The sequence below is a fragment of the Amycolatopsis sp. FU40 genome (assembly GCF_021903635.1).
GTDB lineage: Bacteria > Actinomycetota > Actinomycetes > Mycobacteriales > Pseudonocardiaceae > Amycolatopsis > Amycolatopsis dendrobii.
On sequence record NZ_CP091381.1, the window covers coordinates 2,501,946 to 2,614,743 of the forward strand.

General features: G+C 70.0%; 106 protein-coding genes (2 of these 106 only partly in view). 50 read left to right on the forward strand and 56 right to left on the reverse strand.

The features are described 5' to 3' along the window. The 8 genes from mmsB to L3Q65_RS12470 form a co-directional block, all read right to left on the reverse strand. On the reverse strand, positions 1 to 715 hold the 5' portion of the coding sequence (mmsB, locus tag L3Q65_RS12435) for a multiple monosaccharide ABC transporter permease (RefSeq protein WP_237599702.1). The gene continues 521 nt to the left of window position 1, outside the view; 715 of the gene's 1,236 nt are visible here — the first part of the coding sequence; it begins with the start codon at positions 713 to 715; its stop codon lies off the left edge, out of view. Then, complete coding sequence (mmsA, locus tag L3Q65_RS12440) at positions 712 to 2,232, reverse strand: multiple monosaccharide ABC transporter ATP-binding protein (protein ID WP_182889439.1); 1,521 nt, start codon at positions 2,230 to 2,232, stop codon at positions 712 to 714. The genes mmsB and mmsA overlap by 4 nt, the downstream gene beginning before the upstream one ends. Next, a complete protein-coding gene (gene chvE, locus L3Q65_RS12445; protein ID WP_237599703.1) occupies positions 2,229 to 3,335 on the reverse strand; it encodes a multiple monosaccharide ABC transporter substrate-binding protein in 1,107 nt (368 codons plus the stop codon). Before chvE ends, mmsA begins: the two co-directional genes overlap by 4 nt. 17 nt (positions 3,336 to 3,352) lie before the next feature. Next, the gene (gene araA, locus L3Q65_RS12450; RefSeq protein WP_237599704.1) at positions 3,353 to 4,858 is read right to left on the reverse strand and encodes an L-arabinose isomerase; all 1,506 of its coding nucleotides are present in this window, start codon (positions 4,856 to 4,858) and stop codon (positions 3,353 to 3,355) included. A gap of 26 nt (positions 4,859 to 4,884) precedes the next feature. Further along, positions 4,885 to 5,562, reverse strand: coding sequence for an L-ribulose-5-phosphate 4-epimerase (locus L3Q65_RS12455; protein ID WP_237599705.1), 678 nt, complete (start codon positions 5,560 to 5,562; stop codon positions 4,885 to 4,887). Next, a complete protein-coding gene (araB, locus tag L3Q65_RS12460; protein ID WP_237599706.1) occupies positions 5,562 to 7,241 on the reverse strand; it encodes a ribulokinase in 1,680 nt (559 codons plus the stop codon). The genes L3Q65_RS12455 and araB overlap by 1 nt, the downstream gene beginning before the upstream one ends. Positions 7,242 to 7,342: 101 nt before the next feature. After that, positions 7,343 to 8,359, reverse strand: coding sequence for a LacI family DNA-binding transcriptional regulator (locus L3Q65_RS12465; protein WP_237599707.1), 1,017 nt, complete (start codon positions 8,357 to 8,359; stop codon positions 7,343 to 7,345). A gap of 154 nt (positions 8,360 to 8,513) precedes the next feature. Continuing rightward, positions 8,514 to 9,500, reverse strand: coding sequence for a LuxR C-terminal-related transcriptional regulator (locus L3Q65_RS12470; RefSeq protein WP_237599708.1), 987 nt, complete (start codon positions 9,498 to 9,500; stop codon positions 8,514 to 8,516). A gap of 182 nt (positions 9,501 to 9,682) precedes the next feature. On the opposite strand from L3Q65_RS12470, the gene L3Q65_RS12475 reads away from it, so the two are divergent. Continuing rightward, positions 9,683 to 10,849 (forward strand): glycosyltransferase, encoded by a 1,167-nt coding sequence (locus L3Q65_RS12475; protein WP_182889432.1) that lies wholly within the window; start codon positions 9,683 to 9,685, stop codon positions 10,847 to 10,849. A 6-nt stretch (positions 10,850 to 10,855) separates the two neighbouring features. Here L3Q65_RS12475 and L3Q65_RS12480 read toward each other — a convergent pair whose 3' ends face one another. After that, positions 10,856 to 11,650 carry an IclR family transcriptional regulator gene (locus tag L3Q65_RS12480; protein ID WP_237599709.1) on the reverse strand — a complete coding sequence of 265 codons (795 nt, stop codon included), beginning with the start codon at positions 11,648 to 11,650 and terminating at the stop codon, positions 10,856 to 10,858. A 104-nt stretch (positions 11,651 to 11,754) separates the two neighbouring features. Between L3Q65_RS12480 and L3Q65_RS12485 the strand changes: the two genes are divergently transcribed. The 6 genes from L3Q65_RS12485 to L3Q65_RS12510 all read left to right on the forward strand — a co-directional run bounded on the left by L3Q65_RS12485 (position 11,755) and on the right by L3Q65_RS12510 (position 18,159). Next, positions 11,755 to 12,705, forward strand: coding sequence for a DUF1177 domain-containing protein (locus tag L3Q65_RS12485; protein WP_182889430.1), 951 nt, complete (start codon positions 11,755 to 11,757; stop codon positions 12,703 to 12,705). After that, entirely contained in the window at positions 12,702 to 14,042 is a 1,341-nt protein-coding gene (locus tag L3Q65_RS12490) for a cytosine permease (protein ID WP_237599710.1), read from the forward strand. The genes L3Q65_RS12485 and L3Q65_RS12490 overlap by 4 nt, the downstream gene beginning before the upstream one ends. Beyond that, positions 14,039 to 15,328, forward strand: coding sequence for a M20/M25/M40 family metallo-hydrolase (locus L3Q65_RS12495; protein ID WP_237599711.1), 1,290 nt, complete (start codon positions 14,039 to 14,041; stop codon positions 15,326 to 15,328). Before L3Q65_RS12490 ends, L3Q65_RS12495 begins: the two co-directional genes overlap by 4 nt. A gap of 29 nt (positions 15,329 to 15,357) precedes the next feature. Continuing rightward, positions 15,358 to 16,092 (forward strand): dipeptidase PepE, encoded by a 735-nt coding sequence (pepE, locus tag L3Q65_RS12500; protein ID WP_182889427.1) that lies wholly within the window; start codon positions 15,358 to 15,360, stop codon positions 16,090 to 16,092. Between the two features lie 245 nt (positions 16,093 to 16,337). Continuing rightward, a complete protein-coding gene (locus L3Q65_RS12505; protein ID WP_237599712.1) occupies positions 16,338 to 17,618 on the forward strand; it encodes an MFS transporter in 1,281 nt (426 codons plus the stop codon). Between the two features lie 22 nt (positions 17,619 to 17,640). Further along, entirely contained in the window at positions 17,641 to 18,159 is a 519-nt protein-coding gene (locus L3Q65_RS12510; RefSeq protein ID WP_237599713.1) for a MarR family winged helix-turn-helix transcriptional regulator, read from the forward strand. Positions 18,160 to 18,263: 104 nt separating this feature from the next. Here the strand turns inward: L3Q65_RS12510 and tcuA are convergent, their stop codons facing one another. The 3 genes from tcuA to L3Q65_RS12525 form a co-directional block, all read right to left on the reverse strand. After that, the gene (tcuA, locus tag L3Q65_RS12515) at positions 18,264 to 19,757 is read right to left on the reverse strand and encodes an FAD-dependent tricarballylate dehydrogenase TcuA (protein ID WP_182889426.1); all 1,494 of its coding nucleotides are present in this window, start codon (positions 19,755 to 19,757) and stop codon (positions 18,264 to 18,266) included. Next, positions 19,754 to 21,157: an MFS transporter gene (locus L3Q65_RS12520; protein WP_237599714.1), complete on the reverse strand. Its 1,404-nt coding sequence runs from the start codon at positions 21,155 to 21,157 to the stop codon at positions 19,754 to 19,756. The genes tcuA and L3Q65_RS12520 overlap by 4 nt, the downstream gene beginning before the upstream one ends. Positions 21,158 to 21,228: 71 nt before the next feature. Next, the gene (locus L3Q65_RS12525; RefSeq protein WP_237599715.1) at positions 21,229 to 22,404 is read right to left on the reverse strand and encodes a PrpF domain-containing protein; all 1,176 of its coding nucleotides are present in this window, start codon (positions 22,402 to 22,404) and stop codon (positions 21,229 to 21,231) included. A gap of 108 nt (positions 22,405 to 22,512) precedes the next feature. Here L3Q65_RS12525 and L3Q65_RS12530 point away from each other — a divergent pair, with 108 nt between their 5' ends. After that, entirely contained in the window at positions 22,513 to 23,427 is a 915-nt protein-coding gene (locus L3Q65_RS12530) for a LysR family transcriptional regulator (protein WP_182889424.1), read from the forward strand. Positions 23,428 to 23,494: 67 nt separating this feature from the next. Here the strand turns inward: L3Q65_RS12530 and L3Q65_RS12535 are convergent, their stop codons facing one another. The 5 genes from L3Q65_RS12535 to L3Q65_RS12555 all read right to left on the reverse strand — a co-directional run bounded on the left by L3Q65_RS12535 (position 23,495) and on the right by L3Q65_RS12555 (position 28,988). Next, the gene (locus L3Q65_RS12535) at positions 23,495 to 24,700 is read right to left on the reverse strand and encodes a CdaR family transcriptional regulator (protein WP_182889423.1); all 1,206 of its coding nucleotides are present in this window, start codon (positions 24,698 to 24,700) and stop codon (positions 23,495 to 23,497) included. Between the two features lie 153 nt (positions 24,701 to 24,853). Continuing rightward, the gene (locus L3Q65_RS12540) at positions 24,854 to 25,219 is read right to left on the reverse strand and encodes a RidA family protein (RefSeq protein WP_237599716.1); all 366 of its coding nucleotides are present in this window, start codon (positions 25,217 to 25,219) and stop codon (positions 24,854 to 24,856) included. Between the two features lie 108 nt (positions 25,220 to 25,327). After that, entirely contained in the window at positions 25,328 to 26,551 is a 1,224-nt protein-coding gene (locus tag L3Q65_RS12545; protein WP_182889523.1) for an FAD-binding oxidoreductase, read from the reverse strand. Between the two features lie 5 nt (positions 26,552 to 26,556). Next, positions 26,557 to 27,543 (reverse strand): dipeptidase, encoded by a 987-nt coding sequence (locus tag L3Q65_RS12550; protein WP_182889421.1) that lies wholly within the window; start codon positions 27,541 to 27,543, stop codon positions 26,557 to 26,559. Next, positions 27,540 to 28,988, reverse strand: a complete 1,449-nt coding sequence (locus L3Q65_RS12555; protein ID WP_182889420.1) for an amidohydrolase family protein — start codon at positions 28,986 to 28,988, stop codon at positions 27,540 to 27,542. The genes L3Q65_RS12550 and L3Q65_RS12555 overlap by 4 nt, the downstream gene beginning before the upstream one ends. Positions 28,989 to 29,212: 224 nt before the next feature. Between L3Q65_RS12555 and L3Q65_RS12560 the strand changes: the two genes are divergently transcribed. Continuing rightward, positions 29,213 to 30,607 carry a serine hydrolase gene (locus L3Q65_RS12560; RefSeq protein WP_237599717.1) on the forward strand — a complete coding sequence of 465 codons (1,395 nt, stop codon included), beginning with the start codon at positions 29,213 to 29,215 and terminating at the stop codon, positions 30,605 to 30,607. 37 nt (positions 30,608 to 30,644) lie between these two features. Here the strand turns inward: L3Q65_RS12560 and L3Q65_RS12565 are convergent, their stop codons facing one another. Further along, complete coding sequence (locus tag L3Q65_RS12565; RefSeq protein ID WP_182889418.1) at positions 30,645 to 32,021, reverse strand: cell wall metabolism sensor histidine kinase WalK; 1,377 nt, start codon at positions 32,019 to 32,021, stop codon at positions 30,645 to 30,647. Further along, positions 32,018 to 32,698, reverse strand: a complete 681-nt coding sequence (locus L3Q65_RS12570) for a response regulator transcription factor (RefSeq protein ID WP_182889417.1) — start codon at positions 32,696 to 32,698, stop codon at positions 32,018 to 32,020. The genes L3Q65_RS12565 and L3Q65_RS12570 overlap by 4 nt, the downstream gene beginning before the upstream one ends. Positions 32,699 to 32,912: 214 nt before the next feature. Here L3Q65_RS12570 and L3Q65_RS12575 point away from each other — a divergent pair, with 214 nt between their 5' ends. Then, the gene (locus L3Q65_RS12575; protein ID WP_237599718.1) at positions 32,913 to 33,470 is read left to right on the forward strand and encodes a DUF4232 domain-containing protein; all 558 of its coding nucleotides are present in this window, start codon (positions 32,913 to 32,915) and stop codon (positions 33,468 to 33,470) included. Positions 33,471 to 33,510: 40 nt separating this feature from the next. Here L3Q65_RS12575 and L3Q65_RS12580 read toward each other — a convergent pair whose 3' ends face one another. The 6 genes from L3Q65_RS12580 to L3Q65_RS12605 are packed head-to-tail and all read right to left on the reverse strand — an operon-like array spanning position 33,511 to position 40,820. After that, complete coding sequence (locus L3Q65_RS12580; RefSeq protein WP_182889415.1) at positions 33,511 to 34,194, reverse strand: class II aldolase/adducin family protein; 684 nt, start codon at positions 34,192 to 34,194, stop codon at positions 33,511 to 33,513. Beyond that, positions 34,191 to 34,952, reverse strand: coding sequence for an SDR family NAD(P)-dependent oxidoreductase (locus tag L3Q65_RS12585; RefSeq protein ID WP_237599719.1), 762 nt, complete (start codon positions 34,950 to 34,952; stop codon positions 34,191 to 34,193). Before L3Q65_RS12585 ends, L3Q65_RS12580 begins: the two co-directional genes overlap by 4 nt. Continuing rightward, positions 34,949 to 35,233: an acetone carboxylase subunit gamma gene (locus tag L3Q65_RS12590; RefSeq protein ID WP_182889413.1), complete on the reverse strand. Its 285-nt coding sequence runs from the start codon at positions 35,231 to 35,233 to the stop codon at positions 34,949 to 34,951. The genes L3Q65_RS12585 and L3Q65_RS12590 overlap by 4 nt, the downstream gene beginning before the upstream one ends. Continuing rightward, positions 35,230 to 37,203, reverse strand: coding sequence for a hydantoinase B/oxoprolinase family protein (locus tag L3Q65_RS12595; protein ID WP_237599720.1), 1,974 nt, complete (start codon positions 37,201 to 37,203; stop codon positions 35,230 to 35,232). Before L3Q65_RS12595 ends, L3Q65_RS12590 begins: the two co-directional genes overlap by 4 nt. After that, positions 37,203 to 39,314: a hydantoinase/oxoprolinase family protein gene (locus tag L3Q65_RS12600; protein WP_237599721.1), complete on the reverse strand. Its 2,112-nt coding sequence runs from the start codon at positions 39,312 to 39,314 to the stop codon at positions 37,203 to 37,205. The genes L3Q65_RS12595 and L3Q65_RS12600 overlap by 1 nt, the downstream gene beginning before the upstream one ends. Before the next feature lie 24 nt (positions 39,315 to 39,338). Beyond that, positions 39,339 to 40,820 (reverse strand): aldehyde dehydrogenase family protein, encoded by a 1,482-nt coding sequence (locus tag L3Q65_RS12605; RefSeq protein ID WP_182889410.1) that lies wholly within the window; start codon positions 40,818 to 40,820, stop codon positions 39,339 to 39,341. A 183-nt stretch (positions 40,821 to 41,003) separates the two neighbouring features. On the opposite strand from L3Q65_RS12605, the gene L3Q65_RS12610 reads away from it, so the two are divergent. Further along, a complete protein-coding gene (locus L3Q65_RS12610; protein WP_182889409.1) occupies positions 41,004 to 41,795 on the forward strand; it encodes an IclR family transcriptional regulator in 792 nt (263 codons plus the stop codon). Between the two features lie 45 nt (positions 41,796 to 41,840). On the opposite strand, the gene L3Q65_RS12615 is transcribed toward L3Q65_RS12610, so the two are convergent. From L3Q65_RS12615 to L3Q65_RS12630, 4 genes are read right to left on the reverse strand one after another with little or no spacing between them, the layout of a single operon-like run. After that, positions 41,841 to 43,067: an FAD-dependent oxidoreductase gene (locus tag L3Q65_RS12615; RefSeq protein ID WP_237599722.1), complete on the reverse strand. Its 1,227-nt coding sequence runs from the start codon at positions 43,065 to 43,067 to the stop codon at positions 41,841 to 41,843. Between the two features lie 9 nt (positions 43,068 to 43,076). Beyond that, the gene (locus L3Q65_RS12620; RefSeq protein ID WP_182889407.1) at positions 43,077 to 43,679 is read right to left on the reverse strand and encodes a maleylpyruvate isomerase family mycothiol-dependent enzyme; all 603 of its coding nucleotides are present in this window, start codon (positions 43,677 to 43,679) and stop codon (positions 43,077 to 43,079) included. Further along, positions 43,679 to 44,509 (reverse strand): fumarylacetoacetate hydrolase family protein, encoded by an 831-nt coding sequence (locus tag L3Q65_RS12625; protein WP_237599723.1) that lies wholly within the window; start codon positions 44,507 to 44,509, stop codon positions 43,679 to 43,681. The genes L3Q65_RS12620 and L3Q65_RS12625 overlap by 1 nt, the downstream gene beginning before the upstream one ends. Further along, on the reverse strand, positions 44,506 to 45,648 hold the full coding sequence (locus L3Q65_RS12630) for a cupin domain-containing protein (protein WP_182889405.1): 1,143 nt from the start codon (positions 45,646 to 45,648) through the stop codon (positions 44,506 to 44,508). Before L3Q65_RS12630 ends, L3Q65_RS12625 begins: the two co-directional genes overlap by 4 nt. A 65-nt stretch (positions 45,649 to 45,713) precedes the next feature. Here L3Q65_RS12630 and L3Q65_RS12635 point away from each other — a divergent pair, with 65 nt between their 5' ends. After that, the gene (locus L3Q65_RS12635) at positions 45,714 to 46,472 is read left to right on the forward strand and encodes an IclR family transcriptional regulator (protein WP_237599724.1); all 759 of its coding nucleotides are present in this window, start codon (positions 45,714 to 45,716) and stop codon (positions 46,470 to 46,472) included. Here the strand turns inward: L3Q65_RS12635 and L3Q65_RS12640 are convergent. The 5 genes from L3Q65_RS12640 to L3Q65_RS12660 form a co-directional block, all read right to left on the reverse strand. Then, positions 46,469 to 46,726, reverse strand: a complete 258-nt coding sequence (locus tag L3Q65_RS12640) for a hypothetical protein (RefSeq protein ID WP_237599725.1) — start codon at positions 46,724 to 46,726, stop codon at positions 46,469 to 46,471. The genes L3Q65_RS12635 and L3Q65_RS12640 overlap by 4 nt on opposite strands. 106 nt (positions 46,727 to 46,832) lie before the next feature. Next, positions 46,833 to 48,050, reverse strand: coding sequence for an AI-2E family transporter (locus L3Q65_RS12645; protein ID WP_237599726.1), 1,218 nt, complete (start codon positions 48,048 to 48,050; stop codon positions 46,833 to 46,835). Further along, complete coding sequence (locus L3Q65_RS12650; RefSeq protein ID WP_237599727.1) at positions 48,047 to 49,477, reverse strand: MFS transporter; 1,431 nt, start codon at positions 49,475 to 49,477, stop codon at positions 48,047 to 48,049. The genes L3Q65_RS12645 and L3Q65_RS12650 overlap by 4 nt, the downstream gene beginning before the upstream one ends. Before the next feature lie 90 nt (positions 49,478 to 49,567). Further along, complete coding sequence (cpt, locus tag L3Q65_RS12655) at positions 49,568 to 50,098, reverse strand: chloramphenicol phosphotransferase CPT (protein WP_220506729.1); 531 nt, start codon at positions 50,096 to 50,098, stop codon at positions 49,568 to 49,570. Between the two features lie 91 nt (positions 50,099 to 50,189). Next, a complete protein-coding gene (locus L3Q65_RS12660; RefSeq protein WP_182889400.1) occupies positions 50,190 to 50,411 on the reverse strand; it encodes a DUF6480 family protein in 222 nt (73 codons plus the stop codon). Positions 50,412 to 50,529: 118 nt separating this feature from the next. Between L3Q65_RS12660 and L3Q65_RS12665 the strand changes: the two genes are divergently transcribed. Next, complete coding sequence (locus L3Q65_RS12665; RefSeq protein ID WP_043838616.1) at positions 50,530 to 50,721, forward strand: DUF2795 domain-containing protein; 192 nt, start codon at positions 50,530 to 50,532, stop codon at positions 50,719 to 50,721. A gap of 127 nt (positions 50,722 to 50,848) precedes the next feature. Here the strand turns inward: L3Q65_RS12665 and L3Q65_RS12670 are convergent, their stop codons facing one another. From L3Q65_RS12670 to L3Q65_RS12715, 10 genes are read right to left on the reverse strand one after another with little or no spacing between them, the layout of a single operon-like run. Then, positions 50,849 to 51,997, reverse strand: a complete 1,149-nt coding sequence (locus L3Q65_RS12670; RefSeq protein ID WP_237599728.1) for a CoA transferase — start codon at positions 51,995 to 51,997, stop codon at positions 50,849 to 50,851. Next, positions 51,994 to 52,806: an enoyl-CoA hydratase/isomerase family protein gene (locus L3Q65_RS12675; protein WP_237599729.1), complete on the reverse strand. Its 813-nt coding sequence runs from the start codon at positions 52,804 to 52,806 to the stop codon at positions 51,994 to 51,996. Before L3Q65_RS12675 ends, L3Q65_RS12670 begins: the two co-directional genes overlap by 4 nt. After that, a complete protein-coding gene (locus tag L3Q65_RS12680; RefSeq protein WP_237599730.1) occupies positions 52,803 to 54,491 on the reverse strand; it encodes a CoA-transferase in 1,689 nt (562 codons plus the stop codon). Before L3Q65_RS12680 ends, L3Q65_RS12675 begins: the two co-directional genes overlap by 4 nt. Then, positions 54,491 to 54,943 (reverse strand): MaoC family dehydratase, encoded by a 453-nt coding sequence (locus L3Q65_RS12685; protein WP_182889395.1) that lies wholly within the window; start codon positions 54,941 to 54,943, stop codon positions 54,491 to 54,493. The genes L3Q65_RS12680 and L3Q65_RS12685 overlap by 1 nt, the downstream gene beginning before the upstream one ends. Next, positions 54,940 to 56,154 carry an acetyl-CoA C-acetyltransferase gene (locus L3Q65_RS12690; RefSeq protein WP_237599731.1) on the reverse strand — a complete coding sequence of 405 codons (1,215 nt, stop codon included), beginning with the start codon at positions 56,152 to 56,154 and terminating at the stop codon, positions 54,940 to 54,942. The genes L3Q65_RS12685 and L3Q65_RS12690 overlap by 4 nt, the downstream gene beginning before the upstream one ends. Continuing rightward, positions 56,147 to 57,013, reverse strand: coding sequence for a MaoC family dehydratase N-terminal domain-containing protein (locus L3Q65_RS12695; protein WP_237599732.1), 867 nt, complete (start codon positions 57,011 to 57,013; stop codon positions 56,147 to 56,149). The genes L3Q65_RS12690 and L3Q65_RS12695 overlap by 8 nt, the downstream gene beginning before the upstream one ends. Further along, positions 57,010 to 57,744 carry a 3-oxoacyl-ACP reductase FabG gene (gene fabG, locus L3Q65_RS12700; RefSeq protein WP_182889392.1) on the reverse strand — a complete coding sequence of 245 codons (735 nt, stop codon included), beginning with the start codon at positions 57,742 to 57,744 and terminating at the stop codon, positions 57,010 to 57,012. The genes L3Q65_RS12695 and fabG overlap by 4 nt, the downstream gene beginning before the upstream one ends. Positions 57,745 to 57,753: 9 nt before the next feature. Further along, positions 57,754 to 58,902: an acyl-CoA dehydrogenase family protein gene (locus L3Q65_RS12705; RefSeq protein WP_237599733.1), complete on the reverse strand. Its 1,149-nt coding sequence runs from the start codon at positions 58,900 to 58,902 to the stop codon at positions 57,754 to 57,756. Then, positions 58,899 to 59,726, reverse strand: coding sequence for a CoA ester lyase (locus L3Q65_RS12710; RefSeq protein ID WP_237599734.1), 828 nt, complete (start codon positions 59,724 to 59,726; stop codon positions 58,899 to 58,901). Before L3Q65_RS12710 ends, L3Q65_RS12705 begins: the two co-directional genes overlap by 4 nt. Further along, positions 59,723 to 60,892, reverse strand: a complete 1,170-nt coding sequence (locus L3Q65_RS12715) for an acyl-CoA dehydrogenase family protein (protein WP_237599735.1) — start codon at positions 60,890 to 60,892, stop codon at positions 59,723 to 59,725. Before L3Q65_RS12715 ends, L3Q65_RS12710 begins: the two co-directional genes overlap by 4 nt. Positions 60,893 to 61,122: 230 nt before the next feature. Between L3Q65_RS12715 and L3Q65_RS12720 the strand changes: the two genes are divergently transcribed. Together L3Q65_RS12720 and L3Q65_RS12725 are read left to right on the forward strand one after the other, a co-directional pair. Continuing rightward, positions 61,123 to 61,800: a GntR family transcriptional regulator gene (locus tag L3Q65_RS12720; protein ID WP_237599736.1), complete on the forward strand. Its 678-nt coding sequence runs from the start codon at positions 61,123 to 61,125 to the stop codon at positions 61,798 to 61,800. Between the two features lie 112 nt (positions 61,801 to 61,912). Further along, positions 61,913 to 63,364 carry an amidase gene (locus tag L3Q65_RS12725; RefSeq protein ID WP_237599737.1) on the forward strand — a complete coding sequence of 484 codons (1,452 nt, stop codon included), beginning with the start codon at positions 61,913 to 61,915 and terminating at the stop codon, positions 63,362 to 63,364. 47 nt (positions 63,365 to 63,411) lie between these two features. Here L3Q65_RS12725 and L3Q65_RS12730 read toward each other — a convergent pair whose 3' ends face one another. Further along, a complete protein-coding gene (locus L3Q65_RS12730; protein WP_237599738.1) occupies positions 63,412 to 64,350 on the reverse strand; it encodes an Lrp/AsnC family transcriptional regulator in 939 nt (312 codons plus the stop codon). Positions 64,351 to 64,530: 180 nt separating this feature from the next. On the opposite strand from L3Q65_RS12730, the gene L3Q65_RS12735 reads away from it, so the two are divergent. The 5 genes from L3Q65_RS12735 to L3Q65_RS12755 all read left to right on the forward strand — a co-directional run bounded on the left by L3Q65_RS12735 (position 64,531) and on the right by L3Q65_RS12755 (position 70,486). Next, entirely contained in the window at positions 64,531 to 66,024 is a 1,494-nt protein-coding gene (locus tag L3Q65_RS12735) for a peptide MFS transporter (RefSeq protein ID WP_237599739.1), read from the forward strand. After that, the gene (locus L3Q65_RS12740) at positions 66,021 to 67,226 is read left to right on the forward strand and encodes an amidohydrolase family protein (RefSeq protein ID WP_182889384.1); all 1,206 of its coding nucleotides are present in this window, start codon (positions 66,021 to 66,023) and stop codon (positions 67,224 to 67,226) included. Before L3Q65_RS12735 ends, L3Q65_RS12740 begins: the two co-directional genes overlap by 4 nt. Positions 67,227 to 67,322: 96 nt before the next feature. Further along, positions 67,323 to 68,777, forward strand: a complete 1,455-nt coding sequence (locus L3Q65_RS12745) for an NAD(P)/FAD-dependent oxidoreductase (protein ID WP_237599740.1) — start codon at positions 67,323 to 67,325, stop codon at positions 68,775 to 68,777. Then, a complete protein-coding gene (locus L3Q65_RS12750) occupies positions 68,774 to 69,856 on the forward strand; it encodes a hypothetical protein (RefSeq protein ID WP_237599741.1) in 1,083 nt (360 codons plus the stop codon). Before L3Q65_RS12745 ends, L3Q65_RS12750 begins: the two co-directional genes overlap by 4 nt. Positions 69,857 to 69,886: 30 nt before the next feature. Beyond that, positions 69,887 to 70,486 (forward strand): TetR/AcrR family transcriptional regulator, encoded by a 600-nt coding sequence (locus L3Q65_RS12755; protein WP_237599742.1) that lies wholly within the window; start codon positions 69,887 to 69,889, stop codon positions 70,484 to 70,486. 64 nt (positions 70,487 to 70,550) lie between these two features. On the opposite strand, the gene L3Q65_RS12760 is transcribed toward L3Q65_RS12755, so the two are convergent. From L3Q65_RS12760 to L3Q65_RS12780, 5 genes are all read right to left on the reverse strand, one after another. Further along, entirely contained in the window at positions 70,551 to 71,765 is a 1,215-nt protein-coding gene (locus tag L3Q65_RS12760) for a cytochrome P450 (RefSeq protein ID WP_237599743.1), read from the reverse strand. 82 nt (positions 71,766 to 71,847) lie between these two features. Then, entirely contained in the window at positions 71,848 to 74,913 is a 3,066-nt protein-coding gene (locus L3Q65_RS12765; protein WP_237599744.1) for a BTAD domain-containing putative transcriptional regulator, read from the reverse strand. Positions 74,914 to 74,942: 29 nt separating this feature from the next. Next, the gene (locus L3Q65_RS12770; protein WP_182889378.1) at positions 74,943 to 75,767 is read right to left on the reverse strand and encodes a hypothetical protein; all 825 of its coding nucleotides are present in this window, start codon (positions 75,765 to 75,767) and stop codon (positions 74,943 to 74,945) included. A gap of 174 nt (positions 75,768 to 75,941) precedes the next feature. Then, complete coding sequence (locus L3Q65_RS12775; RefSeq protein WP_237599745.1) at positions 75,942 to 76,484, reverse strand: hypothetical protein; 543 nt, start codon at positions 76,482 to 76,484, stop codon at positions 75,942 to 75,944. Beyond that, the gene (locus tag L3Q65_RS12780) at positions 76,481 to 76,726 is read right to left on the reverse strand and encodes a zeta toxin family protein (protein ID WP_237599746.1); all 246 of its coding nucleotides are present in this window, start codon (positions 76,724 to 76,726) and stop codon (positions 76,481 to 76,483) included. Before L3Q65_RS12780 ends, L3Q65_RS12775 begins: the two co-directional genes overlap by 4 nt. 203 nt (positions 76,727 to 76,929) lie before the next feature. On the opposite strand from L3Q65_RS12780, the gene L3Q65_RS12785 reads away from it, so the two are divergent. Beyond that, complete coding sequence (locus L3Q65_RS12785; RefSeq protein ID WP_237599747.1) at positions 76,930 to 77,679, forward strand: M50 family metallopeptidase; 750 nt, start codon at positions 76,930 to 76,932, stop codon at positions 77,677 to 77,679. A gap of 151 nt (positions 77,680 to 77,830) precedes the next feature. Here the strand turns inward: L3Q65_RS12785 and uppS are convergent, their stop codons facing one another. Both uppS and L3Q65_RS12795 read right to left on the reverse strand, forming a co-directional pair. After that, a complete protein-coding gene (uppS, locus tag L3Q65_RS12790) occupies positions 77,831 to 78,625 on the reverse strand; it encodes a polyprenyl diphosphate synthase (RefSeq protein WP_237599748.1) in 795 nt (264 codons plus the stop codon). A gap of 239 nt (positions 78,626 to 78,864) precedes the next feature. Next, complete coding sequence (locus L3Q65_RS12795; RefSeq protein WP_182889376.1) at positions 78,865 to 79,161, reverse strand: DUF1905 domain-containing protein; 297 nt, start codon at positions 79,159 to 79,161, stop codon at positions 78,865 to 78,867. 318 nt (positions 79,162 to 79,479) lie between these two features. Between L3Q65_RS12795 and L3Q65_RS12800 the strand changes: the two genes are divergently transcribed. Then, positions 79,480 to 79,707, forward strand: coding sequence for a LuxR C-terminal-related transcriptional regulator (locus L3Q65_RS12800; protein ID WP_370648184.1), 228 nt, complete (start codon positions 79,480 to 79,482; stop codon positions 79,705 to 79,707). Between the two features lie 163 nt (positions 79,708 to 79,870). On the opposite strand, the gene L3Q65_RS12805 is transcribed toward L3Q65_RS12800, so the two are convergent. Continuing rightward, the gene (locus tag L3Q65_RS12805; RefSeq protein ID WP_237599749.1) at positions 79,871 to 81,004 is read right to left on the reverse strand and encodes a hypothetical protein; all 1,134 of its coding nucleotides are present in this window, start codon (positions 81,002 to 81,004) and stop codon (positions 79,871 to 79,873) included. Between the two features lie 211 nt (positions 81,005 to 81,215). Between L3Q65_RS12805 and L3Q65_RS12810 the strand changes: the two genes are divergently transcribed. The 3 genes from L3Q65_RS12810 to L3Q65_RS12820 are packed head-to-tail and all read left to right on the forward strand — an operon-like array spanning position 81,216 to position 82,720. Continuing rightward, on the forward strand, positions 81,216 to 81,476 hold the full coding sequence (locus tag L3Q65_RS12810) for a hypothetical protein (protein WP_182889374.1): 261 nt from the start codon (positions 81,216 to 81,218) through the stop codon (positions 81,474 to 81,476). Positions 81,477 to 81,506: 30 nt separating this feature from the next. Beyond that, positions 81,507 to 82,262, forward strand: coding sequence for a helix-turn-helix domain-containing protein (locus tag L3Q65_RS12815; RefSeq protein ID WP_237599750.1), 756 nt, complete (start codon positions 81,507 to 81,509; stop codon positions 82,260 to 82,262). A gap of 47 nt (positions 82,263 to 82,309) precedes the next feature. Next, positions 82,310 to 82,720, forward strand: coding sequence for a VOC family protein (locus tag L3Q65_RS12820; protein WP_220506724.1), 411 nt, complete (start codon positions 82,310 to 82,312; stop codon positions 82,718 to 82,720). A gap of 140 nt (positions 82,721 to 82,860) precedes the next feature. Here the strand turns inward: L3Q65_RS12820 and L3Q65_RS12825 are convergent, their stop codons facing one another. Next, positions 82,861 to 84,324 carry a PKD domain-containing protein gene (locus L3Q65_RS12825; protein WP_237599751.1) on the reverse strand — a complete coding sequence of 488 codons (1,464 nt, stop codon included), beginning with the start codon at positions 84,322 to 84,324 and terminating at the stop codon, positions 82,861 to 82,863. A gap of 105 nt (positions 84,325 to 84,429) precedes the next feature. Further along, a complete protein-coding gene (locus L3Q65_RS12830; RefSeq protein ID WP_237599752.1) occupies positions 84,430 to 85,776 on the reverse strand; it encodes an MFS transporter in 1,347 nt (448 codons plus the stop codon). Positions 85,777 to 85,953: 177 nt separating this feature from the next. Between L3Q65_RS12830 and L3Q65_RS12835 the strand changes: the two genes are divergently transcribed. From L3Q65_RS12835 to L3Q65_RS12900, 14 genes are all read left to right on the forward strand, one after another. Continuing rightward, a complete protein-coding gene (locus tag L3Q65_RS12835) occupies positions 85,954 to 87,159 on the forward strand; it encodes a CaiB/BaiF CoA-transferase family protein (RefSeq protein WP_182889370.1) in 1,206 nt (401 codons plus the stop codon). A 32-nt stretch (positions 87,160 to 87,191) separates the two neighbouring features. Then, entirely contained in the window at positions 87,192 to 88,343 is a 1,152-nt protein-coding gene (locus L3Q65_RS12840) for an acyl-CoA dehydrogenase family protein (protein ID WP_182889369.1), read from the forward strand. A 25-nt stretch (positions 88,344 to 88,368) separates the two neighbouring features. Beyond that, positions 88,369 to 88,875, forward strand: coding sequence for a MaoC/PaaZ C-terminal domain-containing protein (locus tag L3Q65_RS12845; protein ID WP_182889368.1), 507 nt, complete (start codon positions 88,369 to 88,371; stop codon positions 88,873 to 88,875). Beyond that, positions 88,872 to 90,098, forward strand: a complete 1,227-nt coding sequence (locus tag L3Q65_RS12850) for a thiolase family protein (RefSeq protein ID WP_220506604.1) — start codon at positions 88,872 to 88,874, stop codon at positions 90,096 to 90,098. The genes L3Q65_RS12845 and L3Q65_RS12850 overlap by 4 nt, the downstream gene beginning before the upstream one ends. Further along, positions 90,098 to 90,505, forward strand: coding sequence for a Zn-ribbon domain-containing OB-fold protein (locus tag L3Q65_RS12855; RefSeq protein WP_182889366.1), 408 nt, complete (start codon positions 90,098 to 90,100; stop codon positions 90,503 to 90,505). The genes L3Q65_RS12850 and L3Q65_RS12855 overlap by 1 nt, the downstream gene beginning before the upstream one ends. A 1-nt stretch (position 90,506) precedes the next feature. Then, positions 90,507 to 91,715, forward strand: coding sequence for a CaiB/BaiF CoA-transferase family protein (locus L3Q65_RS12860; RefSeq protein WP_237599753.1), 1,209 nt, complete (start codon positions 90,507 to 90,509; stop codon positions 91,713 to 91,715). Further along, positions 91,705 to 92,853: a CaiB/BaiF CoA-transferase family protein gene (locus tag L3Q65_RS12865; RefSeq protein ID WP_182889364.1), complete on the forward strand. Its 1,149-nt coding sequence runs from the start codon at positions 91,705 to 91,707 to the stop codon at positions 92,851 to 92,853. Before L3Q65_RS12860 ends, L3Q65_RS12865 begins: the two co-directional genes overlap by 11 nt. 30 nt (positions 92,854 to 92,883) lie before the next feature. Then, positions 92,884 to 94,236 carry a phenylacetate--CoA ligase family protein gene (locus L3Q65_RS12870; protein ID WP_182889363.1) on the forward strand — a complete coding sequence of 451 codons (1,353 nt, stop codon included), beginning with the start codon at positions 92,884 to 92,886 and terminating at the stop codon, positions 94,234 to 94,236. A gap of 12 nt (positions 94,237 to 94,248) precedes the next feature. Beyond that, a complete protein-coding gene (locus L3Q65_RS12875) occupies positions 94,249 to 95,181 on the forward strand; it encodes a LysR family transcriptional regulator (protein ID WP_182889362.1) in 933 nt (310 codons plus the stop codon). A gap of 240 nt (positions 95,182 to 95,421) precedes the next feature. After that, on the forward strand, positions 95,422 to 96,543 hold the full coding sequence (locus L3Q65_RS12880; protein ID WP_182889361.1) for an NDMA-dependent alcohol dehydrogenase: 1,122 nt from the start codon (positions 95,422 to 95,424) through the stop codon (positions 96,541 to 96,543). A gap of 17 nt (positions 96,544 to 96,560) precedes the next feature. Further along, positions 96,561 to 97,436 (forward strand): MBL fold metallo-hydrolase, encoded by an 876-nt coding sequence (locus L3Q65_RS12885; protein WP_237599754.1) that lies wholly within the window; start codon positions 96,561 to 96,563, stop codon positions 97,434 to 97,436. A gap of 2 nt (positions 97,437 to 97,438) precedes the next feature. Next, on the forward strand, positions 97,439 to 98,299 hold the full coding sequence (locus tag L3Q65_RS12890) for an alpha/beta hydrolase (protein ID WP_237600886.1): 861 nt from the start codon (positions 97,439 to 97,441) through the stop codon (positions 98,297 to 98,299). Beyond that, entirely contained in the window at positions 98,296 to 99,429 is a 1,134-nt protein-coding gene (locus tag L3Q65_RS12895; RefSeq protein ID WP_237599755.1) for an NDMA-dependent alcohol dehydrogenase, read from the forward strand. The genes L3Q65_RS12890 and L3Q65_RS12895 overlap by 4 nt, the downstream gene beginning before the upstream one ends. After that, positions 99,426 to 100,217, forward strand: a complete 792-nt coding sequence (locus L3Q65_RS12900; protein WP_237599756.1) for an SDR family NAD(P)-dependent oxidoreductase — start codon at positions 99,426 to 99,428, stop codon at positions 100,215 to 100,217. The genes L3Q65_RS12895 and L3Q65_RS12900 overlap by 4 nt, the downstream gene beginning before the upstream one ends. 177 nt (positions 100,218 to 100,394) lie before the next feature. On the opposite strand, the gene L3Q65_RS12905 is transcribed toward L3Q65_RS12900, so the two are convergent. Next, positions 100,395 to 101,267 (reverse strand): helix-turn-helix domain-containing protein, encoded by an 873-nt coding sequence (locus L3Q65_RS12905; protein WP_182889356.1) that lies wholly within the window; start codon positions 101,265 to 101,267, stop codon positions 100,395 to 100,397. 135 nt (positions 101,268 to 101,402) lie between these two features. Here L3Q65_RS12905 and L3Q65_RS12910 point away from each other — a divergent pair, with 135 nt between their 5' ends. The 11 genes from L3Q65_RS12910 to L3Q65_RS12960 form a co-directional block, all read left to right on the forward strand. Further along, entirely contained in the window at positions 101,403 to 102,326 is a 924-nt protein-coding gene (locus L3Q65_RS12910; protein ID WP_182889355.1) for an alpha/beta hydrolase, read from the forward strand. Positions 102,327 to 102,451: 125 nt separating this feature from the next. Then, the gene (locus tag L3Q65_RS12915) at positions 102,452 to 103,543 is read left to right on the forward strand and encodes a LuxR C-terminal-related transcriptional regulator (RefSeq protein WP_182889354.1); all 1,092 of its coding nucleotides are present in this window, start codon (positions 102,452 to 102,454) and stop codon (positions 103,541 to 103,543) included. 92 nt (positions 103,544 to 103,635) lie between these two features. Then, complete coding sequence (locus L3Q65_RS12920; RefSeq protein ID WP_182889353.1) at positions 103,636 to 105,702, forward strand: hydantoinase/oxoprolinase family protein; 2,067 nt, start codon at positions 103,636 to 103,638, stop codon at positions 105,700 to 105,702. Positions 105,703 to 105,713: 11 nt separating this feature from the next. Beyond that, positions 105,714 to 107,639 (forward strand): hydantoinase B/oxoprolinase family protein, encoded by a 1,926-nt coding sequence (locus L3Q65_RS12925; protein ID WP_237599757.1) that lies wholly within the window; start codon positions 105,714 to 105,716, stop codon positions 107,637 to 107,639. Between the two features lie 8 nt (positions 107,640 to 107,647). Next, positions 107,648 to 107,908, forward strand: a complete 261-nt coding sequence (locus L3Q65_RS12930) for a hypothetical protein (RefSeq protein WP_237599758.1) — start codon at positions 107,648 to 107,650, stop codon at positions 107,906 to 107,908. A gap of 5 nt (positions 107,909 to 107,913) precedes the next feature. Beyond that, complete coding sequence (locus L3Q65_RS12935; protein WP_237599759.1) at positions 107,914 to 109,476, forward strand: class I adenylate-forming enzyme family protein; 1,563 nt, start codon at positions 107,914 to 107,916, stop codon at positions 109,474 to 109,476. A gap of 28 nt (positions 109,477 to 109,504) precedes the next feature. Next, positions 109,505 to 110,224: a hypothetical protein gene (locus L3Q65_RS12940; protein WP_237599760.1), complete on the forward strand. Its 720-nt coding sequence runs from the start codon at positions 109,505 to 109,507 to the stop codon at positions 110,222 to 110,224. A 13-nt stretch (positions 110,225 to 110,237) separates the two neighbouring features. Next, on the forward strand, positions 110,238 to 111,041 hold the full coding sequence (locus L3Q65_RS12945; RefSeq protein ID WP_182889348.1) for an SDR family NAD(P)-dependent oxidoreductase: 804 nt from the start codon (positions 110,238 to 110,240) through the stop codon (positions 111,039 to 111,041). Between the two features lie 54 nt (positions 111,042 to 111,095). Continuing rightward, entirely contained in the window at positions 111,096 to 111,437 is a 342-nt protein-coding gene (locus L3Q65_RS12950; RefSeq protein WP_182889347.1) for a hypothetical protein, read from the forward strand. Between the two features lie 19 nt (positions 111,438 to 111,456). Then, entirely contained in the window at positions 111,457 to 111,957 is a 501-nt protein-coding gene (locus L3Q65_RS12955) for an SDR family NAD(P)-dependent oxidoreductase (RefSeq protein ID WP_237599761.1), read from the forward strand. Between the two features lie 52 nt (positions 111,958 to 112,009). Beyond that, positions 112,010 to 112,798, forward strand: partial view of a helix-turn-helix domain-containing protein gene (locus L3Q65_RS12960; protein ID WP_237599762.1) — the 5' portion only. Its footprint extends 666 nt past the window's final position; only the first 789 of its 1,455 coding nucleotides appear in the window; the start codon lies at positions 112,010 to 112,012; its stop codon lies off the right edge, out of view.

Sequence of the window (112,798 nt, forward strand, 5' to 3'; positions counted from 1 at the left end):
CGACGGCGATCTTCAGCACGAACAGCGGGAACGGATCGACTTCCTGGCCGTAGCCGAGCCGCGCGGCGCGTTTGCGCCATTGCGTCAGCACGATCCCGGCGACCACGACGACCCCGGCGAGCAGGCTGACGAGGTCGGCGCCGCCGAGCGGACCGAGTCCGATGTTGCCGAGGTAACCGCCGGTGAAGCCGTTGGACAGAGTGCGGATCGCGTCGGGGAAGGGACCGATGCCCTGGTTGCCGAGCACGGTGAGAGTGAGCGCGCGGAAGGCGAGCATCCCGGCCAGCGTCACGATGAACGCGGGGATGCCGAAGTACGCGACCCAGTATCCCTGCCAGGCCCCGATCACCGCGCCGACGACGAGGGTCAGCACGACCGCGAGCGGCCAGGGCAGCCCGAGATTGACCGTGAGGACCGCGGCGACCGCGCCGGTCATCGCCACGACCGAGCCCGCGGACAGGTCGATGTGCCCGGAGATGATCACCAGGATCATCCCGATGGCGAGGATCAGCACGTAGGAGTTCTGCACGATGATGTTCGAGATGTTCTGCGGTTCGAGCAGCGCGCCGCCGGTGATCACCTCGAACAGGACCACGATCAGCGCGAAGGCGACGTAGATGCCGCTCTGGCGGAGGTTGATCGAGATCCGCCGGGGGCTGCGCCCGGCGGGCGGGGCGGCCGGATCGGCCGGCCGCACGGGGTTGGCGGTGGTCATGGCCATTCCTTCGTCATGTGTCGCATGAGCAGTTCCTGGGTGGCGTCGGCGCGGGCGACCTCGCCGGTGATCCGGCCCGCGGAAAGCGTGTAGATGCGGTCGCAGAGGCCGAGCAGTTCGGGCAGTTCCGACGAGATGACGAGGACCGCTTTCCCTTGCGCGGCCATCTCGTTGACGATCGTGTAGATCTCGTATTTCGCGCCGACGTCGATGCCGCGGGTGGGCTCGTCGAGGATGAGCACGTCCGGGTCGGTGAAGATCCACTTGGCCAGCACGACCTTCTGCTGGTTGCCGCCGGACAGCTTGCCGGTGACGCTGCGCACCGACGGCGCCTTGATCCGGAGGTCGCGGTGGAACCGGGTCGCGACGTCGTGTTCGGTGTGCTCGTTCACCCAGCCGCGGCGCGAGAGCGCGGGCAGCCCGGCCGCGGAGGTGTTGCGCTGGATGTCGTCGATCAGGTTGAGCCCGTACAGCTTCCGGTCTTCGGTGGCGTAGGCGATGCCGTTGCGGATGGCGTCGCGGACGGACCGCAGCGTGACCTCCTTGCCGTCCTTGACCAGCCGGCCCGAGATGTTCGTGCCGTAGGACCGGCCGAAGACGCTCATCGCGAGTTCGGTGCGGCCCGCGCCCATCAGCCCGGCGAGCCCGACGATCTCGCCGCGGCGCAACGTCAGGTTCGCCCCGTCCACCACGATCCGGCCGGGCTGGCTCGGGCTGTGCACGGTCCAGTCCTCGATCCGGAGCACCTCGTCGCCGATGTCCGGTTCCCGCGGCGGGAACCGGTGTTCGAGGTCGCGCCCGACCATTCCGGTGATGATGCGTTCCTCGCTCAGCCCGGCCGCGTTGAGCGTTTCGATGGTCTTGCCGTCGCGCAGGATCGTGACGGTGTCGGCGATCGCGGTGACCTCGCCAAGTTTGTGCGAGATGATCACACAGGTGACGCCGTCGTCGCGCAATTCGCGCAGCAACCCGAGCAGATGCGCCGAATCGTCGTCGTTGAGCGCCGCGGTCGGCTCGTCGAGAATGAGCAGTTTGACGCGCTTGGACAGAGCTTTGGCGATCTCGACCAGTTGCTGTTTGCCCACGCCGAGTTCGCGCACCGGCGTGACGGCGTTCTCCCGCAGGCCGACCCGGCGCAGCAGGTCGGCGGCCTCGTGATTGGTCCGGTTCCAGTCGACCCAGCCGCGCTTGGCCCGCTCGTTGCCCAGGAAGATGTTCTCGGCGATCGAAAGCTGCGCGCACAGCGCGAGTTCCTGGTGGATGATCACGATCCCGCGGCGTTCGCTGTCGCGGATGGACCCGAACGCGCAGGCCTGACCGTCGAAGGTGATCTCGCCGTCGTAGCTGCCGTGCGGGTGGACGCCGGACAGGATCTTCATCAGAGTGGATTTCCCGGCGCCGTTCTCGCCGCAGACGGCGTGGATCTCCCCGCGCCGCACCGAGAGCGTGACGTCGGACAGCGCGGTGACGCCGGGGAAGGTCTTGGTGATCCCGCGCATGCCGAGCAGTTCGGTCATTTCAGCTGGCCCGCCGTGTAGTAGCCGGAGTCGAGCAGTTCCTTCCGATAGTTGGACTTGTCCACGACGACCGGCTGCAGCAGCTGGGCCGGGACGACCTTCTTGCCGTTGTCGTAGTCGGTGGTGTTGTTGACCGCGGGCTTCTGTCCTTTGAGGACGGAGTCGGCCATTTTCACCGTGACGTCGGCGAGTTTGCGGGTGTCCTTGAACACGGTGGAGTACTGCTCGCCCGCGATGATGGACTTGACCGACGCGACTTCGGCGTCCTGTCCGGTGACCACCGGGTAGGGCTGTCCGGCGGTGCCGTAGCCGTTGCTCTTGAGCGCGGACAGGATCCCGATCGACAGGCCGTCGTACGGGGAGAGCACGCCCTGGACCTTCGCGCCGCCGGTGTAGGTCTTGGTGAGCAGGTCTTCCATCCGGCGCTGCGCGGTCGCCGGGTCCCAGCGCAGGATCGCGGTCGGCGCGAAGTCGACCTGGCCGCTCTTCACAACCAGCTTCTTGCCGGCGATCAGCGGCTTGAGCACCGACATGGCGCCGTTGTAGAAGAAGGTCGCGTTGTTGTCGTCCGGCGATCCGCCGAACAGTTCGATGTTGAACGGACCGGGTCCGTCGCCGAGGCCCTTGAGCAGCGAGTTCGCCTGTTCGACACCGACCTTGAAGTTGTCGAAGGTGGCGTAGTAGTCGACCGCGGGGGAGTTGCGGATGAGCCGGTCGTAGGCGATCACCGGGACCTTGCGGTCGGCGGCCTCCTGCAGTTGCGTGGTGAGCGCGGTGCCGTCGATCGAGGCGACGACCAGCAGTTTCGCGCCCTTGGTCAGCTGGTTCTCGATCTGGTTGACCTGGGTGGGGATGTCGTTCTCGGCGTACTGCAGGTCGACCTGGTAGCCGAGCTTCTCCAGCGCGGCCTTGATGTTGTCCCCGTCGTGGATCCAGCGTTCGGACGATTTCGTCGGCATCGTCACGCCGACCAGCGCGCCGGCGGACCCGCCCGCCTGCTGGTCGACGGTCTTCGCACTGGACCCGCAGGCGGCGGCGCCGAACGCGAGCACGGCGGCCCCGGCCGTCGCGGCGACGGTGCGGATTCCTCGAATGAACCTCATTGTTCGTTCTCCTTCTTTCAGAAACCCTGGGCGAGCCGGTGGTAGGCCTGGTTCCAGCGGATGCGGTCGCTGAAGTCCGCGGTGGTGGTGGTTTCGTCGATGACCAGCAGTTCGACGTCGAGCATCCGGGCGAAGTCCCGCACGGTCTCGGTGCCGACCGCCTGGGTGAGCACGGTGTGGTGCGGTCCGCCCGCGGTGATCCACGCTTCCGCGGACGTGGCGAGCGACGGCGCGGGCTTCCACACGGCGCGGGCCACCGGCAGGTTGGGCAGCGGCTCGTCGGGCGGGACGACGTCGATCTCGTTGGCTACCAAGCGGAATCGGTCGCCGAGGTCGATCAGGCCGAGCACCGCGCCGCGACCGGGCGCGGCGTCGAAGACCAGCCGCACCGGGTCTTCGCGGCCGCCGATGCCGAGCGGGTGGATCTCGCACGACGGGCGGTCCGCGGCGATGCTGGGGCACACTTCGAGCATGTGCGCGCCGAGGATTTTGGGTTCGCCGGGACCGAAATGATAGGTGTAATCCTCCATAAAGGACGTTCCGCGGTCCGAGTCGCGGCCCATCGCTTTCACCGACGCCAGCAGCGCGGAGGTCTTCCAGTCGCCCTCGCCGCCGAAACCGTAGCCGTCGGCCATCAGCCGCTGCACCGCCAGTCCCGGCAGCTGGCGAAGTCCGCCGAGATCCTCGAAGTTCGTGGTGAACGCGCCGAATCCGCCTTCGGCGAGAAAGGACCGCAAGCCGAGTTCGATTCGCGCGGCGTAGCGCAGCGACTCGTGCCGTTCACCGTCGCGCTCCAGTTTCGGAGCGAGCGCGTACTCGTCGGCGTATTGCGCGACCAGGCTGTCGACGTCGGCGTCAGCGGCCGCGTCGACCCGCTCGGCGAGTTCGGTGACGCCGTAGGTGTTGACCGACACCCCGAACCGCAGCTCGGCCTCGACCTTGTCGCCTTCGGTGACCGCGACGTCGCGCATGTTGTCGCCGAACCGGGCCAGTTTCAAGGTCCGCAGATGCGCGGTGCCGATCGCCGCGCGCGCCCAGGCGTCGATGCGGGCGATCACCGCCGGATCGGCCGCGTGCCCGGCGACGGTCTTGCGCGGGATCCCGAGCCGGGTCTGGACGAACCCGAACTCCCGGTCGCCGTGCGCGGCCTGGTTGAGGTTCATGTAGTCCATGTCAAGAGTGGCCCACGGCAGCGCCGCGTCGAGCTGGGTGTGCAGGTGCAGCAACGGTTTGCGCAGCGCGTCCAGTCCGCTGATCCACATCTTCGCCGGGCTGAACGTGTGCATCCACGCGATCACTCCGACGCACGCGGGGTCGGCGTTGGCCTCTTGCAGCACTTGCCGGATCCCGGCGGATTCGGTCAGCACCGGTTTTCCGGCCAGCTCGCACGGGAGCCCGCCGGAATCGGCCAGCAGCTGCCGGATCCGCAGCGACTGCCCGGCGACCTGGTCGAGGGTCTCCTCGCCGTAGAGCGCCTGGCTGCCGGTGAGGAACCACACCTGCGGCTTGGTCGCGGAAATCATCTGTTCTCCTTGCTGGCTCAGCGGGTTCAGCGCTGGCCGTAGACGTTCTGGTAGCGCGCGTGCAGCAGGTCGACGTCGGTTCGCGACAGCGGGACGGGCGTGCCGAGCTGGTGTGCGATGTGGACGGTGCGGGCCACGTCCTCGACCATCACCGCGGCCTTCACCGCGTCCCGGGCACTGCGGCCGACGGTGAACGGGCCGTGGTTGCGCATCAGGACCGCGGGGGAACGGGTGGCGCGCAGGGTTTCCACGAGGCCGCGGCCGATCGAGTCGTCGCCGATCAACGCGAACGGGCCGACCGGGATCTCGCCGCCGAACTCGTCGGCGATCATCGTGAGCACGCACGGGATCGGCTCGCCGCGCGCGGCCCAGGCCGTGGCGTAGGTCGAATGCGTGTGCACGACCCCGCCGACCTCGGGCAGATGCCGGTAGACGTAGGCGTGCGCGGCGGTGTCGGAGGACGGGGCGAGTTCGCCGTGCACGAGCTTGCCGTGCAGGTCGGTGACGACCATGGTGTCGGCGCTCAGGTCGTCATAGGACACTCCGGACGGCTTGATCACCATCAGGTCCTCGCCGGGCACCCGCGCCGATACGTTGCCCGCGGTCCAGACGACCAGCTCGTTGCGCGTCAGCTCGCTGTGCAGCCGCGCGACGGATTCCCTCAGCTCCGCGATCGTCCCGCGCGCCTGAGCGGTCAGCGTCATCAGTTCTGTCCTTTCGCGACAGTGGCCAGTTCGCGGCGGCGCGCGGCGAGACGGTGCAGCACGTCGTTGCCGCCGCGGCCGAAATAGTCGTGCAGCGCGGTGTATTCCGCGTACAGCTCGTCGTAGGCGGACACATTCGCCAGCACCGGTTGGTGTGCCATCCGCTGGACCGAGCCCATCGCCGCGGCGGCTGCGTGCACGTCGGGGTAAGCGCCGGCGGCGACCGCGGCGTGGATCGCCGAGCCGAGCGCGGGTCCTTGCGCCGAGCCGATCACCGAGAGCGGGAGGCCGGTGACGTCGGCGTAGATCTGCATCAGCAGCGGGTTCTTGGTCAGGCCGCCCGCGACGATCAGCTCGGTGACCGGAACTCCCGCGGCCTCGAAGGTCTCGATGATCTTGCGCGTGCCGAACGCGGTGGCTTCCAGCAGCGCCCGGTAGACGTGCTCGGGCCGGGTGCTCAGGGTCTGCCCGACGAGCACGCCGGACAGCTCGTGGTCGACCAGGACCGACCGGTTGCCGCTGTGCCAGTCGAGTGCGACCAGGCCGTGCTCGCCGATCTCCTGCTGAGCCGCGAGCCGGGTCAGGAATGCGTGGAGTCCTTCCGATCCCGCGGCATCCGAACAGGACTGGGGGACGCAATGCTCGACGAACCAGCCGAAGATGTCGCCGACCCCGCTCTGGCCCGCTTCGTAGCCCCAGAGCCCGGGGACGATGCCGCCGTCGACGACCCCGCACATGCCCGGGACCTCGCGCAGGTCGGCGCCGTTCATGACGTGACAGGTCGACGTGCCCATGATCGCGACCATCTGGCCCGGCTCGACCGCCTGCGCGGCCGGCGCGGTGACGTGCGCGTCGACGTTCCCGACCGCTACCGCGATCCCGGCGGGCAGCCCGGTCCAGGCCGCGGCCTCCGGGCTGAGCTTCCCGGCGAGCGAGCGGAGCCGGCCGACCGGACGGTCGAGCTTGTCGTCCGCAAAGGACTCGAAGCCGGGGTTGAGGCTTCGGAGGAATTCCCGGCTCGGATAGCAGCCGTCCTGGTAGATCCCCTTGTATCCGGCCGTGCAGGCGTTGCGGACGTAGGTACCGGTGAGCTGCCAGACGATCCAGTCCGCCGCCTCGACCCAATGCCGCATGGCCCGGTAAACCTCGGGGGCTTCCTCGAACAGCTGCAGCGCCTTGGCGAACTCCCATTCCGACGAGATCAGCCCGCCGTACCGCGGCAGCCACCGTTCGGCGCGTTCGCGGGCGAGGGTGTTGATGCGATCGGCCTGCGGTTGCGCGGCGTGATGCCGCCACAGTTTCACGTAGGCGTGCGGATTGCCCGCGAACTCCGGCAGTTCGGACAGGGGAGTGCCGTCCGCGGTGGCCGGGATCATCGTGCAGGCCGTGAAATCGGTGCCGATGCCGATCACGTCGTGCGGATCGGCGCCCGCTTCGGCCAGCGCGGCGGGCACGGCCGTGCGCAGGACGTCCACGTAATCCGACGGAACCTGCAACGCCCAGCCCGGCGGCAACTCCTCGGCCGTGGCGGGAAGCCGGTCGTCGACGACCCCGTGCCGGTACTCGGTCACGGCGGTCCCCAGTTCGGCGCCGTCGCGCACCCGGACGACCACCGCGCGTCCGGACAGGGTGCCGAAGTCGATGCCGACGACGAGGGAATCTGCTGGCACTGGAGGCATTTCCTTCCGGATTCCACGCCGCGCGACGAGTTGCCGCCCGGCTGTTAGCGCTAACATTCGGAGGTGCCGACCGGTTGTCCAGAGGCGGTCGTGCAGTGCTGCTACCGGGGCCCGGTGCTGTCCCGGACGATCAGATCGGGTGCGACGAGATGGCGGACGCCGGGGTCGCCGCCGTCCATGCGTTCGACGAGCAGCTTGAACGTCCGTCGTCCGACCTCGATGAAGTCCTGCCGGACGGTGGTCAGCGGCGGGCTGAAGTACGCCGCCTCCGGCACGTCGTCGAACCCGGCCACGCGAACCTGGCCCGGTACCGAGAGTCCCGCCTCGGCGAACGCGCGCAGCACGCCGAGCGCCATCTGGTCGTTCGCGACGAACACCGCGTCCGGCGATCCTTCGGCGACCAGCCGACGTCCCGCGTCGTAGCCGGACCGAGGACTCCAGTCCCCGCGCAACGGCGGCGGCACCGGCGCCCCGCGCCGCTCGAGCGCTTCCCGCCAGCCGCGCTCGCGCTCCAGCGATTCCAGCCAGTCCTCCGGCCCCGCGACGTGCCACACCGTTTCGTGCCCGAGCGACAGCAGATGCTCGGTCACCCGGCGGGCCCCGTCGTACTGGTCGACCGAGATCACCGGCACCGGAACCGATTCGCCGCCGCCGACCGCGACCATCGGAATGTCGCCGGTCACCTGCCGCAACGCCTCGCCTGCCGCGACGTGCGGCGCGATCACCACGATCCCGCCGACCGCCTGCCGCCGCAGATTGTCCACCGCCTCGGCGAAAGTCGACCGCCGCGGCCGGCTGACGCTGGAGATCGTGACGCCGTAGCCCTCCTCGCGGGCGGCGTGCTCGATCCCGTACAGCGTGCTCGCCGGACCGTACAAATTGGACTCCAGCGCCACGACGCCGAGCACGCTCGACCGCCCGGTGGCCAACGTCCTGGCCGCCGAGTTCGGCCGATACCCCAACTCCTCGACCGCGGCGAGCACCCGAGCCCGCGTCTCCGCGCGAACCGGCCCGGTGTCGTTGACGACCCGGGAGACGGTCATGTGCGAAACACCCGCCATCGCCGCCACTTCGGCAAGCCCGGGCTGGCGTTTGGCTGAAGACCCGTCGGCGGGCATGTCCGCACCTCCTCGCTGAAGTCCGCGGCGTGAGCATGGCAATGTTAGCGATAACACGCGGCTGGTCAAGGCTTTGTTTCGGAACTGGTGCGAACAAGGGCGGGGCTGACGGGTGACCTCGCGCGCGGCGTGCCGACGTCTGCCGGCGGCTTCGTCAGCTGGTGATCGCCGCGACGAGTTCGTCCCGGCCACCGGCGGCTGTCTTGCGGAAGACTGCCTTCAGGTGCTCGTTCACGGTGTGCACCGACAGGCCGAGACTCCGGGCGATGTGCTTGGCTGCCGCGCCCTCGCACAGCTGGTGGACTATCTGGCGCTCGCGGGGAGTGAGGCTGTACCAGTCGCAGAACGACGGCAGCAGCCGCTTGCCGGTAAGCGCTTCGATCACTACGGCCACGTCGCCGGAGTCATCGTCGAGAGGTTGTGCGTGGCAGCCGACCCACCGGCCGTGGCTGGCGGCGGGCGCGGCCAGCACGGGGCGGCGGGCGTGCGGGTCGTTCAGGCGCCGACGGGTTTGCAACGACAACCCGGCCAAGTGCGCGGCATCGGTGAAGTCCGGTGTGCGGCGGCTGGTTCGCAGATGTTCCCGCCAGGCGTAGGCCTCGGGTGTGGCCGCGCGCATCCGGTGGTCCGGGCCCACGATGATCACTCCAGGAGCCAGCATCGGCGCCCGCGGCGCCAGCGGCCCCGCAGTGACGTACTGGCGTAGAACGCGCGCCAGCGCCGGGCCCAGCCGGACTGCGCGGCGTGCGTCCTCGGCGTCGAATTGCCTGCCGCCGTGGGAGCGCAGCAACTCCAGCGTGCCCCAGGCACCCCGGCGGTCCCGGATCGGGACCAGCAGTTCACTGCCGACGCCGTACGCGCGGTACAAGTCGTCGCCCGGCACCTGCGGCGCGCTCTGGTTGCCGCAGGCGTACGCACGGTGCAGCAGCGCCAATCCGAGGCCAGGGTCGAACTTGTGCCAGAAGCTGAAGGCCGCCGGTCCGAACTCGGCTGCTGGGTTCGTCGCGGCTACGCGCAACGCGTCGTGCGCTACCAGCGGCACCAGAGCGCGGGACAACGCTTCTGCCACCGCGTCCGAGCTCGCGCCTTGCTCGACCGCCTCGTGCACGGTGCCCAGCGAACACTCCGCCACCTCGCCCATGCGACCAAGCGTGGTCGCATCGCACCGGACCGGCAACAAAGTTTTCCGCGGACCTCTCTCGAAACAACCGAACGTGTTGGCACCCCCTAATTCTTGGTATGCCGCGGCGCGCCGGAACTGTGCCAGCCTGACGAGCTGGGCCGCCTTCGTTGAAGGCGACTGAACTCTGGAGGAGTCTTCCGATGCGTGTCCTGCTGACCGGTTTGCCGATCCGCTCGCATCTCGTACCGGCCCTCGTCCCGATGGCGAACGCGCTGCGCCGGGCCGGGCACGAGGTCGCGATCGCCACCGGCGGCGCGATGCGTGCGGAACTCGAACGGCTCGGCGTTCCGGTGCTGGTGCTGCCGGAGGTCCTGGCACCCGAAGAGATCCAGCCGGAAACGATAGGCATGCCTCAAGAACAGCTGCGCGGGTGGTGCCCCGAGCTATCCGGTCCGATCAGCGTTCCGCTGTTCCACGAAGGCATGACCGCGACCTTCACCGCGAACCTGCTCGACGTCGCGGAGCCGTGGCGCCCGGACGTGATCGTCCGGGAGACCAACGAGTACGGCGGCTTCCTTGCCGCCGAGATACTCGGCGCCGAACTGGCGGTGCTCGACATCGCGCCGCTGATCGTGCGACTGGTGCCGGATCTCGTCAAACGGCTCAACGTCGTGCGCGCGAAGTTCGGCCTCCCCGCGATCGCGTCCCTGGCTCCGGCGTACGGGAGGATCGTCGCGGGCCTGCTGCCCGAATCGTGGTACCCGCAAGGGTCGCGGACCTCCCGGCACCGCTGCTACCGCTTGCCCGACCAGTCCGGCGATCCGCTCGACGCCTCAATCGCGGAGTTGCCCGCCGACGCGCCGCTGGTGCTGATGAGCCTTGGCTCCAACGTGCGCACGCTGCTGTCCGCCGAATCGCGCCTGCTGACGATCGCAGCCGAAGCACTGGGCAGGTTGCCGATCCGCGCCGTCGTCGCGCTCGGCCACGACCCGGCGGCCTGGACTGGCCCGCGCCCGGCGAACGTGTGCTTCGTGCCATACGTGCAGCAACAATTGCTGCTGGGCGCGTGCGACGTCTTCCTCACCCACGCTGGGTTCAGCGGGATCCGGGAAGCGCTCTCCCGCGGCGTGCCGATGACGGCCTTGCCGCTATTCGCCGACCAGCCCGCCAACGCCGCCCGCGTCGAAGAGCTGGGAGCGGGCATCCAGGTGGACACTGCGGGGCTGACCCCGGACAAGCTGGCCTCCGCGCTCAGCCAGGTCATGGACAAACCGTCCTGCCGGCTCGCCGCGCGCGGACTGCAACGCCAGATCCTCGCCCTGCCTTCGCTCGACCGATTCGCTGCTGACCTTGAAGGACTGCGCTGAGGCGGTTCACCGCCGAGGAACCGGCCGGGAGAGCCGCAGTTCGATCAAATCCGCGCCGCGCCGCAAAAGCTCCACCCACTGCTCCGGATCGTGCTCAAAGCGCGAGGAAGACCACCCCACGGACAAGCTCCCGTACGGTTCCCCGCGCAAGAACACCGGCACCGCGAGCGTCGCCACCCCGGTGTCGTACTCGCCGGTCGTGAACGCCCAGCCTCGCTGAGCGACCTCGGCCAGCTGCTCCCGCAGGACGGCGAGGTCGGTGACCGTATCCGGGGTGAACCGGGCCATCGGGCGGTCGGCGAACAGGCGGTCGCGCTCTTCCTCGGGCAGGAACGCGAAGTACGCCTTGCTGGTCGCGCCCGCGTGCGCCGGGTACAGCTCGCCGACCAGCGAATAGCCGCGCAGGCGGCCGTCCGCGCCTTCGGCGGCCAGCACGCACCGGGTGTGCGCGCCGTCGGGCAGGGACAGCAGGGCGGCGTGTCCGGTCTGGGCGGCGAGATCCGACAGGACCGGGATCACCAGCAGGTCCAGCGCCCCGGCCCGGTCCCACAAGCGGCCAAGGTGGAGAGCGGCCGGGCCGATCCGGTACTTGCGGGTGCTGTCGTCGCGGACGAGGAAACCGCGGTGGGCCAGCACGGCCAGGAGCCGCTGGGCGATCGACGTGTGCAGCCCGAACTCGCGGGCCACCGCGGTGACGCCCCATTCCGGGCGGGTGCGGTCGAACGCGAGCAGCACTTGCAGTGCGCGGTCCGCGGTCTGCGGCAGGCCGGGCGGGGTGGCGCGGTCGTCGGGGTCCGGCATCCGGCCATTGTGCGAATAACGGGAAATGTTTGTAAAGCCGGGGCGCCCGGACGGAATCTGGTCGGACCAATCCCCGGCGGCCTTGAACTCTCCAGAGGAACCACATGCTCAAACACGTCCTGGAACTGCTCGAAATCCTCGACGACCCGGCGGTGACCGGGAAAGAGGTCGTCGCCTACCTCGACGCCGTCGCCGGCGCGGACGGCAGCGGCGCGGAGATCACGACGGTGCCCGGCCCCGCCGGGAAGACCGATTTCGTCCGGGTGCGCGTGTCCGGCAGCCGCGGCCGCACGGCGGGCGGCGACGCGCCCACGCTCGGTGTGGTGGGGCGGCTCGGCGGGGTCGGCGCCCGGCCGGAGGTGACCGGGTTCGTGTCCGACGGGGACGGCGCCGCCGCGGCGCTCGCCGCTGCCGCCAAACTGCTGTCGATGCGGGCGCGCGGGGACGTGCTGGCCGGCGACGTGCTGATCGGGACGCACATCTGCCCGGACGCGCCGACCCTGCCGCACGATCCGGTGCCGTTCATGAACTCGCCGGTCGACATCGCCACGATGAACAGCTACGAGCTGTCCGACGAGATGGCCGCCGTGCTGTCGATCGACACCACCAAGGGCAACCGGGTGATCAACCACCGCGGGCTCGCCCTTTCCCCGACCGTGCGCAGCGGCTACATCCTGCGGGTCTCCGAGGGCCTCGGCGAACTGCTGGAAGCGGTGACCGGTGCGCCGCTGGTGACCTACCCGATCACCACGCAGGACATCACGCCCTACGGCAACGGCGTCTACCACCTGAACTCGATCCTGCAGCCGGCGACCGCGACGGACGCGCCGGTCGCCGGGCTGGCGATCACCTCGGCGGCGACGGTGGCGGGCTGCGCGACCGGGGCCAGCCACGAGACGGACATCGCGGCCGCCGCGCGCTACGCGGTCGAGGTCGCCAAGCAGTTCGGCGCGGGCGCGCTGCACTTCCACGACGAGACGGAATTCGCCAATCTGCAAGCCCGCTACGGCTCGATGGCGCACCTGCAGACGCTGGGCACGGAGGTGGCCGGATGAGCACCGCGACGACAACCGCGAAGCACGCGAAGAAGCGGATCGGCAACGACGACTACTCGCTGCGCCGCGTCCCCGAAAGCGCCCGTTACGGGTTCGGTTCGATGCTGCTGCAGTGGCTCGCGCAGTCCGGCTCGCTGTCGCAGTTCGTGCTCGGCGCGACGCTCGGCGTGGGAATGCGGTTCTCCGACGCGTTCTGGGCGTTCACCCTCGGCGCGGTGATCCTGGAGGTGGTGATCTTCCTGATCGGCCTCGCCGGCCAGCGCGAGGGGCTCACCATGACCATGCTGACCCGGTTCACCGGATTCGGCCGCAACGGCTCCGCGCTGGTGAGCCTGGTGATCGCGATCAGCCTGGTGGGCTGGTTCGGCGTGCAGAACGGCATCTTCGGCAAGAGCATGCACGCCCTCGTCGGCGGGCCGCCGTGGCTGTGGTGCGCGGTGTCCGGCGTGGTCCTGACGCTGCTGGTGATCTACGGCTTCAAGTACATGATGTGGCTGGCGAAGGTCGCGGTGCCGCTGTTCTTCGGCCTCGTAGCGTGGAGCGTCGTCTCGACCCTGTCCGACCACTCGGTGGGCGCGCTGATGTCGGCCGCGCCGACCGCGACGGCGATCTCCATCCCGGCCGCGGCGACGATCATCGCGGGCGGCTACATGACCGGCGCCGTCGTCGCCCCGGACATGACCCGGTTCAACCGCAAGGGCTGGCACGTCCTGCTGCAGAGTTCCGCGTCGATCGTGCTGTCGGAGTACATCGTCGGCATGACCGGCGTGCTGCTCGGGCACCTCGTCGGCAGTTCCGACGTCACGCACATCGTGCTGTCCACGTCGGGCTTCGTCGGGCTGATCGTGGTGGTGCTGGCGACCGCGAAGATCAACGACTGGAACCTCTACGGCTCTTCGCTGGGCGTGGTCAACTTCGTGCGGACCGTGTTCGGCCGCCCGCTGCACCGCGGCGTCGTCACGCTGGTGATCGGGATCGCCGGGACGGTGCTGTCCGCGATCGGGTTCCTGCAGCACTTCACCGCGTTCCTGTCGGTGCTGGGCGTCGCGATCCCGCCGGTGGGCGGGATCATCGTGGCCGAGTACTTCCTGGTACGCCGGCTTTCCACGCCGCTGCGAGAGACGCGCGCCGCCGGACGGGTCCCAGCGACGATGCCGGTGTGGGTGCCCGCGACGATCGCGGTCTGGGCAGTGGCGTTCTGCGTCGGCGAGTTCGTGCACTGGGGCATCCCCGCGCTGAACTCGCTGCTGACCGCCGCGATCCTGTACACGGTGCTGGGCAAGGCCGGGCTGATCCGGCCGGTGGGCTCGGCGGAACTGGAGGAGGTGGCCCGGTGACCGGTGCGCAGGACGAGGTGGTCGACCTCTGCCGGGACCTGATCCGGATCGACACGTCCAACCCGGGCGCGGCCGAGCGGCCGGCCGCCGAGTACGTCGCGGAGAAACTCTCCGACGCCGGGCTGGAACCGACGTTGGTGGAAAGCGCGCCCGGCCGGGCCAGCGTGTTCGCCCGGCTGTCCGGAGTGGACTCGTCGCGGCCCGCGCTGCTCCTGCACGGACATCTGGACGTGGTGCCCGCCGACGCCGACGAGTGGAGCGTCCCGCCGTTCTCCGGCGAGATCGCCGACGGCATGCTGTGGGGCCGCGGCGCGATCGACATGAAGGACTTCGACGCGGCGATTCTCGCGCTGGCGCGGCAGTTCGGCCGCACCGGCGAGAAACCCGCGCGCGACATCGTGTTCGGCTTCCTCGCCGACGAGGAGGGCGGCGGGAAATTCGGCTCGCACTGGCTGGCCGAGAACCGCCCGGACCTGTTCGACGGCGTGGGCGAGGCGATCACCGAGGGCGGCGGGGTGTCGTTCGACCTCGGCAACGGCAGCAGGCTGTACCCGATCGAGTGCGCGCAGCGCGGGCAGGCATGGCTGCGGCTGACCGCCGCCGGCCGGGCCGGGCACGGTTCCTCGCCGAACGACGAGAACGCGGTCACCGATCTCGCCGAATCGCTCGCCCGGATCGGGCGGCACCGGTTCCCGGTCCGGCTGATCGAACCGGTGCGGGCGCTGCTGGAGCGCGCGGCGGAGCTGCTCGGCGTCCCGTTCGATCCCTCCGATGTGGACGGAAGCCTGGCGCGGATGGGCCGGGTGGGGGAGCTGGTGAACGTGATCCTGCGCAATTCGGCGAACCCGACCATGATCTCCGGCGGGTACCAGGTCAACGTCATCCCCGGCCGGGCCACCGCCGCGGTCGACGGCCGGTTCCTGCCCGGGTACGAGCAGGAGCTGCTGGACACGATCGACGAGCTGCTCCTGCCGTCGGTGCGCCGCGAGTTCATCCATCGCGACATCGCCATGGAGAGCGGCTTCGACGGCCCCCTGGTGGACGCCATGTGCGCGGCCGTCACCGCGGAGGATCCGGACGGCCACCCCACGCCGTACTGCAACGCGGGCGGCACCGACAACAAGGCGCTGTCCGGGCTCGGCATCCGCGGCTTCGGGTTCAAGGCGCTGCGCGTCCCGCCGGAACTGCCCTACAACCGGCTGTTCCACGGCGTGGACGAACGGGTGCCGGTGGAGTCGCTGCGGTTCTCCGTGCGGGTCGTGGACCGGCTGCTGCGGACTTGCTGAACAATGGCGGGCGAACCGAGGAGAATCGCGTGACTGACTTGCTGTTGCTGTCCAATTCGACCAACCACGGCCGCGCTCCGCTGGAGCACGCGCTGGACGCGGTGGCCGAGGTGCTGGACGGGCGTGCCGAGTTGCTGTTCGTGCCGTTCGCGCTGGCCGACCACGACGGCTACACCGAGCGCATCGCCGCGGCGGTGGCGCCGCTCGGGGTGCGGGTGCGCGGGCTGCACACCGCCGACGACCCGGTCGCCGCGGTGCGCTCGGCCCAGGCGGTGTTCACCGGCGGCGGCAATACGTTCCGCCTGCTGGCCGAGCTGTACCGGCGCGGGTTGCTGGCACCGTTGCGGGACCGGGTGTCCGGGGGAATGCCGTACCTCGGCGCCAGCGCGGGCACCAACATCGCCGGGCCCACCGTGCGCACCACCAACGACATGCCGATCGTGGAGCCGCCGAGCCTGACGTCGCTGGGCCTGGTGCCGTTCCAGCTCAACCCGCATTACGTCGACCCCGACCCGGGCAGCACGCACATGGGCGAGACCCGGGAGAAACGGCTCGCGGAATTCCACGAGTGCAACGACATTCCGGTGCTCGGCCTGCGCGAGGGCACGTGGCTGCGGGTCCGGGGCGGCTGGGCGGAGCTGGCGGGGGTGTCGACGAGCGGCGGTGCGCCCGGGCGGTTGTTCCGGCGCGGTGTGCCCGGGGAGGATCTTTCCGGTGATGTGAGCGATCTGCTCGCGCCGGCGAGCGAACCGGTGTGGGGCTGATCGCCCCGCTCCCGCAAACGTACGTGAGGGGACCTTGACGGAATCACATTCCGTCAAGGTCCCCTCACGTACGTTCACCGCGTTGGGCACGGGGGAGAGGACCCTGCCGAGATAGCTTGACATAAGCATCTTAGGACAAAGATACTTCCGGGCGACCCCGCCGGCCGAGGCGGCCGGTCTGGCGGCGCGGCGGGTCCGCGCGGTCCGGGCCGCCTCGCGATGGTCCGGCCCGGAAAGGAACCGCGGTGACCGTGCCGACCGAAGACCGGCGTCCCGGCGCGCCGATGACCGCGTGGCTGGGTGTGCTGGCGCTGCTCGTGGTGGTGGCGATCTCGTACATCGACCGGGTCAACGTGTCCGTGCTGATCACCGATCCGGCGTTCGCCCAGCACTTCGGGATCGCGGGCAGCCGGGCGGCGCAAGGCGCTCTGATGACGCTTTTCCTGGCCGGCTACGGAATCGCGGCCATGCTGATCACGCCGTGGTACGAAGCGGTGTTCGGGGTGCGGCGCGGGTTGCTGGTCAGCCTGGCGTGCTGGGCGTTGTTCACCCTCGTGTCCCCGTACGCCGGGAGCGCGCTGCTGCTGCTGACGCTGCGGTTCCTGCTCGGGGCCAGCGAGGGCCCGCTGTTCTCGCTGAAAACCATGTACGTCAAGGACAATTTCGCCGAAGGCGCGTGGGGCAAGCCCAACGCGGTCAGCTCGATGGGCGTTTCCCTTGGCAAGGCGCTGGGCATTCCGGTGATCACCTTCGCTCTCGTGCACTTCGGCTGGCACGGCTCGTTCCTCCTGCTCGCGGCGCTCAACCTGGTGGTCGGGCTGCCGCTGGTCGCCGTGTTCGTCCGAGCCTCGCGACGCCGGACGACCGTCCGCGAGCCGGCCTTGCGGCGGTTCGCGGGAGCGCTGCGCACGCCCAAGCTCGGCTGGATCCTGCTGATCGAGGTGGCGACGCTCGGCTATCTGTGGGGCAGCACGTCCTGGCTGCCGTCGTATTTGCTGCAAGCACGGCATTTCTCGCTGGCGCAGATGAGCGCGCTGTCCGCGCTGCCGTTCGTGGTCAGCCTCGGGTCCGGGTTCCTCGGCGGATGGCTCATCGACCGGATGCCGGGCCGCCGGGCACCGCTCGTGCTCGTGATCGGGAGCATCGGCACCGCACTGTGCGCGACGACCGTGACGTTCGCCGATTCGCGCTGGCTCGCGGCGGCGACCCTGATCCTCGCCAACGCGTTCTGGGGCCTGCAAGGACCCGCGATCCCGACGCTGGTGCAGCAATACGCACCGGCGGGCTCGGTAGGCAGTGCCTACGGAATGATCAACGGGGTCGGCAACCTGGTGTCCGCGCTGCTTCCGGCCTTGATGGGCGTGGCGATCGCGGCGGGCGGCGACCACGGGTTCGCCGCCGGGTACGCACTGCTCGCCGCGACGCAGCTGCTCACGCTGCTCGGTGCCGTCGTGCTGCTCCGCGGTCGCGCTCCGGCCGGGAAACAACCCGCTGCCGCCGATCAGCCCGCGGCGCAGTCCGGTTAGGACGCGGATAGGCTCCGTCCGCATGCCGCGGAACGAGGAGCCGATGACGATGGACCCGGTCGACCAGGTGGTGGCGGACTGGGCACGGCAGCGCCCGGACCTGGACGCCTCTCCGATCGCGATCTTCGGCCGGGTCCGGCGGATCGCCGACCTCGCCGCAGGCGGCCTGCGCGCGTACCTGGCCCCGTACGGCCTGACCCCGGGCGCGTTCGACATCCTGTGCAACCTGCGCCGGGCCGGCCGTCCCTACCGGAAGACGCCGTCCGAACTGGCTGCCTCCTCGTTAGTCACCTCCGGCGCTCTCACCGGACGGCTGGACGCCCTCGAACGCGACGGCCTGATCCGCCGCCGCGACCACCGAGGCGACCGCAGGGTCAGCTACGCCGAACTGACCGCCGCGGGCCGCAAGCTGATCGACCGGGTCCTCGAAGGACATCTCGACCGGGAAGAAGCCCTCCTCGCCAACCTGGACGAAGCGGACCGCAAGGACATCGAACGGGCGCTCGCCCTGCTGGAAAACGCGGTCCGGCGCGGTAGCTGACCGGCCGGACGGCGGGACACCTCCGGTGCCCGCCCCCGCCGACGCCGTTGACGCGGTGAGCCGAGCTGCTGATCGAGCTGGCCTAGGGGAGAACTGTCCGGATGTCAGGCCAGCGAACCCGCGCGGCGGCCGAAGACGACCCCGGCCGCCAGGCCCGAGCCGCCGGGATAGTTGCCGGAGAAGAGGCCGCCGAGCATCTCGCCGCACGCGTACAGCCCGGGGAGCGCGCGGCCGCGCTCGTCGAGGACCCGGCCGTGCGGGTCGCAGTTCAGGCCGCCGAAGGTGAAGGTGATGCCGCAGGTGACCGCATACGCGTAGAAGGGCCCGTCGCTGAGGGGAATCGCCCAGTTGCTTTTCGGCGGCGTCGTGCCGGCTCGGCGGCCGTCTTTGACGTTGGGGTCGAACGGGATCGAAACGTCGATCGAGCGGTTGTAGTCGTTGACGGTCTTGGCGAGGCGTTCGGGGTCGACCCCGATCCGCTCGGCCAGCTCCTCGACGCTGCCGGCGCTTTCGACGGAAACGCCCGGCATGTCGTATTCCTCGGCGCGCAGCATCGGGCGGAGGCCCGCGTCGAAGATCTGATAGGCGACCGAGCCGGGCTGTTCGAGGATTTCCTTGCCGTACTTGGCATAGGTGTAGTTCCGGAAGTCCGCTCCCTCGTCGAGGAACCGTTCGCCGGCGCGGTTGACGATGATTCCGAGCGGATAGCTTTGCCGGGTGAGCCGGTTGGTCAGTTCCCGGTTGGATTCGTTGCCGGGCGTGAAGGCGTCCCACTGGGTGGAGTGACACGACTGCCAGTCGCCGCCCTTGGCCGCGCCGAGCGCGAGCGCGGCGGTGATCATCTGGCCGGTATTGAACGGGGTTCCCCGGACTTTCGCGTTTTCCCAGCCCGGGCCGAGGTGTGCTCGCCGCAGCTCCCGGTTCGCTTCGAAGCCGCCCGCGGCGAGGACGACCGACTCCGCGCGCAGCTCCTGGACGATCCCGTTGTCCTGCCGGACTTTCACTCCGGTCACGGTGCCGTTCTCGGTCAGCAGATCGAAGACGTCCTGTCCGTACCGGACTTCGGTGCCGAGCCGGTCCGCGACCCGGAGGTGGTCATGCATCAGACCCGCCCCGCCGCCGACGTTTCCGACGTGCAGGCCGCCCCAGAACAGGTAAGTGCCGTCGGCGCGTTCGTAAGCTTGCCGTTCGTACATCAGCCGGTACTTCAGGCCGAGGGAGTGCAGCCAGCGCAGGCCGGGCGCCGCCTCGTTGACAAGTGCTTCGGTGAGACCGGGGTCGTTGCGGCCGTTCGTGACTTTCGCCAGGTCCCGGGCGTAATCGGCGGGCGAGTACGGCGGCACGTGCGTGGCGGCATGCCGCTCGTCCGGCTCGATGAAATCGAGGAGATCCGCTAGACCGCGGTGGGCGATCCGCGTGGCTCCGGCGGTGTAGTAGCTGTTTCCGCCGAACTGCGCGCGCGGAGCCTTTTCGAGAAGCACCACTCGGCGGCCGCGCACCGCGGCGGCGTGTGCGGCGGTGAATGCCGCGTTGCCGCCGCCGACGACGATGACGTCAGCGGCTTTTCCGGGAGCAGCGGTTTCGGCAGAGGTGTTCAACGAAGTGTCCCTTCGGCGTTATTGGCGGCGTGTACCGGATTTGCCGCTTCGGCTTGGGCTCCGGTCCGCGCGGACAGCGATTCCAGCGAGCGCTTTCCGGTGCGCGGCCCGAAGAACGCGATCGCCAGCGCGACGATGAGCCAGCAGGCCGCGATGTACACGAACACCGCTTGGTACCCGAGTCCGGCGAAGATCGACGCGACGAGCATCGGGCCGAAGATGTTGGCGAGCCGTCCGGTTCCGTACACCAGCCCGTGTCCGGCGTTGCGCAGCCCGGTGGGGAAAAGTTCCGGGCTGTAGGCGTAGAGCAGGGTCGCGAAGGTCTGGATCAGGAGGTTGACGCAGAACCCGAAGACCACGATGGCGACCGGGTTGAAGGTCAGGCCGTAGGCCAGCCCGCTCGCCGCGGTGGCGAGTGCGGCGACCACGAGCGGAAGCTTGCGGCCGAGCCGGTCGGTCACCGGCCAGGCGAGCAGCGCACCGGGGACCGCGCCGATGGTGGTGAGGGCGGAGAACCCGAGGGATTTGGCGACGCTGAAGCCGTGCTGCGTCAGGAGGGTCGGCACCCAGGCGACGAAACCGTAGAAGCCGAGGGTCTGGAAGATCCATACGACCGCGAGGAACAGGGTGGTGCGGCCGTACGGGCTGGCGAACAGCTGCCGGTAGCCGCTGGGGCCCGCCGGAGCGGCCGGTGCGGACGGGACGTCGGCGATCGGGGGCAACGGCCCGGCCCGCCGCTCCAGCTGGGAGAGGACGGCCTCGGCCGCGGGCAGCCGGTCCTTGTGGACGAGCCAGCGCGGGCTTTCGGGCAAGGCCGCGAGCGCGGGAAGGGCCAGCAGCGCCGCGGAGCCGAGCACGAAGACCAGCCGCCAGGCTCCGGAGCCGAGCGGGACGATGCCGCGCGCCGAGAACGACATGAACGGGATGCCCGCGAGACCGACGGCCATCACGGCCGATTGCATCCGCCCGCGGCGCGCGGCAGGCATGACCTCGGAAATGTAGGTGGTCGCCGCGACCACCATCGCCGACAGACCGACTCCGGTCAGGAACCGGAACACGACGAACGTCGGCACGTTGACCCCGGCCGCGTTGACCAAGGAGAACAGCGAGAACAACGAAGTCGAGCAGAGCAGGGCCCGTTTGCGGCCGATGAGGTCCGAGACCCGTCCGCCGAACGCCGCGCCCACCGCCATGCCCAGGAACGCGGCCGAGGTGACGACCGCGATGTCCCCGACGGAGAATCCGAGGTGCTTGACCAGCGCCGGCGCGACGTAGGCGAAGGTGTTCAGGTCGCCGAATTCGAACAGGAACACGAAGGCCAGGGTGGCCAGTGCGAACTTGTGGGCTCTGGTGATCGGGAGACGGTCCAGTCGGGCGGCCATCGTGAAGGGCGTGAGCACTTCTATCCTCCTTGATAGACGTGGCGTCCCGGTGCCGGGGGAGAGCGGGCTGGCGGCTGCGGGCGCGCAGTTCAGCGTGACACCGCGAGTGCGGCGGCGACAGCGGGACGTTTTTCCAGTTGGTGCAGCGGGCGGCCCGAGAACGGGATGTGCACGACGGCGGTCGCGAGCCTTCGAGCCGCCCGGCGCAAGGAGACCGCCTCGACCGCCCCGTCGGGGGAACGGGTCCAGCGGACCTCGACCACGCCGGCGAGGGTCCCGATGCGCAGCGACTGGCGGCCGTCGCCGACGAGGGAGTGCACGACGCTGCCGTGCGTCGCGGCTGCGGTCGCCACAGCCACCGCTGAGGTCAGTCCGATCGCGGGGTGCGCGGCGTGCATCGAAAGCATGCGGACCGACACGTCGTAGTCCTGTGCGCGGATCAGCTTTCCGTTGGCTGTCCGGTAATCCGCCGCGGGTCCGGCTACTCCGGTCTTGGGCACCGCGTTGGGCGCCGGGCGGCCCGGCGGCACCAACCCGTGCAGGACGGCGCCTGCCGCGCGGAAGGCGGTGAGCATCGGCAGCCGCTCGGCGACCGCTTCGGCGGATTCGGTCGCGGTCATCGCGACGCTGTGCGCGTCGAGGAGGATCGCGGGCGCTCCGGCGTTGACGAGGGTGGCGTCGGCGGTCGTTCCACCGGCGTCGACGACCTGGCTCGGGCGGCGAGTGGGGAACGAACGGTCGAGATCGAACGGGCCGCGGAAGGTCAGTTCCACCGGCACCCCGCCCGATTCGACGCCTGGCACGAGAGTTTTCCCGCTCCGCGGCGCGCGGCCGCCCGGGGTGGCGATCGCGGTCTGCAGCACTGCGCCGGTGTTGAGGTTGCGAAGCCGCACGGTCGTCACCTCGCCCTCGACGGCGACAAGACCTTCCTGCACCGCGTAGAGCCCGACCGCGGTGGCACAGTTTCCGCAGTTGCTGCCCCATTCGACGATCCGTTCGGCGATCCCGACCTGGCCGAAGAGGTACTCGACGTCGGCGCCGGGTCCGGTCGCACGGGAGACGACCGCTGCTTTCGACGTGGTCGACGTCGCTCCGCCCACGCCGTCGATCTGCCGGAGATCGCCGGAGCCGAGCGCGCTGGCGAGCACGACGTCGAGATCGAGCGGCAGGGCCGTCACCGCGTCCGCGGCGAAGATCCAGCACTTGCTCGTGCCTCCGCGCATCCACGCACCCGCCAGATCGACCGTGCTCGCTTGGGGATTCACCTCGAACTCCTTCGGTTGGCGGCTTCCCGAGCAAGCGTGCGGCACCGCCTCGGTTCAAACCAGCTAAAGTTGCTCAAGGTGCCTTTAGCTGAGCTGTAGGCTGCGGGGATGAGGATGGACATCCGGCGGATGCTCGTGCTGGTCGAGGTTTCCCGCACGGGCTCGCTGACCGCGGCGGCGGAGAGCCTCAGCTACACGGTTTCCGCGGTTTCGCAGCAGATCGGGCAGCTGGAGGACGAGGCAGGGCAGCCGCTGATCGAGCGACGGCCGCGGGGCGTGACGCTCACCGAGGCAGGCCGCGCCGTGGTGCGCCACGCGGAGAAGATCGAGCGGATCGTGTCGGCGGCGCACGAGGAACTGCGCGACCTCGCCGGGCTGAACACCGGGACGTTGCGGCTCGGCACGGTCCCGACGGTGACCGAATCGTTCCTGCCCGCGGCGATCTCCGCGTTCCGCGCGCACCATCCGGGAGTCGACCTGCGGATCCACAGCGCCCAGCTGTCCGGCCTCGAGCATCTCCTCGAATCGCGCGAAATCGAACTGGCCATCACCTGGGACCGCGAGCGGCCCGCCGACGGACCCGGGAAAAGCCTGACCAGCGAACTGATCTTCCGCGATCCGAGCGTGCTGCTGGTGCCCTCCAGCCACCGCCTGGCCGCCCGGTCGTCGGTCCGGATGGAAGAACTCCGGCACGAGCCGTGGATCATCCGCACCTCGCCGAACGTCCTCGCGCTGCTCAACGCTGCCTGCGAAGCTGCGGGCTTCGAACCCATCGTCACCTTCGAAGCGCGCAGCTACCAGGAAGCACAGGCGATGGTCGCGGTCGGCATGGGCATCGCGTTGGTGCCCCGGCTGTCGCTCTACAGCCTCCGCGACGACATCCGGGTCCTGACCGCGGTCTCGCCGCGCCCGCCGAGCCGCCGGATCGTGCTCGCCCATCGACGCGGGGAACGGCTTTCTCCCGCCGGATCGGCAATGCGGAAGCTGCTGATCGAGACCGGCCGCGCCTGGGCGCCCGCGTAGCCAGGGTTTCAGCGGCGGCGGATCCGACTGCGCACGGGATGCGGGCTCGCTTCTCCGCCGGGAGTGGTCAACCGTCGCCGAGGAGCCGTGCCGCCTTGATGCCGAGGTGCAGGACGAGGCGGCGTTCCCCGTCGCTCAGGTTGAAGCCGGTGAGTTCCTCGATTCGGCGCAGCCGGTAGTAGACCGTCGCCCGGTGCACGCCGAGCCGCTCGGCCACCGCGCGAGTGTCGCCCGCGCGGTCGAGGAACGTCTCCGCGGTGAGGAGGAGTTCGGGATCGGCGCCGACGAGCGCGGCGATCGCCTGTTCAGCCCCCATGCCGCGGAGCTGTTCGCGCGGCTGGGCGGCCAGCAAGGAGTAGATCCCGAGCGCGTCGTGGCGGGCGACCGGCCGGAACCGGGGGATGACGTCGGCGACCCGGATCGCGTCGAGCGCCTGCCGATACGAGGTCGCGGTGTCGGCCAGCCGCGCGACCGGACGCCCTACCCCGGCGACCACAGCCCGCCAACGGCTGGCGCGTCCCAGCCGCCGCGCCGCTGACTCGCACAGATCGTCCGCGAGCCGGGGGATCCGTTCCATCGCGCGTTGCGTCACGACGAGCAATCCGTGGGCAGGGCGGATGAGGATCATGCTTTCGCGGACCGGTGCCGCGGCGGCCGCCGCGCGCAGTGCTGCGCCGAGCGCCAAGCGGTCGCCGTTGCCGACTTCCTGACTGGCTGCCGGCAACGGCGCGACGACGACGGCGACGACTTCGCCGCGTGCCGCGAAGAGGTCTGATTCGACGAGTCCGTCGGCAGCGAGGACGCGGGCCGCGTGGTCCTCGGACAGCAGGTCCCGGAGGAACTCCCCGACGCGGGCGTCGTGCAGCTCGCCGAGAGCCCGCTCGCGGAAAAGCACCTCAGCGGCTTCGTCCGCCGCGGCGCCGGCGAGAGCGAGCCCGGCGTCGTTCACTGGTTCGCCCGCGTCGATGAGCCACAGATAGCCGAACTGCACGCCCTGGAACCGGATCGGGATGGCGACCCGCGGCAGCAGGTCGAACTCCGCGGCCGCGGGTAGGCGTACCGGTCCGTCAGCGCGGGGAAGCCGAAACCGCCGCAGCCAGGCGACGGCCTCCGGCGGAGCCTCGCGGTCCAGAATCACCCGCGCCCGCATGTCGTCGATCGGACCGGCCTGCGCGCTGTAGGCGAGCAACCGGAAATGGACGTCGTCGACCGCGACCGCCCGGCCCAGCTGCCGAGCGAGCGCGTCCACGACCCGCTGCAGGTCCTCGCTCACCGAACCGCGTTCAGCCGCATCGCGCGCCGTACCTTCCTTGTCCGCGGCGCCGCTCCGGCACCATCGGGTTCGCCGCTGAATGTAACCCGGCCGGGCCCGTCGCTCAGCTCGCTCCGCCGGTCAATGACAAAACCGGCGGCAAGGCGTTGCCGTTCACGGGGTACCGTCGAGCCAAGCGACCACATCGAGCTCGACGCGAAAGGGTGCGACCAGTTGCGCGCCGATGGTCGTGCGGGCAGGGCGCGTGCCGGGGAACTCTCCGGTCCAGACCTCGTTGTAGCGGGGGTAGTCCTCGAGATCGGCGAGATACGCGGTGACCTTGAGGACGTCGTCGGGCCGCGCGCCCGCCTCGGCGAGCACCCGCCGGACGTTCGCGAAGGCGGTGCGGGCCTCGTCGTGGAACGTCCCGGACACCGGACGCCAGTTCTCGTCGACCCCGACCTGGCCGGACAGCAACAGCAGATTGCCCTGCCTGCGGAACGCCGGCGCGGGCGGCGGGGTGAACGCGTCATGACTCATCGAAGCCTCCTGGCGAGCGGCGGATCGCCGCTGTGATCGTCTGCTGGCGCAGGCCCGGGGCGAGCGCTCGACCGAGCATTCCGGGTCGGCGGCTCCGGCCCAAGCCGTTCAACTGCGGCGGAGCGGATCGAACGGGACGAGCTCGGGCGCGCCGGCGCCGGTCATGATCTGCCTTGCGAGCAGCTTCCCGGTGATCGGACCCAGCGTCAGGCCCCACATGCCGTGGCCGCCCGCGACCTGGACGCCGGGGATCTTGGCCGCGCCGATCACCGGAAGTCCGCAGGGCGTCAGCGGCCGGGACCCGGACCAAGGTTCGCGCACGTCGTCCCAATCCGCGTCGAGCAGGGGGCGGATCGAGCGCAGGACGGCGTCGAGGCGGCTGCCGTCGAAGGGCGCGTCCCGGGCGGCGATCTCCATGACGCCGGTGATCCGGACCCGGTCCCCGTACGGCGTGAGCGTCGCTCGGGCACCGGGCAGGTAGACCGGACCCGCGAGCGGTTCGGCCAGCCGCACGCTGCACGAGTAGCCGCGTCCGGCCTGCACTGGCATCCGCACCCCCGACCGGCGTCCGAGTTCCGGCAACCACGCCCCCGTCGCGAGCACGACAGCGTCGGCCCGGTGCGGCGGCCCCGCCCAGGTATCCGCCTGCAGCCCGCGCGGCCCGAATCCGATCGCCCGCACGCGGGCGCCCTCGACGATCTCGCCGCCCCGCTCGCGCACTGACGCGGCGAGCGCGTCAAGGAACGTGCCCGGTGCGAGGAACCGCTGCCCTTCCAGATGCAGCACCTGCGCGATCCGGCCGGAGAACGGAGCCTCGTGCCCCGTCGTGGTCCGGTAGGACATCTCCTGTCCGGAGGCACGGGCGAGGGCCAGTTCATGCTCGAGCCCGGCGGTGTCCTGTCCCGCGGTGAACCCGATCCGAATTGTCTGCTCGTGGATTTCCGCGGCGACCCCGCCCTTGGCCAGTTCGTCGAAAGCGCTGAGGCTGCGTGCCGCCAATGGTCCGAGCGCGGCCATTCCCCGCCGCCATCGAGCGGCTGTCGCGTTCCGGGCGAACCCGGTCAGGAATGCCATGGTCGCCGCCGACAGCCGTGCGCTCACCGAGACCGGCGAGCCGGGAGTGAGCAAGCTTCGCACGCCCTCGCGCAGCAGCGCCGGCTCCGCGAGCGGTGCCACCATGGCAGGCACAAGGTAGCCGGCATTGCCCCAAGAGGCGCCCGCCCCCACTTCCGACCGCTCCAGGACAGTGACCTCCGCGCCGTGCTTCTGCAAAAACCACGCGCACGAAAGCCCGACGACGCCGGCGCCCACGACCACCACGCGCCGAGGCATCCGGTTCACTGCCACACCTTCTCCGCCACCCGAAGGAAGTTCCCGCCGAGAATCCCCGCGACGGCCCCCGGCGCGTGGCCGCGGTCCAGCAGAGCCGCGGCGATGGCGGGCAGCCGCTCGGGCTCGACGAACTCCAGCCGTTCCCACCGCGAGTAGCTCGGCGGGAACAGTTCGGGATTCGCGGCCAGTTCGGCGTTGAGATCGTCTTCGGCGAAGCAGTAGTCCAGCCCGAGGCCTACGTGTTCCCAGCCGACCAGCTCCACGGCGTGGTCGATGTGGCGGACGAGTGTCTCGGTGCTCGCGTCGTTGGCCCCCAGGAACATCCCGACGCCGTTGATCCCGACGACGCCGCCGGTGGCCGCGCAGGCGAGCATCTGGTCGTCCCATACGTTCCGCTCGTGATCGTGCACCGCGCGAGCGGCCGTATGGGACAACACCACCGGTGCCGTCGACGCGGCGAAGAGGTCCATCGACGTCCGGTACGAGCAGTGCGCGGCATCGACCGTCATTCCCACCCGGTTCATCTCGGCCACCACCTCGCTGCCGAACCTCGTCAGGCCGCCGTCGGACTCGTCGTGGCAGCCCGAACCGGCGGCGTTGCGGTGGTTGTAGGTCAGCACCATGGTGCGCACCCCCAGGTCGTAATAGGTCTGCACCAGCTCGATCCGCTCGTCCAGCGGACGGGTGTCTTCCAGGTCGAACGCGACCGCGAGCCGTCCGGTGGCCTTGGCCGCGCGCACGTCCCCGGCCGTGCGGGCCAGGAGGTAGCGGTCGGGCCTGGCAAGCAACTGGCGGCGGAACCCGGACAGCACTCGGATCGTGTCCGCTATGCCGTGCGGAGCGTAACCGGCGTTCACCGACACGAACGACGCTCCCGCCTCGGCGTACCGCCACAGGGCGTCGACGTCGGCGTCCGGGTCGAGAGGAAGACAGCAGTGCTGTTCCCATACCGGTGCCTTGGCGTGGCACGCGGCGGAGTTCGACTGGGTCATCGGTGGTTTCCGTTCGCGCAAGCGGGGCAGCCAGGCATGCGTGCGCCGTGCTGGAGGGCTTTCTTGTAGCGGGTTTCTTCTTCAAGCGGCGGAGAAAGTTCCGCGGTCAGCAACGGCCGCTGCGGCAGCGCGTCGAGATCGACGATGGCGCCGTCCTTGATGACGGCGTGAATGGTCTGGTAGTTCTTGGCGCTGCGCAAGGGATCCTCGTCGAGCACGACCAGGTCGGCGATCTTGCCTGCTTCGATGGTCCCGAGGTCGTCGTCGACCCGGTAGGCCTCGGCGATGTTGCGGGTCGCCGCGTGCAGCAGCGCCATCGGCGACATGCCCTTTTCCTCCATCGCCCGGAGCCAGACGAAATGACCGGTCGCCAGGCGGCCCAGCGCTTCGTCTTCGGGCAGCCCGTTCCAAGTGCCCTTGATCATCGGCTCGTTCATGACTTCCGGGGCGAAAATGCCGCCGTCGTTGGCGAGCAGGATCGACGCCCCCGAGCCGACGAGGTTGCGGGCGTTGACGTCCGAGGCTTTCCACATCGTCCATTCGTGGTCCGAAACGGACTCGCGGAGAACCTTGAAACCGTTGTCAGTCAACGGGAAGACGACCGCACCGCAGTTCTTCTCGGCGAACAGTTCGAGGGTAGCCCGCGGGATTTCGGCGGGACCCGTCGCGTTGGCGTGCTGCACGAGGTCGCAGCCCGCCTCGATCGCCATCCGCAGGCCCTCGACCGTCGAGGTATGCGACTGCGCGGTCAACCCGGCTCGGTGAGCTTCTTCGACGATGACGCGCTGCGTGCGCTCCGAGAACTGGATGAAGGCCCCGGCAGCGGCCCCGCCGTGCTCGTTCGACGCGTACTTGACGAAGTCCACGCCGCGCCTGAGGTAGGCGCGGACCTCGTTGCCGACCTCCTCGGCCGTCAGCCACATCAGGTGCCGCCCGACGTTCTCCACCCACGCCGCGTTCACCCGGTCGACGAAACGGGAGCTCCCGACACCGGGGATGCGCCGGTCGAAGTCGTCGGAGAACGGTCCGTCGAATCCGATGATGTTGCCCGCACAGCGGATACGGCTGCCGGGCGTCGCGCCCCGGTCGATCCGGTCACGAGCCGCCGTCAGCGCGCGGCGCGGCCCCCAGGTGTCGAACACCGTCGTCAATCCGTTTTTCAGCGCGACCTGCGCGGCCTCGACGATCAAGTCCTCGTAGCGGCCTTCGTATCGGACGAGCGTCTCGAAGAGAACGTTGACGAGGAGATGCACGTTCGCGTTCATCAGCCCGGGGATGAGGAACTTCCCGCTGAAGTCGACGGTCTCGGTTCCCGCGGCGACCGCCAGTTCGTCCGGGCGGCCGATCGCCGCGATGCGGCCGTTCTCGATCAGGATCGCGTGCCCGTCGATGCCCTTGTCGGAAACGCCGTCGATGACGGTCGCACCAGTCAGCAGGAGTGACATCGTCGTCTTCCTTCCGTGGTCCAGCACGCCGTGCTCTCACGCCGTCCCTTGACGGTAGGTCCCGCAGGCGCGGTCACGGTATGGACAGGAGTCGCGCGGCTGAGAGGGGCCGTTCGACAATGTTCGCATCCGGGTCCGCCGTCCTGAGACGAGTGACGATGGCCGGCACCGGACCGCGCCTGACAGCATCGGAGCATCGAGCACCTGCGGAGAGGGCATGACCGATGATCACCTCGAACGAACTCGCCGATCGTCTTTCGCGGCTGGCCGAGAAGTTCACCGTGACCGGCGCGTCGGCCGCGCTGTGGCACGACGGCACGCTCGTCCGGGCCGAGACCGGAACGGTCAACGCGGCGACCGGCGCTCCGGTGCTGCCGGACACGCTGTTCGCCGCCGGATCCGTCACGAAGACGCTCACCGCTTCCCTGGCGATGACCCTCGTGGACGAAGGGCGGCTCGACCTCGACACGCCCGTCGTGCGGTACCTGCCCGGCTTCACCGCAGCGAACCCCGCCCGCTCTGCGACGATCACCGTGCGGATGCTGCTCAACCACTCGTCCGGCCTGCCCGGCAACTACCTGCCGAACCTCGCCCCGGGCGACGACGTGCTCGAGCGATTGCTTCGAGAGCTCGCGGCGCTGGACGTCACGGGCGTCCCCGGCCGGCGGTTCTCTTACAGCAACATGGGAATGAGCACACTCGGCCGGCTGGCGGAGGTGCTCACCGGCGAACGCTTCGACGTCGCACTGAGCAAGCGCGTTCTCGAGCCGCTCGGCATGAACGCGAGCTCGGACGCCGAGGAACTGCTGCTCCGCTCAACCGCCGTCGGACATGTCGTCGACCCGGCGAGCGGGGCCGTCTCCCGGGTACCGCGCCTGCGCGTGTGGCCTGAGTACGGTCCCGCCGGCTCGCGCTTGTGGGTCGACGTCGAATCACTGATCCGCTTCGGTCGGATGCACCTCGACGGCAGGACACCCGGCGGACACCGGCTCCTGTCGAAGGCGGCCCTGGAACAGATGCGCACGCCCCAGTACGACGACTTTTGGGGCTGTCTCCGCGGATGCGCGAACTTCGGACTCGGCTGGGGCATCTTCCGGGAGGGCGACGACCCAGTTCTTACCCACTCCGGCGCCAACCTCGGCATGCATTCGACCCTTTACGTCATTCCCCGGCAGAATGTCGTGCTCGCGGTGCTTACCAACAGCACTACCGGAGCGATGCTGCATTCCACGCTGTGCGCTGAGCTGCTCGAAAAGTGCTTCGATGTTCCGGGACCGGCCGCCATCGACCCGCCGAAGGGGAGCGCGGAGGTCGAGATCGAACGGTTCACCGGGCTCTACCGTGCCCCGGACGGCGAGGTGTCGGTCGAGGCGCTCGGCGGACAGCTCCACGCCCGGCTGACACCCGACCCCGGGCTGGCGGAATGGGACCGCCTGATGGGCAGCGCCGCGGGCGGAGGGCAGGCCATGCCGCTCGCGTGCGTCGACAGTGCGCGGAGCCGATTCGTCATGGACGCCGGCGCTCCGGGGGGTCTGCTGGCGGTGCAGTTCTACGAACCGGGCCCGGACGGACGTCCCACCCTGGTGCGGCTGGGGACGCTCTACGAACGGAGACCGTGAGAGAGCCCGTGATGCCGAAACCGGGTCCCTGACCGCGTCACCCGTGCGCTTGCGGGAGTTCGACGACGAACCGCGCCCCGCCGCCCGGGCGGCCCTCCGCCCACACACGTCCCTCGTGGCGGTACACGTGGTCGGCGACGATCGCCAATCCCAGGCCGGTCCCCGAGCCGGGGTCCCGTCGTCCGGCGTGCACGCCGCGGGAGAACCGTTCGAAAATGCGTTCCCGGAGTTCGGCGGGCACCCCGTCGCCGGCGTCGTCGACTTCCAACCGGACGACGCCGTGGCACGCGTGCGCGGCCACGCGGACCGCGCCGCCGCCGTAGCGGGCCGCGTTGTCGAGCAGGTTCGCGAGGACGCGGTCGAGGCGGCGGCGGTCCGCTGCCACCAGCAAGGGTTCCGAAGGGAGTTCCAGGGCCGGGCGCGGGGCGGGGCTGCTCGCGACGCCGCTGCGGACGAGCGAGCCCAGATCGACCAGTTCGCGTTCCTCGCCGTTGTCGGCTTGGTCGACGGCCGAGATCTCCAGCAGGTCGAGCACCATGCCGCGGAACCGGTGGAGTTCGGCCAGCAAGAGCTGCAACGCCTTCTGCGCGGGCGCGGGCATGGCGTCGCGACGGCGTTCGAGGACTTCCGCGACGGTCGTCATCGTGGTGAGCGGCGAGCGCAGTTCGTGACTGACGTCGGCGGCGAAACGCGCGTCACGGCGGACGCGTCGTTCCAGGGCATCGGCGGTGGCGTTGAACGTCGCGGCGAGGGGAGCGAGGTCGGGTCCGGCTTGTTCGGGCAGTCGCGCGCGCATGTCGCCGCGGGCGATCCGGGCTGCGGTTTCGGTGAACGCGGCCAGCGGACGGAGCGCGCGCCGGGCCGCCCACGCGCCGAGGACGACGCCGAACAGCCCGCACGTCACGGTGCCCGCGACGAGGATCATGCGCAGCTTGCGGAAGGTCCGTTCGAGGCCGAGCAGCGGATGGAGTTCGACGTAATAGCCCTTCGACTTGGCGAGTTGCTGCGCGACCACGAGGACCGGGACCCCGTCGGCGGTGAACCGGTCGTGCGCGGGCGCGCCGGGGCGGGTGCGGGAGAGCAGGCCGGGCGGGAGGTCCGCGGGGCCGATCGGGCGTCCGGCGGTGTGCCAGCCGCCGGGAAGCGACACGAGGATCGTCGAATTCGGTCCGGACGTGAGGCCGGACAGCAGTTCGCCGAGACCGTCGGTCCGGTCGCGGACCTCGTTCTCGACCAGCCGCGCGTTGATCCGGGCATGCCGGTCGGCGCTCTGCTGGCGCTGGTTGAGCAGGTAGTCGGTGGCGAGGTGCCAGGTCGCCGCCGACAGCACGCTGACCACCACCAGCAGGCCGAGCCCGAACGCGGCGGAAACCCGGAAGCGCAAGGAAAGGCGGGACACGGAAGCGGCGCTCACGGGCGGGGCTCGGCGCGGTAGCCGATGCCCCGGACGGTGAGCACGAGACGCGGACAATCGGGATTAGGCTCGACTTTGCGGCGCAATCGCCGGATGTGGACATCGAGCAGGCGCGTGCCGCCGAAGTAGTCGCGTCCCCAGATCCGGTGCAGCAACTGCTCCCGGGTGACGACCTCGCCCTCGGCGGCGGCCAATTCGGCCAGGAGACGGAATTCGGTACGGGTAAGGCGAATGGGGACGCCTTCGCGCGAGACCGTCTCGTCGTGCGTGCTCAGCAACAGGTCGCCGACCTGGAGACAGCATCGGCGGACCGGCGCCGCGCGGCGCAACAGCGCGCGGATGCGGGCCGCCAGTTCGCCGGCGACCAGCGGCTTGGTCACGTAGTCGTCGGCACCGGCTTCCAGACCGGCGATGACGTCCTGGCTGTCGGCCCGTGCGGTGATGACGATGACCGGCAGCTCGCCGCGCACGCGCAACTCGTGGCAGACGGCGAGCCCGTCCATGCCCGGCAGCATCAGGTCGAGCAGGACGACGTCCACGCTCACCGATCCCAGCATCGCCAACGCGTCTTCGCCGCACGCGGCCTGCAGCACCGTGCAGCCCTGGTCAGCCAGCGCGAGGGAAAGCGCTTCGCTGATCAGGGCGTCGTCCTCGACCAGCAAGACTCGGACCGTCATCGAGCCGCCCCTCCGCCGCGGAACCTGCCCTAGAAATTGTTCCCTATCGCGGCAAGTCCGCGGCGGGTGCGGATTCCGGCGCGCATCTGGTCGGACAATGGGGTTTCCGGCGGAATGGACCGGTACCGGCGGCCGGCCGCCGACGCGCCGATGACGCAAAGCCCTGCCGCACAGGGTCCTTGGCCTCTCGGGCCGCGGGCAGCGGCTTGCCAGGATGAGAAGCATCGACGGAATCTCGGACGACGGGAGAACGACAGTGATCTCGGCCCGGTACCTCATGATCGGCGGCGTCGCGGCCGCACTCGCCGGCACCGCCTGGGTTCCCCAGCCGGCTGCCCGGGCAACCGCGCCATGCCGGACCAGTGGACTGGATGTCGCGCTGGGCCAAGGAGAAGGGGCGGCCGGGCATTACTACGTGCCGATCGTCTTCACCAACTTCGGCGGCGACGCCTGCGCGCTGCGCGGGTATCCGGGCGTTTCCTACGTCGTGGACCGGCGTCAGGTGGGCGATGCCGCGAAACGGGAACCCGGCCCGGTGCCTGCCTTGACACTGGCGCCCGGCCAGTCGGCCGCGGCGTGGCTCGACCAGGTCAACGTCGATGTCTACGATCCGGCAAGCTGCGCGCCCACTCCCGTCGACGGGCTGCGGGTGTATCCGCCGGACAACACCAAGCCGGTGTTCTTGGCCGAGCCCAACGCTCGCGCGTGCGCGAAGCACATGCCGGACCAGCATCCGCTCGTTGTCCGCGCCGTGCAGGACGGCAACGGCTGAAGGTGCGCTGCCCACGCATCCGGACAGCGCACCCGTCGCCTCAAGGCAGCTGCCGCACCAAGTAGTCCCACACCGCCCGCACCGCGCGCGGGTGATAGATGTGCTCGCGCTTCGCGTGCGATTCCTCCGGCGGCGACCAAGCAGGCCACCCGCCGAACGACTGCGTCAGCAACTGCTGCTCGCACGCCCGCTCCAGCACCACCGCGGCTACGGTCGCGCTTTCCACCGAATCGCCGACGGCGACGATCCCGTGATTCACCAGGAACACTGCCCGGGCATCGCCGAGTTCCGCCGCCAGGGACTTGCCCAATTCCGGCGTCAGGATCAAATCGGCGGTCTCGGTGTAGCGCGGCACCTCGGGCGGCACGAACAGGTTCGCGGCGTGGCTCACCGGCCGCAGCTCCTGTCCCGTCGCGGCGAGGGCGACGGCGTGCGGGGCATGGGTGTGCACCACCGCGTTGACGTCCGGCCGTGCGGCGATGACCTCGGTGTGGATCGGGTATTCGCTGTGCCGCGGCCCGGTTCCGGAGACGACCTCGCCGTCCGCGTCGACCAGGTGGACCCGCTCCGGCGTTACCTCCTCCATGCCCCATTCCGCCGACTTGATCCACACGCCCCGCCCGTCGGCGTCACGGCACGAGACGTGGCCCCAGATGAGATCGCCTTGTCCGGCGGCGGCCAGGATCCGGGACGACAGCGCGACGAGCTCCTGGTGCGTGCTCATCGGTGCACCAGCCCGCCGTTGACGCTGAGGGTCTGGCCGGTCAGGTAGCCCGCGTCGTCGCTGAGCAGGAACGCGGCCAGTCCGGTCATGTCGTCGGCCCCGGCCGGGCGGTGCAGCGATTGGGCTCGCAGCATGGCCTCGCGTTGTTCCGGCGTCACGGTTTCCCGCGCGACTTCGGTGTAGACCGGCCCCGGCGACAGCGTGTTGACCCGGATGCCGAACTCGCCGAGTTCCCGCGCCATCGAGAACGTCATGCCGTGCACGCCGCCCTTGCTGGCCACGTAATGCAGGTAGCCGGGGCGGCCGAGCTGCACCGCGTCGGAGCCGATGTTGACGACACTGGCCGACGGCGAAGCCTGCAGCAGCGGCAGCAGCGCCGACACGAGCAGCCACGGACCGCGGAGGTTGACCGCCATCAGGCGATCCCATTCCTCGTCGGTGATCTCCCAGAACGGTTTCATCTTGATGGTGGAGAAGATCGCGGCGTTGTTGACCAGGCCGTCGACCCGGCCGTGCGCCTCGGTCAATGCCGCGGCGAACTCGGCGCAGCTGGTGCGGCTGGAGACGTCGAGTGCGTACGCGCTGGCTTTGCCAGGGCCGTCGAAAGACGCGGCGGTGGCTTGGACGCCTTCGAGGTTGAGGTCGGCGAGCACCACGGTCGCGCCTTCGGAAACCAGGCGGCGGGCGTAAGCCGCGCCGATGCCTTGGGCCGCGCCGGTCACGACGACGACCTTTCCGGCGAGTCCGTTGAGAGTCATGTGAGGCTCCAGCTTCGGTAGGAGGGTTCGCCGTCCGGGACGATCTCGGTGGCCAGCAAAGTCAGGCAGCCGGGGCAGAATGCCTGGCGCAACAGGACTTCCCGGTCGACGAACGCGGCCGGGTCGGCGTGGACGCCCGGTCCGGCTTCGGTCGAGGGGCGTTCGTGGCGCAGCGCGTGCGCCATCGGTTCGGCGGTGGTGTCTCCGATCCGGGCCGCGCAGTGGCGGCAGACGACCGCGCCGGTGGCTTCGTCCACGCGGAGGTTGAGGTCGAGGTTCACTGGTGCGCTCCTTCCGGCGGCGTGAGCCCGGCGCGCTGGTACCGCAGCCGCTCGCGTTGTGCCGCGGTGGCAGCGCGGTCCGGTTCGCCGTCAGCCAGCACGACGCCGTAAACGTCGAGCGCAGCGAGAGCGGACACCTTGCCGTCGCGGACATCGGCGGCGACGCGGTCGGGTTCGCGGTGCAGCGGATCGCCGATTCCGCCGCCGCCCTGCCAATGGGTGAAGTAGACGTCCGCTTCGGCGAGGTCGGTTTCCAGGTGCGGCGGGAGGGTGTCCGCGCGGCCGCGCAGGTCGTCGATCGTCTGCGGGATCCGGCCGCTTGCGAGCTGGTCGCGCACGGTGGTGTCGCGGACGAGGACGTCCCATTGCGTGGCCGCGGGATAGCCGCCCGAGATGCCGGGAGCCTGCGGCACCGCCTTGCCGTTCGCGGAGACGACGAGATGCACGCTGCGCGTGGGGGAGTCGTAGGGAATGAAGCAGCTCGACGCTCCGACGCCGCCGCGCCACCGGCCCGGTCCGCCGGAATCGACCTCCTCGCGCCGCCACAGGTAGAGCATCGGGAAGCTGAACTCGTTGATCTCGATGTCGGCGATGCGGCCCATCGGAATGCAGTTCTCGCCGCCGGTGTCGACGCCGTCGCCGTCCACCTTCGCGCCGAGGCCGCCGGACATCGCGTCGCACAGCATCGTGGCGAAACCGCCGCCGCGCTGGTCCACGCCGGCCAGCAAGGTGAGGTCCCAGGTGCCGCAGCAGACGCTCATCGCCGACCGGCTCAGTTCGGCGTGCGTGCTCAGCATCTGCGCGACGGTTTCGGAGACCGCGTTCTGCGTGGACCAGGCCGAGTTGACCGACGCCTTCCCGATGCCCGCCGGGAAGGTGCAGTTGTTGATCGTCCCGGGTTCGCTGACGATCTCGACGCACCGGTAGATCCCGCCGGGCGACCAGGAGATGTCCGGGCACAGCATGGTCAGCAGGATCGGCAGGATGCCGCCGCGCAATCCGGCGAGGGTGCAGTTGATGATCCCGTCGACCTGGGGGTCGGTGCCGGTGAAATCGAAGGTGAGCGTGTCGTCCTGTTTGGACATCGCCACCACGATCTTGTGGATGTCCCGGTCGCCCGCCCGCGCCCCGTCCTGGTGCGCGACCGCCGACCACGTTCCGTCCGGCAGCGCGCGGAGTTTCGTGCGCAGCTGGGATTCCGCGTCGCCCATCATCTTCTTCATCACCGCCTTGACGGTGTCCGGGCCGTACTTGTCGATGAGCGCGGTGAGCCGGTCCTGTGCGACGTTGTTCGCGCCGATCTTGGCGCGCAGGTCCAGTCCGACGAGCCGCGGCACGCGGGACCGCCGCAGGTACATGTCCTCCATGTCCGAGCGCAGCCGACCGCCTTCGACGATCTTCACCGGCGGGATCGGCAGCGCCTCCCAGAAGACGTCGTGTCCCTCGACCGACCAACTGCCCGGCGACACGCCGCCGAGGTCGACCTGGTGCGCGACCGCGCCGGTCCAGCAGAACAGCTGACCGTCGTAGAACAACGGCGCGAGGACGGTGACGTCGTTCTGGTGCAGACCGCCGCCGATCCACGGGTCATTGAGCAGGAACTGGTCGCCCGGCGCGATTCCCGGGTTCTCGGCGCGGTGCTCCAGCGTCCAGCGCACCGCCATGTCCAAAGCGGACCCGAGCTGCATGTTGTACAGCCCGACCTGGACGGTTTCGCCGGTCTCGTCCATGATGCCCGCGCCGAAGTCGTTGCAGTCGGTCACGACGACCGAACCGGACATGCGCTTGATCGCGTCGCCCATGTCGTCGGTGATGGCGACCAGCCGGTGCCGGACCACCTCGTAGGTGAGCGCGTCCACGGCGCCGGAGCTGACGCGGTGCAGTTTCAGGTCGCCGAACCGGGCGGCCGGGTCGAGGGGAGCGCCGGACTGGACGAATCGCTCGGATCCGGCGACGGGGATGACAGCCATCAGGAGTGTTCCTTCCGTTCGGGGAAACGGATCACGAGGTTGCCGAGACGGTCCACAGTGGCCTGCGTGCCCGGCGGCAGGGCGACGGTGGTGGTCGGCGCTTCGACTACTGCCGGGCCTTCGATCTCGTGGCCCGCGCCGAGTGCGCGGTAGTCGTAGATCGCGGCCGGTTGCCGTCCGGTGCGCACGTCGAGCAGGACCTCCCGCTCGCCGCTCGTGGCGGGTTCGCCGGACAGGGTGCGGTGTTCGGGCAGTTCCGGCTGGATCTGCAGGATCCCGGTCGCGCGGACGCGGTAGGTGATCAGCTGCAGTCCGGCGTCGGGGAAGCCGGATCCCTTGCCGTACAACGCTTCGTAGCTCGCTTCGAAGTCCTGGCCGAGCTGCTCCACCGACTCGGCGGTCAGGTCGCCGCCGGGTACCGGGGTCGCGACCTCCGCGAGCTGCATCGTGTAGCGGATGTCGGCTTCGCGTTCGTAGCTGATCGCGGAGAAGGTCAGGCCTTGTTCGGCCAACCGGCGTTCCAGTTCCCGTTCCAGGCCGGTGAACACCTCGTTCGCGGTCTCCGCCGCGACCGGCATCGCGACCGGCTGCGACTGTTCGGCGGTCAGCACGATGTCCGAGGCGGCCAGGCCGTAGGCGGAGAAGACCGCTGCCGTGGACCCGAGCGGGACCACGACCTCCTTGACACCGAGGTCGGCCGAGTAGCTCGCGCAGTGCATCGGGCCCGCGCCGCCGAACGCGTAGAGCGTGAAGTCTCGCGGGTCTTGGCCGGAGTTCACCACGACCTTGCGGACGAGGTCGGCGGTCTGGGCGTTCTGGATCGCGTAGATCGCCGCCGCGGCGTCCTCGACGGACATGCCGAGCGGGGTCGCGACCACCTTGTCGATGGCGTCCCGCGACAGCTGGACGTCCAGTTTCTTGCGCCCGCCCAGGAAGTTGTCCGGGTTGATGATGCCGAGGACGAGATCCGCGTCGGTGACCGTCGGCTCCCAGCCGCCCTCGCCGTAACAGGCCGGGCCCGGGCGGGCGCCCGCGCTGCGCGGCCCGACGCGGAGGTTGCCGCCCAGGTCGACCCAGGCGATCGCGCCGCCGCCGGCCCCGATCGTGTGCACGTCGACCATGGGCGTGCTGATCGTGTACTGGTTGAGGATCGTGCTGGTGGTGGTCACCGGTTTGCCGTCGACGACCAGCCCGACCAGGAACGTCGTGCCGCCCATGTCGGTCGAGATCACCTTGTCGTGGCCCAGTGACGCGGCCATTCGCGTGCAGCCGACGACGCCGCCGGTGAGCACCGAACCGATGGTGGTGATCGCGTGCGCCGGAGCGTCCGCAGCGGTGACGCAGCCGCCGGAACCCTGCATCACCAGCAGTGCGCCGGTGAGCCCGCGTTCCCGCAGTTCGGCTTCGAGCGGCCGCAGATAGCTGCCCAGCCGCGGGCCGACCTGGGTGTTCATGATCGTCGTGACGTTGCGCGGGTACTCCCGGATGCGCGGGCTGACCTCGCTGGACAGCGCCACGTACACCTCCGGTGCTTCCTCCCGCACGATCGCGCGCACCCGCTGCTCGTGCGCCGGATTGCGGAACGACCACAGCAACGACACCGCGATAGCTTCGGCACCGTCGGCGAGCAGGTCGCGCACTGCGGTCCGGACGCCGTCTTCGTCGAGCGGGACGACGACGCGGCCCTGGTAGTCCACGCGTTCGTCGATCTCGCGGATCCGGTGCCGGGGCACCAACGACGCGGGTTTCGCGGTCCGCGCCATGTGCTGGATGTCGTCGCTGCCCAGACCGGCGTAGCGGCCTTCGAGGTTCATGATGCTGATCGAGTCCGCATGGCCTCGGGTGGTGAGGAAGCCGACCTGCGCGACGTCCCCGGTCACGAGCGCGTTGAGCGTCGAGGTGGTGCCGTGCACGAGATAGTCGGTGTTGGCGAGCAGTTCGCGGACCGGGATGCCGAGTTCCGCGGCGAGTTCGTCGATCGCGGTGAGGAAGCCGGTCGCGAAATCCGGGGGAGTGGACGGGGTTTTGGCCGCGGCGAGCCGGTTGTGCTGGTCGGCGACGAACGCGTCGGTGAACGTTCCGCCGGTGTCGATGCCGATGACGTACGCCATGAGGGCCCCTTTGCCTTCGGATCGTCAGAACATGACGTTGATGGATTTGGTTTCGGTGTAGCTGAGCAGTTCCTCGAGGCTTTCCTCGCGGCCGACGCCGGAGCCCTTGACGCCGCCGAAGGGCACGTTGGGGAAATGCCGGGACGAGCCGTTGATCCAGACGAACCCGGCCTCGAACGCGCGGGCGACGCGGTGCGCGCGGGTGACGTCGGAGGTCCAGACGCTCGCGGTCAGCCCGTAGTCGACGCTGTTGGCGATGCGGACCGCTTCCGGCTCGTCGGCGAACGGGATGACCGACAGCAGCGGCCCGAACACCTCCTCGCGGGCGATCCGCATGTCCGGGCGCACGCCGGTGAACACCGTCGGGGCCACGAACAAGCCGTGGCCGACGCCAGCCGGACGACCGCCGCCGGTCGCGATCCGGGCGCCCTCGGAGACCGCGATGTCGATGTAGGACAACGACTTCTCGTACTGCGCCTGGTTGATCATCGTGCCCTGTTCGGTCCGCTCGTCGAACGGATCGCCGATCCGGCGCGCCTCGATCGACTCGACGACGCGGGCGACGAGCGCGTCGTGGACGTCCTGGTGCACGAGCAGCCGCGAGTTCGATCCGCAGGACTGCCCGGACCAGGTGAAGTTCATGCCGAACACCGCTCCGGCGGCCGCGGCTTCGAGGTCCGCGTCGGGGAACACCACCATCGCGTTCTTGCCGCCGAGTTCGAGGCTGACGTCCTTGACGCCGCTCTCGGCCGCGGCGCGCTGGATGGCGCGTCCGGTCGGTTCGGACCCGATGAACCCGATCCGCCGCACGTGGCGGTGCCGAACCAGCGCGTCCGGCACCGCCGGTCCGTCGCCGACGATCACCGACAGCACACCGGGCGGGAAGATGTCCTTCGCCAGTTCGGCCAGGCGCAGCGCGGACAGCGGCGCGGCCTCCGGCGGCTTCAGGATCGTCGGATTGCCCGCGACCAGCGGCGCGGCGACCTTGCCCGCGAACATCAGCGGATGGTTGTAGGGCACGATCCGCGCCACCACGCCGACCGGTTCGCGCGTGGTCACGTGCAGCGCGGTGCTGGCGGGCACCGTGGTGCCTTTGAGTTCCAGCGCTTGCCCGGCGAACATGCGCAGCTGCGCCACCGTCACGCCGACGTCGACGCGCGAGTTCGAGATCGGCGAGCCGGCGTCCACGGTGTCGAGCAGGGCCAGTTCTTCGCCGTGGCTCTCGATCGCGTCAGCCAGTTCCGCGACCAGCTTCGCCCGCTCGACGGGCAGGGTGTCCCGCCAGACCGCCCTCGCGTCGTTCGCGGCGCGCACTGCCTCGTCGACGTCGTCGGGTCCGGCGTCGGGAACCTCGGCGATCACCGTGCCGGTGTAAGGCGACACCCGGGAGAAGGCGGCGCCGGACCGCGCCGGGACGAGTTTGCCGTCGATGAGCAGGCGCCACTCGCGGTCGAGAAGTTCGGCGACCCGGGTCGGGATTTCCGGGCCGGAATGTGCTTCGAGCATCGTCGCTCCTGCGCTTCCTGAGTCCCGCGGGGACCTGGAGCCCCGCGTGCCGTCGGCTCATGCTAACCCCGCGACCCGGCTCGAAGTCTAGCTTGCAGACTCCAATTCTGTGCTCAAGAAACTTTGCCAACTCTTGTCCTGGAAACAGCCCGCGAACACCCTGGTCCAGATACCATGTCTGCTATGCAGACATCCGCTGCCGAAGCCGGTCCCGCGCGGCCCGCTCCCCAGTACCCGATCGAATCCGTGGACCGTGCGCTGCGGCTGCTGCGGATGTTCAGCGCCACGAGGGAGCTTCGGCTGTCCGACGCCCGGGACGCGCTGGGCGTGGGCCAGTCGACCGCGCACCGGCTGATGGCGATGCTCGTCCACCACGGGTTCGTCGACCAGGACCCGGCCAGCCGCGTCTACCGCGCCGGGCCCGCGCTGGTCGAGATCGGACTGTCCGTGGTGAACCAGATGGACCTGCGCGCGGTCGCGCGGCCGGTGCTGCAATGGCTGTCCGAAACCACCGGCGAAACCGTGCACCTCGGTTCCCTGGAAGGCAACCAGGTGCGCTTCCTGGACGTGATCGAGAGCGACCGGGCGCTGCGGGTGTCCGGCCGCGTCGGCCGCACCCTTCCCGCGCACGCGACGAGCCTGGGCAAGGCGATGCTCGCCCGCCTGCCCGACGACCAGATCGCGCAACGCTACCCGGACGAGGTCCTCGGCCAGGTCACCACGAAGACCATGACGAGCCGCAGCACGCTGCTGGCGGAGATCGAACGCATCCGGCGGCGGGGTTACGCGCTCAACGCGGGCGAAAGCGAGGACGGCGTCAGCTCGATCGGCTGCGCGGTCGCCCGGCCCGACGGTCCGCTGCTGGGCGGGCTGAGCGTCGCCGCGCCGACCGGCCGGATGACGAAAGCCCAGCGGGACGACCACGCGGTCGCGCTGGTGGAGGGCTGCCGGCGGCTTGCGGAGAAACTGGTCTGATCAAGAAAACCGGCGGTGAACGGGTTGTTCACCGCCGGTTTCGGGTTATCGGGTGGCAGTCAGATCGTCCGCTGTGGACAGCGGGACCGGCTCGAACATCGCCGGTTCGTCCTCCGGGAACAAGGCCGTCGGACCGTACAGCCAGTCGGTGAACGAATAGTCCTCCGTCGCACGGGCGCGCAGCAGGGTGTTGCGTTGCTCGCGCTCGACACCGCCCAGATGCCACAGGTTTCCCCAGGACCGGGCGGTCAGCACGACTCGGCGGCAGTGTTCCGTGCGGACCGCCTCGTACGCGGCGAGCGCCCTGTCCCAATCTCCCCATCGTTTCCGGTGTTCGGCCAGGACCCAACCGTCCTCGATGGCCATGATCGCGCCCTGCGCCAGATACTGCAGCGGCGGGTGCGCGGCGTCGCCGAGCAGGGCGAGGCGGCCGTCGACCCACGTGGAGATCGGGTCGCGGTCGTACATCCGCCACCACTTGTCCCGCCACATCCGCGGGATCCCGGCCTGCACCTCTTCGCAGGTCGCGGCGAAGGCGGTGTCCAATTCGTCCGGCGTGCCCCAGTCGTCCAGGCCGGCCACGGCCTTCGGCGACTCGAAAACGGCTACCTGATTGAGCAGATCGCCACCGCGGAGTCCATAGTGGACAAAGTGGCACCGCGGGCCGACATAAACCACGACCTCGGACAGATCGACCGGACGGCCGACCTCGGCGATCGGCACGGTGCCGCGGTAGGCGACGTAGGCCGACGAGACCGGCTGGTCGTTCGCGAAATGCTTCCGGGCGACCGAGTGCAGGCCGTCGGCGGCGATCACGACCGGCGCGGTGTGCACGGTGCCGTCGTCGGTCACCGCGGTCGCGGGGTCCGGTGTGTACGACACGATCCGTTGCTCGGTGCGGAGTTCGACGCCCGCGTCGCGGCAGGCGCCGAGGAACAGCCGGTGCAGGTCGCTGCGGTGGATGACCAGGTACGGGAAACCGTAGCGCCGTTCGAGGTCGCGCAGGTCGAGCGCGGTGAGGTCGCGGCCGTCGACGGCGTCGCGCATGACCATCCGGTCCGGGACGACGCCGCGCGCCTTCGCGCTGTCCAGCAGGCCGTAGGCGTCGAGGATCCGGGTGCAGTTGGGTGCGAGCTGGATGCCGGCCCCGACCTCGCCGAATTCCTTCGCCTGCTCCAGGACCCGGACCCGCAGGCCGAGCCGGGACAGCGCGAACGCGGTGCTCAGCCCGCCGATCCCGCCGCCGACGACGAGCACGTCAGGGGTGTCCATGGGATCTCCTCACAGCCAGGGGCCGAGGTCGGGGACCCCGGTCAGCGAATGCGGCCGTCCGGCCAGGTACGCCGCGACGTCGGGCAGCGGACCGTCCGGCAGCGTGCCGAGACCGCGTTTGGCCCGGATTTCGGCGACGAGCGCGGACAGGAACCCTTCCGGCAGGTCAGCGAACGACAGTCCGGTGCCGAGGTCGACCGCGTGCACGCACACCTCGCGCGCCCGCAGCCACGGGATCTCGGTGGCGGCAACCGTCCGGCCCTGCGCGGTGACCACCTCGGCCCGCCACTGCTCCGGAGCCAGCGCGGCCATCGCGGAGTCCAGCGAGCCCGCCGAATCCCGCAGCCGCGAGGTGAGCTCGGCTTCGGACAGCTGCGAGCCCGCTTCGATATCGGCGTTCCGCTGATCCGGCGACGCGTACATCGGGGTGCGTTCGCCGGTCCGCGCCCAGTGCACGAGGTTGCCGAGGGCGTCCGCGTTCGCCGCGACGTGCGCCGCGAGGTGCTTGCGGGTCCAGCCGGGCAGCGCGCTCGGTCCGGACAGTTCTTTCGCGTGGGTCAGGAAAAGCTCGGTCCCGAACGAGACCCAGTTCCGTGCGTCGCCGGGCGCCATCAGGATTCCTTCACGATCTGGTTCACGCACGCACCGATCCCGGCCACCTCGGTGACCACGGTTTCGCCGCCGGTCAGGTAGACCTTCGGATCGCGGGCGTGGCCGACCCCGGCGGGCGTGCCGGTCGCGATCAGGTCGCCGGGGTTGAGCTGGACGATCGTGGAGATGTACTGCACCAGGTACACCGGGTCGAACAGCAGCGTGCCGGTGTCATCCTGCTGCATGACGCGACCGTCCACAGTGGTCTTCACCTCGAGCGCGGGCCGGACGCCGCCGACCTCGTCCGGCGTGACGACATACGGGCCGACCGGGGTCGAGGACTGCCAGATCTTGCCCTGAGTCCACTCGATGGTGCGGAACTGCCAGTCGCGGACCGAGACGTCGTTCATGACGGTGAACCCGGCGATCGCCGCAACAGCCTCGTCCTCGCTGGCCCGCCGGACGGGCTTGCCGACCACGACGACGAGTTCGACCTCCCAGTCGAGCGCGTCGGTCTCGGCCGGCTTCACGATCGGGTCGGCCGGGCCGGTCAGGGTGTCCGCGAACTTCGGGAACAGCGTTGGGTGCGAAGGCAGCTCGCGGCCCATTTCCTTGATGTGGTTGGTGTAGTTGTGCCCGACGCAGACCACTTTGGACGGACGGGGCACGACCGGGGCGAGGTCCGCGCCCTCGGCGGGCCAGGTCTGGCCGGCCGCCTCGGCGGCGCGCGCTTCCCAGCCGTCCTGGGCGAAGAGCGCGCCGAGGTCGGGGGAGCCGAGGTCGACCAGGACATCGCCGTCGAGGCGGACGGCGCGCGTGCCGCCGTCGACGCGGAGGGTGGCGAGCTTCATCGGAGGGTCTCCTGACGGTCGAGGTGGAGCGCCTCGAACACGGGCGCGTCCGAGAAACGGAACAGGTCAAGGGCACCGGAGTCGGAATCCGCGGCACCGGACTCCGACTTCACGGAGAACGGCTGCCACGACGGGACGACGAACAGGTCCCCGCGCGAAACCGCCCACGACGTGTCGCCGACGGTCACCGTGCCGGAGCCGTCGAACACCTGGCAGACCGACGAGCCGGTCTCGCGCACCGGTGCGGTCTCGGTGCCCCGGGCCACGCGGTGGAACTCGGCGCGGATGGTCGGCAGCACGTCGGAACCGTTGTGCGGATTGGAGAACCGGACGGCCGCGTGACCCGGCTCGACCGTCCCGCCGTACCCTTCTTTCTCCAGTTGCAGCTGGTCGCGGAGGGCGGCGTCGGTGTGCTCCCACTTGTACGCCAGCAACGGCGAACCCGGCGCGACAGTGCCGACGGACAGCGGCCGCAGACCCGGATGCGCCCACAGCCGTTCCGAACGGGACCGCTCGGGCGTGATCCGCTCGTCGGCGCTGAGCTGTTCGCGGCCGAACTCGAAGAACTGCGCGTCGATGCCGTACTGGAACGGGATGTCGAGGCCGTCGAGCCAGGCCATCGGCTCGCGGGTGGCGTTGTGGTGCGCGTGCCAGTTCCAGCCCGCCTGCGGCAGAAAATCGCCGCGGCGCATCGCGACCGCGTCGCCGCCGACGACCGTCCACACGCCCGAGCCTTCGACGACGAACCGGAACGCGTTCTGCGTGTGCCGGTGCTCGGGCGCGTCCTCGCCGGGCATCAGGTACTGGATCGCCGCCCACAGCGTCGGGGTCGCGAACGGACGGCCGCCGAGCCCGGGGTTGGCGAGCGCGATGGCCCGTCGTTCCCCGCCGCGCCCGACCGGCACGATCTCGCCCGCCTGCTCGGCGAGCCGGAGCAGGTTCGCCCACTGCCATCGGTGCGCCGACGCGCGCGAGCGCGGATGCGCGGGCATCAGGTCCCCGATCTCCGTCCACAACGGAACGAGCAGCTCCTGTTCGAAGCCGCGGTAAAGGTTCCGCAGGGCGGGCGTGACCGCGGGCTGGCCCGGAGCGTCGACCGCGGCGAGCTGAACGGGAGTTCGCGCTGGAGTGCTGGTCATGGGGTTATGGTGGGCGCGTCCCGGTCTGCGGAAAACGGGATTCTGGTGTGCGGAAAGGCAGCCCGATGGAGAAACGGTTCAAGGCCCCGCCGCCGTACGCGGTGGCCAGCGTCGACAACGCCCTGCGGATCGCGGCGATGCTGCAGCTCGAAGGCCCGTTGACGGTCTCCGAGGTGGCCGAGCGGATCGGCGTCGCGCCCTCGACCGCGCACCGGCTGCTCGCGATGCTCGTCTACCGCGACTTCGCCGTTCAGGACGCCAACCGCGCCTACCGGGTCGGTCCGGTGCTGGAGCTCGCCGCGCATTCGCAGTCGGCCGCGTCGAAGCTGCGCGCGGCGGCGCTTCCGCACCTGCGGCGGCTGGTGGACCTGCTGGACGAGTCGGTGAACCTGACCGTCCGGACCGGGGACACCGCCCGGTTCATCGCGAGCGTCGAATGCTCGCAGGCATTGCGGGTAGGTTCACGCGAAGGGATGGTTTTCCCGGCGCATCAGACGACGGCCGGCCTGCTGCTGCTCGCCGAACTGCCACCGGAACAGGTGGCGGAACTGTACGCAGCCGACAAGCCCGGGGAGCGGCCGGATCCGGCGGAATTGCGGGCTGAGCTGGCTCGGGTGCGGCGCAGCGGTTTCGCGCTCAACCAGGGCCGGTCGGAACGGGGAGTGGCCGCCGTCGGCGTGCCGGTGCACGGAGCGGACGGGGTGGTCGTCGCCGGGTTGTCGGTGTCGATGCCGAGTGTGCGCTACCGGAAAGACCAGCTGCCGACACTAGTGGCGTCGCTGCGCGCGACCGCGGCCGCGCTTGAGGCGGACCTGCGCGGTTAACGCCGGTCTTCTCCGGCAAGTGCCGCTGCGAAAGCCGCGTGCACACTGAGGAATTGCTGCACCGGCAGTTCCGCCGCGACCCCGGGATGCTGCGGGGCCAGCCGTTTCGCCGCCCAATCGCCCCACCGCACGTGTGCTTCCTCGACGCTCAGGTGAGCCGCTTCGGCAGCATGGCGCGCGTTCACGCCGTCCAGGATCGCTTGGTGCATCAACGCGGGAGTCGAGCGTTGTTCCCACGCGCGCAAGGATGCCATCGAGGAAAGCCTGTGCAGCGTCGCGGAAACCGTCGGCGGTGCCGGCCGGGGTAGCGGAAACCCGCGTTCGAGCGGTCCCCTTCGCGGTGCTGCGCCATCGGCGTTGTCAGTGATCAAGCTCGTCATCAGAGTCCCTCCGACGTGCGGTTACCCGCCTCCGCACGGCCGAAACCCTTGATCGTCCGGCGGTGCGGGCGTTGGCGGGCAGCAGTGGGTCGATGTCGACCGGATCCAGCCGCGGGTCGCGCAGCAACGACCCGAACGCGGCTTTCGCGACGGCCAGGATCGGCACCGCGAGCAGGGCCCCGACGATCCCGGCGACCTCCAGGCCGAGCGCGATGCCCAGCACCACGGCCAGCGGATGCAGCCGGACCGCGCGGCCGAGCAGGAACGGCTGCAGCACATGGCTTTCCAGCTGCATCACCGCGACGACGACCGCGAGCACGATGCCCGCCGCGACGAATCCGTTGGCGACCAGTGCGATCAGCACGGCGACCGCGCCGGTCACCACTGCGCCGAGGATCGGCACGAACGCGCCGATGAAGATCAGCGCCGCCAGCGGCACCGCGAGCGGGACCCCGACCAGCCAGATGCCGAGTCCGATGCAGACCGCGTCCACACAGGCCACCGCGACGGTCGCGCGCACGTAGCTGACCAGCGAGGCGAATCCGCGGCGCCCGGCGACGTCGATCTCGTCGCGGGAGGAGGCGGGCACGATCCGCAGCAGGAAGCGCCAGACCTGATTGCCGCTGTACAAAAAGAAAACGAGCACGAACAACGTCAGCAGCATCTCGGTCAGCACGCCGCCGACGGTCGCCGCGGTGGAGAGCACCCGCGAGGTGAGTTCGGCGGTGTTGCCCTGGATCGTGTTGACCGCCTTGTCGAGGAGCTGCTGCACCTGCGGCAGGTGCAGCGGTCCGTGCTGCAGCCAGTTGTTGATGCGCGCGAGGCTCGCTCCGACCTGGCTGCCCAGCTGCGGAAGGCTCGCGGTGACCGTGGTGATCACCAGCGCGAGAACCCCGCCGAGGACGGCAAGCCCGACGACGATCGCGATGAGCGTCGCCAGCGCGCGGGGCACGTGCCAGCGCACCAGCCGCTCGACCAGCGGCGCGAACAACGCCGACAGGAGCAGGGCGATCCCGATCGGGACAGTGACCTGCGCGAGATAGCCGAGCGTCCACGCGACGACCCCGAGCATCGTCAGGACGACCAGGAACCGCCAGCTCGCTGCCGCCGCGACCCGAAGCGACCACGGCACCGCGTCGGCAGCGTCCCGGCGTCGCTGGCGGTTCTCTCCCGCGATCTTGCGGCCCGGGGCGGTCATCCGGTCGCTGCCTTGGCCGACAACGGTTTGGCCACCGATTCGAGCGAACGCCGCTCAGCCCGGATCCCCAGCACCGCCTCGGCCAGGCCGCCAGCGATCATCATGCCCGCGCCCAGGTAGTAGCCGAAGGCCACGTTCGCCACGACGCCGCTTTCGACCAGGCTGCCGAACAGCACCGGCCCGATGATCCCGCCGAGCCCGGTGCCGACGGAGTAGAAGATCGCGATCGCCAGCGCGCGCACCTCCAGCGGGAAGATCTCCGACACCGTGAGATACGCCGAGCTGGCACCGGCCGAAGCCAGGAAAAACACCGCGCACCAGGCGATCGTCAGGGTGAGCGCGGACAGCACGCCGGCTTGGAACAGCAGCCCCGTCCCGACGAGCAGCACGCCTGAGCCGAGGTAGCTGGTGATGATCATCGGACGGCGGCCGATCGAGTCGAAAAACCGCGCGAGAACCAGCGGCCCGACGAAACTGCCCGCTGCGAGCGGTACCAGGTAGAGCCCGACGGATCCGCTGGAAACGCCGAAGAACCGGCTCAGCACCAGACCCTGGGTGAAGTAGACGGCGTTGTACAGGAACGCCTGCCCGACGAAGAGGGCGAGCCCGAGCAGCGTCCGTCTCGGGTAGCTGCGCACGAGGGTCACCGCGACTTCGGTCAGGCTGGTGCGCGTGCGTTCCTCGACCTCGATGGTGTCGTCGACCGGTTCGAGCTGTTCCCCGGTCGCTTCGCGGACGTGCTCTTCGATCCCGGTGACCACTCGGTCCGCTTCTTCGGCTCGGCCGTGCGTGAACAACCAGCGCGGACTTTCCGGGACGGTGCGGCGGACGATCAGGATGAACAGGCCGAGCACCGCGCCCAGCCCGAACGCCAGCCGCCAGCCCAGCCACGCCGGGATCAAGCCGACGTCGAGCAGAACCAGGCTGAGCGCCGCACCGCCGGCCGCGCCGAACCAGTACGAGCCGTTGACCGCGAGACTGACCGTCGCGCGCCAACGGGCAGGCACGAGCTCGTCGATCGCGGAGTTGATCGCCGCGTACTCGCCGCCGATGCCCGCGCCGGTGAGGAACCGCATGACGAAAAACCACCATGGGGCAAAGGAAAACGCGGTCAGGACGGTGGCGAGCAGGTAGAGCGCGAGGGTCAGCAGGAACAGGCGTTTCCGGCCCCAGCGGTCGGTCAGGTAACCGAAGAACAGCGAACCGCAGACCGCGCCGGTGACGTAGCACGAGGTCGCGAGCCCGACCTGGGTTTCGGACAGGACCAGCCCGCTGCCCGGTTCGGTCAGCCGATCCGACAGGGCGCTGACGATGGTCACCTCGAGCCCGTCGAGGATCCATACCGTGCCCAGCCCGACGAGCATCAGCCAATGCCACGAAGACCAGGGCAGCCGATCCATCCGCGCCGGCACATCGGTTCGCACCACGTCGATCACCTCGTGGCGCGAATTCCCGGCGGAGATCACTCGCAAACGGCTCGGTCGGTCGCGCTCGCCGGAAGTTCGCCGGGTCACCGATCAGCTGACGTGTGCGGCGATGGTCCGCGCACACTCCAACGATTCGGTACGCGTGGTGTCCACCTCCAGGTCATAGACCATGCCCCGGTGGACCACCTCCGCCTGGGCCGCCGCCATGCCGACGACCCGGTCGCCTCGTGCGATCTCGCGGCCCGCGGCAACCGCGCTGTCGCAGCGGACGCCGACCCACAGCACCCGCAGGTCGCCAAGGGCCTTCTGCCATCGCTTCCGCGAGTCCGTTCCGCCGAGGAAGACCTCGTCGACGATGACCCGGGCACCCGCGCGGGCCATCGCGGCGACCCCCTCGATCCATGCCGCTTCCAGCGTCCGGAACTCCGGCCCGACGCTCACCTGTCCGTCCGGAGCGAATTCGATCCCGGCGTTCGACGCCCGCACGGACGCGGGCATCGCCTCAACGAAGGTATCCGTCCCGAAGGCCAGCCACGGATCAGGCAGGAGTGCCTGCAGACACCGGACGATCCCGGACTTCCCCGAACTGGAACCACCGTTGAGAAGGATCACCTGCGTCATCACCACGCCACGGTAAAGCCACCGCGGCACCGCTCGAAACGGATTTCCGCGAACGCCGCGCCGCTTGCCTGAGGCCTGCGAACCTTGCTCGTCAGAACCAGTCGACGGCGCGGAGCACGAAGAACGCGGCCACCCCGAGCACGATGATCGCGACCACGACGAGCCAGAGAACAGGCAGTTTGCGCGACGGCATCGGTTGCGGATGCGAGAGTCCCGAAGTCTGCCCGGCGTCGGGCGGGGTGTCGCCGGGCGGCACGGAACCGCCGGGTTCGAGACCCGGCGCGTCGTCCGGTTCGGGCCCGGGTGCGGTCATGTCCGGTCTCCTCGTCGTCGGTGCGGTCACTGGCGGTATTTCCGCCTCAGACGGGGATAAACCTGGGCGCTTTGCCGCGCGGGCGTTTGTTCCCGATCGGCAGGGGTAGGCGGACGCCATGGCTGACATCAACCCCATCCAGTTGCAGAAGGACCTCGCCGGCGTCGACTACCCGGCCAACCGGGACGACCTGGTCTCCGCCGCCGAGCGCAACGGCGCGGATTCCGGCACGCTCGACGTGCTGCGCGGCCTGCCCGACCGCACGTACGACGGACCGAGCGGCGTCAGCAAAGAAGCCGCACAGAAGTAAGTACCTGCCACGGCTCGAGGCGGACCCGCTGCCTCGAGCCGGTTCGGGTGCGTCGTGGATTTCCAGCGCCCGGCGTGCACCCGTTCCGCGATCACGATCACGGCTTCGGGCTGCGAGCCCGACACCGTCAGCCCGCAGACCCGCCCAGCACCTCGTCATTGTGCTGGCCGACCTCCGGCGCGGGCCGTGGATCGAGCCGGCCGCCGTCCACCTGCACCGGCGACTTCGGCGCCCAATGCGCCCCGGCCCCCGGCTGATCCACCTTCCCGAACAGCGCCAGATCCCGCAGCGCCGCGCCGCCGTCCCGGCCGAGTTCGGCGAAGCTGCGGTACCGTTCCCACAAAATCCGGTGCCGGGCAAGCACTTCCGCCACCTCGTCGTACGGTGTCTGCCCGAACCACCGGGCCAGCAGCGGCGTGATCACGTCCCGATGCCGGTACCGGTCGGACTCGGTGGCGAACGAGATCCCCAGCGCCTCGCTCAACCCGGCGAAGGCGCCGGCCAGTCCGGTCGCGGCGAGCATCTTGTGCCAGTGCCGTTCGGTGAGCAGCACGATCATCACCCGGACCCCGTCGGCAGTCTCGAAATCGTCGCCGTAGGTGCCGTAGATCTCGTTGCCGGACTTGGTGCGCGAGTGGTCGGTCAGCTGCGCTTCGGCGAGATAACCGAGGTTCCCGGCGGTGGCGAGGGCGACGTCCTCCAGCGCTACCCGGATCGACCGGCCCTCGCCGGTGACCTGCCGGTGCCGTTCGGCAGCGAGCAGGCCCACCGCGAGGTACAGTCCGGCGCACACGTCCCAGGCGGGCACCACATGGTTGACCGGCTCGGTTCCGGTGCCGGTGAGCAGCGGGAAGCCGGTCGCGGCTTGGACGGTGTAGTCGACCGCGGCACCGCCGTCGGCTCGGCCGTCCAGCAGCACGTGGATGAGATCCGGCCGCCGCGCGCTCAGTGCCTCGTACCCGAGATCGGCGTGCCGGGAAGTGTTCGTCACGACCGCGCACGGGCCGCCGTCGAGAATCAGCTCGGCCACCCGGCGACGGTCCGCTTCGGACTCCAGGTCGACCGCGACGGCCCGCTTTCCTTTGTTCAGCCCGGACCAGTAGAGGCTGGTCCCGGAGTCGGACAAGGGCCAACGCGTGCGGTCCGCGGCGCCGCCGAGCGGTTCGACGCGCACGACGTCCGCGCCGAGCTGGGCGAGCGTGAGCCCGCACAACGGCGTCGCGACGTATGCGGACAGCTCGACCACCCGCAATCCGTCCAGCAGTGCGGGGTTCATGCGTCGTGCACCCGGGAGAAGTCCGGCTTGCGGCGTTCGCGGTGGGAAGCGAGGCCTTCGTGCACTTCAGGACCGCCGAACCCGTAGAACTCCAGTGCCAGCGAGGAATCGAAGATCGCGCCGGCGAGCTGGCGGTACCAGAGGTTGAGGCTCTGTTTGGTCCAGCGGATCGCGGTGGGCGCGCCGTTCGCCAGCTCGTGCGCGATCTCGCGGGCGGTGGGCAGCAGGTCGGCTTCTTCCTCGACGCACAGCGACACCAGGCCGATCCGCTCGGCTTCGGCGCCGTTCAGCGGGCGGCAGGTCATCAGGTAGTACTTGGCTTTCGCCATCCCGCACAGCAGCGGCCAGCACACCGCCGCGTGGTCGCCCGCGGCGACGCCCAGCCGGGTGTGGCCGTCGATGATCTTCGCGTTCGCGGTGACCACGGAGACGTCCGCGAGCACTCCGGCGACGAGTCCGGCGCCGACGGCGGGGCCGTGGATCGCCGAGACGATCGGCTTCGAGCAGTCGATCACGTTGTAGACGAGGTCGCGCGCCTCGCGCATGGTGCGGGAGCGGGCCTCGAAGTCGGTGGCCAGCTTTTCGACCAGGTCGAACGAGCCGCCCGCGGAGAAGCCCTTGCCTTCGCCGCGCAGCAGGACGGCTTTCACCGAAGGATCGCGGTCGAACTCGCGCCAGATGTCGGCGAGCTCGGCGTGCGCGGCTTCGCTGACCGCGTTGAGGTTCGGGGCGTCGAGGACGAGTTCGACGACGCCGTCCTCGTCCGGTCCGTCCACTCGCAGGTTCTCGAATCGTGCGTAGCGACTCATGCCGCTCCCTTCTTGCCGTCGCGGAGGAACAAGCCTTCGCGGTCGTATTTGCGCAGCTGTTGTGCGTCGTCCGCGGTCACCTCGGGCAGTTCGCGCAGATCGTCGGCGACAGCGAGGTCCCAGCCGCAGCGCGACCGGACCTGCGCGACGCGTTCGGCCAGCGGCTCCGGCCCGGGAGCGATCGCGGTGAGCACGAGTTCGCCGTCGCGCTGGGCGAGGATGCCGAGGTCGGTGACCACTGCCCGGACCCGCGCGCCGGGACTGGTGATGTAGCTGCACTTTTCGATGAACCGCCGCGGGCTCATCGTGCCGACGACGTACGTCTCGTCGGCGCCGGTCACGACGTCGTTGCCGCCGCCCGAACCGACGAGATACGGACCGCCGGCGACGCGGGTGGTGTTGATGTTGCCGTGCCGGTCGATTTCCGCGGCTCCGACGCAGGCGATCGACCGCGTGGCCGGGCCGTTCACGAGATTTCCCAGCGCCTGTTCGGTGTCGAGCAGCATCGAGGACGACGGGAAATTGGCGAAGCTGAAGATGAACGGGTCGCCGGGGGTCGGCGAGTAGTCCCAGAGGCCGAGTTCGGCCGCCAGCGCGACTTCGTGCCCCTCCGCCTTCGCCTGTTCGACGGCTGCCCAGGCGGCGAGGTTCGCCAGCCCGGCTCCGGCCAGCACCCCGTCGGCGCCGGTTTCGGCGATCCGCGCCCGGACGAGCGCGGCGAGCCACGTCGCCGCGCGTTCCGGACGGGTCACCGGCCCGGTGTGCTCGCCGCGGCCGGTGGGCGGCGTCGGCTGCCCGAGGGTCCGGGTCAGCGCGTTGAGCCGCGCTTCGCCGAGTTTGGCCAGGTAAGCGTCGTGATCCAGGAGGATCCACTCGCGGATCCAGTCGTCGAAGTCCGCCGAACGGCTGGCTTCCCGTGCCGCGATCCAGAACTCGACGTCCTCGGCGTAGCCGTCCACCGGCAGCCGCGCGCCTTCCGTACCGGGGAAGACTCCGCCGGGATGCGCGCCGAAGGGAGCCTCCGCCACGGCCAGCACCCGGTGCGCCGGAATCCGGACGAACGATGCCCACGGCCGCAGGTCGTCGACGACTTTCTCCACCGTCGCCAGCACCCCGCGACGCGCGGCGAACGCGCCGATCGAGCCCTCGAACATCGGCGGGGCGACGGCCAGATTGCCGTGCCGGTCGGCGACCGCCGCGTGCAGGATCGCGACGTCGGGGGTGAGCGGCGCGACCAGGCCGATGCGGCCGAACGGCGTGTCGACCTCCGCGTAGCCGGGGTTCTCGGCCATCGAGGAGTCGCGCACCGAGCCGGTGACCACTGCGGGCACGCCGGTCGCCGCGGCGCGCAGACCCTGGATGTAGCTCAGGAAAGACCAGTTCTCGACCTCGACCGAGCCGTCCGCGTAAGCCTGCTGGAACACCGGATTCGGGGTGAACACGGGAAACGAATCTCCCGAGTAGACAGTCACGACCTTCTCCAGGCACCCGGAACGGAACAGCACCGCGCCGAGCGACGACAGGCTCGCCATGATCAGCGTGAACCGCGACGGCTGCTGCCAGTGCTGCCGCGCGATCTCGCGCACCAGCGCGCTCCACCGGCTGTGGCCCAGGATGACGTGCAGCGCGTCGCCCTCGCGGACGTGGCGGGAGACGGCTTCGTCGAGACGGCAGAAATCGGTCATCAGGCCACGACCACCAAGGTTTCGGCGACGCACGCCGGTTTCCCGGCGCCTTCCAGCTCCACCGTGTACCGCGTGGTCACGGTGACTCCAGCGGCGCCTTCTTTCACCTCGGCGAACGACGCGCTGGCGCGCAGCCGCGAGCCGACCGGAACCGGCGCCGGGAAGCGGACCTTGCCCAGCCCGTAGTTGATCCGCGCGGACCCGAAGTCGAGCCGGACCAGCTGCGCGCTGAAGTACGGGATCAGCGACAGGGTGAGGAAACCGTGCGCGATCGTCGACCCGAACGGCCCGTTCGCGGCCCGCTCGGGATCGGTGTGGATCCACTGCCGGTCGCCGGTGGCCTCGGCGAACGCGTCGATCCGCGCCTGGTCGACGGCGAACCACCCGGTCGGCCCGATTTCCTCGCCGAGCGCGGCCCGTACCTCGTCCGCCGAGCCGAAAACCCGGGTCACTCCGACACCCGCTCGAAGACCGCGGCCAGCCCCTGCCCGCCGCCGATGCACATGGTTTCCAGCCCGTAGCGGGCTTCGCGGCGCTGCATTTCCCGCGCCATCGTGGCGAGGATCCGGGTCCCGGTCGCGCCGACCGGGTGGCCCAGCGAGATCCCGGAGCCGTGCACGTTGAGCCGGTCGAAGTCGGACTCGCCGAAACCCCATTCGCGGGTGCACGCCAGCGCCTGCGCGGCGAACGCCTCGTTGAGCTCGATCAGGTCGATGTCCGCGATCTTCAGCCCGGCACGTTCCAGCGCGAGCGCCGAAGCGGGCACCGGCCCGATGCCCATCACCTTCGGCTCGACCCCGGCGACGCCGTGCGAGACCAGCCGGACGAGCGGGCGCAGCCCCAGTTCCGCGGCGCGTTCGCGGGTGGTCACGACGCACACGGCGGCGGCGTCGTTCTGGCCGCTGGCGTTGCCCGCGGTGACCGTCGCCTCCGGATCCTGCTTGCCCAGCACCGGCCGGAGCTTGGCGAGGGTTTCGACGGTCGTGTCCGGACGCGGGTGCTCGTCGGTGTCCACGACGACGGTGCCCTTCCGCGTCTCGACCGGCACCGGGATGATCTCCTCGGCGAACACCCCGGACTGCTGCGCGGCGACGGCCCGCTGATGCGAGGCTGCGGCGAGCCGGTCCTGCTCTTCGCGGCTGATGCCGTACTGCCGCCGCAGGTTCTCCGCGGTCTCCAGCATCCCGCCGGGCACCGGGTAGTGCTTGCCGCCGGGCGTCTGACGGCCGCGCGTGAGCGAGTCGTGCAGGTGGACGCCCGCGCCGCTCGCGCCCCACCGCAGGTCGTTGGCGTAGAAGACGGTCTTGGACATGCTTTCCGCGCCGCCGGCGACGATGAGGTCGCTCGCACCCGCCTGCACTTGCAAGGCGGCGAGCAGCACCGACTGCAGTCCGGATCCGCAGCGCCGGTCGACCTGCATGCCGGGGACGGTGACCGGCAGCCCGGCGTCGAGGGCGACGACGCGGCCGATCGCGGGGGCTTCGGCGCTGGGGTAGCAGTGGCCGAGGATGACGTCGTCGATCGCGTCGGCGGGCAGGCCGGTGCGTTCCAGCAAGCCCTTGAGCGCGATCGTGCCGAGGTCGGCGGCGGGGACGCTCTTCAGCGCTCCGCCGAAGCGGCCGATCGGCGTGCGGACAGGTTCGCAGATGACGGCGTCACGCATGGGAAGTGCCTTCCTCGTGATAGTCGGCTTCGAGGCTGGTGCGCGGCCCGGCGTCCCCGACGAGGGTCAGGGTCGCGCCGCCGGGCCGCGGCTCGGTGCGCAGTCGCGCGGGCTGGCCGCAGAACAGCGGGGCCAGGTTGCGGTGCGCCAGCCGGGTCACCCGCGCACCGGGGGAGTCCAGCCGCAGCACCTCGGCCAGCGCGAGGGACATCAACGGGCCGTGCACGACCAGGCCGGGATAGCCCTCGGTCCGGGTCGCGTAGGGCCAGTCGTAGTGGATGCGGTGCGCGTTCGCGGTGGCTGCGGAGAAACGCATCAGCAAGGCGGGATCGGTGGCGAAGCCCCAGCCGTCGTCGCCGCGGCGGAACGGGGCTCCCGCCAGTTCCGCAGGTTCCCCGGGCGCCGCCTCGGAGGCGGTCGCGCCCGCTTCGCGGTAGATGATGTCCTGTCGTTCTTCGACCAGCGGTGAACCGTCCACACCGGACAGCACGGTCCGCACCACGACGATCACCAGCTTCCCGGAGCGACCGGATTTCTCCGTCACCGAGTCCACAATGGAGCGGCGGGTCACCGTCTCGCCGATCTTCGGGGCCCGGCGCAGCAGGACTTCCCCTCCGGCGAACATCCGCCGCGGCAGGTCGATCGGCGGCAGGAACGTGCCGCGCACGGGGTGTCCGTCGGGGCCGAGTCCGGAAGAGACCGGCCAGCGGGGGAGTGCGACCCAGTGCCACAGCGGCGGCAGGTCGTCGCCCGGCCGCGGCGCCGGCAGCCCGTTGTCGAACAGCGCGGCCAGGGCCGCGACCGGGGCCGGGTCCACCAGCTCAGCGGTCGTGACCGCGTGCGGTTCCCATCCGGTCACATGAACCGCCCGCCGGTCACCTCGAGCACCGTGCCGGTCATGTAGGAGGACAGATCGGACGCGAGGAACAGCGCCACCGAAGCGATTTCGCCGACCTCGCCCGCACGGTGCATCGGGATCTCGGCCATCTTCTGGTCCCACGCCTTCTGCGGCATGGCCTCGGTCATCGCGGTGCGGATCAGGCCGGGCTGGATCGCGTTGACCCGGACGCCGTGGTGCGCCATCTCCTTCGCGGCAGCCTTGGTCAGCCCGACGATCCCGGCCTTGGCGGCGGAGTAGTTGGTCTGCCCGACCATGCCGACCTTGCCCGACAGCGAGGACAGGTTCACGATCGCGCCGCTCTTGCGTTCGCGCATGATCGCGGCGGCCTTGCGGGTGCCGTTCCAGGTTCCCTTGAGGTGTACGGAAATCACCTGGTCGAACTCGTCCTCGGTCATGGTCCGCATCGTCGCGTCGCGGGTGATGCCCGCGTTGTTGACGAACACGTCGACCGGGGAGAACGCCTTGTCCGCGGCGGCGAGCAAAGCGTCCACATCGGATGCTTTGGTGACGTCGCAGGCGACGCCGACGGCTTCCCCGTCCAGGCTCTCGGCGGCTTTCGCGGCCGCTGCGCCGTCGATGTCGCCGAGCACCACGCGGGCGCCCTGGGCGACGAACAGCTGGGCGATGGCGAGTCCGATGCCTTGCGCGCCACCGGTGACGACAGCGGTCCGGCCGTTGAGCAGAGTCATGGGATTCCCTCAGATCTTGTTGCGCGCGACGAGTTGCGCGGCGATGACGTTGCGCTGGATTTCGTTGGTGCCTTCGCCGACGATCATCAGCGGCGCGTCGCGGAAGTAGCGTTCGACGTCGTATTCCCGGGAGTAGCCGTAGCCGCCGTGGACGCGGATGGCGTCAAGCGCGACCTGCATCGCGGTTTCCGACGCGAACAGCTTCGCCATCCCGGCTTCCATGTCCGCGCGTTCGCCCGCGTCGAGCTTCTCCGCAGCGTCCAAAGTGAGCAGTCGCGCCGCGCGCATCTTCGTGGCCATATCGGCGAGAAGGTTGCCGACGGACTGGTGTTTCCAGATCGGCTTGCCGAACGACTCGCGTTCCTGGGCATAGCGGACGGCGTCGTTCAACGCGGCCTGCCCGACGCCCAACGCGCGCGAAGCGACCTGAATCCGGCCGACTTCCAGCCCGCGCATCATGTGCGACCAGCCCTGGTTCGGCGTGCCGCCGAGGACCGCGTCCGCAGGCACCTGCTGGCCGTCGAAGACCAGTTCGCAGGCTTCGACGCCGCGGTAGCCGAGTTTCGGGAGCTTCTTCGAGATGGTGAGCCCGTCGCCGGGTTCGACCAGCAGCACGCTCATCCCGCGATGGGCGGGGGAAGCGGCGCGATCGGTGATGCACAGGAGGCCGATCAGGCCGGAGTGCGCGGCGTTGGAGATCCAGGTTTTCGACCCGGTGACGGTGTAGCCCTTTTCGCCCGGCACCGCCTGGGTGCGCATCGCCTGGAGGTCGCTGCCGCCGCCGGGTTCGGTCAGCGCCATTGTCGCGCGGATCCGTCCCTCGGCCATGGCGGGCAGGTACTTCTCGCGCTGCTCCGGCGTGCCGAACGTCTTGATCAGATAAGTGATGACGGAGTGCCCGCCGATCGCGCCCGCCAGGCTCATCCAGCCGCGCGCGAGTTCCTCGGTGACGCGGGCGAAACACGCGGTGCTGACGTCCACGCCGCCGTATTCGGCCGGGGCGAGCAGCCCGAAGAAGCCGAGTTTCTTCATCTCGTCGATGAACTCGGCGGGGTAGATGTCGTCGGCCTCGAATTCGCGGACCCGGGGCCGGACCCGTTCGTCCACGAACTCCGCGACCAGGGCGACCATCTGCTGTTCGTCGTCGGCGAGCGTCATCGCCCGTTCCCTTCTCGTGCCTGCCGGAGCACCCGCTGGGCGCGCTCCAGCACCGGCTTGTCGACCATCTGCCCGTTCACCGCGACCGCGCCGTCCGCGCCGGCGTCGAGGATCGACTGTGCCCAGCGGACTTCCTCGCGCGTCGGCCGCAGCGCCGCGGCGGCGACAGGTACCTGTTTCGGGTGCACGCACAGCTTTCCGGCGAACCCGAGCCGCCGCGCGTAGTGGACCTCGTCGGTGAGGTGCGGCTCGTTGTCCAGCTCCGCGGTGACGCCGTCGATAGGTCCGGGCAGTCCCGCTGCCGCGGAGGCGAGGACGACCGCACCGCGCGCGGCGACGAACGCGTCCCGGTCAGCTGGATCGGCGCCGAGCTCCGCGGCCAGATCGAAGCTGCCGAACGCGAGGCGCTGCACGTTCGGCACGGTCGCGGTCTCGCGCGCGTCCAGGACGCCGCGCGCGGTCTCGACCAGCGCGATCAGGACCGGCAGGACGCCGAGCTGCTCGGCCGCCGCGCGCGTCGTCGCCGGTTCGGCCTTCGGCAGCATCACGGTGCACCGGCGCCGCCTGAGCACGGCGAGGTCTTCGTCGTGCCAGGCGGTGCCGGCGGCGTTTACCCGCACCGCGCACTCGGGGTTCTCCTCGAGCCACGCGACGACTTGTTCCCGCGCGTACGCCTTGCGGTCGGGTGCGACGGCGTCCTCCAGATCGAGCACGACCAAGCTCGGCCCAGCCGCCATCGCCTTGCCGAACCGCTCCGGCCGGTCGCCCGGGACGAACAGGAGCGTCGTGGCCTCCCGCGCCCGCGTGGCCGCGCGGCTGGTCATTTCTGCGCCTTCTTCGCCTGCCGGACCAGGCCGCCGCCGATGATGAGACGCTGGATTTCGCTGGTGCCCTCGTAGAGCCGCAGCAGCCGGATGTCGCGGTAGATCCGCTCGACCGGCACGTCTCGCATGTACCCGGTGCCGCCGTGGACCTGCACCGCGAGGTCGGCGACCTTGCCCGCCATCTCGGTGCAGTACAGCTTCGCGGCCGAGGGCCCGATCCGGCGGTCTTCGCCGGACACGTAGCGCGCCGCGGTCTCCCGCACCAGCGCACGTCCGGCCAGCACGCCGGTCTGCTGATCCGCCAGCATCGCTTGCACCAGCTGGAAATCGCCGATCGGCTGACCGCCCTGCGTCGCCGAAGCGGCGTACGCGACGGATTCGTCCAACGCCCGCTGCGCGGAACCCACGGCGAGCGCGGCGATGTGCACGCGACCCCGCGCGAGAGAGGTCATCGCGGCGCGGTACCCGTCGTCTTCGTTGCCGCCGACGAGCGCGGAGGCAGGCACTCGGACGTTGCTGAAGGTGACGTCCGCGGTCCAGGCGCCCTCCTGGCCCATCTTCTTGTCCTTAGGCCCGACCGCCAGCCCCGGCGTGTCCGCGGGCACGAGGAACACCGCGATGCCCGGCCCGGAGTCGTCGGCGGGACGGGTGCGCGCGAAGACGACGAACAGATCCGCGATCGGTGCGTTGGTGATGAACCGCTTCTGCCCGTCGATGACCCAGTCGTCCCCGTCGCGCACCGCCTTGGTGCGCAGCCCGGCGGGATTGGACCCGGCGCCGGGCTCGGTCAGCGCGAACGACGCGACGACCTCGCCCGAGGCGATGCGCTCCAGCCACTGGCTCTTCTGCTCGTCGGTGCCGAAGCCGACCAGCACCTGCCCGGCGATGCCGTTGTTGGTGCCGAACATCGACCGCAGCGCCAGCGACGTGTAGCCGAACTCCATCGCCAGTTCGACGTCCTGGGTCAGGTCGAGCCCGAGCCCGCCCCATTCCTGGGGGATCGCGTAGCCGAACAGGCCCATCTCCGCGGCCTGCGCGCGCAGATCGTCCGGGATGGCGTTGCCGTCCATGATCTCCTGCTCGCGCGGGACGACCTTGGTCCGGACGAAGTCGCGCACCAGCTCCAGGATGGGCCGGAAGTCCTCGGGGGTAACCGCTGCTGCCATGCCGCCCACTATGACCCAGATCGCCCGCTGAGAAAATACTTTATCAGAAATCATCGAATGTCTCACACTGCCGGGCGACGCAGGCTGCCAGTGAGTGCGCAGGTCAGCGGCAGTTTTTGGCAGCGAAGGGCGCTCCCGGCGGAGGCGGCTCACCCGCCTGAGCGAGCCCCTGCCGTGTAATACTTCATCCGATACCGCCGCCGACGCAGGGATGGGAGAAGGTCGTGGCGATGCCCGAAACCACGAGTGCCGGACCGCGCCGCACCGGTCCGGGGAATCTCAAGGCGATGGCCGCCCAGGAGATCCGGCGCCGCGTCTTCTCCGGCCAGTTGCGCGCCGGCGCGAAGATCGACCAGGAAGCGCTGGCCGACGAACTCGGCATCAGCAAACTGCCGATCCGCGAAGCCCTGATCACCCTCGACCACGAAGGCGTGGTCGAGCACATCGCCCGCCGCGGCGCGTTCGTCGCCCGGATGACGCGCGACGACATCCGGGACCATTACCGCGTGTTCGGCGTCGTGTCCGGACTGGCCGCGGAGCGCGCGGCGAGAAACCTCTCTCCGGAAAGCCTCCAGGCGCTGCACGATCTCGCGGACCGGATGGAGTCCGCGGTGGACCGGGCCGAACAGGAACGGCTGAACTACGAGTTCCACCGGAGAATCAATTACGCCGCCGACTCGCGGCGGCTCCTGTCGCTTCTCGGCATTCTGGCCAAAACCGTGTCGCACGGTTTTTACGAGGCACACGAGGACTGGCCGGTCAAGGCCCGGGGCGACCACCGGCTGATCCTGGACGCGCTGTCCGCCCGCTCGGCCGCCCGGGCGCGCACGCTGGTGGAGAAACACCTCGCCGACGCGGGCGAGCGCGCGGTGGCTTTGCTGGAACAGCAAGGATTCTGGGACCGCTGACCGGTTCGCGCGGCTCATCTCGCAGCGGCCGGACCGCGTCCGTCGACGAAAGGTCGTCGTTGCGGAAAATAATGTTTTATGGCTCCGCCGGGTGCCCGTTACGGTCGAATTCATGGAGCGGAACTTTCACTCGGCCGAAGAACTCACGGCCGCCATGCGGGCAGGCGAAGCGACCTCGGCGGAGCTGACCGACGAGGCGATCGCCCGCATCGAGCGGGAAGACAAAGCACTCAATGCGATGTGCGTCCCGGACTTCGACCGTGCCCGCGCCGCCGCGCAGGAGGCCGACCGGGCGCGTGCCCGCGGCGAAGATCGGCCGCTGCTCGGAATCCCGGTGACCGTCAAGGAGTGCTACAACGTCGCCGGTCTGCCCACGACCTGGGGCATGCCGCAGCACCGGGACTTCCTGCCCGCCGAAGACGCGGTCCAGGTCTCGCGGCTCAAGTCCGCAGGCGCGGTCATTCTCGGCAAAACCAATGTGCCCCTTGGCCTTCAGGGCTTGCAGAGCTCCAACCCGGTTTACGGCACCACCAACAACCCGTGGGACCACGACCGCACGCCAGGCGGTTCTTCCGGCGGGTCGTCGGCGGCGCTGGCGGCGGGTTTCGGCGCCCTGTCCATCGGCTCCGACATCGGCGGCTCGCTGCGCACCCCCGCGCATTTCTGCGGTGTCTACGGGCACAAGCCGTCGCTGGGCCTGGTGGCGAACCGCGGCATGGTGTTGCCGAACGAACTGCCGTTGCCGCACGACCTGGATCTCGCCGTCGTCGGCCCGATGGCGCGCACCGCCCGCGACCTGGCGCTGCTGCTCGACGTCATGGCCGGACCGGACCCGCTGACCTACGGCGTGGCGCACGACCTGGCCCTGCCGCCCGCACGCCACGAGCAGCTGGGCGACTTCCGAGTTTTGCTCCTCGAAGACCACCCCTTCATCCCGACCGGCAGCGCAGTACGAGCCGGAGTGAACCGGGTAGCCGACGCACTCGCCGACGCCGGCGCCCGGGTCGAACGACACAGCCCGTTGCTGCCCGACCTGACCGAAGCCGCGACGCTCTACACGCAACTGCTGTTCTCCGGCTCCGTCGCGCGCTTCCCAGTCGACGCCTACGAACAACTGCAGGCCCGTGCCGCCGGACTGAGCGCGGACGACGAGAGCCTGGACGCGGCGCGACTGCGGGGAATGGTGCTCACCCACCGCGACTGGCTCGGAGTGAACCACCGCCGAGAACTGCACCGTTACGGCTGGCGACAGTTCTTCGCCGAGTTCGACGCCGTGGTGTGCCCGGTGACGCCGACGCCCGCGTTCCCGCACGACCACAACCCGGATCTGCTGGCCTGCCGGATCGACATCGACGGCGTCGAGTACCCGTTCTTCGACCAGCTCGTCTGGGCCGGCGTGGCCACCATGCCCGGTCTGCCCGCCACGGCGATGCCCGCGGGCTTCTCGCCGGAGGGGCTGCCGGTGGGGGTGCAGGTCGTCGGCCCGATGTTCGAGGACCGGACGCCGCTGCGGCTGGCGGAGCTGCTGGAGGAGCGGATCGGCGGGTTCCAGCCCCCGCTCTGAGCGAGCGGCAGCGGTTCCGGAACGTCCGCTGTGGATAGTCCGCCCGCTCAGCCCTGGCCGGGGTCGACGGCGGTGAGCGGGCGGTCATTCTCCTCCTTGACCGCCCGCAGATGGCTCCAGGACTCGACAGTGCGCACGCCGGGCAGCTCCCGCAGCCGTTCGAGCGTGTCCAGCACCTCGTCGGGGGACTGTGCCTGAATGCTGCCGATTCCGTTGCACCAGCCCACTCCGGTCGCGAAACAGTCGATGTTCTCGAACTCCGCGATCCGGCGGGCCACCGGTTCGGCATCGCCGGTCACGTGCACCGCGAAACCGATGGTGCGGGTGCGCGTCGAGCGGCTGAGCCGCACCAGCGCGCCGATGTGGACGACGCCGGACTCCAGCAGCCGGAGCACCCGGGCCCGCGCGGCCCCGGGAGAAAGGCCGGTCGCTTTCGCCAGTTCGGCGAACGACGCGCGCCCGTCGTCGCGCAGCTGCGCGAGCAGCGTGTGATCGACGTCGTCCAGTTCGAGGTCCGCGAGCGGCCCCGGGCTCTCCAGCGGTCCCGGCGGGAAATAGGGGTCCTTCCAGACCCGCAGATACGTGATCGCCTGCACCGCCCGGACGCCGGGGACGGCCTGTACGCGGGCCAGTCCCGCCGCGAAGGCCTCCAGGTCGGCGGCTCGCAGCTCGGCCGTCACCGCGAACCGGCCCGCGGTGGTGGTGACGAACGAGGTTTCGCCGAGCGCCGCGATCCGCTCGGCGACCGGACGGGCGGCGCCCTCGGTCTCGACTATCACGTGCCCGAGCTGGTGGAGACCGAACACCGCCGGGTGGATCGCACCGACCAGCCGGAGCCCGCCCTCCTCGATCAGCCGCTGCACCCGCGCCTTGGTGGTCGAGCGGGCGAGCCCGACCAGGCGGGCCAGCGTCTCGAACGACGCGCGCCCGTCCTGTTGCAGTGCACGGACGAGCAGCTCGTCGACGTCGTCGGAGGTTCCTGGCACGGGGAAGAACCTAGCCGATCTCCCCGAGCTCGGCGAATATTCTGCACTTAAGGCATGTCGAAAGACGATGCGGCGGCTCAGGTAATACCAGGCCGACGAATCGGCTATTGATTGGCGCATCTGGCAGATGTACCGTCTGCTCCCATCGGAGCGGCGGTCGACGCGGAAGGTGCGGTGGGCATGGGGAAAGAACGGGCGTTCTTCGGTCAGCCCCGCGGCCTGGTGGGGCTGTTCTTCGCCGAGGCGTGGGAGCGGTTCTCCTACTACGGCATGCGCGCGCTGCTGCTTTACTACATGACCGACCGGCTCTCCGACGGCGGCCTCGGCCTCCGCCCGGAGAGCGCGAAGCCGCTGATCGCGGTCTACGGTTCGGCCATCTACCTGGCGGCGATCCTCGGCGGCTGGATCAGCGACCGGCTGCTCGGCGATCGCAGGACCACTCTCGTCGGCGGGTTCCTGATCATGTGCGGGCACATCTGCCTGGCCGTCCCGGCGGGCGCCGGAGCGCTGTTCGCCTCGATGGTCTTCATCGTCGTCGGAACGGGACTGCTGAAACCGGCGATTTCGTCCTCTGTCGGCGATCTGTACCCGGCCGACGATCCGCGGCGCGACTCCGGGTTCAGCATCTACTACATGGGCATCAGCGTCGGAGCGGTGGCCGCCCCGCTGGTCGTCGGCACTGTGGGCCAGGATTACGACTACCACGCCGGTTTCGGGATCGCCGCGGCGGGAATGGCGGCCGGCCTGCTGGTCTATCTCCGGTCGCAGCGGCGCCTCAACCCGGTGGGCAATCGCCCGAAGAACCCGTTGCGGCCGGCCGAGATCCCGCGGGCGCGGCTTGTCGCGGCCGTCGCCGGAATCGCTGTTCTGGCCGTGTTGGCGGTGCTGACGGTCAGCACCGGAATCCTCGACGCCGACGGCGCGGTCAACCTCATCAGCGTGCTGGCGATCGCGCTTCCCATCGGCTACTTCACGGTCATGCTGCGCAGTTCGCGCACCACCCGGGCCGAGCGCGCCAGGGTGCGCGCCTACATTCCGATGTTCGTCGCGGCGGTCGCGTTCTGGTGCATCCAGGAACAGGGCGCGACGGTCATCGCGCAGTACGCGGGCGAAAGCACCGATCTCGACGCGTTCGGGTTCGCGATCCCGGCGTCGTGGTTCCAGTCGGTCGGCTCGCTGGTGCTGATCGTGCTGACTCCGCTGTTCGCGATGCTGTGGCTGCGGCTGGACCGCTCGCCCCGTTCGCCTTCGACCGCGCACAAATTCGCCGCGGGACTGGCGATCGCCGGTCTGTCGTACCTGCTGATGGTGGTGCCCGCGGCGCATCCGGGGCAGACCAACCCGCTGTGGCTGGCCGGCAGCCTCGCGGTGGTCACCGTCGGCGAGATGTGCCTCTCGCCGATCGGGCTGTCCGCGACGACGAGGCTGGCGCCCGCGGCGTTCGCGACGCAGACGATGGGGTTGTGGCTGTCGTCGAACGCGGCCGGGCAAGGCATCGGCGCCCAGCTGGTGAAGTTCTACGACGCCCGTTCGGCGGCAGGTTACTTCGGCGCGCTCGGCGCGGGCGCGGTCGTGCTGGCTTTGCTTTTGTTCGCACTGGCTCCGCTCATCCGGCGGCAAGCGACGAAAAGGGGGTCCACAATGGACCGCAACCAGGCGGCGGTGAGCCGGTGAAGCGGGTCGTTTTCCGGGGCGGAACTCTGTTCGACGCGGAGTCCCGGTGCGCGGACCCGGCGGACGTAGCGGTGGAAGACGGCCGGATCGTCGAAGTCGGAACCGGCCTCGACGGAGACGAGGAAGTCGACTGCGCCGGCAGGGGAGTGCTGCCCGGCCTGATCGACTGCCACGTGCACGTCACGATGACCAGTTCGGATCTCTTCGAGAGCGTGCAACAGCCGTTTTCGCTCCAGTTCTACGAAGGCGCGCGGAACATGGCGCGGACGCTGGCCGCGGGCGTCACGACCGTCCGGGACGCCGCGGGCGCCGACCTCGGGATGCGCGTGGCGCAGGAGCGCGGCCTGATCGCCGGGCCCCGTATGCAGATCTCGCTGAACATGCTGAGCCAGACGGGCGGGCACGGCGACCCGTGGTGGCCCTCGACGTGCGTGGTGGACCTGCTGCCGCCGCACCCGGGCCGCCCGCCCGTGGTGGTGGACGGCCCGGAGGAGATCCGTCGCAAGGTCCGGGAACTGGTCCGCGCGGGCGCCGACGTCATCAAAGCCGCGACCAGCGGCGGCGTCGTGTCCGGCGGCGCCGGGCCGAAGATCGCGCACTTCCGCGACGACGAGATCGCCATGATGGTGAACGAGGCCGCGGCGGCGGGACTGCCCGTGATGGCCCACGCCCACGGCGACGGCGCGAAGGCGGCCGTCCGCAACGGAGTCCGCTCCATCGAACACGGCCATTTCCTGGACGACGAGACACTCGAGATGATGGCCGCGCGCGGCACCTGGCTGGTCCCGACCCTCAGCGCCGGAGTCGGTCTGCGGCAAGCGGTCGAAGCCGGAGCCGGGTATCCCGAGCACATCGTCGAGAAGATCAAGGAACGCACCGAGAGCAGCGTCCGGCGCGCGGTCGAGGCAGGCGTCCCGATCGCGATGGGCACCGACGCGCCGCTGTACCCGCACGGGGAGAACCTGCTGGAGCTGGAGCTCCTCGTCGAACAGGGCATGCGTCCGGCCGACGCCTTGCACGCCGCGACACTGTCCGCGGCGAACCTGATGGGCCTCGGCTCGTCGCTGGGCTCGCTGGCTCCCGGCAAGCGCGCGGATCTCGTCGTCGTCGACGGCGATCCTCTCGACGTGCGGGATCTGGGCAAGCGGGTCCTCGCGGTGTACCAGGACGGACGGCTGGTGCACGCGGCCGACCGCGGGTAACCCCGGGCTGGTCGCCGACCGGGCCGATTGACACACCGGGCCGTCATTCATACATTGTCTCGAAAGTTGTATGAATGACGAGCGGAGCTGGTTCGGATGAATCTCGGCAAGACCGCTGTCGTCCTCGGCGGAAGCGTCGCGGGCCTGTGTGCCGCCGGGGCGCTGTCCCCGTATTTCGATCAGGTGCTCGTGCTGGAGCGCGACGAGCTGCCGGAGGAGGCCGAGCACCGGCGCGGGGTGCCGCAGAGCAAGCACCCGCATTTTCTGTTGAACTCGGGCCGCCGGGCGATCACCGCGCTCTTCCCCGGTTTCGAGGACGACCTCGTCGCGGCGGGCGGGCTGCACCTGATGCCCTCGATGGACGCCGCCTACCTGGACCGCGAGGGCTGGTCGGCGCGCAAACGCAGTGCGATGACGATGGTCTACAGCTCGCGCGTCCTCATCGAGCGCGTGCTGCGGGACAAGGTGCGTGCACTGTCTAATGTGGACCTCCGGGAGCGCGTGGCGGTGCGTGGCCTTGCCACTGCGGCCGGGGCGGTCACCGGCGTGGAAATCGCCGCGCCCGGGGGAGAGGAGCATCTCGACGCCGACTTCGTCGTGGACGCGATGGGCCGCGGCTCGCCCGTCGCGAACTGGCTGGTGGCGGCGGGCTGGCCGGAGCCGGAAGTGCGGACCCTCGACGCCAAGGTCACCTACACCTCGCGCTGGTACGAACTTCCCGCACGCCGTCCGGCGTCCTGGTGGTGGCAGCACCTGGTGCTCATGCCGACCCAGGACCGCGGCGAGCACCCCGCGGAGCACGAGTTCCTGGTGAACTTCTTCCCGATCGAGGGCGACCGGGTCATCGCCTGCATGGGTTCGTGGGGCCTGGAGATGCCGCGGACGGCCGAGGACTTCGTCGCATCGGCACGCCGGACGCGGACGCCGCTGTTCGCCGCCGCGATGGACCGGTGCACGCCGTCCTCGGAGGTGCACCTGACCCGGTCCACCGGCAACCGGTGGCAGCGCTACGACCGCTGGCCGAGCCCGCCGCGCGGCCTGGCGTTCGTCGGCGACTCGATCTGCGCGTTCAATCCGTTCTACGCCCAAGGCATCAGTTCCGCGTCGAGTTCGGCGCTGCTGCTTCGCGAACACCTGGCCCGCGCGCGCGATCTCGACGCGAGCTTCGACGCTCGATTCCTTGCCGCGCAACGCGACTTGCTCAAGGTGCCCTGGACTCTGGCGATGGCCCGGGACCGGGGTTACGAGTGCGCGGAGGGCACCGAACGGCTGCCCGGGTGGCAACGTCGCCTGCTGGCGGCCGTCTCCGCTCCCGCGTTCAGCCTGATCGTCGGCGCCGCCCGGGAGGACGACGTCGTCGACGAGCATTTCGCGAAGGTCTTCAACCTCGACGAGTCGCTGGGCGACATGGTGCGCACCCCGCGCGTGCTCGCCGGGCTGGCCCGCTACTGCGTCCGCTCCATGCTGGGCAGGCACCGGGTGCCCTTCGGCTTCGATCCCCAGGCCGAGCCGCCGGCCACCGACTACTCGCCGGCCGCGGTCGCCGGATGAGCGCCGGCTGCGGGCCGGAGGCGGAGGACGTCTCCCGGAGGCTTGGTTTCGACTGCCACGACGCCAGCCCGGTGGTCTCGGTCCGCGCGCCGTGGGACCTCGCGCACTGGACGATGCCGCTGCTGGAGGTGCTGATCGTCGGCGGCGCCGTGTTCGCGCTCTGGCACGCCGTGCGCCGCTATCGCGCGGGCGACCCGGTCAACCTGGCGCTGTGGTGGGCCTCGCTGGTCTATCTCGTCGTCACCGAACCGCCGCTGTACTTCCCCGAATGGTTCGGCCTCGACCGGCTGTACGGATTCATCTTCGCGCACAACCGGTTCACCGTGCAGTTCATGGGGGACCGGCTGCCGCTCTACATCGTGGCGTTCTATCCGGTGATCAGCCAGCTCGCGTACGAACTCGTGCGGTCGCTGGGGGTTTTCCGCCGCCGCGGCCCGCTGACCGGAGCCGTCGCCGTCGCATTCGCCTGCCAGGTCTTCTACGAGGTCTTCGACCAGGTGGGCCCGCAACTGAAGTGGTGGGCCTGGAACCCGGCCAACCAGGTCGTCAACCAGCCTGCGCTGGCCTCGGTTCCGATGACCAGCATGCTGCTGTTCGCCTCGGTGTCGATGGCGGCCATGACCTACCTCGTGGTGCGCTTCACCGGCGGCCGGCCGCACCGGGGCCGGCGGCTGGTTCCGCGCATTCTCGCGGCGGGCGTCCTCACCCCGTTCACCATGGCGGTCGCCGGGCTCCCGGCGAGCCTGTTCGGCGGCGACCATCCCAACCAGGTCGCGCAAGCCTGGATACTCGGCGCGGAACTGGGCTTGGTGTGGCTCGCCGGCGCTTGGATCGTCGTGGCACAGCTGCGCTCCGGCGAACGCGGCACCGGCGAGCCGCCGTCGGCTTTCGGCCGGTACTACCCCGCGATCTACCTGGGCGGCATGGCGGTGTGCTGGATCGGCGCGCTGCCCGCCTACCTCGGCGCCCGGGACGGCGTCACCAGCGACGGGTCCCCGATCGGGAGCGGACCGTACGCGCTCGCGTGCTTCATCGCCGCCGGTTCGCTGGTGGCCGCCGCGCGCCCCGCCCGTCGGTGACCTGCGGTCTCGTCTGGAACGATGAGCGCCATGGGGTACCACGGATGGCAGGGCGACCCGCCCGGCGCCGAAGACGAGGCACGCCGCCGGATCGTGCAGGCGGCGATCGCGTGCATCGACCGCGCCGGGCTGGCCAAGACCAACCTCTCCCACATCGCCGCCGAAGCCGGAGTCACCCGGCAGACCGTCTACCGCTATTTCCCCAGCCTGGCCGAAATCCTGCGTGCCGTCGCCCACGCGGGCGCCGAGGAGTTCGCCGAACGGATGCGGCGGCACCTGTCCGCGTTCGACAGCCCGGTCGAGGTCGCCGTCGAGTCCGTCGTGTTCGCCGTCCGCAGCCTGCCCGACGAGCCCTATCTCGGTTTGCTCCTGCGGGCCGGGGAAACCGACTACTTCACGGCCGGGACCGCCACGCCGCCGTCCTTTTCCCTCGGCGCGCGAATCCTGCGCGACACCGAGGTCGACTGGTTCGCCGCCGGGGTGCGCACCGACGCTGAACTCGAGGAACTCGCCGAGATCCTGATGCGGCTGTTCATGTCGTTCCTGCAGTACCCGTCGACGCCGCCGGCGACCGACGACGAACTGCGAGAGATGGTTCGCCGCTGGATCGGCCCGGCACTGCGGGGCTGATTCCCGGGAGTCCGCGAAGGACGCCCGGTCCTCGTCTTTCCGCCTGGAGTTCTTGAGCGGACGCTCAGGACCAGGTGACCGGAAGCTCGTGCACCCCGTAGATGTTCATGTTGGTCCGCAACGGCACCTCCGCGGCCGGAACCGCCAGCCGCAAGTCCGGGAAACGGCGCAGCAGCCCCTCGAACCCGGCCCGCATCTCGATCCGCGCCAGCTGCTGTCCCAGGCACTGATGAATCCCATGCCCGAACGCGACCTGCCCGCGAACCTTGCGGTGCACGTCAAGCACATCAGGGTTCTCGAAGCGGCCCGGATCGCGGTTGGCCGCGAGCAGCGAAACCACCACAGTCGAACCGGACGGGATCGTCTCGCCGCCGAGTTCGACGTCCTCCGTCGCGTAGCGGTAGAAGATGTCGGCCACCGACAGGTAGCGCATCAGCTCTTCCACCGCGTTGGCGAACAGTGTCGGGTCGGCGCGCAGTTCGGCCAGTTGGGTCGGGTGTTCAAGCAGCGCGAAGGCACCCAGCGACAGCATGTTGGCGGTGGTCTCGTGGCCGGCCAGCAACAGCAGGAACGCCATGCCGGTCAGTTCTTCGATGCTGAGGTCCTCGTCGCGGGCGAGGTCGGAGAGGATGTCCTCGCCCGGCTCGGCGCGCTTGTCCGTGCACAGCTGGCCGAGGTAGCCCATCATGGCGCCGAACGCGGCCATTTTGTCTTCGAGGTTGACGTCGCGTTCCATGAACTTCGACGAGTTCGCCTGGAAGGTTTCGCGGTCGGCGTAGGGAACCCCGAGCAGTTCGCAGATCACCAGCGACGGCACCGGAAGCGCGAACTCCCGCACGAGATCGATCGGCGGCGCGAGCTGCGCGACCGCGTCCAGTCGCTGTTCGGTGATCGCGATGATGCCGTCTTCGAGCTGCTTCATCCGCTTGACGGTGAACGCGCCGGTGAGCTTGCGCCGCAGCCGGGTGTGGTCGGGGGCGTCCATGCTGATGAACAGGCCGGGGATCTGCGGCGACGGTTCGGTGGCGACCGGCATGCCCGGCGTCTCGTACGGCACGTGGACCACGCCGATGTCCTGGCGGCTGCTGAACCGGGCGTCGGACATGACGTGGCGGACCGCGTCGTACCCGGTGACCAGCCAGCCCTCGTGGCCGTCCGGGAAGAGCATCGGGCTGACCGGGCGGGTCTCGCGCAGCGCGGTGATCGCCGACGGCGGGTCGAACGGGCCGGCGTCGCGGTCCATCGGCAGGCCGTTGACCGGGGAAAGCTGCTGGCTCATCGGGAAATCCTCTCGTGGTGGCTTGATGTCACCACGATCTCCGAGAGGCCAGACACCGAGCCGTCACGGCGCTGACACGGGATCAGGCCCGCGTCAGCGGCACCGCCACCAGCTCGGTCCACACGCCCGCGGCGCCTTCCTGAGCGGCTTGGTCGAACGCGGCGTCCCCGAGGCGGTCGCGCGCCTCCTGCTCGATTCGCGTTACGTCCGGGTTCGCCAGGTCTTTTCGGCCGAGCACCTGCGCGCTGGCGGCCAGCAGCCGCGCGGCGTGGTCGTACTGCGCGCGCCGCAGTGCCAGGTCAGCGACTCCGACGACCGCTTGGGCGATCTCGGGAGCCCGTCGGGTTTCCGCCGCCGCGTCGCAGGCCGCGGCACGGTGTTCGCGTGCCTCGTCGAGGTCGGCGGCGAACCAGGCGTGCAGGTCGTGGGCCGCGGCTCGCAGATGTGGTTGCCGCGCTTCGTCGCCGAGCAGGCTCATCGCGTGGCCGAACTGGTCGAAGGCGCCTTGCTCGTCGCCGTTCCACCGGGCCAGTTCTGCCCGGACGAGCGCGAGCGACGCCAGGGTCCCGGGCCAGGTGACGCCTTCCGCGAGTCTTTCCGCTTCGGCGACCGCGGCGGCGCAGGCGTCCTTGTCTCCCGCGAGCCAGTGCAGTCGTGCCTGCCGCATGCGCAGCTGGACGACGTCGTCGAGGGCGTCCAGTTCTGCGACGACGGCGATCGCCTGGTCGAAATGCTCGCTGGCCTCGGCGAATTCGCCGCGCATGGCCAGACAGCCGGCCAGTTCGGTCTGCGCGAACGAGATGCCGAACCGTTCGCCGAGCACCCGGAACTCGACCAGAGATTCGTCGAACCAGGATTCGCAGTCCTGGCCGAGCATCATCCGCAGCTTGCCGATGTGCAGCCGGGACAACGCTCGCACCCACGGATCCTCGTCGTCCAGCAGCGACTCCCACGCGGGCAGCAGCGCGTCCGTGTCGCGCAGCATCATTTCCAGCGGCACCACCAGACGCAACGCCGCATGGCGGTGCCTGCCGTGCTTGCCGAACTCGTACGCCTTGTGGATCCACTGCGCGGCTTCCGGCATGTCGCCGGGCCCGGACGTGACGAACATCGAGGTCAGGGCGTACACGATCGCCCTGGTCTCGTCGGGGACCTCGCCGGGAATCGCGATCGCGGCGGTGATCAGCTCCATGCCCTCGGCCTTGCGGCCCACGAGCCACCAGTACCAGCCGCAGGCGGCCGCGAGCCGCATCGCCGCGTGCGCGTCGCCGGCCGCGAGCGCGCCGCGCATCGCCGAGACGAGATTGTCGTTCTCTGCCTTGAGAACGGTGAGCCACTCCAGCTGCTCGCCGCGGCGCAGGCGCGGTTCCGCGGTTTCGGCCAGCTCCGTGAAGTACGCGAGATGCGCTTGCCGGGCCGGCTCGGTCTCCCCGGCCTCGGCGAGGCGTGCGGCGCTGTACTCCTTGATCGTGCCGAGCATCCGGTACCGCGGCGCGCCTTCGCCGAACGCGACGAGCAGGGACTTGTCGCTGAGCGCGGTGAGCAGGTCCAGCACCTCGTACTCGTCGACCAGCTCTCCCGCGCAGACCCGTTCCGCCGCCTCCAGGCTCGCGCCGCCGGCGAACACCGACAGCCTGCTCAGCACGAGCCGTTCGCCGTCGCTGAGCAGTTCCCAGCTCCAGTCGACCATCGCGCGCAGCGTCCGGTGCCGGGGGAGAGCGGTCCGGCTGCCGCCGGTCAGCAGCCGGAACCGGTCGTCGAGGCGGTCCGCGAGCTGCTCGGCGGACATCGTGCGGAGCCGGACGGCGGCCAGCTCGATCGCGAGCGGCATCCCGTCGAGCGCGGTGCAGATGCGGGCCAGCGTCCGGTCGTCGGCGAGGTCCTGGTTCCGCGTCGTCGCCCGGTCGCGCAGCAGCTGGACGGCCTCGGCGCGCGCGAGCGGCTCGACCGGCCACAACGCCTCGCCGGTGATTCCCAGCGGTTCCCGGCTCGTCGCGAGGATCCGCAATCGGCGGCACTCGCCGAGCAGGCGGTGCGCGAGAGCGGCCGCGGACTCGATGACGTGCTCGCAGTTGTCGAGCACCAGCAACGTTTCGCGGTCGCGGATCGCGGAGACCAGCCGGTCCACCGGATCCGCGGAGGACGCTTCGCCGAGCAGCGCGTCGCGGAGGCCGAGCCCGGACAGCGTGGCCTGCGCGACGTCGTCCCCGCTCCCGACGGCGGCGAGTTCGACCAGCCAGGCGCCGTGGTGCAGGTCGCCGACCAACGTGCGGGCGGTTTCCGTCGCCAGCCGGGTCTTTCCCGATCCGCCGGGCCCGGTGAGGGTGGTGAGCCGATGCCGCGACACCAGGTCGCGGACCGCGGCTACGTCGGCTTCTTTCCCGACGTAGCTGGTGAACTCGGCGCGCAGATTGGTCTTGCGGCTTTCCTCGCGCCGCCCCACCTCGCCGCGCAGCAACGCGACGTGCAACGCGGACAGTTCGGGCGAGGGGTCGGCGCCCAGTTCGTCGGCCAGTGTTTCCCTGATGCGCTGGAACGCTTGCAACGCCTCGGTGTTGCGGCCCGCGGCGGCGAGCGCGCGCATCAACGCGGCGACGAGCCGCTCCCGCACCGGGTGCGCGGCCACCAGGTCGGTCAGTTCCGCGACGAGATCCGCGCCGCGGCCGAGGTCGAGCTCGGCTTCGAACCGATCCTCCATCGCCGCCAGCCGCAGGGCTTCCAGCCGCGTGGCCGCCGCGTCGAACGCGTCGCTGTCCTGCAAGCCGACGTCCTGCATCGCCGGACCGCGCCACAGCTCCAGTGCCTCGCGCAGTCGCCCGGACCCGTGGTCCCGGGCCTGGGCGGCTAACCGTTCGAAGCGCACCGCGTCGACGGCGTCCGGGTCGATCGCCAGCCGGTAGCCGTCGGTCAGCCCTTCGACCACTGCGCCCGGGAGCGCCTTGCGCAGCCGGGAAACCAGGCGTTGCAAGGCGTTCGCGGCGTCGGCGGGCGGCTGCTCGCCCCAGATCCAGTCGATCAGCGACGCCTTCGGGACGACCTGGCCCGGCCGGAGCGCGAGGGCGACGAGCAGGCCGCGCAACCGAGCGCCCGGCACCTCGGCTGCCTCGCCGTCGCGGACCTCGAACGGGCCGAGGATCTTGATCTGCACCCGTCCGATCCTGCCATCCGATCGGGTGGTCAGGCAGCGGAATGGACGACGATGTCGTCGAGCCGCGTGCGGGCGTGGACCTTGATCGTGTCGCGCGGGCTCTCCGGTGTGCCGAGGGTGTTGCGCACGGCGCCCTTCGTGCTCTTCGCGTCCACGTCGGCGGCGGTGCCCGCGCTGACGCCGACCTCGATCCCGCCGGCCGCGTTCGACAGCTCCACCTGGCCGCGCGTGACCCGCCCGATCCGGATCGGGCAGTCGGCCGCCTTGGCGACGACACTCCCGTCCGCGGTGCCGATCTCGAAGCTGCCGTTGGACCCGCCGAGGTCGACGTCGGACCGGGCGTGGCCGATCCAGACCTTGCCGCTGGTGCCCTGGTAGCGGATCTCGCCGTCGGCCTCGCCGATCCGCAGGCCCGCCGCGCTGCCCTCGACGACCGCGTCGCCGGCGACGTGCCCGACCGCGAGCCCGCCCGCGCCGAGGTTGGCGCGCAGTGCGGCGACCCGGTCGAGCCGGACCTCGCCCGAACCGATGTTGACCTCGCAGTCGCCGAGGGCGCCGTCCGCCCGCACCTCGGTCCAGGCCGTGTTCAGGACCAGCTTCGACCCGGCGGGCAGGTCGATCGCGATGTCGACCGAGCCGGTCTGGCGGCCGGACTTGGTCGTCTTGACCGCGAGGACGCCGTCGGCGAACTCGACCTTGGTCTTCTCCGCGACCTTCACGTCGGTCGAGTTCGCCGCGTCGACGGGCAGCACCCGCACGACGGTCTCGGCTCGCTCGCCCGCGGTGATCCGGACGCGAGCGCCGGCGGTGGTCAGCGCGGCGGTGATGGGGTTGGGGGTGGTGAACGTGGACATTTCCGGTCTCCCTAGCTGGCTTGGCGGTTCGTTGTGACCACATTCGCCTGCCCGGCGGACACGCCTCTGTCACGGCTCAGACGCAGGGGAAGGCGCCCGTGTCAGTGCCGGTGTCAGCGGGACAGCTTGTCGCGGTGTCGATCGGCGAGAGCTTCGGCAATGGGCGCGACAGTTTCACCGGGGCGGGCGGGGCGGCGGAGTGCCGAGGGGGCTGCGGTCGATGCAGCCGCTTGCTCCGCATTCGCAGGCCCATCGGTAGGGAACCGTGGTGCTGCCGGGGAGCACGTCGCGATTGGTGGCCGAGGCCCAGAGCCGTCCTTGACGGGCGGCGGTGTCGTTCTCGAACGCGCGCTGCGCCGCGAGTTCGCGCCCAGCGGGGAGGCGGGCAGTGACCGCGGATGCGAGGGCGGCCTGCACGGCATCGTAAGTCGCTGGCCAGTCCGGGTTTTCGGGCACTTCGATGACGAGATGGCCGGTGTCGGTGGCCTGGCTGCGGATCAGCCCGGCGATGACGGTGTCGCGAGCGACGAGGCGTTCGAGGCGCTGCGGATCCGCATCCGGCCGGGAGGCACGCGCCGCCCGTGTCCGTTCCGGCGTGGGAAGGAGAAACACCGCGTTGCCCGTCGGCAGGGGATCGGCCATCGAGGGCAGGAGTTGCGGCCCTTCGACGAGGACGGGCACGGGTTCGGTGGCCCGGGCGCGGACGTCGGCGATCACGAGCGGCAGCCGAGCGTGCGCAGTGGCGACGAACGCGGCGGCGGCGTGCTCCGGGCCTTGGGCGAGTTCGTCGTCGAGTGTCGCGGTCGCTGGGGCAGCCGTTCGCGGTGGTCGTAGGTCCACAGGTCGACCGGGTGGAGCGGGAGGTCGAGCTGCCTGCTGAGCATCCACGCGATGGTCGATTTGCCGGATCCGGGTGCGCCGCCGAGCCAGATCATGGCCGGCCAGGACGTTTCGTCCACCAACCCGACGATACCGGCGACCTGTCGGGGGTACGAAATTGTCGTACCCCTGTGTGATCGTAGGGTGGCCCGTTGTTCCTCGGGGGAGGAGAACCGACGATGCCCGCAGCGTGGGTGAAGCAGGAGGCCGCGGCAGAGGTGTTCCGCCGTGGCGACCATCTGGGGCTCGACGAGCACTCCGGTTTCGCCGCGGGAGCGGTCCGGTGAGGCTCGCAAGCGGCGGTGTGTTCAGCGTCCTCAACGAACAGCTCGCCCCGCCCAGCCTCGGGCTGGTGCTGGCGGCAGGCGGATTCGCGGTCGCGGTGTCGGCGGCGACGTTCGCGCTGATGCTCGCCGGTCCCGCGCGGTGGCGGTCGCTGAGCCGGGCCAACGTCCTGAGCACCGTCGTGCACGAGGGCGGCCACGCGCTGCTGAGCATCGTGACCGGCGGCGGCGTGTTCCAGATCGAGGTCACCAGCGCCGAAACCGGGCTCGCCCACACCTGGAGCACGTCGCGCTGGTCGCGGGTGCTGACCCTGGCCGCCGGATACGCGACGCCGCCGCTGGCCGGGCTCGGGGCGGCCGCATTGCTGCACCGGGGGCTAGCTCCGGCGGTGCTCGCGCTGACCGTGCTGGCGATGGCTCTCGTGCTGCTCGCGACCCGGGACCTGCTCACCCTCGCGATCGTGGTGACGCTGGGCGCGGCCGCGTTCGCGACGCTGAAGTGGGCGCCGGGCTGGCTGCAGAACACCGTCGCCTACCTGGAAGCGTGGCTGCTGCTGACCAGTGAACTCGGCGGCGTCGCGGCGCTCGTGGTCGCCCGGGTCCGCCACGGTTACTACAGCCTCGAAGACGACGCCGCCGGGCTCGCCGAAGCGAGCGGAATCCCGGCGTTCGCGTGGATCCTGGGCTGGGCCGCGCTGATCGGCTGGACGGCTTGGACCGCGGTGCCGATGCTCTGGCCGGACGCCTGAACACCGCGAGCGGGCGGCAAAATCGGCGGGCATCTTCTCCCGAAGACCTCGAAGGAGCTGGCCGCGCAGTGAGGGCGACCGTCGAAAGCGTTCCCGGCGGCCGAGCTGCCTCTCTGCCTGACCGTCGAACGCGACCCTCCGCCGTCGACGGTCAGCGGCCGTAGCGGCGGTTCCGTCGCGCGTAACTGCGCAGCGCCCGGAGAAAGTCGACCTCGCGGAAGGCGGGCCAGAAGGTGTCGCAGAAGTACAGTTCGGAGTAAGCGCTCTGCCAGACCAGGAAGTTGGAGAGGCGTTGTTCCCCGCTGGTGCGGATGACCAGGTCGGGGTCGGGTTGCCCGGCGGTGTAGAGGTGCCGGGACACGTCTTCCATGGTGATGGTGTCGGCGAGTTCGTCCAGCGTCCCGGCGGCGGCGTGTTCGGTGAGCAGCGAGCGCAGCGCGGCTACGACCTCCTGGCGGCCGCCGTAGCCGATGGCCAGCGTGATGTGGTAGCCGGTGTCGCAGTCGCGGGTGACTTCGACCGCGTTCTTCAGTGCGTGCGCGGTGGTGTCCGGCAGGGCGTCGAGGCTGCCCGCGACGTGGACCTGCCAGCCGGCGTCGGGCTGCGCGAGCTTGTCGGTGATGACTTGCTCGATCAGGTGCATCAAATAGGACACTTCGGCGTCGTCGCGGCGTGCGAGGTTCTCTGTCGAGCACAGGTAGATCGTCACGTGCTGCACGCCCGCGCGTTCGCACCAGGACAGCACGGTTTCGACGTGCTCGGCACCCCGTTTGTGACCGATGCTGAGATCGGCCATGCCCATCTGCCGTGCCCAGCGGCGGTTGCCGTCCATGATGATCCCGATGTGCCCCGGCAATTCGGCGCCCACGAGCTGCTTTCGCAGCCGGTGCGTGTAAACGCCGTAGATGATTCGCTGGACCGGGCCGGGCAGCAGCACGATGTGCACTCCGTTCGCCGTTGTGTCACGCGGGTTCCCGGCGAGCCTATCCGACCTCGTTTCCCTGCTGCGGGCGGTGTTTGAATTCTCCGGAAATGTTCGAAAGGCGGCCTGTCGTCTCCGTGTTTTGCGCCGTGCGTGCGAAATCCGCTGTTTCCGTGCGAATAAGGGAGACTTGCGATGTTCGGACGGCAAGCTGGGAACCCTGCCCGGTCTGACGAGTCGCGGGCGGACCGGCTTCGCTGGGGTCAGAGTTCGAGGATCGTGACGGTCACCCGGGCGACGTCGCCGGGATCGAGCTTCTCGGCTTTGCGCACCGCGCGTTTGACCGGCAGCACGTAGCCGCGCTTGCTGTCCGGGAAGATCGAGGTCCGCCAGATGGTGGCGCCGACCCGGGCCTGCACGCGCAGCGATCCGAACCCCCGGCGCGGTCCGCCCAGCTCGCGGATTTCGTCCGAGATGTCGGAAGGCAGGCTCACGAAGGTCCAGGTCTCGGTCCGCCGTGCGTCCCAGATCCACAGTTCTGCGTCGAAGTGCACTTCCACGCGATCAGCTTCGCACGCGGCACCGACAGTTTCCGGGAGCGGAGCAGCGATCAACCGCGCGATTGCCAGCCAGGCGAGCGAGGGCCTTCCTCCGGGGCCCAGAACGGCACGACCCGAACGTGCCGACGCAGGATTCCTTCGCCGAGCTTCCCTGCCAGAGCTTCACGTGATCCGCGGTGAAGAAACCGACCACGACGTACCGGCCGTAACGGATGCCGGCGAACGCCTTGCGGTACTCGAAAGCCAGATCGCGGATGATCCGCACCGCGACGTCGGCGGGTGCCGCGGCGATGGCGCGTTGGGCGCGGAGGCGCGGCCTTGGACCGCGTCCGGCAAACCCTCGCCCGCCGCGAACTCGAAGTGCTCGGCGAGATCGCCGCGGGCCTGTCGAACGCGGAGATCGCCGAGAAGCTCAGCATCACCACGGAAACCGAGAAGACCTATGTCTCCTGGATCCTGACCAAACTCGACCTGCGCGACCCGGTGCGGGCGGTGGTGCTCGCCTACCGGGTAGGGCTGATCGCCGCCGACCGTCCCCTGGCGTAGAACAACGGCGCCTTTTTCAGCTGCAGCGCCGCTCGGCATGTCAGCTCGTGGACTTGTTCTTCCGCTGACCCTGCGGGGCGCGGCCAGCCCGGTCAGTGTCGCGGACCTTTTCCGGCCCGATGGTCGTGTGCCGCACGGCACGCCGCGGCAGGAACGCCGAGTCCTACTTGGCGGTCCAGCCGAGCACCTTCGCGGCCTCGCTCCACGGCCCGTCCAGCCGGCGGGCACCGCCGGTGGTCAGGTCCGCGACGACCAGCTCGTGCGTGTTGTCGTCCGCGTAGGCCGCGGCGAGCGCGCCTGGCACCGGTGACGGGACGAACGAGTTGCTGCCGGCGGGTTCGCGGATGCCGCTGTCGCCGCCCAGCGCCATCGGCAATGTCCGGGAGTTGCGTTGCTGCCCGGTGACCGGGTCGAACAGCTTGACGGTGTAGTCGTAGCTGTCCTCGTCGCCGGGGTACGAAACGACCACGAGCGCGCAGGTTCCCGGCTGGAAGAACCACGCGACGTCGCCGGCGCCCAGCGGCACTTCGGTGGTGTGCGACAGATCGGAGGCGTCCGCGAGGAGCGTCGGGCCGGTCACGATCGGATCGGGCGACCGGTGCAGCAGCACGTGCCCCTGGCAGGCGTGCAGGAGGTTCTCCTCCTCGGGAAGGTCCTGGACAGTGCCCGCGGCGACGTGGCCGACGACTGTCGTGTTCGGCGCGAGGCCGCCGCCGGCGGACGGGATCGCCGAAGGCAGATCGCCGTTGTAGCGGCTGAGGATCACCGTGTCCGGGTCGGTCCAGCGGGCGCACGTCATCCCGGACACGACTTCCCGGTACTGGCCCGAGGAGCCGGGTCCGGTGTCGCGGTAGTTGCCGCTGGGCCGGGTGACGAGGCCAGCCACGGCGCCCTTGCGGTCGGCTGTGTAGACCCCTTGTTCGGAGGTGAACGCGACGTGCGCGCTGTCGGGCGCCCAGGACGCGCACAGCGCACCGGTCACCGAGGCTTGGGCGACGATCTCCGTGCCGGCGCCGACATCGTGCAGCACGATCCGGCCGGAGCCGTTGACGTAGGCGAGCGTGCGACCGTCCGGTGACAGCGCCACGGCGGGCAGCTTCGGCGCCGTGTTCCCGGTCAGCAACGGCGTCGCGGCGCCTTCGGTCACCCGCCACACCGCGGGCTGCCCCGCCTTGTCCTTGCCGGCCACCACCAGCGATCCGCCGACCACCGGCGGGGCGATCTCGGGCGACGACGAACACCCGGCGACGAGAACAGCGAGGGCGCCCAGCAGGACGGCGGTCTGGCGGCATGACATGAAACGATCATCGTCAGATCGGCGCGGTCCGGTGACGGCGGAAATGCCGACCGCCGCGGATCAGGTTGCTCCGGGACCGCGCCGCGTACCGACACGGTTCCAGGTCGGCGCGAACGTGCCCGCTCCGTCCTCGACAGCACGGTCCGCGACTCATGCCATGGACACCGCAGGATCCATTCGCCGCGATGGAGATCGCGCAGCGCCAGGAGGCATGGAGGAAACCGCACGGCCTTCGCCGGAGTCCGAGCGCTGGCAGGCGCGCCGGTCTGTCCCTCGTGAAGGGAAGACGGTCTGGAGCAAGACCCGGCCCCTGCCGGTCCGCCAAGCCTTGCCGGTGTGCGTCAATCCCGGCGCGCTGGGGGAGTCGTATCCGGTGGAGAAGACCAGCCGGGGCATGCTGGGGTGTTCGTTCGTCGTCATGGCCGCGTTCTGCCCCGGCTCGTTCTTCCTGCGGATGCTCGTCGCGAGCTGACCGCGCAGGCTGCGCGCTACGATGCCGGGCGTGTCGCTCGACCGGGTTGAGGGGATTCCAGGGCTGGAGTACCGGGTGTCGGACTCGCCCTATGTCGAGGGCGTGTATCGGGTGGGGCCGCATGGCGGCTCCGTGCCGGAACGCATGGTGTCGGTCGTGAACTCGAACTGGGAACTGCTGGTGTGGGCGTCGGCCGGGGTGACCGCCGTGTCGGTCCGCGGTCCCGAAACGCGGCCCACCGTGGTTTCGTTGGGCGAGGGGCTGGGCAGCGCCTTCGGCGTGATCTTCCGGCACGGCGCCTTCCTGCGGAATCTGCCGGTGGGCGGCCTGGTGGACGGCACCGTGTCGAGCCCGTTCACGACGCCGCGCTCGTTCGTGCTGCAAAACACCGAGTGGGAGATCCCCACGTACGAGAACGCGGAGACGTTCGTGGACCGCCTGGTCCGGGCGGGGCTGCTGGTGCGGGACCCGCTGGTTGCCGACGTCCTCGCCGGGGAGCGGCCGGTGCTGGTCACCCCGCGCTCGGTGCAGCGCCGGGTCGCCGCGGCCACGGGCCTGACGCAGAGCATGATCCGGCAGATCGAGCGGGCCCGGCAGGCCACGATGCTGCTGCGCCAGGGCGTGGCCGCGACCGAGGTCGTGCATCTGGTCGGGTATCACGATCAGCCGCATCTGGCGCGGTCGCTGACCCGGTTCGTCGGCCGGACGGCGACGCAGCTGCGTCGTCCGGACGCCGGCGAGGTGGTGTCGCTCCTGTACAAGACTGACGCCGAGGTCGCTCCGTAGGTTCTCAGTCAGCCGGAACGACCGGCTGCCAGAACCGAGGAGCACCGATGGCTTTCACGCAGATCTATGTCAACCTGCCGGTCGCCGACCTGGACGCGAGCACGGCGTTCTACGTGGCGCTGGGCGGTGTGGTCAACCCGCAGTTCACCGACGAGACTTCCGCGCAGGTCGCCCTCGGCGAGACGGTGGCCGTGCAGATCATGACGCACGAGCAGTTCAGCCAGTTCACCTCGCGGCCGGTCGCCTCCGGTGCGATCGAGTCGATCCTCGCGTTGCCCGCGGAGTCGAAGGAGGAGGTCGACCGGCTGGCCGACGCCGCCGTCAAAGCGGGCGGGTCCGAACCGCGTCCGCCGCAGGACATGGGCTGGCTCTACAACCGTGCGGTGGACGACCCGGATGGCCACAGCTGGGAGCTGCTTTCGTTCGACGCTTCGGCGATGCCCGGCACGCCGGAATGACGGCGGGTGCGGGCGGGCGGATTCGCTTTGCCCGCACCGGGCCTGGCCAATCGTCGAGAAGCGAGTGACGCTCTGGGACCGAGAAGGGGCGGGGCCGGAACCGATGTGGTTTCGACCCCGCTTCAGCGGACTTCCGATCGCTACGTCGTGATCGTCGTTCGTGCCCGCGCGCGCGGGCCGCCGCCGCAAGCGACCGACGTGCCCTCGTAAATCAAGCTGGTGGAACAACCTTCGTCATCGGTGACGGTCACCGTAACGGTCCAGGTTCCGGGCTTGGCGTACGTGTGCGAGACGTCGGGTGTGGTGGTCAGCAGCCGCTGGCCGTCGCCGAAATCCCAGGCGTACTGGGCCACCGTTCCGTCCGGGTCGGAGGAAGCCGCCGCGGAGAATCCGCGGGTTGCGCCGAACGTGGACCCGGTTTCGGCCAGTGCGGCCAGCGGGCCTTGGTTCGGGGTGAGGAACGCGTTCGAACCGTCGTGCCAGACGAGGCCGGTGTCGGCGGGCGGGAGGCCGCTGGGGACTGGCTGGCCGTCCGGCTGCAGCAGATAGCTGTACACCTGACTGTGCAGCGTCGGGTTGTTCACCGCGATCGCCTGGATGACGAACAGGTGCTTGCCGTCCGCGCTGAGCGTGACCCGGCCCGGCATGACCGGCATCTGATACGGCGAACCGGGCAGCGGAGTCAGCCGGCCACCGGTGCTGATGCTCCAGCCGGTTACCGTGTTGGCGGTGGTGTTGGGCACGTAGAGCCGGTGCGAGTCCGGCGTGCTGACGGCACCGTGCGTGGTTCCGCCGCTGGGATACGGCGATCCGGGGACCGCCGTCAGCGAACCGTCCCGGCCGACCGCGTAGGCCGAGAGGTCACCGCTGCCTTCGTTGCTGACGTAAAGGTATTTGCCGTCCGGCGTGAACGCGGGGATGACCGGCTTGTTCCCGGCGGGTGCCGGTGTGCCGACCTGGGCCAGCGTCGCGTCCGGGGCGATCGCGAAGGACGTCACGCTGTTCGCGAGGTAGTTCGTGACGATGAGGTGGCTGGCGTCCGGCGCTATCGCGATCTGGCTGATCGGGCTGTCGATCGGTGCGTCGGGAGCGCCGGTCCGGCTGAGCGTGCCCGACGGCGAGATCGCATACGAGCGTACTGATCCAAGGCTGGTCGTGCCGCCTCCCAACGTGACGAAGAGCCGGGAGCCGTCCGGAGTGACGGCCGCCCCGACGACTGGGAGACCCACGAGGACGATGCCGCCGTCGATCGGGGTCAACGTGCCGTCCGAGCCGATGCGGTAGCCGATGATGGCGCCCGATCCGCTGTCGACGGAATACACCTTCTGCGCGTCGGGCGTGATCGCCATGCCCAGCGAGCCGAGGCCCGCGGCGAAGGGGGATCCGGGCACGGTGGTCAGCGCGCCGTCCCGGGTGACGCTGACCGAACTGATCCCGGGCGAGGCGAACCCGCCGACCAGGAGGTAATGCCGAGGGGGGAGTGGGGTGTCCGCTCGCGACTGCGGTGCCGTCGGCCCCAGCAGGAGCGCCGTGACACATCCAGCGGCGGCCAGGGCGGCGGATGTGCGCTTACGTCGTGCTGACTGGGCCTTGTCCGTCACCATCGTCGGTTTCCCTTCCGCCAGACCAGATTGCCCGCAGTCGCAATCTAGGCCGGTCCAGGGGGCCTGACTGTCCAGCTTCCCGGACAGTCAGGCCCCCTGGACCGCTCAAACGGCCTGCGGGGCGGAATCGGACTGTGCCGCCGACGTGGTGGTGCTCAGCCGGGGAAGTTCCCGCAGCGCCAACCCGGCCACAACGGAAATCAGCGCCGCACCGCCGTTGTAGATCGCGACGGTCGTCCAGCTGCCGCTCGACTTGAACAGGGCGGCGGAGATCAGCGGGGCGAACGAGCCGCCGAGCACCGCGCCCAGGCCGTAGGACACCGCGAGCCCGCTGTACCGGATCGAAGGCGGGAAGGACAGCGCGAAGAAGGTCGGCTCGGCGGCGGAGTTCGCGCTGACCGCCATGAACAGCAGCACGAAACCGGCGACCATCGGCAGGTAGCTGCCGCTGCCCAGCAGCGGGTAGAACGCGAACGGGGTCAGCACCAGAGCGATCGCCGAGACCACGAAGACCTGTTTGCGGCCGAAGCGGTCGGACAGCAATCCGAACAGCGGCGTGGTGACCATGTACATCGCGGTCACGATGAGCAGCATCGACAGCAGCGTGGTCTTCGGCTGGTGCAGCACCGAAGTGCCGTAGGTCAGCGAATACACCGTCACCACATAGAAATTGACGTGCGTGCCGAGGCAGCACAGCATCACCAGGATCATCGGACGCCAGCCGCGCTTGATCGCGTCCGCCAGCGGGACTCGTTTCACCGCTTGGGCGTTTTCCACGCGGACGAACTCGGGGCTTTCGTCGAGTTTGACCCGGATGTAGAGGCCGACGAGGACAAGCACCGCGCTGAGCAGGAACGGGATGCGCCAGCCCCAGGCGAGGAAGGCGTCGCCGGGGAGTTCGTTCAGCACCAGGAACAGCAGGTTCGCCAGGAGCAGGCCCCAGCCCGCGCCGGAATTGACGAACGCGCCGGCCAGGCCTCGGCGTCGGTCGCCGGAGCTTTCCACGCTCATGACGAAACCGCCGGCTTGTTCGCCGCCGAGGGCGAGGCCCTGGACCAAGCGGCAGAGCACGAGCAGGATGGGCGCGAGGATGCCGATCGTGCGGTAGGTCGGCAGCAGTCCGATCGCGAAGGTGCCCACGCCCATCAGCATCATGGTCAGGAACAGGACGCGTTTGCGGCCGACGCGGTCGCCGAGGTTGCCGAAGACGGCCGCGCCGATCGGGCGCATCACGAAGGCGATCGCGAAGGTGGACAGCGAAAGCAGGACCCCGGCGGCCGGGTCGACCTGCGGGAAGAACAGCTTTCCGAAGACCAGCGAGGCGGCGACCCCGTAGACCAGGAAGTCGTAGTACTCGACGGTGGTGCCGACCATGCTCGCCACGACGGCGCGACGGCCGGAGCGGGCGCGGGCGGCGGGTTCCGGTGCGGACGGGGATTTCGGCGTCGTCATTGAACGCCCCTCTCCGAATGGGGTGCGGCGGACCGGGGAATGTGGTCGAAATAGGGCCCCGAGCGGGGTCGCCGTAGCGTAAGCAGGACGTTCGGGGTAATCAATTCGGAGTTCTCGAAGTGCGGCTTCGGGTTTGCGAAATAGGTTTCGCTCGCCCGCGCGCGTAGCGTCGCGAGGATGGAAGACACGCATTCCGGACCGCTGGCCGGGGTACGGATCGTCGAGCTCGGCGGGGTCGGGCCGACGCCGTTCGCCTGCATGCTGCTGGCCGATCTCGGCGCCGAGGTGCTGCGGATCGAACGCCCGCCCGGCTACGACGGCGGCGCGCCGATCGAACCGCGCTTCAACCTGATGCATCGCGGCCGCCGGGGCGTGCCGCTGGATCTCAAGGCTCCGGAAGCGGTCGCGGCCGTGCTGCGGATGGTCGGACAGGCCGATGCGCTGGTCGAGGGGTTCCGTCCCGGTGTCGCGGAGAAGCTGGGACTCGGACCGGACGAATGTCTCGCGGCGAACCCGGCGCTGGTCTACGGCCGGATGACCGGCTGGGGCCAGGACGGTCCGCTCGCGAAAGCCGCGGGACACGACGTCAACTACGTGTCGCTGACCGGCGTCGTGCACTCGATCGGCGAGGCAGGAGGCCCGCCGGTGATCCCGCTGAATCTGACAGGCGACTTCGGCGGCGGATCGCTGTACCTGGCTCTCGGCTTGGTGTCCGCGCTGCTGGAAAGCCGCAGGTCAGGCGAGGGTCAGGTGGTGGACGCGGCGATGGTCGACGGTTCGGCGTCGCTGATGACGGCGTTCTACGGGTTCCGCGCGGCGGGCTACTGGACCGACGAACGCGGCACGAACCGGCTCGATTCCGGCGCGCCCTGGTACCAGGTCTACGAGACCGCGGACGGCGGCTGGATCAGCCTCGCCGCGAACGAGACCCGGTTCTGGCGCAACACCCTGCGGATGCTCGGCCTCGCCGAGGACGACCTGCCCGGCCAGCATGACCGGCGGCATTGGCCGGAAATGAAAAAGCGCTTCGCCGAGGTGTTCCGCACCCGGACGCGCGACGATTGGTGCGCGCTCGCCGAAGGACAGGACGTGTGCCTCGCGCCGGTGCTGTCGATGGCGGAGGCCCCGGACCATCCGCATCTGCGGGCTCGCGGCACGTTCGTCGAGGTCGACGGCGTCGTGCAGCCCGCTCCCGCGCCGCGGTTCAGCCGCACGCCGGGAGCGATTCAGCGGCCGCCGGCCGCGCCGGGGGAGCACGCGGACGAGGCGCTGGCCGACTGGGGCTTTTCCGCCGAAGAGGCCGCGGCCCTGCGCGCCGGGTTCGGAAAACCCGAATCCCGGCTTCGGGAATCGTCAATTGGCTTTCCGGGCCGGTCGCATTAATCTGATGGAAACCGCGATGGGAGTACGAGAAAATGTGCGCGAATTTCCTGGACGAGGCGCAGTCGGAGTGGCTGAAAACCGTCAATGACTTCATGGACAACGAGGTCACCGTCGAATATGTGCGCAAGTGCGATTTCGAACGGCAGTACCCGTACGAGGCGTATGCCAAGATCGCGAAGCAGGGCTGGCTCGGCATCCTGATCCCGGAGTCGGAGGGCGGCTCGGGCGGGGACATCTTCGACTACTCCCTGATGGCCGAGGGGCTCGGCAAGTTCGGCTTCGACTTCGCCTGCTCGGTGCTGGTGCCCACGTTCACCGCGATGAACATCATCAAGTACGGCACCGCGGAGCAGAAAGCCCGCTACGTCAAGCCGTTCATCGACGGCGAGATCCGGTTCTCCGTGTCGATCTCCGAGCCGGACGCGGGGTCGGACGCGGCCAACACGAAGACCCACGCGCGCCAGGACGAGAACGGCGACTGGATCGTCAGCGGCTCGAAGCTGTGGTGCAGCGGCGCCGCGGCCAAGGACACCGTCATCGCGATGCTCGTCCGCACCGACAAGAACGACAAGCACAACGGCCTGTCCGTCTTGCTGATCCCGAACGACACCCCGGGCCTGGACATCCGCAAGCTGCCGACGCTGTCCCGGCACGCCACCGGCACGACCGAGATCTTCCTCGACGAGGTCCGGGTGCCCGCGGACGCGCTGCTCGGCGAGGTCGGCCAGGGCTGGAAGATCATCACCGAACACCTGGAGCTGGAACGCTGCGCGGTCGCGGCGGCCTACGTCGGCAACGCGCAGGAGGCGGTCGAGAACGCCAACCGCTACGCCCACCAGCGCACGCAGTTCGGCAAGCCGATCCGCGATTTCCAGGTGCTCAAGCACATGCTGGCGGAGAACCAGACGCGCGTCGATGCGGCTCGGCTGCTGTGCTACCGCGCGGCGCAGATGAAGGCGGACAACCTGCCGGCCGCCCGCGAGACGTCGATGGCCAAGCTGTATGGCTCGGAAACCCTGAAGCAGTGCGCGCTCGACGGCATGCAGATCCTCGGCGGCTACGCGAACCTTCCCGAGGGCGACATGGAGCGGTACCTGCGCGAAAGCATCCAGTCGACGATCGGCGGCGGCACGTCCCAGATCCAGCGCACGATCATCGCGAAGTCGATGCGCCTGCCTGCCTGAATCCTGTTCTGAGGAGAGAAGATCAATGGGGATCAACAACCGGATCGACATGCCTTGCGACGAGCTGGAGGTCGGCCAGACCTTCCGTTCGGGCGGGCGGACGATCACCGAGGCCGACGTCGTCAATTACTGCGCGCTCACCGGCAACTGGATCGAGATCCACTCCAACAAGCACTACGCCGAGCAGACCCGGTTCGGGAAGCGGCTGGTGCAGGGCTCGCTGACGTACTCGATCATGACCGGGCTGATCCAGTTCGGCCCGTCGATCCAGGCGAACTACGGGATCGACAACCTGCGCTACCTCAAGCCGGTCGCGATCGACGACACGATCTACGTGACCGCCGAAGTCACCGCGAAGAAGGAAAAAGACGAGAAGTACGGCGTCACCACGTTCCTGATGAAGGCGCTCAACCAGGACGGGTACGTGGTGCAGCGCAGCGAATGGAGCCTGCTGATGCTGCGCCGCCGCGAGGACCTCGAAGCGCTGCTCGCGGCGTCGCTGCCCACGGAGAAGCAGCCGGAGCGCAAGTGACCGCGGGCGAGCCGGTCGCCGCGATCGTCGGGATGGGCGACGCGTACGCGTCGAAGGCCGACCGGAAAGACCCGCTGCAGCTGGCCACCGAGGCGACGATGGCCGCGCTGGCCGACGCCGGAATCGGCAAACACCAGGTGGACGCGGTGTTCACCGGGCGCTCGCCGTGGGCGGACAAGCGGTCCCAGTGGAGCAACATCTTCATCTCCCACCTGCAGATGCCGGTGACGCTCAACAGCGAGATCACCCTGCACGGCGCCGGACTGACGTCCACCATCGCGGTGGCGTCGCAGATGATCGCGGCCGGTGCGGCGGAGTACGTGCTGTGCGTGCAGAGCGACGCGACCGAACTGTTCGTGGACGCGGTGGCGATGGGCTCGGAGGCCGATTCGGACCCGCAGTACGAAGTGCCGTACGGGCCGACCATCCCGTCGCTGTACGGGCAGGCCGCGCGCCGGTACTTCCACGAATACGGGCTGACCGAGGAAGACCTCGCCGACGTCGCCATCGCCAGCCAGCGGTGGGGCGCGCGGCATCCGCACGCGGCGAAGCGCAAACACGGCGAGATCGACCGGGAGAAGGTGCTGTCCTCGCCGTACGTCGCCACGCCGCTGCGCCGGTGGATGTGCTCCACCTGGGGCGGCGGCACGGGCGGGGCGCTTGTAGTCACCTCCCCGGAGCGCGCGAAGGAAGCCCGCGATCCGGTGTGGGTGCGCGGTTACGGTTCGGCGACCACGCACGAGTACCTCACCGACCGGATGAACATGCGGTCGGGCCGGTTCGCCGGACTGGGCGAGTTCCCGAACCTCACGCACACCGCGACGGTCGAGGCCGCCCGGCAGGCGTTCGCCCGGTCCGGGCTCACTCCGTCCGATGTGGACATGCTGCAGCTGTCGGTGAACTTCGCGCACATGGGTCCGATCATCATGGAGGACCTGGGTTTCGCGAAGAAGGGCCACGGCATCGACGTGTACCGCGAAGGCCGCACCGGCGTCGACGGCGACCTGCCGACCGACACCAACGGCGGCTGGCTTTCCTTCGGACAGCCGGGGATCTCGTGCAATATGGACAGTCTGGTCGAGGCGGTCCGGCAGTTGCGCGGGACCGCGCTGGGGCTGGCGCCGAAGCGGAAACCGCGCACGGTGCTGGTGCAGGGGGCGGGCGGAATGCTCGCCGCGGCGGGCGTGCTGGTGTTGTCCGGCGACGAAGCGGGGAGGCCGTGATGAGCGAGGACTGGCCGCAGCCGTACCGGCTGCCGGACGCCGAACCGTACTGGGCGGCGCTCGACGAGGAACGGCTCACTTACCAGCGCTGCGATTCGTGCAGCGAGGTCGTGTGGCCCGCGCACTCGTACTGTCCGCACTGCTCCGCCCGCTCGCTGGGCTGGGAACAGTCCCAGGGGCGCGGCACAGTGTGGTCCTACAGCACGATCATGCGCGGTCCGACGCCGGTGTGGGCCGCGATCGTGCCCTATACGGTCGGGTTCGTCGAGCTCGCCGAGGGCTACCGGCTGTTTACCCAGATCGAAGCGGAACCGGACGCGATCGAGATCGGCATGCCGGTCGAGGTCCGCTTCGTGCGGCGCGGGGAGCAGACGCTCCCGGTGTTCGCCCCGGCAACGGAGGGATGACATGGCAGGCCCGCTCGACGGGGTGCGGATCCTGGACCTGACCTCGAACTTCATGGGGCCGTACGCGTCCCTGTTGCTCGCGGATCTCGGTGCCGACGTCGCGAAGGTGGAGTCCCCCGAAGGCGACACCACCCGCGGCGTCGGCCCCCGGCGAAATCCCGGGATGGCCGCGATTTTCCTGCACCTCAACCGGAACAAACGCAGCCTCGTGCTCGATCTGAAGCATCCGGACGGCCGGGACGCGCTCGTCCGCATGCTGCGCTCGGCCGACGTGCTGCTGCACAGTCTGCGCCCGGCGGCGATGCGGCGGCTCGGACTGTCCTATGCGGACGTGCGCGAGATCAATCCGCGGCTGGTGTACTGCGGCTGCTTCGGGTTCGGCCAGAACGGTCCCTACGCGGACAAACCGGCTTACGACGACCTGATCCAGGCGGCGGTCGGGATGCCGGTGCTGCAGAGCCGCGGACAGGGCGAACCCGCGTACGTCGCGACCGCGATCGCGGACCGCGTGGTCGGCATGGCGGCCTCGTCGGCGGTCGCCGCCGCGTTGTACTACCGGGAACGCACCGGGCACGGGCAGGAGGTACAGGTGCCGATGTTCGAGACGTTCGCGCATTTCGCGATGGGCGACCACCTCTACGGGCACACCTTCGTCCCGCCGATCGGGGAGTGGGGCTACGCGCGGATGCTGAACGCGGACCGCCGCCCGTACCGGACCCTGGACGGCTACCTGGGCGTCAACATCTACACCACCCGGCACTGGCAGCGGTTCTTCGCCGCGGTCGGCCGGGCGGACCTGGCGCGGGACCCGAGGTTCGCCGACATCCACGGCCGGACGGAGAACATCGGCGAGCTGTACGCGTTCCTGGCCGAGGTGTTCGCCACCCGGTCCACCGACGAGTGGCTGAAGGTGCTCGCCGAGGCGGACATCCCGGTCATCCGGATGAACACGCCGGAGACGCTGCTGAGCGATCCGCACATGAGCGACATCGGGTTCTTCGCCGAACAGGACCATCCGTCGGAGGGACGGCTGCGCACCATCGGCATTCCGCAGCAGTGGAGCGAAAGCTCTCCTGAGCTGCGGCACCCCGCGCCTCGGCTGGGCGAGCATTCGGCGGAGCTGCTCGGGGAATTCGGGTTCGGCGAGGACGAGATCGGTGCGCTGGTCGCTTCGGGCGCTGCCGGGATTGGAGTGCGCGATGACGCGTGAGCTGCCCCTGAGCGGGATCGTCGTGGTGGAGCTGAGCGACAGCGCGTCGGCGCCGTTCGCGGGCAAGATCCTGGCCGAACTCGGCGCCGAGGTGTGGAAGGTGGAGCGGCCGACCGGCGACTCCGCGCGCGGCTGGGGGCCGAGCCAGTGGAAAGGCGACGGGGCCGCGTTCCACGCGCTCAACCGCGGCCGCCGCTACCTCAGCCTCGACATCAAAGACCGCGAGCAGCTGGCGACGCTGCACCGGCTCATCGCTGAGCGAGCCGACGTCTTCCTGCACAACCTGCGGCCCGGCAGCGCGGCGAAGTACGGCCTCGACGCGGACAACCTGCGGGTGACCAAACCGGAGCTGGTGCACTGCGAGATCGGCGCGTTCGGCAAGGCCGGGCCGCTGCGCGAACTGCCCGGTTACGACCCGCTGATGCAGGCGTTCTCCGGGATCATGGACATCACCGGCGAACACGACGGCGGACCGGTGCGTGCCGGGGTGTCCATTGTGGACTTCGGCACCGGGATGTGGGCGGTGATCGGCATCCTCGCGGCTTTGAATCGGCGCCACGTGAAGCACACCGGGGCCGCGGTGGACGCGTCGCTGCTCGAGACGGCGATCGCGTGGAACTCGGTCGGCATCGCCGGCTACGCGGCCGACGGCTACCCCGGCAGCAGGCACGGTTCCGGCGTGGCGTTCATCGTCCCGCACCGCGCGTTCGCGGCTTCGGACGGCGCGCTGATCATCAGCTGCGCCAACGACGCGCTGTTCGCCCGGCTGTCCGCCGCGCTTGGACACCCGGAATGGGCGGACGACCCGAGGTTCGCGGCGAATGCCGCGCGGCTGGAGAACCGCGCCGAAATCGACCGGCTGATCGGCGAGCGGATCGCGACCGGCACTCGCGCCCAGTGGCAGGACCGGCTGCAGGCGGCCGGGATCCCGTGCGCGCCGGTGCAGACGACCCCGGAGCTGGTCGGCCACGAGCAGACCCGGGAACTCGGCATCATCGGTTCCGCCGACGAGGGCGAGATCGGCGTGGTCGGGCTGCCGCTCTCGTTCGACGGCAGGCGCCCGCCGCCGCTGCCCGCGGTCCGCCCGATCGGCGCGGACAACGACCTGCTCGGCTCGGTGCTCCCGACCCGGGCCTGACCCCGTCCCCGGACAGAAGTGGAAAGTGTCATGGCTGCGCCGTATTCGGAAAAGCAGTGGAGCGCGATCGAGTCCGCGCCGGCGAGCGACGCCCGGGCGGTTCAAGAGGACCGGTTGCGGGAGCAGTTGGCGTACGTGGCCGCGAACAGTGTCTTCTATCAGGAGAAGTTCGCGGGGATCGACCTGGCGAAGGTGCGGACGGTCGAGGACCTGGCCGGATTGCCGTTCACGGAGAAGCAGGAGTTGCGCGAGAGCCTGGCCGCGGCACCGCCGCTGGGCGCGCACGCGGCGGCGAACCCGGACGAGATCGTGCAGATCCAGGCCTCCTCGGGGACCACGGGCAGCCCGTCCTACGTCGGGCTGACCCGCGGCGACATCGCAACGTGGTGCGAACTGGGCGCGCGGGCCCTGTACGCGAACGGGTTCCGGCCGGGCGACCGGCTGCTGCACGCGTTCGGCATGAGCAAGGGATTCGTCGGCGGGCTGCCGGTGGTGCAGATCCTGCAGCACATGGGAATCGTCGACATCCCGATCGGCGCCGAGGCGGGCGCGGAGCGGCTCCTGCGGGTGCAAGCGGACCAGCGGCCGAACGCGCTCATCGGGACGCCGTACTTCCTTGCCTATCTCGCCGAGCAGGCCCCGTCGATCGTCGGCCTGGACGCCCGCGACCTGGGTGTTCGCGCGATCAGCGTCGGCGGCGAACCCGGCGGCGGGCTGCCCGCGGTGCGCGAGAAGCTGGAATCGCTGTGGGGCGCGACCTCGCGGGAGATGCTCGGCGGCACCGACATCGCGTGCACGTACTGGGGCGAATGCGAGGCCGCGAACGGGATGCACTTCCTGTCGCCGGACCTGATGGTCGCCGAGCTGATCGACCCGGACACCGGCGAGCAGATCGCTCCGGCGGAGGGCGCCCAGGGCGAGCTGGTGTACACCGCGCTGCGGCGGCAGGCCTCGCCGCTGGTGCGGTTCCGGACGCGGGACCACGTGATCGTCACCGGCACGGACTGCGCGTGCGGGCGGACCGGGTACACGGTGCGGTGCATCGGCCGGACCGACGACATGCTGATCGTGCGGGGGATCAACGTGTTCCCGTCGGCGATCAAGCAATTGGTGGCGGAGCTGGCCCCGGTCACCACCGGGGAGATGCGGATCCGCGCGGACTTCGAGGGGCATTCGACGCAGCGGCCGCTGCCGCTCGTGGTGGAGCACGCGGCCGGGCTGGCCCCGGAGAAACAGGCTGATCTCCGGACGTCCCTGGAAAGCCGCATCCGGTCCGCGCTCAACGTGAAAACAGCCGTCACGCTGGTCCCGGACGGCACTTTGAAACGTCCTGACCACGTGAAAGTCAACCTCGTGGAACGGGTGCCCGCGCAGGCGACGTGATAGAGGTTATGCGTGAGCGCGTTCAACAGGCTGCACCTGATCCGGCAGGTCGACCTCCTGACCCTGCGGCTGTTCCTGTCCGCGGTCGAGGAGAAGCAGATCGGGCTGGCCGCGATCCGGGAGAACGTCTCGGCGTCGACGGCGACGAAACGGATCCACGATCTGGAGGCCATCGCCGGCATCGAACTGCTGGACCGCGGCCCGCGCGGCGTGGCGCCGACTCCCGCGGGCGCGGTGCTGGCGCGGCACGTGCGCAAGATCTTCGGCAGCCTCGAGGACATCCGGTCGGAAATCGCGGCGTTCACCGAGGGAATGCAGGGAGATCTGACGATCGCGTCGGCCCGGTCGATCTTCGCGCCGTTTCTCGCCCGGGAACTCGGTGAATTCTACCGGCAATATCCGCAAGTCCGGTTGATCGTCCACGAAATCGAAAACAAGGAAATCCTGCACGAGATCGCGCGCGGCGAAGCGGACCTCGGCGTGTTCGCCGCCGCGCACGAGCTCGACCTGACCGGCGTGGACGTCACGCCGTACCGCCGCGACCGGATCGTGGTGGCCTTGCCGCGCGGGCACCGGTTCGCCGACCGGCTGAGCGTGACGTTCGCGGAGCTGCTGCCGGAGCCCCTGATCGCGGTGGGTCCGATGGCGGGCGCGTTCCGGGCCGCGGCGCGCCGGCTGGGCGAGGAGTTCGAGCCCGCGTTCAGCGTGCGCAGCGGAGAGGTCGCGCTGAGCCTGGTCCAGGCCGGGCTCGGGGTCGCGGCACAGCCGGAGTGCATGGTGCCGCGGGAGTTCCTCGACCGGGTCGCGGTGGTCGAACTCGCCGAACCGTGGGCGGAGCGGAAGATTCACCTCGCCACCGCCGCGGGCCGCCGTCCGGGTCCGGCGTGCCGGGCGCTGATCGAGCAGTTGCTGGACCGGCCGGTGGACGAGCCCCCGGTCTCGTGACAGCTCGCCTGCCTTGGCGCGCGGCTGTCGGGCCGGAGTCGCCGACGGTCTGGGTTTCCGTTCCTCGAAATGCCGCTTCGGAGATTCCGAATTGATTCTCGCCGGACGACCTGCCTAACATCGAAACCGCAGCGAGAAATCCGTTGACTTTGCATTTCACAGCGCTCACGAGTGCTGTTTTGTGCTGCCGGAAAGAAGGAGGCCGAAAACGATGGACGCACAGCGGGGTGCGGTGGTCGGGTGCTGACCCGCGCAGCGGTGCTGCGGGAAACACCCGGCCGGTACGAGGTCGTCGAACTGGAAGTCGAGGACCCGCGGCCGGGCGAGCTGCGGGTGCGGATGGTCGCGAGCGGCCTGTGCCACTCCGACGACCACTTCGCCACCGGCGACCAGATCCCGCCGATCCTTCCGTTCGCGGGCGGGCACGAAGGCGCCGGCATCGTCGAGGCGGTCGGGCCCGGCACGCCGGGATTCGCCGAGGGCGACCACGTCGTGTTCTCGTTCCTCCCGGTCTGCGGCCGGTGCCGGTTCTGCGCCCGCGGCCTGCAGAACCTCTGCGACCTCGGCGCCTCGCTCGGCACCGGCGCGCGCCCGGGCGATCCGACGTCGTTCCGGCTGTCGCTCGACGGGCAGCCGGTCGGCCAGATGGCCGGCCTCTCGACCTACTGCGAGCACACCACCGTCTCCACCGCGTCGGTGATCAAGATCGACTCGGACATCCCGCTCGACGTCGCGTGCCTGACCGGCTGCGGCGTCGGCACCGGATGGGGCGCGGCGGTCAACTCGGCTGCTGTCCGGCCCGGGCACGTCGTGATCGTGATGGGCATCGGCGGCATCGGCATCAACGCCGTCCAGGGCGCCGCGCACGCCGGAGCGGCCGCGGTGATCGCGGTCGATCCCGTTGCGTTCAAACGGGAATCCGCGCTGAAGCTCGGCGCGACCCACGCGGTCGCGGACATGGCCGAGGCCACCGAGCTGGCGCGCTCGATGACCAACGGGCAGGGCGCCGATGCGGCGATCGTGACCGTCGGTGTCGTGACCGGGCGGCACCTCGGCCAGGGACTCGAAGCGGTCCGCAAGGCGGGCACGTGCGTCGTGGTCGGGCTGGGGGAGAGCTTCGTCCGCGACGGCGACTTCAACCTGCACGAGCTGGTCCTCTACCAAAAGCGCCTGCAAGGTTCGCTGTTCGGCGCGAGCTCGCCGACCGCGGACATCCCGGCCCAGCTCGAGATGTACCGCCAGGGCGCGTTGAAGCTCGACGAACTGATCACCGCCCGGTACGCCCTTGACGACATCGCCGCCGGGTTCGACGACCTGAAAGCGGGCCGCAACATCCGCGGCGTCGTCCGCCACGACTCCTGACCGCAGGAAGGACAACGATGTCCGCACAAGCATCGCCCCGGGAAACGGTCTCCGTCGGCGACATCAGCATCAGCTATCTGCCCGACGGCGAGGCCAGCGTCTCCGCGGCCGCGCTGTTCCCGGCAGGCACCCCCGAACTCTGGAGCGCACACCCGGAACTGTTCGGCGCCGACGGCAAACTCGTGCTGTCGCTGGGCACCTTCCTCATCCGCACCGGCGACGGCAAGATTCTCGTCGACCTCGGTTTCGGCGATCGCACCGTCGCCTTCCCTGCCGCCGACGGCGAGTTCCGGTCCGGCCGGCTGCTCACGAGCCTCCGCGAGGAAGGCTTGGCTCCCGAGGACATCGACACGGTTTTCTTCACGCACCTGCACATCGACCACGTCGGCTGGACCGCGCGGAACGACGTCCTCACCTTCGGCAACGCCCGGCACCTCGCCGGCGAAGGCGAAGTCGAGTACTGGCAGTCCCTCGGCGACCATCCGCTGGCCGCGGTCGGTCCCGACCCGCACGGCGTGCTGGCTCCGCTGGAAGGCCGGGTCGACGCGGTCGCGGACGGCACCGTGATCGCGCCCGGCGTCTCGGTCGTCGCGACACCCGGACACACGCCGGGGCACTGCTCGCTGGTGGTCTCGTCCGGACCGGACCGCGCGCTGATCCTCGGCGACGTCCTGCACTGTCCGGCGCAACTCACCGACAACGAGGTCGCGCTGGCCTTCGAAGTGGACGCCGAACTGGGCAAGAAGACTCGCGCCCGGATCATGGGCGAACTGGAGGGCGATCCGAACACCGTTGCCGCGCAATGCCATCTCACCGGATCAGCGTTCGGCCGGGTGGTGCGCGGCCGCTCCCGCCGGACGTGGACCTCGCTCGCGTCCCAGGGGGCGTCGTGACGATGCCCGCCGAGTACTTCGAGATCGACTCGGTCGCGGTCGGCGCCAGGTTCGCAGTGAGTGTCTTCCTCCCCCGCGGTTACGACCGCGGCGGAGATTGGCCGCTGGTATACGCCACGGACGGCAATATCGTCGGGCCGCTCACCGACGGCCTGCGCGGCGCACTCACCGACCGGCAGCAGGCGTCCCCGGTCGAGCCGTACGTCCAGGTGAACGTCGGCTATGTCGCGGCAGACGCACCGAACCAGCTGGTCTTGCGCAACCGCGACCTGGTTCCTCCAGGCGAGGGCGTGCCGGACTTCATGCGTGCGCACATCCGTGGTCGGCTCGGCGTGGACTCGGGCGCGGCGCCGGAGTCGGTGTGCGACGAGTTCTTCGCTCAGCAGAAGAACGCTCGCGCGGACAACTTCCTCGCCTTCCTGGAGACCGAACTACATCCGGAGATCAAGTCCCGCTATCGGTTCCGTGCCGACGACGTCGGGTTGTTCGGCTACTCCTACGGCGGCCTGTTCACCCTGTTCGCCTTGACCTCGGGTTCCGCCCTCTTCACCCGGTTCGGCGCCAGCAGCCCCGGAATCGTCGTGCCGGACAGCCGGATCTACGAACGCTACGAAAACCTCGACCGGCTGCCCCGGGAAACGTTCCTGCACCTGACCGTCAACGCGTACGAAATGCTCGGCCCGAGCAAGTTCTACCGGCACCTGGCGCTCGAGTTCCTGCGCTTCCTCGACGTGGTGACCGAGCGCCCGCTGCCAGGTCTGCGAGTCAGCACCGACCTGATCCCGGCCGAATCGCACAGCAGCGGTATGACCGACGCGTACCGGAGTTTCCTGCGTGCCTGCTACCCCGGAGGTGCTTCATGAAAACAACCGCCGCGCTGCTGTGGGAGACGCCGGGCGCCTGGGACGTGCGCGAAGTGGACCTGGATCCGCCCAAGGCGGGCGAAGTCCTCGTGCAGGTGATGGCGTCCGGTCTGTGCCACTCCGACGACCACTTCGCCCAGGGCGACATCCCGTTCCACTCTTATCCGGCCTGCGGCGGCCACGAGGGAGCCGGCATCGTCCGCGAAGTCGGGCCGGGCGTCACCCGGGTCGCGCCGGGCGACCACATCGTCACGTCGTTCATCCCGGCGTGCGGGCACTGCCGGATGTGCGTGGCCGGTCGGCAGAACCTGTGCGACAACGGGGCGCTGATCACCGTCGGCACCCAGCTCGACGGCACGTTCCGGATGCACGCCGACGGTCGCGGCGTCGCGCAGAACGCGTGCATCTCCACGTTTTCCGAGTGGACGGTCATCCCCGAAGTCTCCGCGACGCCGATCCGCCGCGACGTCCCGTTCGAGGTCGCCGCGATCGTCGGGTGCGCAGTCCCGACCGGCTGGGGCTCCGCGGTGCGCGCGGCCGGGATCGATCCCGGGGACGTGGTGATCGTGATGGGCGCCGGCGGCATCGGAATGAACGCGGTACAGGGCGCGCGCTACGTCGGGGCCGAGCACGTCCTCGCCGTCGACCCGGTGGCGATGAAGCGCGAACTCGCGGTGAAACTCGGGGCTACGGAGGCGTTCGCGGACATGGCCGAGGCAACCGAACGAGCCCGTTCGCTGACCAACGGCCAAGGCGCGGACGCGGCGATCGTGTGCGTCGGCGTGCTCGCCGCCGACCACCTCGCGCAGGGACACGCGGCGATCCGCAAGGGCGGCACGCTCGTGGTGACCAGCGCGGCGAAGCACGACCTCGCCGGGATTCCGGTGCCGCTGCTCGAATTCACCATGTCGGAAAAGCGGATTCAGGGCGCGCTCTACGGAATTGGCGGCCCGGCCCGGGAGATCCCGCTCATGCTGGATCTCTACCGGAACGGCTCGCTGAAACTGGAAGAGCTGATCACCCGGACCTACGACCTCGAACAGGTCAACGAGGCGTACGCGGACCTGCACGCCGGGCTGAACATCCGGGGCGTGGTGAGTTTCGCGGACCGGCACGGAGGATCCCGATGACCGCATCGGCCGGAAAAGTCGCCCTGATCACCGGCGGCACCGGCGGGATCGGCCTGGGCGCGGCGCGTCGTTTGGCCGCCGCCGGCGCGACGGTGGTGCTGAACGGCCGGGACGAACGCAAAGCCGAAGCCGCGCTGGCCGAATTGGGCGGCAAAGGGCATTTCGTGGCAGGAGACGTCCGGTCCGCCAAGGACATGGCCGCGGTGGCCGCGGAAACGGCGGAGCGGTTCGGCGGCATCGACATCGTCGTGCCCAGTGCGGGCGGCAACGACGACGAGGCCCGCACTACCGCGGTGCGCGGGCCGTTCGCGGAGATCGACCTGGCGCGCGTGACGGGGTTCATCGGTTCGGCTGTCGCGGCGAAGCTCAACGTCGTGCAGGCGGCCCTGCCTTACCTTCGGGCGCGCGGCGGCGGAAGCGTCGTCTTCGTGACGTCTGAGGGCGGCCGGGTCCCGACTCCCGGCCAGACCGCGATCGCGACCTTCTCCGGCGGCCTGATCATGGCGAGCAAGGTGCTGTCGAAAGAGCTTGCGCGCGACCGGATCCGGGTGAACTGCGTCTGCGTCACCGTGGTCCGCGACTCTCCATCGTGGACTGCCGCCTTCGAGTCGGAAGACGCGGTGAGCGACCGGCACCGCAGGCAGTACGAGAAAATCCTCGAACGCAGCCCGCTGGGCGTCGCGGCCCCGGACGACATCGGCGACGTCGTCGCGTTTCTGGCTTCCGGCGCGTCCCAGTACCTCACCGGCCTGGTCGCCAGCCCGACCGGCGGACTCACCGTCCACTGAGGAGCCCGCGTGCCGCTGCCGGACGCGCACGGCGGTGGTGCCTGTGCGTTAAGGCGGCTCGCAAGGAGCGGTCAGGCACCTCTGCTCAGGTCGAGAGTTCGGCGAGTCCAGCCGACGGCACGAGCCGGGGGTCCCCTCACAGACCTCGGTCATCACCGCGCCGCTTCGCCCGCCGCGTCAGCCGCCCAGCCGGTTGCTGTCGAGGTGGGTCTCCGATTCGGGCGCGGTGATCCAGCTCGACAGCAACCGCAGCGCCTCCGCCGAAGCCGATCCCGCCTCCGCGGTGTAGCCGATCATCGTGAGCCCCGGCGCGCTGGTGACCGCCAGGCCTTCGAAGCGCAAAGTCAGCTCGCCGACGACCGGGTGGCAGAAGCGTTTCGTGCCGCGCTGGTGGGCTTTGACGTCGTGGGCCGCCCATCGGGTGCGGAACGCCTCGCTGCGGGTCGCGAGATCGCCGATCAGGCTCGTGACCGCCTTCGCATACGGCGACCGGGCGGCTTCGACGTGCAGCAGCGCGACCGCGTCGTCGGCTGCCTTCGCCCAGTTCGGAAAGATTTCTTCGGCGTGGCCGTCGAGGAAGATGAACCGCGCGAGGTTAGGCGGGGTGTGTTCGTAGACGGGGGCGTACAGCGCACGGCCGAGCGCGTTGGCCGCGACGAGGTCGAGGTGTCCGTTCTGGACGATCGCGGGGGCGTTGACCATCGAGTCGAGCAGGGCCTGGACGCCTTCGGGGACCGGATGGCGGACCGTGCGGCCCGGTCCGGCGCGCTTCCCGGCGGCACGGGCGAGGTCGAACAGGTGCGTGGTCTCGGTGTCGTCCAGCTGCAGCGCGGTGGCGATGGCGTGCAGGACTTCGTCGGAAACACCGGACACGCGGCCGCGTTCGATCTGCACGTAGTACTCGGTGCTGACCCCGGCCAGCCGCGCGACTTCCTCACGGCGCAGACCGCTCACCCGCCGCCGTCCGCCCGCGATCAGCCCGGCCTGCTCCGGAGTGACCTTCGCGCGCCGGGTCATCAGGAAGTCCCGGAGGTCGTTCGCGATCGCCATGTCTCGAGGGTAAACGGGTTCCGCGCCGGGAAGGAGGGGCTGCCGGTACCCCCGATAGACGGCATCTGCCACGGCCGCGCGGACCGCTCCAGAGTGGGTCGCAGGACTTCAGAACTTCTCAAAGGAGTGACTGCGATGCAGACGGTGACCTTCCCCAACGGCTCGATCGCCATGGCGGGCAACCTGTACTTGCCTGAGGGCTTCGACCCGAACGGCAGCTACCCGGCGGTCGTGGCCGTGCACCCCGGCGGCGGTGTGAAGGAGCAGACCGCGGGGCTGTACGCGGGCAAGCTGGCCGAACAGGGGTTCGTCGCGCTCGCGTTCGACGCGTCCTTCCAGGGCGACAGCGGCGGCGAGCCGCACCACCTGGAGGACCCGGCCGCGCGGGTCGAGGATGTGCGCGCGGCAGTGGACTACCTGCAGACCCTCGGTTATGTCGACGCCGAGCGAATCGGCGGCCTCGGCGTCTGCGCGGGCGGCGGCTACCTGGTGAACGCGGCGCTGACCGACTACCGGATCAAGGCACTGACCACGATCAGCGCGGTGAACATCGGCACTTCGTTCCGGCGCGGCTGGTACGGCACGGACTCCGACGCGGCCGCCGTGCCGACGCTCCGAGCGCTGGCGCAGCAGCGCACCGCCGAGTCGAACGGCGCCGACGCGGCGTACCTGCCGTATGTGCCCGCCGAACCGGACGAGGACACCCCGCGCGACCTGGTCGAGGCGAACGACTACTACCTGACCCCGCGCGCCCAGCACCCGAACGCGAAGAACAAGTTCCTGTTCACCAAGAGCGTGTCGCGGATCTTCACCTTCGACGCGTTCCACCTGGTGGAGGACCTGCTCACGCAGCCGGCCCTGATCGTCGCGGGCAGCGAGGCCGGTTCGCTGTGGATGTCCACCGAACTGCACGGCCGGGTGCGCGGCCCGAAGAAGCTCGTCGTGGTCGAGGGCGGGACGCACATGGACTTCTACGACGTGCCGGAGTACGTGGACCGCGCGGTGGCCGAAGCGGTTCCGTTCTTCCGGGAAAATCTCGCCGCGACCGCGGCGGAGTGACCGGGAGGGCCCGCAGGCGATCCCGGCGGGCCCTCCCGGCCGCGTTTGAATCCACCTCCGGTGGCGCATATATTGTGCATGAACACGGCGAGGACGCCGTGCCTCGGAAGTACCAGAGGTGGCCGATGGACGTGGAGAACACCGTCTCGGGGGCCGCCGGGCTGGGCGCGCGGTACCGGGACCTGTGCGTGGACGTCGGGGCCGCACTGGGGCTCGACGTGCCGGTGCCGCGGCTCGACGGCCCGTGGGCCGACGAGGCGGCGAGTGTGCTCGGGCGGCTGTGGAACGCGGTGCTGGCCGAAACCCTGCACGCCGCCGACGAAACGGAGATCCCCGGTGCGCGGCGGCGCGAACTTGCCGAACTGCTCGGCCGGATCCGCGCGGCCGAGGCCGAACTCGCGGAAGCACGCCTTGCCGACCGGCACGTGTTGCTGCGCCGGGTGGCCGCTTCGCTGGCGTCGGTCCGGGAGGCGAAAACGGTCGACGAATTCCTCGGCCGGGTCCCCGAAGCGGGTTGCCGGCTGGGGTTCGACCGGGTCCTGGCCTCCCGCGTGGTGGATTCCGTGTGGCGGCTGCACACGATGTGCGTGGTGCACGAGCCCCGGTGGGCGGACGAGATCGTCGCCGTCGGGAAAGCGTCGCCGCCCGAGTTGCGCGGCGGGCTGATCGAGGCCGACGTGGTCGACCGGGGCGAAACCCGGCTGATTTTCGACACACAGCACAGCCAGCGGGTGGACCGCGACCTGATCCGCGTCACGAAGTCCACTTCGTACGGAATCGCGCCGCTGACGGTGCACGGCGAGGTGGTCGGCCTGCTGCACGGGGATCGCTACCACCAGGGCCGCGACGTCGACGAGACCGACCGTGCCCTGCTCACGCTGATGGCCGAGGCGTTGAGCCATTCGCTCGGCCGCCTCACGATGCTGGAGGGCCTGGCGTTCCTGCGCGACACCGCGGACGGCCTGATGACGCGTCCGGCGGCCCTGCCCGCACCGGCCGCGCCGCCCGCACCGAGCCCGCGGATCCCGTTGACCGCAAGGGAAAACGAGGTGATGGAGCTGCTCGCGGCCGGACGGTCCAACCGGCACATCGCGCGCGAGCTGGCGATCACCGAGCGCACCGCGAAGTCTCACGTCACGCAGATCCTGCGCAAGCTCGGCGTGGCCAGCCGGACGGAGGCGATCGCGCTCTGGCTGCGCGGCGGGGGACTGTCCTAAGGTCCCATTCCGTCTCGGACCCTTGGCCGATGTGACCGCGGTCGCACCGCGCACAGAATCACCTCACACACCACGACCCGTGGAGGCAAGAGGTGACTGAGCAACGAGGCTCGGCAGGCTGGCTGGTCGGCATCGACGTCGGCGGGACCTTCACCGACATCATCGGCCTTGACCGCGCCACCGGGGAAATCCGGGACGGCAAAGTGCTGTCCACCAAGGAACAGGAGCACGGCGTCCTCGAGGCGCTCGCCGCGATCGGCGTCGAACCGGCCGAGGTCGCGGAGATCGTGCACGGGCACACCGTCGGCATCAACGCGCTGCTGAGCCGGGCGGGCGCGAAGACCGCGCTGCTGGCCACGCGCGGCCACCGCGACCTGCTCGACATCGGCCGGATGCACCGCGAGTTCGGCGACCGGTTCTACGACCCGACCTGGCTGCGCCCGCACCAGGAACGGCCGATCGTGCACCGCCGGGACCGGATCGGCATCCCGGAGCGCATCGGCTACGACGGCACGGAGTTGCTGGCGCTGGACGAGGACGCAGTCCGCACAGCGGCCCGCGAGTTCGCCGCGCAGGGTGTCCAGGCGGTCGCCGTGTGCTTCATGAACTCTTACCGGGAACGCGGCCACGAGCGGCGCGCGGCGGAGATCCTCGCCGAGGAGATTCCGCACGCCTACGTGCAGACCTCGGACTTGTATCCGGTCACGAAGGAGCACGAGCGGACCACGACGGTCGCGCTGGACGCGTACGTCGGCCCAGCCGTGGTCGGCTATCTTCAGCGGCTCACTGTCGCGCTGGAGGAGCGGCGGTTCGGCGGCACGCTCTGGATCATGACGACGAACGGCGGCGTCGCGACCGTGCAGGACGCGGGCAAGGCTCCGGTCTTCCAGCTCGTGTCCGGGCCGGTCGGCGGCGTGACCGGCAGTCTTCAGCTGGCGCGCGAATCGGGCAAGCGGAACCTGCTGACCATGGATGTGGGCGGCACGAGCACCGACGTCGCGGCGATCGTCGACGCACAGACCCCGCTCACCGACCTGTGGACCTTGGAAACCGGCCTGACGCTCACCCTGCCGCTGGTCGACGTGGAAAGCGTCGGTTCGGGCGCGGGCAGCATCATCGGCCCGAACGCGCTCGGGCAGGTGGCGGTCGGCCCGAAATCGGCGGGTTCCAACCCCGGCCCAGCCTGTTACGGCCGCGGCGGCGCCGAGGCAACGCTCACCGACGCCTGCCTGCTGCTCGGCGTGCTGCAACCGGACCTGTTCGCGAACGGCCGGATCTCTCTCGACGTCGAGGCCGCGCGCACCGCGCTGGCCCGGACCGGCGAACAGTGGGGGCTTTCCGCGCTGGAGCTCGCCGAAGCGGCCTACCAGATCGCGTGCGAGGACATCGCGGCGAAGATCCGCACCATCTCGGTCTACCGCGGGCTGGACGTCCGCGAGTTCGCGTTGCTGCCGTTCGGTTCGGCTGGCCCGATGCTCGCCGATCGCGTCGCGCGGATCCTCGGGCTGGACACGGTCGTCGTGCCGTCGACGCCGGGCCAGTTCTCCGCGCTGGGGCTGTTGCAAAGCGACCTGCGGACCACGCGGGCACAGTCGCTGATGGTCCCGCTCACCGCCGATAACGCCGAGACGGTCGAAGCGGAATTCGCCGCCATGGAACGGAGCCTCGCCGAGGAACTGGCCGCGCAGGGCGTGGAACTGGACGGGCTGGCCTTCGACCGCGCGGTGTTCGCCATGTACCGCGGGCAGACCTGGGACAACCGGCTCCCGCTCGCGCCCGGCCCGATGTCCGAGGAGCGCGTGCCCGGCGTGGTCGCCGACTTCCACGCGTTCTACCAGGATTCCTACGGGTTCTCCGCGGCCGAGATTCCCGTTGTCGTTTCCACGCTCGAAGTGACGGCGGTGATCCCGAGGCCGAACAAGGTGCCGTCCATCGCCGCGGAAACCGGCGAGTCCCTGCTCGGGGAGCGCGATCTGCGCGTACCCGGTTCCGGAGAAACCGTGCGCGTCCCGGTGCACGTCCGCGAACGGCTCGCCGCGGGCGAGGTGGTCGACGGACCGGCGATCGTCTCGGAGAAGTTCGCCACCACGGTCGTGCTCCCGGGCCGTCGCGCCCGTGTGGACCCCGACCGCCTCCTGATCATCGAGAACCAGGACTGAGGAGCACCGACATGACTCTTTCCGCGGAACCCGCCGCCGGGACAGCCGAGTTCGAGCTGGACATCCTGCGCTACGGCCTGATCGAGGTCGCCCGCGAGATGAACGAGGCGCTGATGCGCAGCGCGTTCTCCCCGGTGTGCCGCGACATCCTTGACTGCACCACCGCCATCCACGTCCGCAGCGGCGACGGGTGGGAAACCGCCGCGCAGTGGGAGGGGTGCATGCAGCACGCCTTCACCTCGCCGCACATCGTCAACTTCGTGATGGACGAGTTCGACCTGGACACGCTGCAGCCCGGCGACGTCATCTTCGTCAACGACCCGTGGCGCGGCACCATCCACCAGTCCGACGTCAACCTGCTCCGGCCGGTGTTCGTGGACGGCCGGATCGAATTCATGCTGCATTCGACCTCGCATCTGGTCGACCTCGGCGGTCCGATCCCCGGCGGCTTCTCCAACGGCACGCAGACGTCGTTCGAGGAACAGATCAAGCTGCCGCCGTCGCTGCTGTACGCGAACGACGTGCCGGTGCGGCCGTTGTTCAACTTCATCCTGGAGAACAACCGGGTGCCGCACCTCGTCCTCGGCGACCTGCGCGCGTTGCACGGCTGCCTGGTCGTGGGGGAGCGGCAACTGCAGGCGCTCGTCGCGCGCGGCGGTCTGGAGAAGGTGCAGGAAGCCGGTCGCTACGCGATCGAGGCCACTGAGGCGAGCATGCGCCGCGGCATCGCGGGCATCCCGGACGGCGACTACACCGTGGAGGACTTCCTCGACGAGGACGGCGTCACCGACGAACCAATCCCGGTGCGCGTGACGGTGAAAGTGCGCGGCGACAGCATGGAGATCGACTTCTCCGGTTCCGGCCGGCAGCCGCTCGGCAACTGCGGGACGGCCTGGTGCGAGGCGGTCCGCTGCATCGAAGCGGTCAAGCTGATGGTCGACCCGGGCACGCCGGTCAACAGCGGCACCCTCCGTCCTATTGAGACACTCCTGCCGCAGGGCAGCGTGGTGTGCGTGCTGCCGCCGTCGAGCTGCTCGAACCACGCGGACATCGGCGCCCGCGGCATCAACGCCGTCGCTAGCGCACTGAGCCAGGCTGTCGGAGACCGCGCCATCGCCTGCGACACCGGTACCGCGCTGGTGGTCAGTCTTGGCGGGATCGACACTCGCGCCGGGCACGAGGGCATGCCGTGGGGCGCGTTCGCGCTCGCCGGCGGCGGGTGGGGCGGAACGTGGAAGGAAGACGGGATTTCCTTCTGCGTCACGCCGATCGGCAACTGCCGGACTTCGGTGCAGGAGCACGTCGAGATCGAAAGCCCGTTGATCGTCGCGCAGCACGAGATGGTGCTCGACACCGCCGGAGCCGGCGAGTACCGCGGCGGGCTCGGCTCGGTGTACACGCTCACCGCGCAGTCGGACACGATGGTCACGATCACTTGCGACCGGGTGCGCGTCGGTGCGCCGGGCGCCGCCGGAGCCGGTCCGGGTGCGCCCGCATTCGGCTGGTACATCGAGAATTTCGACCTGGCGCGGCACGCGGATCCGCTCGACCTGCGCGGCGCCGAACCGCTGTTCGGCATGTTCGACGCCGACGGCCGGCCGGACCCGAACGACGGCGGGTTCTGCCAGGGCGCGCGGTACCGGACCGGCAAGTTCTCCGGCCTGGTGCTCAAAGCGGGCGACGCGGTCCGCTTCGTGATCGGAGGAGGCGGCGGCTGGGGCGATCCGCTCGCCCGGGACCTCGACCGGCTCGGCCGAGACCTCGCCGATGGGCTCTACAGCGAGGACTTCGCCGCGAAGGCGTTCGGCGCCGTGGTGCGCGACGGCCGGATCGACGAAGCCGCGACCGGGCAGCGCCGTGCCGAACTGGCCGCCCAGCGCGACGCGGGCACCTGGTCGGTGCCGGTCGCCACGCCCGTCAACTGGATCCTGGGATAGGAGCACCCATGTCTGTCGACCGCCTTCTCTTCCCCCGTCCGGAAACCCCGCGCGTGTCCGTCGAGCGGACGCCGGTGGACGCCACCTGCCCGTCGTGCGGGAGCACGGACGTCAAGCGGTACCCGGTGGCCAACTATCTCGGCCCGCGCATGGTCGTGAAGTGCCAGGACTGCTTCACGCACCTGTCAGTGACCCGCCCGGAGCCCGAGGACCACTGGCCCGCGTGGCGCTCGCCGACGCGCGACTGGGCGCCCTCGCGGCTGGGGTGACGCGCATGTCCCCGACCCCACTGGCCCGGCTGTACACCCAGGCGTACGCCGAGTTCGCCGACCGGCCCGCGATCCGCGACTCCCGGCGCGAGCTGACTTACCGCGAACTCGGCAGCCGCGCCCGGCGGATCGCCCAAGCGTTCCGGGCGCTGGGCGCGGAACGCGGCACCCGCGCGGTGCTGCTCGGACCGAACAGCTGTGAATGGGCCGAGGCGTACCACGGGCTCGTGCTCGGCGGCGGGGTGCGCGTGGGGCTGCTGCCCCGGCTGCACCCCGCTGAACTGGCGCAGATCGCCGCGGACGCGGAACCGGCGTTCGTGCTCGTCGACGGCGCGTGGCTCGCTGAGCACGGGACGGCGTGGATCCCGCCGCCGGTCAAAGAGATCATCGTGCTCGGCGAAGGCGCCGAGGGTATCCCGTTCGAGGAGTTCGTCGCGTCCGGGACCGACGAGGAGCTGCCGCCGCCGGACGCCGAGGACGACGCGTGGCTGCTTTACACCTCGGGTTCGACCGGGTTGCCGAAGGGCGTGCGGGTGCCGCACCGGACGGTCGGCGCGCTCGTGCGCAATGCCCGCGAGGTCCTGCCGCCGCTCGGCCTGGGCGACGCGGCCCTGCACACCGCGCCGATCAGCCACTTCAGCGGCGGGATCGCCGACGTCGTCACCGCCAGCGGCGGGCTGAATATTTACGCGCCGAAGTTCGACGCGGCCGAGGCCGCGGACGCGGCGGCCGGCGGCGAGGTGACGGTGCTGCCGCTGGTCCCGACGATGATCACGATGCTGCTGGAGGAACTCGCCAGGCGCGGAGAGCCGTCCGGCCGGGTCGGCAACGTCCGGATCCTGCCGTACGCGGGTTCGGCGATCCAGCCGGACCGGGCGGCCAAGGCCCGCGCGTACTTCGGCGAGGCGATGCAGCAGCTCTACGGTGCGAGCGAAGCCCAGCTGCCGATCGCGACGCTTCGTCCGGAGGACCACGTCGAGACGCTCAACGAGCGCGGTCTGCCCCGGCTGGCTTCCGCGGGCCGGGTGACCGCGCACGTCGAGGTCGAGATCGTGGACGCGGACCGTCGGCCGGTCCCGCCCGGGACGACCGGGGAGATCCGTACTCGCGGCGCACACGTGAGCGCCGGGTACTGGCGGAAGCCGGAAGCGACAGCCGAGACCTTTGCGGACGGCTGGGTGCACACCGGCGACGTCGGCTGCCTCGACGAGCACGGGTACTTGTTCATCCTCGACCGGCGCAAGGACATGATCATCACCGGCGGGTTCAACGTGTACCCGCGGGAGATCGAGAACGTCGTCTCCGAACTGCCCGGGATCCGGGAAGTCGCCGTGGTCGGCGCTCCGGACGAGCGCTGGGGCGAGGCGATCACCGCGTTCGTCTCGGCGGAACCCGGCAACGCCGTGTCCGCCGACGGAGTGCTCGCGCATTGCCGGGCCCGGCTCGGCGGCTACAAGGTGCCGAAGAGGGTGGTCTTCGTCGAGGACCTGCCGAAAACCGGCACCGGGAAGATCCAGAAACAGATCCTGCGCGAGAAATTGTGGACCGGCCTGCGACGCCGGGTCTGAATTCCGCGCGACACAAGGGAGAAAACACATGGCGGTGCCGACTTTCGACAGCCGGAGCCTGTTCTTCGCGTGGAGCACGTACAGCACGGACTACGACACCTACGCGAAGTGGTACGACGAGGAGCACATCCCGCAGGTGATGGACGTGCCGGGAATGGTGGGAGCGCAACGGTTCCTGCTCGCGGACACCAAACCGCTGCCGGGTGTGCGCGCGCTCGATTTCGGGCACCTCGCGATCTACGAGACGGAGGGTTCGCCACAGCCGTTCCGGGAGGAGGTCAAGCGGAAGCTGATCTCCGGCGAGATGGTGCTGCCGGACTTCATGAACCAGCCGTTCCAGGCGCTTTTCCTCGACGCGGTGAGCGAGCCGTTCCGGTCCGACCGGTTCGCGAAGGAGGAAAACCTGGACAACCGCCATCTGTTCTTCGCGTGGAGCCGCCACACCGGCGACGACGCGACGTTCGCGAAGTGGTACGACGAGGAGCACATCCCGCAGATCATGTCCGCGCCGGGAATGCTTCGCGCACAACGGTTCGAGGTCTCCGCCGTCAAACCGCTGCCCGGCGTCGAAACCCCGGATCTCGGTCATCTCGCGATCTACGAGGTCGCCGGGGATCTCGAAGGTTTCCGCGCTGAGGTGAAGCGGCAGCTGATCTCCGGGGAAATGGAGTTGCCGGACTTCATGATCCCGCCGTTCGCGGCGATGTTCCTGAAACCGGTCAGCCCGTTCTTCCCGGCCGCGAACTGACAGGGAGTTGTTCATGAGCTATCCACCACGGCGCGCGAAGCCGGAACTCGCGCTGATCACCGGCGCCGCGGGCGGGGTCGGCTCGGCGACCGCACGACGGCTCGCGGAAGGCGGTGCCAAGCTGGTCGTCACCGATATCAACGAGGAGCGGCTGGCCAAGGTCGCGAGCGACACAGGCGCGCTCGCTGTCCCGGCCGACGGCTCCGATCGCGAAGCCATCCACGCCCTGGTCGCGAGAGCGGTCGAAGAACTGGGCGGCCTGGACACGGTGATCGCGACCCAGGGCGCGGCGATCGGCGGGGGAGCGAACCCCAAACACGTCGACTCGTACCACCGGGCGCTCGACGTCAATCTGCACGGCTGCTTTTACCTGGCCGGCGAAGTGCTCCCGCACCTGGCGGCCAGCGAAGGCTCCCTGGTCTTGTTCGCCTCGACCGCGGGACTGATCGCCGGACCGCCCGGAGCGGCGGGCTACACCGCGGCGAAAGCAGCGATCATCGGCCTGACCCGCTGGCTCGCCCGCGATTACGGGCCGAAAGGCGTGCGCGTCAACGCGGTGTGCCCGGGGTTCGTCCGGACCGCGCTCGCCGAGGGCAGCATGGCCCACCTCGCCGAGCGCGAAGGCATCAGCCTGGAAGAGGCTTACGCGCTGAGCGCGGCGCACGTTCCGCTGCGCCGGGTCGCGGAGCCGGAGGAGATCGCGGCCTGCTGCGCGTTCCTGGCCTCGGGCGACGCCTCGATGGTCACCGGCCATGTGCTGGTCGCCGACGGCGGCGGCGCGGCGGTGGACGCCTCGACGGTGGCCTTCGACGGCTGAAATGTCCAAGTATCCGGACAGTCGCGCGGTCAGCGGGCGCTTAGCGTTCTCCGCATGTCAACGAAGACCAATGAAGAACTGGCCAAAGGCTGGATCCGCGCGCTTTCGGACGTCGATCTCTTCTACACGCTGTGCGCGGACGACTGCAAGGTCTGGCACAGCGCCGACGACAAGTGGATGTCGGTCAAGGAAGCAGTCGACGCCGTCCACGAACGCGGCGGGCTGCCGGAGTTCGAGAACTCCCGCTACACCCTGACCGAGAAGGGTTTCTTCGTGCAGACCTCGGCCACCCTGCCGGCCGCGCGGGTGCACCTGATCCAGCTGGTGACGGTCAAGGACGGCAAGGCGGTCTCGGCCGAGGAGTACATCGGCCCCGAGATGGACATCGCCGTCTGAGGTGGGAACGGATCTTTCGATGAGCCCCATTTCGGGACGCTCGATCATCGTCACCGGCGGTGCCAGCGGAATCGGCGAAACGGCCGCGCGGCTCTTCGCCGAAAACGACGCGCTGGTGACCGTCGCGGACATCAGCACCGAAGCCGGCGAAGCGCTGGCGGAGGAACTGTCGGGCAAGGGCTGCGAGGTCCAGTTCGTCACCACCGGCGTCGCCGACGAGGCGCAGGTCGCGGCAATGGTGGATGCGGCGTCGGTCGGGTCGTTCGTCTGCATTCCGCTGGCGGCCGAGTACGGCGAGCACGGCATCCGGGTCAACGCGATCGGCCCGTCCACCGCGCGGACGCCGATGTACCTGAAGCTCAATCCGGAGTACGAGAAGACCGTCGCCGCGACGCCCGCCCTGCGGCGCGGCAGCGAACCGGTCGAACAGGCGCAGGCGGCGATGTGGCTGCTCTCGGACGCGGCTTCGTTCGTCACCGGCGTGACGGTTCCGGTCGACGGCGGCTGCCTCCTGTACTGAACGGGGCCCGCCGCATTGACCTGGTTTACGGAAACATGAAATATTATGTGGCATGAGTGCGGTGCTGACCCGCGGCGCGCTGGCCCGCGCCGCGGGGCCGGTGCTCGACCGCGTGCAGACGGAGCTGCGGGGCAGTTCGGTCGCCGTGCTGCTGGCCGACCACCGGGCCAAGGTGGTGGACATCCGCTACGGCGAGCGCGCTTTCGGGCGCGAGGTCACCTCCCTTGGAGTGGTGCTGGGCGTGCGGCTGGGCGAGGACGAGGTCGGCGTGAACGCGATCGGCACGCCGCTGGAAACCCGCCGGAGCCTGCTGCTGCGCGGAGCCGAGCACGCGATGCCCGCGTTCCACGGCTTCACCTGCTTCGGGCACCCGATCGTCCATCCGGGCACCCGGCGGCTCGCCGGCGTGCTCGACTTCGCGGTGCCGGTGAGCCGGGACGAGCGGCTGGCCCCGGCGCTGGTGCGCCATCTGATCACGGAGATCGAGAGCAGGCTGCGCACGGACGCCGCGGAGGCGCAGCAGCGGCTGCTCGCCGCGTTCCAGTCCGCGGCCCGGCGGCGGGACCGGCGGGTGCTGGTCGTCGGGCACGGCCTCGTGCTGGCCACCCAGCCCGCGCTCGACCTGCTGGCGCCGGCCGACCACGCCGCGGTGCAAGCCTGCATCGAGGACGACCGCGAGAACGCGCGGATCACGTTGGCGTCCGGCCAGCCGGTGCGGCTTTCCTGGGCGCCGGTGGACGGCACCGAGGGGACGATGGTCGACCTCGTCGTCGAGCCGCGTCCCCGCCGTCCGCGCGCCGCGGTCCCCGTGCGATGGCCGTTGCTGGTGGCGGGGGAGCCG

Bases quoted from the DNA above. Each gene is read 5' to 3' on its own strand.
- L3Q65_RS12805 (WP_237599749.1), bottom strand. From the start codon at position 81,004: ATGTCATGCCGCCAGACCGCCGTCCTGCTGGGCGCCCTCGCTGTTCTC.
- L3Q65_RS12865 (WP_182889364.1), top strand. From the start codon at position 91,705: ATGACGCGTGAGCTGCCCCTGAGCGGGATCGTCGTGGTGGAGCTGAGC.
- L3Q65_RS12915 (WP_182889354.1), top strand. From the start codon at position 102,452: ATGGACGTGGAGAACACCGTCTCGGGGGCCGCCGGGCTGGGCGCGCGG.
- L3Q65_RS12490 (WP_237599710.1), top strand. From the start codon at position 12,702: ATGAGCACCGCGACGACAACCGCGAAGCACGCGAAGAAGCGGATCGGC.
- L3Q65_RS12725 (WP_237599737.1), top strand. From the start codon at position 61,913: ATGGAGCGGAACTTTCACTCGGCCGAAGAACTCACGGCCGCCATGCGG.
- L3Q65_RS12925 (WP_237599757.1), top strand. From the start codon at position 105,714: ATGACTCTTTCCGCGGAACCCGCCGCCGGGACAGCCGAGTTCGAGCTG.
- L3Q65_RS12510 (WP_237599713.1), top strand. From the start codon at position 17,641: ATGCCGCGGAACGAGGAGCCGATGACGATGGACCCGGTCGACCAGGTG.
- L3Q65_RS12830 (WP_237599752.1), bottom strand. From the start codon at position 85,776: ATGACGACGCCGAAATCCCCGTCCGCACCGGAACCCGCCGCCCGCGCC.
- L3Q65_RS12675 (WP_237599729.1), bottom strand. From the start codon at position 52,806: ATGAGTCGCTACGCACGATTCGAGAACCTGCGAGTGGACGGACCGGAC.
- mmsA (WP_182889439.1), bottom strand. From the start codon at position 2,232: ATGACCGAACTGCTCGGCATGCGCGGGATCACCAAGACCTTCCCCGGC.
- L3Q65_RS12820 (WP_220506724.1), top strand. From the start codon at position 82,310: ATGGCTTTCACGCAGATCTATGTCAACCTGCCGGTCGCCGACCTGGAC.
- L3Q65_RS12660 (WP_182889400.1), bottom strand. From the start codon at position 50,411: ATGACCGCACCCGGGCCCGAACCGGACGACGCGCCGGGTCTCGAACCC.
- L3Q65_RS12465 (WP_237599707.1), bottom strand. From the start codon at position 8,359: ATGCCCGCCGACGGGTCTTCAGCCAAACGCCAGCCCGGGCTTGCCGAA.
- L3Q65_RS12950 (WP_182889347.1), top strand. From the start codon at position 111,096: ATGTCAACGAAGACCAATGAAGAACTGGCCAAAGGCTGGATCCGCGCG.
- L3Q65_RS12555 (WP_182889420.1), bottom strand. From the start codon at position 28,988: ATGTCACTCCTGCTGACTGGTGCGACCGTCATCGACGGCGTTTCCGAC.
- L3Q65_RS12605 (WP_182889410.1), bottom strand. From the start codon at position 40,820: ATGCTCGAAGCACATTCCGGCCCGGAAATCCCGACCCGGGTCGCCGAA.
- L3Q65_RS12760 (WP_237599743.1), bottom strand. From the start codon at position 71,765: ATGAGCCAGCAGCTTTCCCCGGTCAACGGCCTGCCGATGGACCGCGAC.
- L3Q65_RS12910 (WP_182889355.1), top strand. From the start codon at position 101,403: ATGCAGACGGTGACCTTCCCCAACGGCTCGATCGCCATGGCGGGCAAC.
- L3Q65_RS12670 (WP_237599728.1), bottom strand. From the start codon at position 51,997: ATGAACCCCGCACTGCTGGACGGATTGCGGGTGGTCGAGCTGTCCGCA.
- L3Q65_RS12735 (WP_237599739.1), top strand. From the start codon at position 64,531: ATGGGGAAAGAACGGGCGTTCTTCGGTCAGCCCCGCGGCCTGGTGGGG.
- L3Q65_RS12470 (WP_237599708.1), bottom strand. From the start codon at position 9,500: ATGGGCGAGGTGGCGGAGTGTTCGCTGGGCACCGTGCACGAGGCGGTC.
- chvE (WP_237599703.1), bottom strand. From the start codon at position 3,335: ATGAGGTTCATTCGAGGAATCCGCACCGTCGCCGCGACGGCCGGGGCC.
- L3Q65_RS12720 (WP_237599736.1), top strand. From the start codon at position 61,123: ATGCCCGAAACCACGAGTGCCGGACCGCGCCGCACCGGTCCGGGGAAT.
- L3Q65_RS12665 (WP_043838616.1), top strand. From the start codon at position 50,530: ATGGCTGACATCAACCCCATCCAGTTGCAGAAGGACCTCGCCGGCGTC.
- L3Q65_RS12645 (WP_237599726.1), bottom strand. From the start codon at position 48,050: ATGACCGCCCCGGGCCGCAAGATCGCGGGAGAGAACCGCCAGCGACGC.
- L3Q65_RS12690 (WP_237599731.1), bottom strand. From the start codon at position 56,154: ATGCGTGACGCCGTCATCTGCGAACCTGTCCGCACGCCGATCGGCCGC.
- L3Q65_RS12570 (WP_182889417.1), bottom strand. From the start codon at position 32,698: ATGACGGTCCGAGTCTTGCTGGTCGAGGACGACGCCCTGATCAGCGAA.
- L3Q65_RS12485 (WP_182889430.1), top strand. From the start codon at position 11,755: ATGCTCAAACACGTCCTGGAACTGCTCGAAATCCTCGACGACCCGGCG.
- L3Q65_RS12580 (WP_182889415.1), bottom strand. From the start codon at position 34,194: ATGAGCACGCACCAGGAGCTCGTCGCGCTGTCGTCCCGGATCCTGGCC.
- L3Q65_RS12550 (WP_182889421.1), bottom strand. From the start codon at position 27,543: ATGACCCAGTCGAACTCCGCCGCGTGCCACGCCAAGGCACCGGTATGG.
- L3Q65_RS12870 (WP_182889363.1), top strand. From the start codon at position 92,884: ATGGCTGCGCCGTATTCGGAAAAGCAGTGGAGCGCGATCGAGTCCGCG.
- L3Q65_RS12640 (WP_237599725.1), bottom strand. From the start codon at position 46,726: ATGGCATCCTTGCGCGCGTGGGAACAACGCTCGACTCCCGCGTTGATG.
- L3Q65_RS12935 (WP_237599759.1), top strand. From the start codon at position 107,914: ATGTCCCCGACCCCACTGGCCCGGCTGTACACCCAGGCGTACGCCGAG.
- L3Q65_RS12905 (WP_182889356.1), bottom strand. From the start codon at position 101,267: ATGGCGATCGCGAACGACCTCCGGGACTTCCTGATGACCCGGCGCGCG.
- L3Q65_RS12475 (WP_182889432.1), top strand. From the start codon at position 9,683: ATGCGTGTCCTGCTGACCGGTTTGCCGATCCGCTCGCATCTCGTACCG.
- L3Q65_RS12530 (WP_182889424.1), top strand. From the start codon at position 22,513: ATGAGGATGGACATCCGGCGGATGCTCGTGCTGGTCGAGGTTTCCCGC.
- L3Q65_RS12715 (WP_237599735.1), bottom strand. From the start codon at position 60,892: ATGGCAGCAGCGGTTACCCCCGAGGACTTCCGGCCCATCCTGGAGCTG.
- L3Q65_RS12955 (WP_237599761.1), top strand. From the start codon at position 111,457: ATGAGCCCCATTTCGGGACGCTCGATCATCGTCACCGGCGGTGCCAGC.
- L3Q65_RS12945 (WP_182889348.1), top strand. From the start codon at position 110,238: ATGAGCTATCCACCACGGCGCGCGAAGCCGGAACTCGCGCTGATCACC.
- L3Q65_RS12575 (WP_237599718.1), top strand. From the start codon at position 32,913: ATGAGAAGCATCGACGGAATCTCGGACGACGGGAGAACGACAGTGATC.
- L3Q65_RS12755 (WP_237599742.1), top strand. From the start codon at position 69,887: ATGGGGTACCACGGATGGCAGGGCGACCCGCCCGGCGCCGAAGACGAG.
- L3Q65_RS12630 (WP_182889405.1), bottom strand. From the start codon at position 45,648: ATGACCAGCACTCCAGCGCGAACTCCCGTTCAGCTCGCCGCGGTCGAC.
- araA (WP_237599704.1), bottom strand. From the start codon at position 4,858: ATGATTTCCGCGACCAAGCCGCAGGTGTGGTTCCTCACCGGCAGCCAG.
- L3Q65_RS12585 (WP_237599719.1), bottom strand. From the start codon at position 34,952: ATGACTCTCAACGGACTCGCCGGAAAGGTCGTCGTCGTGACCGGCGCG.
- fabG (WP_182889392.1), bottom strand. From the start codon at position 57,744: ATGACTCTGCTCAACGGCCGGACCGCTGTCGTCACCGGTGGCGCGCAA.
- L3Q65_RS12625 (WP_237599723.1), bottom strand. From the start codon at position 44,509: ATGAAGCTCGCCACCCTCCGCGTCGACGGCGGCACGCGCGCCGTCCGC.
- L3Q65_RS12885 (WP_237599754.1), top strand. From the start codon at position 96,561: ATGTCCGCACAAGCATCGCCCCGGGAAACGGTCTCCGTCGGCGACATC.
- L3Q65_RS12930 (WP_237599758.1), top strand. From the start codon at position 107,648: ATGTCTGTCGACCGCCTTCTCTTCCCCCGTCCGGAAACCCCGCGCGTG.
- L3Q65_RS12480 (WP_237599709.1), bottom strand. From the start codon at position 11,650: ATGCCGGACCCCGACGACCGCGCCACCCCGCCCGGCCTGCCGCAGACC.
- L3Q65_RS12855 (WP_182889366.1), top strand. From the start codon at position 90,098: ATGAGCGAGGACTGGCCGCAGCCGTACCGGCTGCCGGACGCCGAACCG.
- L3Q65_RS12595 (WP_237599720.1), bottom strand. From the start codon at position 37,203: ATGGCTGTCATCCCCGTCGCCGGATCCGAGCGATTCGTCCAGTCCGGC.
- cpt (WP_220506729.1), bottom strand. From the start codon at position 50,098: ATGACGCAGGTGATCCTTCTCAACGGTGGTTCCAGTTCGGGGAAGTCC.
- araB (WP_237599706.1), bottom strand. From the start codon at position 7,241: ATGCCTCCAGTGCCAGCAGATTCCCTCGTCGTCGGCATCGACTTCGGC.
- L3Q65_RS12635 (WP_237599724.1), top strand. From the start codon at position 45,714: ATGGAGAAACGGTTCAAGGCCCCGCCGCCGTACGCGGTGGCCAGCGTC.
- L3Q65_RS12680 (WP_237599730.1), bottom strand. From the start codon at position 54,491: ATGACCGATTTCTGCCGTCTCGACGAAGCCGTCTCCCGCCACGTCCGC.
- L3Q65_RS12840 (WP_182889369.1), top strand. From the start codon at position 87,192: ATGTGCGCGAATTTCCTGGACGAGGCGCAGTCGGAGTGGCTGAAAACC.
- L3Q65_RS12845 (WP_182889368.1), top strand. From the start codon at position 88,369: ATGGGGATCAACAACCGGATCGACATGCCTTGCGACGAGCTGGAGGTC.
- L3Q65_RS12825 (WP_237599751.1), bottom strand. From the start codon at position 84,324: ATGGTGACGGACAAGGCCCAGTCAGCACGACGTAAGCGCACATCCGCC.
- L3Q65_RS12615 (WP_237599722.1), bottom strand. From the start codon at position 43,067: ATGGACACCCCTGACGTGCTCGTCGTCGGCGGCGGGATCGGCGGGCTG.
- L3Q65_RS12620 (WP_182889407.1), bottom strand. From the start codon at position 43,679: ATGGCGCCCGGCGACGCACGGAACTGGGTCTCGTTCGGGACCGAGCTT.
- L3Q65_RS12770 (WP_182889378.1), bottom strand. From the start codon at position 75,767: ATGTCCACGTTCACCACCCCCAACCCCATCACCGCCGCGCTGACCACC.
- L3Q65_RS12835 (WP_182889370.1), top strand. From the start codon at position 85,954: ATGGAAGACACGCATTCCGGACCGCTGGCCGGGGTACGGATCGTCGAG.
- L3Q65_RS12750 (WP_237599741.1), top strand. From the start codon at position 68,774: ATGAGCGCCGGCTGCGGGCCGGAGGCGGAGGACGTCTCCCGGAGGCTT.
- L3Q65_RS12705 (WP_237599733.1), bottom strand. From the start codon at position 58,902: ATGACGCTCGCCGACGACGAACAGCAGATGGTCGCCCTGGTCGCGGAG.
- L3Q65_RS12745 (WP_237599740.1), top strand. From the start codon at position 67,323: ATGAATCTCGGCAAGACCGCTGTCGTCCTCGGCGGAAGCGTCGCGGGC.
- L3Q65_RS12900 (WP_237599756.1), top strand. From the start codon at position 99,426: ATGACCGCATCGGCCGGAAAAGTCGCCCTGATCACCGGCGGCACCGGC.
- L3Q65_RS12860 (WP_237599753.1), top strand. From the start codon at position 90,507: ATGGCAGGCCCGCTCGACGGGGTGCGGATCCTGGACCTGACCTCGAAC.
- L3Q65_RS12560 (WP_237599717.1), top strand. From the start codon at position 29,213: ATGATCACCTCGAACGAACTCGCCGATCGTCTTTCGCGGCTGGCCGAG.
- L3Q65_RS12810 (WP_182889374.1), top strand. From the start codon at position 81,216: ATGGAGGAAACCGCACGGCCTTCGCCGGAGTCCGAGCGCTGGCAGGCG.
- L3Q65_RS12455 (WP_237599705.1), bottom strand. From the start codon at position 5,562: ATGACGCTGACCGCTCAGGCGCGCGGGACGATCGCGGAGCTGAGGGAA.
- L3Q65_RS12610 (WP_182889409.1), top strand. From the start codon at position 41,004: ATGCAGACATCCGCTGCCGAAGCCGGTCCCGCGCGGCCCGCTCCCCAG.
- L3Q65_RS12940 (WP_237599760.1), top strand. From the start codon at position 109,505: ATGGCGGTGCCGACTTTCGACAGCCGGAGCCTGTTCTTCGCGTGGAGC.
- L3Q65_RS12540 (WP_237599716.1), bottom strand. From the start codon at position 25,219: ATGAGTCATGACGCGTTCACCCCGCCGCCCGCGCCGGCGTTCCGCAGG.
- L3Q65_RS12600 (WP_237599721.1), bottom strand. From the start codon at position 39,314: ATGGCGTACGTCATCGGCATCGACACCGGCGGAACGTTCACCGACGCG.
- L3Q65_RS12890 (WP_237600886.1), top strand. From the start codon at position 97,439: ATGCCCGCCGAGTACTTCGAGATCGACTCGGTCGCGGTCGGCGCCAGG.
- L3Q65_RS12895 (WP_237599755.1), top strand. From the start codon at position 98,296: ATGAAAACAACCGCCGCGCTGCTGTGGGAGACGCCGGGCGCCTGGGAC.
- L3Q65_RS12710 (WP_237599734.1), bottom strand. From the start codon at position 59,726: ATGACCAGCCGCGCGGCCACGCGGGCGCGGGAGGCCACGACGCTCCTG.
- L3Q65_RS12545 (WP_182889523.1), bottom strand. From the start codon at position 26,551: ATGCCTCGGCGCGTGGTGGTCGTGGGCGCCGGCGTCGTCGGGCTTTCG.